The sequence below is a fragment of the Cystobacter fuscus genome (genome assembly GCF_002305875.1).
Lineage (GTDB): Bacteria > Myxococcota > Myxococcia > Myxococcales > Myxococcaceae > Cystobacter > Cystobacter fuscus_A.
Genome location: NZ_CP022098.1, coordinates 7,800,988 through 7,916,330, shown reverse-complemented (window position 1 = coordinate 7,916,330; position 115,343 = coordinate 7,800,988). Strand labels below are relative to the sequence as shown.

Below are 115,343 nucleotides of genomic sequence, written 5' to 3'. Positions count from 1 at the left end.
CTTGGGCTGCTCCACCGTCACGTCGATGAGCCGCAGGTCACCGAAGGCCACCTGACGGTCGAGGTAGTTCTCGCGGAACATCTTCTCGGCGGAGCGCGCGGCGGTGGCGTTGGCGCGCCGGACCTCGATGTCGTAGCGCTCGCGCAGGGCCGGCAGGGTGAGGAAGAAGCTGTCGATGGGCTGAAGGCCCTCGGCCAGGAAGCGCAGCTTGCCCACGTCGATGGTGAGCACCAGCGGTCCCAGGGTGGACGCGGTCTGGAACCAGCTCTCGGGCAGCTTTCGATCAATCAGCACGCGCCGCACCATGGCCACCAGGTACGCGTTGGCCTGGAAGCGCGGGGTGCTCAGCTGGGTGTTGAGCGCCTGGGCGAGCAGGGGATCCAGGTAGAAGTTCTCATCGCGCTTGTGCAGCAGGGGCGCGGTCTCGCCGAGCAGCGTGAGCATGCCGCCGAGCAGCCGGGCGCAGTTGGCGTCGTTCGTTCCCCGAGAGAGTCCCTGGTAGAAGCCGGAGCGGAGGAAGCGGCGGTCGAAGTCCTCTTCCTTGAGGTTGGGCGCTTCGCGGTTGGCGCCGAAGAAGACTTCCGGCTGGGCCGCGGCGGGAAGAGAGCAGAGCGAGAGGACGAGTGCGAGGAGGGCGGATCGCATCACGAATCAGGTTAGCACGGCGGGGAGTACTCGTTGGGATAAGACGGAGAGTGCACCCGGGCGAGCCCGCCTTTTGGTCTGTTTGAGCCGCCGGGATTTGTGTACCTTGCTCGACGATATGTCGAACCCGGACAACCCCCAGCCGGTCACCATCGCCCAGATTCGCTCCGAGGCTGAGCTGTTCCAGGCGCTCGCCATCCGCGAGGTGGTGTTCATCGAAGAGCAGCACGTTCCCGAGGGCATCGAGCGCGATGCCGAGGATGCCAAGGCCTACCATGTGCTCGCGTTCCAGGGTGGCCACGCCATTGGGACGGGGCGTCTCGTGATGTTGGTCGAGCCTCCTCCCGGAGAGACGGGGACGTGGGCGAAGGTCGGCCGCATGGCGGTGCTCAAGGCGCACCGCAAGGCCAACGTGGGCGGAAGCCTGCTGGCGGCCCTGGAAGAGGAGGCGCGCAGCCGCGGCGTCCAGGGCATCGTGCTGAACTCGCAGCTCTACGCGCTCGAGTTCTACAAGAAGAAGGGCTACATGCCCTGGGGCGAGGTGTTCGACGAGGCGGGCATCGATCACCTGGAGATGCGCAAGAAGCTCTGAGTCTCCGCGGGGCGCCTCGACGCGCCTCGTCAGATTCTCCGGCCGCGCTCGGCGGGAGTCTGCGCGTGGCGGGGATCCTCGGGCCAGCTGTGCTTGGGGTACTTGCGGCACAGCTCCTTGCGCAGCGCGGGGTAGTGCCGCTCCCAGAAACCGGCGAGGTCGGTCGTCACCTGCACGGCGCGCATGTTGGGCGCGAGCAGGTGCAGCACGAGCGGCACCCGTCCGGCGCAGACGCTGGGCCCCTGGGCCATGCCGAAGAAGTCCTGGAGGCGGGATTCGACCCAGGGCGGCTTGCCGGGCTCGTAGTGCACCTGGGCCTGGCGGCCTCCGGGCAGGGAGACCTTCTGCGGGGCATGCTGGGACAACAGCCGGGCCTGCTCCTGGGTGAGCCGGGCCTGGAGCGCGTCGAGCAGGGACACGCCCTCCATGTCCGCGAAGCTCCGGGCCCCGGCGCACAGGGAGGCGAGCGCGTCGCGCATGAAGGTGTCGTCCACCTGGGGAAAGCCCGCCTCGGGGAAGGCCTGGGCGAGCAGCGCCACGCGGGTGCGCCAGTGCAGCAGGGCCTCGGGATCGGCGAAGCGGCCCGGGCCCGCGGCGAGCGCCTGCTCCACGAGCACGCGAGCGGTGGCCTCGGACGGGGGCGCGGGGGCGCGGGTCTCCTCGAGCACGAGGTTGCCGTAGGCCAGGCGGGTGATGCGCTCGACGCGCCGCGCCTCGGCGTTCCACTGCAGGGTGTCCACCTCCTCGAGGGCGTCGGGGTAGAGATCGAGCAGCCACTCGGGCTCCACGGAGCTGGCGAGCCGGACGATGACCCCCCGGCCGGGACGCTCCTCGATGTCCACGGCGACGAGCAACTCGGGCTCCTGGACGGCACTGGTCTCGGAGAGCTGCGCGGTGCCTCCGCCGAAGAGCAGCAGCTCGGGCGCGCGGGGCTTGCGGCGCCGGGCCACCCGGTCCGGATAGCCCGCGAGCACGCTGAGCATCAGGGCCTGCTCCTGGGCCTCGGGGGTGGAGGGCTTGGAGCCCTGTTCGCGCACGGCGCGGCGCAACTGGCGCTGGACCCGGTCCACGGCCTGCACGGCACCCGGCTCCAGGGAGAGGGACTGCACGCGGCCGGAGGCGAACTGGGCGCGCTCGGCCTGACGGAAGCGCTCGCTCAGGTCCAGCAGATCCGAGGGCCCGGCGACGACGTGGGCGGCGCGGCCCGGACCCGACATCTGGGTGCGGGCCTCTCGGCGGATGTCCCGCTCGCCCACGAGCGCGGCGAGCAGGGCCGCGTCGGCGCCGACTCCCCGCCGCTCGCCCTCGACGATGATGCGCGCCTGGCGGGGGTGGAGGGGAAAGCGCAGCAGCCGCTGGCCGATGTCGGTCACCTTGCCCTTGGGGTCCACGGCGCCCAGGCGGCGCAGCAGGGTCTCCGCGGCGTCGAGCGAAGCGGCCGGTGGGGCCTCGAAGAAGGGGAAGGCGCCCAGGTCCTGGATGCCGGCGGCGCGCAGGGCGAGCACGGTCTCGGCCAGGTCCATGCGGCGGATTTCGGGGGCGTCCTGCTCGGGACGGCCGTCGAAGTCGTGCTGGGTGTAGAGGCGCAGGCAGTGGCCGGAGCGGGTGCGGCCGGCGCGGCCGGCGCGCTGGGTGGCGGAGGCGCGGCTCACCTTGGCGAGCTTGAGGATGGGCAGGCCGGACCAGGGTGAGTGCGAGGCCACGCGCGCCAGGCCACTGTCGATGACGGCGGCGACGCCGTCGATGGTGACGGACGTTTCGGCCACGTTGGTGGAGAGGATGATCTTGCGGCGCGAGCTGCGGCGCACGGCGCGATCCTGCTCGGCGGGGGGCAGGTCTCCGTGCAGGGGGAGCAGCTCCATGCCGTGGCGCTCGGCGAACTCGGCGCAGGTGTCGCGGGCGCGGCGGATTTCGCCGGCGCCGGGGAGGAACACGAGCACGTCGCCGTCGAGGCCGTTGGCGTGCAGCCGCTTGATGCCGGAGAGCACCTGGGCATCGAGGTAGCGCTCGTCGGGGGCGGGGAGGTACTCGACGCTGACGTCGAAGCGGCGGCCCTCGGAGCGCAGGGTGGGGCACTGGCCGAGGTAGGTGCTGATGGGGGCGGCCTCGAGCGTGGCGGACATCACCACGATCTTCAGATCGGGCCGGGGGCCGAGCTGGAGCCGGCGCAGCAGGGCGAGCGAGATATCGGCGGAGAGGTGGCGCTCGTGGAACTCGTCGAGCACGACGACGGAGACGTCGCGCAGGGTGGGGTCCGACAGGAGGCGGCGGCCGAGGACGCCCTCGGTGACGAAGGACAGCCGGGTCTTGGGGCCGCGCACGTCCTCGAAGCGCACCTGGTAGCCGACGGTCTCGCCCACGCGTTCGCCGATCTCCTCGGACACGCGCTGGGCGGCGAGCCGGGTGGGGAGGCGGCGGGGTTGGAGGACGACGATCTCCTTGCCCTGGCCGATACCGGCCTCGAGCAGGGCGCGGGGCACGCGGGTCGTCTTGCCCGCGCCCGGAGGGGCCTCCAGCACGAGCGAGGAGGCGGCGCGCAGGGTGGTGACGAGCTGCGGCAGGAGCGGATCGATGGGGAGGGCGACATCGGCCATGGCCAGTTCCTCGATAACGGGGCCCGGGGCCACCGCGCTTCGGGTCTACTCCGGAGTGGGCGCCTTGGACTCGGCCTTCTTGCGGCCGCGCTTGGCAGGGGGTTTGGCGGCCTTCGGCTCGGGAGCGGGCGGGGCCTCGGGCGGCGCGGGGGCCTCGGGCTCGGAGGCGGGAGGCTCGGCGGCCACGGGGGGGACGGCAGGCTCCGGCTCTGGAGACGCGGGGAGCGGCGGGACGGGCTCGGCCGAGGACACGGCCGGTTCTGGGGCGGAGCCGGAGAGCGCCGCGAGTTCCGCCAGCTCGGCGGCGCTGGGCTCCTCGGAGTCCGGCTCACGGAGCGGAGCCTCGCTGGGCTCGGGGGTGGGCTCCAGGGACTCGGGGACCGTGAACTCACCGGACTCCACGAGCGGCAGTCCACGACCGGCGCGCTTGCGCGGCTTGGCGGCGAGGCCGGAGTTCTCGAAGGCGTCGGGGAGGGGCGCGAGGGCGGCCTCGGCGAGGCAGCGGGCCTGGCGCAGGGCGAGATCGAGCCGTTTGCCGAGCGCGATGAGTTCGGCGCGCAGGGGAGCGGCCTGCTCGTGGGGAAGCTGCACGGGGGCGAAGCAGGACTGCCAGTGGGCGTAGGCGGTGGCCACCTGCTCCAGCACGGGGCGCACGAAGGCGAAGTCGTCGCGGGCGAGGATGCGCGAGACGTAGGAGGACTTCAGCCGGCGCTCGTAGCCCGTGACGAACTCCTGGAGGGCCTCGCGGGAGGCGCGGCGCAGCTGGGGGAACTTGAGGTGGGGGAAGAGCGCCTCGATGACGGGGGCGCGGCTGCTCGCGCAGAAGGTGATGCCGGCGTGGACCTTCTCCAGGGTGTCGACCCAGGCGTTCTGGAGGGTGTAGGCGAACTCCTCGCGCACCTCCTCCAGCTCGGGCAGATCGCGCACCTTCTCGAGGACGGCCTGGGCGGGGGCGCGCTCGGTGCGGACGATCTGGAGGGCGGTGGAGAGCCACTCCTTCTCACGCTCCAGGCCCGAGCGGCCCGCGAGCAGCTCGTCGGCGGAGGCGAGGCGCGAGTCGAAGGCCTCGGCGAAACGGACGAGATCGTAGGCTTCGAGGGTGGACAGCGACATGGGAGAGGGGCCTCCAGCGGTACCTGGGCGGGGGGCCGGAGATACCACAGCCGGGGAGAGGGGGTGCCGGAAGTACCGGGGGCTCAGGGGCCGTCGAGCAGGGTGGAGAGGGCTTCGCGCGCGGTGAAATCGGCGTAGGCGTGATCGGCACCCGCGGCGAGCAGGTCCTCGGGGGAGAAGTTGCCGGTGCCCACGCCGATGCAGCGGGCGCCAATGCCCTTGGCGGCGTCGACGTCCTTGGGCGTGTCCCCGATGACGACGACCCGGCACTCCTCGAGGGGAACGCCGAGCCGGGCGGCTCCGCTCCGGGCGCCATGCCGGATGAGCTCGACGCGGTTCTCGTGGTCGCAGCCGAAGCCTCCGAAGGAGAAGCGATCATGGATGCCGACGCGGCTGAGCTTGATGCGGGCGCCCTCGCGCACGTTGCCCGTGCCGAGCCCCACGGCGACCCCGGGGCGGGACAGGGCGGCGTCCACGGCCTCGCGCATGCCGGGGTGGAGGCGGTAGGTGCGGTCATCGACGCGGAGCACCTGCTCGGCGAGGTGCTGGAGATAGGAGTCGATGACGGCGGAGATGGCCTCGGGGGTGGCCTCCACGCCGATGACGGTGAGCGCCTTGCGGACGATGGCCTGATCCGTCATCCCGGACAGGCTGATGGAGTCGCAGGCATCGCGGCGCTGGTACAGCGCATGGAAGGCGAGTTCCAGGGAGCGGCGGCCCGAGCCGCCACTGGTGATGAGGGTGCCGTCGATGTCGAAGAGGAGCACGGTGGGGCGCATGGCCTCCATCTAATGAATGCAGGGGCGTACGTGAAGCGAGGATCACCTCCGGGGGCGTTGTCGCACAGTCCCGGCGGGAGGGCGCCCGGACGCACGGGTGCTTCTCGCGGCACGGCGCGGGGAGTCAATCCCGGCGAGAGGCGGGAGTCGCGGACGTCCTCGGTGCACTCGGCGTCCCACGAGCGGAGGCGTGCCGCTATTGTTCTGGAGCCATGGCCGGACGCGTCTTCTTCTTCTTGCAGCACGCCACGTATGAGCCTGCGTTCCAGGCCGCCTCGATGGGAGTCACCGCGGCGGCCCAGGGAGACGAGGTGTATTTCGTCTTCGCCTTCGACGCCCTGCGCGCGCTGATGAGGGGCCGCTTCGGCCTGCCGCACAGCGACCGGGAGCAGGTGGAGAGCGAGCGAGCGGAGCGACTCGGAGTGCCGGTGCCCGAGCGGATGCTCGCGGAGGCGCGCGAGCTGGGAGCTCGCCTGCTGGCGTGTGACACCACGGTAAGAATCTGTGGATATACGCCCGAGGAGCTGAGGGGGACGCTGGACGAGGTGATGGAGCTGGCGTCGTTGTGGAAGCTGACGGACGGAGCACGCACCCTCACCCTTTAGGGAGGCGGTGCGTTGAGGCTGGCCGTGTGAACCTGGGAGAGGGTATTGTGGGCCCCATTTCGTGGCCGGACACATCCAGGCGCGAGGCTCTCTCTCGCGCCCGCCTTTCGAGGAGCGACTTCAACATATGCGCGCCAAGCTGACTTTTTTGCGAGCGCTGGTGGTGGGCACCCTGAGCGGTGTTCTCACCTCGGCATGCCAGACCTATGACTTCGAGCCGGTGGAGCCGCTCGCCATCTCGCAGACGACGGAGACACGGACCATCGAGGCGCGGGCTCGCAAGCCCAACCTGATGCTGCTGGTGGACACGTCCGGCTCCATGATGGATCCGGTGAACGCCAGCCTGCCGGCGTGCACGGTCAGCGGGAAGGTGTGTGGAGAGCAAAATCCCTGCGACGTCACCAGGTGCCCCACGCGCTGGAGCGATCTGCAGGATGCGATGTCGTCCTTCCTCACGGAGAGCGGGACGATCGCGCGCATCGGCCTCGCCACCTATCCGGACCCGAACAACGGCTTCATCGGCTGTGGGGCGACCACCTCCCTGAAGGTTCCCTTTCCGACGGGTGACCAGGAGGACGATGTCACGCTGAAGACGATCGCCGACAAGGCGAAGGCCGAGCTGCTGGCCATCAAGAACTCCCCCGCCGGAAACGCGGTGACGCCGACGGGCGGCACGCCCACCAGTGAGAGCTTGAAGTTCCTGGCGGGGCTGAACGAGCTGCAGGGGACGGAGCGCGCCGACTTCGTGGTGCTTCTCACGGACGGTCTGCCCAACTGCAACGAGAGCTATCCGAACCCCGCTCCGTCCGCGGACTGCTACTGCATCCTGTCGAACTGCTCGACCGAGTATGGGACGGAACGGATTGGCTGCCTCGACACGAATCCCTCCGTGGCCGCGGTGAGGGCGCTGCGCAGCGACGACACCAAGCGGGACATCCAGACGATCGTCATCGGCTTCGGCACGGACTTCAAGGCCAACACCGAGAAGGGACGTCGGGGCGCGGCGACGCTCAACGGCATGGCCGAGGCGGGTGGATTCGTGCGCGAGTGCACGACGAACGCGGATTGCGGCACGGATGACACCTGCACCGCCGGCAGGTGCAGCCGCCGCTTCTTCCAGGCGGAGAACAAGGACCAGCTGTCGGATGCGCTCCGGAAGATTGCCGAGAAGGTCATCGCCGAGGCACCGTGCGAGCTGCGCATCGACCCCGCCGAGCGGCCCACCTCCGAGGAGCTGATGGTGGTCTATCTCAACGGGGAGCGGCTGTCGCCCGGGCCGGATACGTGGACGATGAAGGAGCCGGGCATCGTGTTCCAGGGCTCCACGTGCGCTCGCATCGAGGCGTCCTCTCCGTCGAACCGCGCGAACATCGAGGTTCGCGCCGTCCAGAGGCGGTAGTTCCCAGGGGTGGCTTTACGTGGTGAGGGGGCGGGGCTATGTCTGCGCCGCCTCCGGCCCGGCCCCCATGAAGATCACCCTCCTCTCGCGCTCCGCCTCCATTTCATCCACCAAGCGTCTGGTCGAGGCCGGACGCGCGAGAGGGCATCAGGTGCGTGTGCTCAACCCGGTGCGGGTGGAGATGCACCTGGATGGGCGGCGCGCCAACCTGTACTACCGGCGCCGCAAGCTGTCGCCCTGCGACGTGGTCATTCCGCGCATCGCGCAGTCCATCAACAACTACGGCCTGGCGGTGGTGAACCAGTTCGCGATGGGCGGGGTTCCGCTGGTGAACACGGCGCGCGCCATCTCCGAGTCGCGCAACAAGATGCGCTCGCTGCAGTTGCTGTCGGCCAATGGCATCGACATCCCGGCGACGGTGATGGCGCGGGACGCGGCGGACCTGAAGGCCATGGTGGGGCTGGTGGGGGGCGTGCCGGTCCTGGTGAAGCTGCTGCAGGGCCAGGAGAAGCGCGGGGTGATGGTGTGCGAGAGCCTCCAGTCCCTGGAAGCCGCGCTCGAGGCCATCCTGGGCCTGGGACACAACCTCATCGTCCAGCAGTACGTGCAGCACTCGGGCAAGGACGTGCGGGTGCTGGTGGTCGGGGGGCGGGCGGTGGCGGCGGTACGGCGCCGGCCACGGGTGGGGCGGCTTTCCTACACGCTCAACCGGGGCGCGCGGCTGGAGGCGCTGCAATTGACCGAGTCCCAGCGGGTGGCGGCGGAGCGGACGGCCATGCTGGTGGGGCTGGAGGTCGCGGCGGTGGATCTGCTCGACGTGCCAGAGGGCCCCCCCAAGGTGTTCGAGGTCAACAGCTCGCCAGCCCTCGCGGAGATGGAGTCGGCCACGGGGCAGGACCTGGCCCGCATCATCATCGAGCGCGCCGAGCAACTGGCGGCGGGGAACTCCGGGGTGGAGTCCTCCGAGGCGCGGTCGACGGCCGTGCCGCGGCGCAAGCGGGCATCCAAGGCCGAGGGTTGAACCATAAAGAGGCCTGCGAGCGGGGGAGGGTGGGTGATATAGGGGCGGCGCTGGACAGCCCAGGAGACCACGCCATGCCGCACATCCGACCCCTCAGCACCCTGGCCGCCGCGGTGGTGGCCCTCGCCTGCACCCAGGGCCACGCCGAAGCCCCCGTGGATCCCGCCACGCTCTACGAGGTGAGCACCGCGGGCTCGTCCACGCAGCTCAAGACGGGTGGGCAGGGCACGTTCGTGCTGGCCATCAAGAGCAAGCCGGGCGCGCATGTGTCCGACGAGGCGCCGCTGAAGCTGGAGCTCGAGGGGGCGCAACTCTCCTTCACCCAGAAGACGCTCGCGTTGAAGGACTCGGTGGCGAAGAAGGTCGAGGGACAGGCCTTCGTGGATCCCCGCTTCGAGGTGCCGTTCACGGCGACGGCTGTCGGCAAGGGCACGGTGGAGGCGAAGCTCACCTTCTTCATCTGCACGGAGCAGTTGTGTGCCCGGCAGAAGAAGACGTTCTCCGTGCCCGTCGAGGTTCTCTAGCCCGTGGTGCGCCAGCGTCCGTCGTCGAGGGGCAGTGAGCGGGGCACGGAGCGCGAGCGCGCCGAGCAGCGCCACGTCTACGGAGTGAATCCGGTCCTCGAGTCGCTCCGTGCCCATGCCCAGAGGGTGGAGCGGCTCTTCATCACCGAGGGACAGCTGGCGGCGAAGGCCGCGGCGGAGATACTCAGCCGCGCCCGGGAGGCGGGGATCCGGGTGGAGCGGGTGCCACGCGAGCGCCTGGCGGCGATGGCCGAGGGCGGCGTGCACCAGGGCGTGGTGGCCGAGCTCCGGGGGTTCGAGTACGCGGAGTTCTCCGAGTTGCTCGAGTCAGCCGCCCGGAGCGAGCGGCCGGCCCTGTGGGTGGTGCTGGACGGCATCCAGGATCCGCACAACTTCGGGGCCATCATCCGCTCGGCGCATGCGTTGGGGGCGCATGGGGTGGTCATCGCGAAGGACCGGGCGGTTCCCGTGACGGGCGTGGTGGCCAAGGCCTCCGCGGGGGCGGTGGAGCACTGCCCCATCGCGCGGGTGGTCAACCTGTCGCGGACCCTGGAGGAGTTGAAGGAAGCGGGCGTGTGGATCGCCGCGGCCGACCCCCACTCGAAGATCCCCTTGTGGAGCGCGCGGCTGGATGGGCCCTTGGCGGTCGTGGTGGGGGCCGAGGGGGCGGGGGTTCGCCCCGGCGTCCTCGAGCACTGCGACTTCCGCCTGCAGATTCCGATGCTGGGCCAGGTGGGCTCGCTGAATGCGTCGGTTTCGGCGGCGATTCTGCTATACGAGGCCGCCCGCCAGCGGGGCAGCGCGCGCCCGGGTGCCACGAAGTAAACTCCCCGGCGCAAACTGCTTGACTTGGATGGCGGGGGCCTCTACAAGGGCGCCCCTCGACGGGGACGGCAGGTGGCTCCCCGGCGAATGGACGGGCGGGTCGGGGAAGCAGCCGGGCAGTGCCGCATGCCGGTGTAGCTCAGTCGGTAGAGCAACTGATTTGTAATCAGTAGGTCGCGGGTTCAAATCCCGCCGCCGGCCAGGGATGAGGGGCCGCGGGTGAGGGCCCGGAAGCAGAAGAAAGCAGTAGGAAGAAACGGTGGTTCTGCGGTAGTTGAAGAGCGGTACGGAGGGGTACCCAAGCGGCCAAAGGGAGCAGACTGTAAATCTGCCGGTTCACGCCTTCGTTGGTTCGAATCCAACCCCCTCCACTCAGAATCGCGGGAATAGCTCAGTTGGTAGAGCGTCAGCCTTCCAAGCTGAATGTCGTGGGTTCGAATCCCATTTCCCGCTCCAGTTGTTGCAGTCGCAAATACAAGCCCTGATAGCTCAGTTGGCAGAGCGCATCCTTGGTAAGGATGAGGTCACCAGTTCAATCCTGGTTCAGGGCTCCATTTTTCGAGGTGCGTTATGTCCAAGGAGAAGTTCGACAGAAGCTTGCCGCACGTCAACATCGGCACCATCGGCCACGTTGACCACGGCAAGACGTCCCTCACGGCGGCCATCACCAAGGTGCTGGCGAAGACGGGCGGCGCGACGTTCCTCGCGTACGACCAGATCGACAAGGCCCCCGAGGAGCGCGAGCGCGGCATCACCATCTCCACGGCGCACGTGGAGTACAAGACGAAGAACCGGCACTACGCCCACGTGGACTGCCCGGGGCACGCCGACTACGTCAAGAACATGATCACGGGCGCGGCGCAGATGGACGGCGCCATCCTGGTGGTGTCGGCGGCGGACGGCCCGATGCCCCAGACGCGCGAGCACATCCTGCTGGCGCGCCAGGTGGGCGTGCCCTACATCGTGGTCTTCCTGAACAAGGTGGACCTGCTGGACGACCCCGAGCTGCGCGAGCTCGTGGAGATGGAGGTGCGCGACCTGCTCAAGAAGTACGAGTTCCCGGGCGACACCATCCCCATCGTGCCGGGCAGCGCCGTCAAGGCGCTCGAGGGTGACACCTCGGAGATTGGCGAGCCGGCCATCCTGAAGCTGATGGAGGCGGTGGACAGCTACATCCCCACGCCGCAGCGCGCCACGGACAAGCCCTTCCTGATGCCGGTGGAGGACGTGTTCTCCATCGCCGGCCGTGGAACGGTGGCCACCGGCCGCGTGGAGCGCGGCATCATCAAGGTGGGCGAGGAAGTGGAAGTGGTGGGTCTGCGCGCCACGCAGAAGACGGTGGTGACGGGCGTGGAGATGTTCCGCAAGCTGCTGGACGAGGGCCGGGCGGGCGACAACATCGGCGCGCTGGTGCGTGGTCTGAAGCGCGAGGACATGGAGCGTGGGCAGGTGCTGGCCAAGCCGGGCTCCATCACCCCGCACACCAAGTTCAAGGCTCAGATCTACGTGCTGAGCAAGGAAGAGGGCGGCCGCCACACCCCGTTCTTCAAGGGCTACCGTCCCCAGTTCTACTTCCGCACCACGGACGTGACGGGCACGGTGAAGCTGCCGGAGAACGTGGAGATGGTGATGCCGGGCGACAACGTGGCGATCGAGGTGGAGCTGATCACCCCGGTGGCCATGGAGAAGGAGCTGCGCTTCGCGGTGCGTGAGGGTGGCCGCACGGTGGGCGCCGGCGTGGTCGCCGAGATCATCGCCTAGTTGGCTGGCGGGCTTTCCGCCCGCCTCTCCAGTGAGTCAACCCCGAGGGGAAGCTGTTCGCGCAGCCTTCCCCTCGTGCTTATCGAGTCCAAGCCATGCCCAAGGGTAACCGCAGCATCATTTCGCTCGAGTGCACGACCTGCAAGGAGCGGAATTACTTCACGACCAAGAACAAGCGGAAGAGCCAGGACAAGCTCGAGCTGAGCAAGTACTGCCCCCGCGAGCGCAAGCATACCGTCCATAAGGAAGGTAAGGTCTAGGTCGGTTGTTTTGGTCGGGTGTTCTTTAGGCCAGTAGCTCCAACGGTAGAGCAGCGGTCTCCAAATCCGCGTGTTGGGGGTTCGAATCCCTCCTGGCCTGCCAGTTGTTTAGTTGCAGGGACCCTCGGTACCCACGTACCGGGGGTTCCTGTGTTTTCCGGTATCCAGTCGCACTCAGTCAGCGAGGAATCATGGCAGCGGCATCAGAGGCCAGCCAGCAGGCCAACCGTTCGGGAATGGATCCGAAGCGGCTCGTGGTCATTTTCTTCCTCATCGCGGGTCTCATCTTCGCGTTCTTCCTGGAGCACGTCTGCGGCCTCATCTGGGCGCGCGTGGGGTGGAGCGATCCCGTCATCGTCGACGGTCTCGACTGGACGGTCTCGACGCTCCTGGGCTTCGTGATCGCCGCGGGGCTCGTGGTGGGGGCCTACGTGCACCCCAAGACGCACGTGCTCTCGCTGGAGGTCGCCTCGGAGTTGATGAAGGTGACCTGGCCGTCCTGGGAGGAGACCAAGGCGTCGACCATGGCCGTCATCGTCGCGTCGATCGTCGCGGCGATCCTCCTCTTCGGCATCGACACCCTCGCCTACAACCTCATGGTCGAGTGGATTCCTGCCATCTGGGGGAAGTTGTAATGGCGATGAAATGGTACGTGGTCCACACCTACTCCAACTTCGAGAACCAGGCGAAGAAGAGCCTGGAGGAGCGCATCCGTCTCGAGAACCTGCAGGAGCTGTTCGGCGAGATCCTGATCCCCATGGAGCAGGTCGTCGAGATGGTGAAGGGCGAGAAGAAGACCTCGCGGCGCAAGTTCTTCCCGGGCTACATCTTCGTGCAGATGGAGCTCAATGATCGCTCCTGGCACCTGGTGAAGAACACCCCGAAGATCACGGGCTTCCCCGGCGCGGCGCAGAACGAGCAGCCCACCCCCATCTCGGATGCCGAGGTGGCCCGGCTCACCTCGCAGATCTCCGAGGGCACGCTCAAGCCCAAGCCCAAGATGCAGTTCTCCGATGGCGACACCGTGCGCGTCATCGACGGCCCCTTCGCCAACTTCAATGGCACCGTGGAAGAGGTCAACGCCGAGAAGGGCCGCGTGAAGGTGCTGGTCAGCATCTTCGGCCGTGCCACGCCGGTGGAGCTGGATTTCATGCAGGTGGAGAAGACCACCGGTTAGTCGCAGTCTTCCCCGGTCGCTCACGCACCGGGGATCCCCGGGGTGGGAGGCCCGCCTGTCAAGCGGGCCGCGACAACCACCCATTCGAAAGGCAGTCGTCAGCCGATGAAGAAGGTCACAGGACAGGTCAAGCTGCAGATTCCCGCCGGCAAGGCGAACCCCGCTCCGCCGATCGGCCCCGCGCTCGGTCAGCAGGGCGTGAACATCATGGAGTTCTGCAAGCAGTTCAACGCCAAGACGCAGGCGGAGGCCAAGGAAGGTCTGATCATCCCGGTCATCATCACCGTGTATCAGGACCGCTCCTTCACCTTCATCCTGAAGACGCCTCCGGCGGCCGTGCTCATCAAGAAGGCGGCGGGCCTGCACACCGAGAAGAAGAAGGGCTCGGGCGCCAAGAAGCCGGGCAAGGAGAAGGTGGGGCAGATCACCCAGAAGCAACTGGAGGAGATCGCCAAGAAGAAGCTCGAGGACACCACGGCCGGTTCTCTGGAGGCCTGCCAGCGCACCATCGCCGGCACCGCGCGCTCCATGGGCATCGAGATCGTCTAGTCCCCTCCACCTTCACCCTTTTGAATCAAGAGGATTTTCCCCATGCCTCAGTCCGGTAAGAAGTTCCGCGCTGCCGCCGAGAAGGTGGACCGCAACAAGCGTTACAACATCGCCGAGGGCTTCCAGGCCCTGAAGGAGACCACCACCCTCCGCGGCACCAAGTTCGATCAGACCGTCGAGGTCGCGCTCAACCTGGGCGTGGACCCGAAGCACGCGGATCAGATGGTCCGTGGCGCCGTGGTCCTTCCCCACGGCACGGGCGCCACCGTGCGCGTGGCCGTGTTCGCCAAGGGCGAGCGCGCCACCGACGCGGAGACCGCGGGTGCCGACGTGGTGGGCGGCGACGACCTCGCCAAGCGCATCGAGGGCGGCTTCCTCGATTTCGACACCGTCATCGCCACCCCGGACATGATGGGCGTGGTCGGCCGGCTCGGTAAGGTGCTCGGTCCCCGCGGCCTCATGCCCAACCCCAAGGTGGGCACGGTGACCATGGACGTGGCCAAGGCCGTGCGCGACGCCAAGGGCGGTAAGGTGGAGTTCCGCGCCGAGAAGGCGGGCATCATCCACGCCAAGCTCGGCAAGGCCTCGTTCCCCGCGGAGAAGCTCCAGGAGAACTTCAACACCCTGGTGGACCTGGTCATGAAGCTCAAGCCGGCCACCGCCAAGGGCGTCTACCTCAAGGGCGTGGCCATCTCCGCCACCATGAGCCCGGGCATCAAGATCGACACCACCGAGATCCTCGCCCGTCACCGGTAGTCAAGGGTAGGCTAGGGTGGTCGCGGAGTCCTGACGAGGGGGTGTGGCTTCGGTTCACGAAGTCCGCCCCGTTGGTTCGCGACCATCCCCATCACAATTTGCTGGACGTTTTGCGAAGCCGCGGGTATAGCGCCCCGGCTTTTGCAATTGAAGCGCCACGTCGATGAGACGACGCGCTTCAGACATCCCTGGTCCCAGACAGCAGGGATCCGGAGCGGGGCGCGTGCTCTCCGTTGGCAACCGGGCAACCGGTCGGAGGCGCGGGCAGTCCACCGGGTTCAAACGGCTCACCCGAGCCACCCTGCCGAGACTGGAGGTGCGGTGTGGTGCCTCTCGAGGCTCCTCTCGCTCTGCCACCCTGCGTGGCCCAGGTAATCCAGCCCACCCTCGGGTGGGCGTCGTGAGGAGGTGAAACCAAGTGATCAAGAGCGAGAAGGAAGAACTCATCAAGGAGCTCAACGAGAAGTTCTCGCGGGCTCAGACCGCGATCGTCGCTGAGTTTTCCAAGCTGAACGTGGAGACGGTCACCAAGCTGCGCAAGAAGTTCCGCGACGGCAAGGTGGACTACAAGGTCCTGAAGAACACGCTGGCCAAGCGCGCCGCGAAGGGTACCCCGGTGGAGGTCATCGCCGAGGACTTCGTGGGTCCCGTGGCCATCGCCATCAGCTACGACGATGTCGTGGCCCCGGCGAAGATCCTCACGGACTTCATCAAGGATCTCGAGACCATCAAGGTCCGCAGCGCGTCCGTGCAGGGCCGCCGCGTCAACGCCGAGGGTGTCAAGGCCCTGGCGAAGATGCCCGGTCTGCCCGAGCTCCGCGCCCAGCTGCTCGGCATGCTCAACCAGCCGGCCGGCAAGCTCGTTCGCACCATCGCGGCCCCTGGCTCCCAGCTGGCCCGCGTGCTCCAGGCGAACGTGGACAAGCAGCAGCCCAAGTAACCGATTCCAGTAGCCAACCCACCGCACACCTCTGGTCCCACTCGTTCCGGAAGGAAGAGGGGCCGTTACAAGTTGAAAGAAGGACATTCACATGGCTGACCTGAACACGATCATCGACCAGCTCTCCTCCCTGACGGTCATGGAGGCCGCCGAGCTCGTGAAGAAGCTCGAGGAGAAGTGGGGCGTTTCCGCCGCCGCCGTGGCCGTGGCCGCTGGCCCCGCTGGTGGTGGCGCCGCCGCCGCCGCTCCCGCCGAGGAGAAGACGGAGTTCAACGTCGTGCTGGCCAACGCCGGCGCGAACAAGATCAACGTCATCAAGGAGATCCGTGCGATCACCGGCCTGGGCCTGAAGGAGGCCAAGGACCTGGTCGAGGGCGCTCCCAAGACCGTCAAGGAGGGCGTCAACAAGGACGACGCCAAGAAGATCAAGGACCAGCTCGTCGCCGCTGGTGCCACTGTCGAGATCAAGTAGTTCGTTCTCGGGCAGGCGTCGGGTTTCGGGAAATTCCCGGCGCCTCCTGACCGGTTGAGCAGGCCGGCGTGCCCGGAAAGGGTGCGCCGGCTTTGCCCTTTCCGTATCTCTAAATTTCCCGCTGCCGCTGCGCGTTATCCAAGCTCGTCCCGCCCGAGCTTGCTCGCCCCGGAGTTTGAATGCCGACGCAGATCCAGAACAACTTCCGCGTGCGGAAGACCTTCGCGAAGATCGCGAAGACCATCGACATTCCCAACCTCATCAACATCCAGAAGCAGTCCTACGAGAAGTTCCTCCAGGCGGATATTCCGCCCGAGAAGCGTGAGGACCTCGGACTGCAGGGAGTTTTCAAGTCGGTCTTCCCGATCCGCGACTTCAACGAGACGTCTTCGCTGGAGTTCGTCAGCTATCACCTCGAGAAGCCCAAGTACGACGTGGATGAGTGCCACCAGCGTGGCATGACCTACTCGGCGCCCATCAAGGTCGTCGTGCGCCTGGTCGTCTGGGACAAGGACGAGGAGACCGGCGCCCAGTCCATCCGCGACGTGAAGGAGCAGGAGGTCTACTTCGGCGAAATCCCGCTGATGACCCAGAACGGCACCTTCATCATCAACGGCACCGAGCGCGTGGTCGTCAGCCAGCTGCACCGCAGCCCGGGTGCCTTCTTCGACCACGACAAGGGCAAGAGCCACTCGTCCGGCAAGCTGCTCTACAACGCCCGCATCATCCCGTATCGCGGCTCGTGGATCGACTTCGAGTTCGACCACAAGGACATCCTCTACGTCCGCATCGACCGGCGCCGCAAGCTGCCGGCCACGGTGCTCATCCGCGCCCTGGGCGCGGTGCCCGACACGGCCAAGAAGAATCCTCTGGAGTTCCGCGGCTCCACCGAGGAGATGCTCAACTACTACTACGCCACGGAGACCATCTACCTCCAGGGCAACACCGAGTTCGAGAAGTCGGTGGAGCTGGAGCTGTTGCCCGGTCAGCGCGCCACGCGCGACATCAAGACGAAGACGGGCGACATCATCGTCAAGAAGAACCGCAAGTTCACCCGCGCCGCCATCAAGAAGCTCGAGGCGGCCAAGATGAAGACGCTCCCCATCGACGCGGACGAGCTCTTCACCAAGGTGTCCGCCTACGACGTGGTGGACGAGAACACCGGCGAGGTCATCCTCGAGTGCAACGAGGAGGTCTCCCAGGAGAAGGTGGACGAGCTCCTCAAGCGCGACATCAAGGAGTTCAAGGTCCTCTTCATCGACAACCTCAACGTGGGTCCCTACCTGCGTGAGACGTTGATGATGGACAAGATCGAGACCCCCGAGCAGGCGATCATGGAGATCTACCGCCGCCTGCGCCCGGGTGATCCTCCGACGCCCGAGACGGCCACCAACCTCTTCAGCAACCTGTTCTTCAACCCCGAGCGCTACGACCTGTCCAAGGTCGGCCGCCTCAAGCTGAACTTCAAGTTCGGCCTCGAGGAGCCGCTCGACGGGCAGATCCTCACCAAGCGCGACATCCTCGAGGTCATCCGCTACCTGGTGGACCTCAAGAACGGCAAGGGTGTGATCGACGACATCGATCACCTCGGCAACCGGCGCGTGCGCGCGGTGGGCGAGCTCCTGGAGAACCAGTACCGCATCGGTCTGGTGCGCATGGAGCGGGCGATCAAGGAGCGCATGAGCCTCCAGGAGATCGAGACGCTCATGCCTCACGATCTCATCAACGCCAAGCCCGTGACGGCCGTCATCAAGGAGTTCTTCGGATCCAGCCAGCTGTCGCAGTTCATGGATCAGACGAATCCCCTGTCCGAGGTCACCCACAAGCGGCGTCTGTCCGCGCTCGGGCCCGGCGGTCTCACCCGCGAGCGTGCGGGCTTCGAGGTGCGCGACGTGCACCCGACGCACTACGGCCGCATCTGCCCCATCGAGACGCCGGAAGGTCCGAACATCGGCCTCATCGCGTCGCTGTCCACCTACGCCCGCGTCAACGAGTTCGGCTTCGTCGAGACGCCGTACAAGAAGGTGGAGGCCGGCTCGGTGACCGGCGACGTGGCCTTCTACTCCGCGCTCGAGGAGGAGAAGCACACCATCGCCCAGGCCAACGCGGAGACGGATCCCAAGGGCAAGTTCGTCAACGCGCTCGTGTCCTCGCGCCGCGGCGGTGAGTTCGTCCAGGCCAAGGCCGAGGACGTGGACCTGATGGACGTGTCGCCCAACCAGCTCGTGTCGGTGGCCGCCTCGCTCATCCCGTTCCTGGAGAACGACGACGCCAACCGCGCCCTCATGGGCTCGAACATGCAGCGTCAGGCCGTGCCGCTCCTGCGCACCGCCGCTCCGCTCGTGGGCACCGGTATCGAGGCGATCGTCGCCCGCGACTCCGGCGTCACGTGCGTGGCCCGCCGTGACGGCATCGTGGAGAGCGTGGACGCTGGCCGCATCGTGGTGAAGGCCGACTCCGCCGCGGGCGCCTTCGACATCTCCAGCGAGGTCGACATCTACAACCTCCTGAAGTACCAGCGCTCCAACCAGAACACGTGCCTCAACCAGAAGCCCATCGTCCGCAAGGGCGACAAGGTGAAGAAGGGCGACGTGATCGCGGACGGACCCGCCACCGAGACGGGCGAGCTCGCGCTGGGCCAGAACGTGGTCGTCGCGTTCATGCCGTGGCAGGGCTACAACTTCGAGGACTCCATCCTCATCTCCGAGCGCATCCTCAAGGAGGACGTCTTCACGTCCATCCACATCGAGGAGTTCGAGTGCATCGCGCGCGACACCAAGCTCGGCAAGGAGGAGATCACCCGCGACATCCCGAACGTGGGTGAGGAGGCCCTCAAGGACCTCGACGAGAGCGGCATCATCCGCATCGGCGCCGAGGTGAAGCCCGGCGACGTGCTGGTGGGCAAGATCACTCCCAAGGGCGAGACCCAGCTCTCCCCCGAGGAGAAGCTGCTGCGCGCCATCTTCGGTGAGAAGGCTGGCGACGTGCGCGACAGTTCCCTGCGCGTGCCTCCGGGCGTCGTGGGCACCGTCATCAACGCCAAGGTCTTCAGCCGCAAGGGCGTGGAGAAGGACGAGCGCGCCAAGCAGATCGAGTCGATGGAGGAGGCCAAGCTCCTCAAGGACCAGAACGACGAGATCAAGGTCCTGCGCGACAGCGCCTACAACCGCATCCGCACCATGCTCCGGACGAAGGAAGTCCAGGGCAAGCTCGTGGACGACAAGGGCAAGATCCTGCTGAAGAAGGGCGACATCGTCTCCGACGAGCTGCTCGCCACCGTGCCCTACAAGTACTGGACGGAGATCTCCGTCGGTGACCCGCTCGACGGCAAGCTGCGTGACATCCTGCGCAACCTCGAGGAGACCACCGAGGCCGTGAAGCTGGCCTTCGGTGAGAAGATCGCTCGCATCAAGAAGGGCGACGAGCTCCCGCCGGGCGTCATCAAGATGGTGAAGGTGTACGTCGCCATCAAGCGCAAGCTGGCCGTGGGCGACAAGATGGCCGGCCGCCACGGAAACAAGGGCGTGGTGTCGCGCGTGCTCCCCGAGGAGGATCTGCCGTTCCTCGAGGACGGTCGTCCCGTGGACATCGTGCTCAACCCGCTGGGCGTGCCCTCGCGCATGAACATCGGGCAGATCCTCGAGACGCACCTGGGCTGGGCCGCCAAGGGCGTGGGCGAGCAGCTGCAGCGCTACATCGAGGAGAACTACAGCGGCGAGAACCTCAAGAAGCAGCTCAAGACGGTCTACGACGACGCGGCCTTCGGCCGGTTCGTGGACGGCCTGTCCGACGACGAGGTGAAGAGCCTCGCCCAGCGCCTCAAGAAGGGCATCCATGTCGCCACGCCGGTGTTCGACGGCGCGCGCGAGACGGAGATCCACTCGCTCTTCGACGAGGCCCGTCTGCCGCGCACCGGCCAGATGGTGCTCTTCGACGGCCGCACCGGTGAGCCGTTCGACCAGAACGTCACCGTGGGCGTCATGTACATGCTCAAGCTGCACCACCTGGTGGACGAGAAGATCCACGCCCGCTCCATCGGGCCCTACTCGCTCGTCACCCAGCAGCCCCTGGGCGGCAAGGCGCAGTTCGGCGGTCAGCGTCTGGGAGAGATGGAAGTCTGGGCCATGGAGGCCTACGGCGCCGCGTACACGCTCCAGGAGTTCCTCACCGTCAAGTCCGACGACGTGGTGGGCCGCACGCGCATGTACGAGGCGATCGTCAAGGGCGACAACGTCCTCGAGTCCGGTCTGCCCGAGTCGTTCAACGTGCTCCTCAAGGAGCTCCAGTCGCTCGCCCTGGACGTGGAGCTGCTGGAGAGTGCTCCGCCCGAGCGGCAGCGCTCGTTCTCGGGGGACTTCGGCGGCGGCGACAGCGACGACCGCGTGAAGACCGGTACCGAGGCCTAGTTCAGCGTGCCTTCCCCCCGGCGCCCGCTCCCTGAGCGGGCGGGCGCTGGCGGGAGGGTGAAACGAATAAGCGCTCACGCGCTCCAAAGAAGTTCGGAGGCAACGTGAAGGACATTTTCAACTTCTTCGAGAAGCCGAAGGATCCGCTCTCGTTCAACGCCATCCGCATCGCGCTGGCGTCGCCGGACAAGATCCGCCAGTGGTCGCATGGCGAGGTGAAGAAGCCCGAGACGATCAACTACCGCACCTTCAAGCCGGAGCGGGACGGGTTGTTCTGCGCCCGCATCTTCGGCCCGGTGAAGGACTACGAGTGCAACTGCGGCAAGTACAAGCGCATGAAGCACCGCGGCGTCGTGTGCGAGAAGTGCGGCGTGGAGGTCATCCAGTCCAAGGTGCGCCGTGAGCGCCTGGGCCACATCACGCTCGCCACGCCCGTGGCGCACATCTGGTTCCTCAAGTCGCTGCCCTCGCGCATCGGCAACCTGCTCGACATCACGCTCAAGGAGCTCGAGAAGGTCCTGTACTGCGAGAGCTACATCATCATCGATCCCAAGGCGACGCCCCTGCAGAAGGGCGAGCTCGTCAGCGAGGAGAAGCTCCACCGGCTTTACGAAGAGCACGGCGAGGACTCCTTCAGCGCGGGCATGGGCGGTGAGGCCGTGCGCGAGATGCTCAAGGCCCTGGACGTGGTGCGCCTGTCCGAGGACCTGCGCCGCGACATGCGCGAGACCAACTCCGAGGCCAAGAAGAAGAAGTACGCCAAGCGCCTCAAGGTGGCCGAGGCCTTCCGCATGTCGGGCAACAAGCCCGAGTGGATGATGCTCGACGTCATCCCCGTCATCCCGCCCGATCTGCGCCCCCTGGTGCCGCTCGATGGCGGCCGCTTCGCCACGTCCGACCTCAACGACCTGTACCGCCGCGTCATCAACCGCAACAACCGCCTCAAGCGGCTGCAGGAGCTCAACGCCCCGGACATCATCATCCGCAACGAGAAGCGGATGCTCCAGGAGGCCGTGGACGCCCTGTTCGACAACGGCCGCCGCGGCAAGACGATCACCGGCCCGAACAAGCGGCCGCTCAAGTCGCTCTCCGACATGCTCAAGGGCAAGCAGGGCCGGTTCCGTCAGAACCTGCTCGGCAAGCGCGTGGACTACTCGGGCCGCTCCGTCATCGTGGTGGGCCCCGAGCTGCGCCTGCACCAGTGCGGTCTGCCCAAGATCATGGCGCTCGAGCTCTTCAAGCCGTTCATCTACAACAAGCTCGAAGAGAAGGGCTACGTCACCACCATCAAGAGCGCCAAGAAGATGGTGGAGAAGGAGCGTCCCGAGGTCTGGGACATCCTCGAGGACGTGATCCGCGAGCACCCGGTGCTCCTCAACCGCGCCCCCACGCTGCACCGTCTGGGCATGCAGGCCTTCGAGCCCGTCCTCATCGAGGGCAAGGCCATCCAGCTGCACCCGCTCGTGTGCGCCGCGTTCAACGCGGACTTCGACGGCGACCAGATGGCCGTCCACGTGCCGCTGTCCATCGAGGCCCAGATGGAGGCGCGCGTGCTGATGATGTCCACCAACAACATCCTCAGCCCCGCCAACGGCAAGCCCATCATCGTCCCCACGCAGGACATGGTGCTCGGCATCTACTACATGACGCGCGCGCGTGAGTTCGCCCACGGCGAGGGTCGCGTGTTCGCCTCGCCCGACGAGGTGCGTGCCGCGTACGACCACGGCGAGGTGCACCTGCAGGCGAAGATCGTCTGTCGCATCCTCGGCAAGCGCAAGGAGACCACCGTCGGCCGCGTCCTGCTCTGGGACATCGTGCCGCGCAAGGTGGGCTTCGACGCCATCAACAAGGTGCTCGACAAGAAGTCGCTCGGCGGCCTCATCGACCTCTGCTACCGCCTCACCGGCGAGAAGGAGACGGTGCTCCTGGCCGATCGCATCCGGAGCCTCGGGTATACCAACGCCACGCGCGCCGGTATCTCCATCGCGCTCAAGGACATGATCATCCCCGCCAAGAAGCAGACCTTCCTGGAGTACGCGGGCAAGGAAGTGGCGGAGATCGAGAACCAGTACCTCGAGGGCCTCATCACCGACGGCGAGCGCTACAACAAGGTCATCGATATCTGGGCGGAGATCACCGAGAAGGTGGCCGCCGAGATGATGCAGCAGATCTCCCAGGAAGAGGCCGTGGGCGACAAGGACGGCAAGCGCGAGACGCGCAAGCAGCCCTCCTTCAACCCCATCTACATCATGGCCGACTCGGGTGCCCGCGGCAGCGCGCAGCAGATCCGCCAGCTCGCCGGTATGCGCGGCCTCATGGCCAAGCCCTCCGGTGAAATCATCGAGACGCCCATCACGGCCAACTTCCGTGAAGGCCTCTCCGTGCTCCAGTACTTCATCTCCACCCACGGCGCCCGCAAGGGTCTGGCGGACACGGCCCTCAAGACGGCCAACTCCGGCTACCTCACCCGCCGTCTCGTCGACGTGGCCCAGGACGCCATCATCAACGAGTACGACTGCGGCACCATGGACGGTCTGTTCATCGGCGCCCTCGTCGAGGGCGGTGAAATCATCGAGGCGCTCGGCGAGCGCATCCTCGGCCGCGTGGCCCTGGACGACATCCTCGATCCGGTGACCAACGACGTGCTCGTGCGCGCCAACGAGGAGATCGACGAGGACCGCGTCAAGAAGATCGAGAACAGCGGGTTGGATCGCGTGAAGATCCGCTCGGTGCTCACGTGCCAGGCCAAGCGCGGCATCTGCGTGGAGTGCTACGGCCGTGACCTGGCTCGCGGCCGCAAGGTGGCCGTGGGCGAGGCGGTGGGCGTCATCGCGGCGCAGTCCATCGGTGAGCCGGGTACCCAGCTCACGATGCGCACCTTCCACATCGGTGGTGCGGCGCAGCGGCGCGCCGAGCAGTCCAGCCTCGAGAACCGCAACCCCGGTACGGTGAAGTTCTCCGGCCTCAACACGGTGCAGAGGAAGGACGGCAGCCTCGTCGCGATGAACCGCAACGGCGAGCTCGTCATCGTCGACGAGAGCGGCCGCGAGCGCGAGCGCTACCAGGTCATCTACGGCGCGCGCATCCTCGTGAAGGAAGGCCAGAAGCTCGAGACCAGCACGCTCCTGGCCGAGTGGGATCCGTTCGCCATCCCGCTGCTCACCGAGGTGGGCGGTATCGTGCGCTTCGAGGACATCATCGAAGGCGTCACGATGAACGAGTCGCTCGACGAGGTGACGGGCCTCACCCGGAAGACGGTCATCGAGTCCAAGGACCCCGACGCCCGTCCGCACATCACGCTGCGCGACGAGAACGGCAACCTCAAGGATCTGGTGTCCTCCAAGGGCCAGGCGAGCTACTTCCTGCCCCAGGGCTCCATCATCACCGTCAACGACGGCGACGAGATCCACGCCGGTGAGGTCATCGCCAAGGTGCCTCGCGAGACCACCAAGACGAAGGACATCACGGGTGGTCTGCCGCGCGTCGCCGAGCTGTTCGAGGCGCGCAAGCCCAAGGACGCCGCGTCCATCGCCGAGATCGACGGCGTGGTCTCCTTCGGCAAGGACACCAAGGGCAAGCGCAAGCTCATCATCACCCCCGAGGTGGGCGGCGAGCTGCGCACGGACCTCGCCAAGGAGTACCTGATCTCCAAGGGCAAGAACATCAGCGTGCACGCCGGCGACCGCGTCAAGGCCGGCGAGGCGCTCATGGATGGCTCGGCCAACCCGCACGACATCCTCAAGGTGCTCGGCGAGAAGGCGCTCGCGGGCTACCTCGTGGATGAGGTGCAGGAGGTCTACCGGCTGCAGGGCGTGAAGATCAACGACAAGCACATCGAGGTGATCGTCCGGCAGATGCTGCGCCGCGTGCGCGTCACCGACGTGGGCGACACCAGCTTCCTCGTCGACGAGCAGGTCGAGAAGTGGGTGTTCGAGGAGGAGAACGAGAAGGTCATGGCCAACGGTCAGCGTCCGGGCGTCGGTGAGCCCCTGCTGCTCGGCATCACCAAGGCCTCGCTCTCCACCGAGTCGTTCATCTCCGCGTCGTCCTTCCAGGAGACCACCAAAGTGCTCACCGAGGCCGCCATCAACGGCAAGGTGGACTACCTGCGCGGCCTCAAGGAGAACGTCATCATGGGCCGCCTCATCCCCGCCGGTACGGGCCTGCCCAACTACAAGCACCTCGACATCGAGGTGGAGAGCCCCGCCGACGAGATCTCCGAGATGGAGGCCGCCCTGGCCGCCACTCACGGGGACGACCTCGTGCCGCCCCTGTCCTCGGGCAGCCGCTCCGAGGGCTCCCAGAGCAGCGGGGCGGCCTAGCCCTCGCTCCTCGTCACGTTGAGGGAAGTTCCAAGCCGCCACTCCGGTTCTCCCCGGGAGTGGCGGTTTTTTTTATGACTTTCAACAGTTTTACAGCTTGACCCGGGTAAGCTGGTTGCACTAATTCGTAAAATTGATGGAGATCGACCCGTGCGCATCCCGGGCGAACATCCAGCAGTGGTCGCAGCAAGCAGCTCGGCGAGCGTGAGCGGTGTTTCACACGATCGAGTGCATGTTGGCTCGATCGCTCCTTACCCCCCCCGCCGTCCTGGCCCCGGGTCGGGACGGCCATGCTGGAGAGTGTGTCATGGACAACGTGGAAATCTCCCAGAAGTACCCCCTGGCGGAGACGTTCGAGCGCGTGTGGAGCCAGGCCCTGCTGGCCGTATCTACCGCCGAGGACGAGGCCACGCGATGTGCGCAGCGAGTGGCCGACCTGGCGGGCTGGAGCCAGGACGAGGTGGCGCGCCAGGGTCGGCTGCTGACGGACCGGCTGACGGGCCACCGCAAGGACCTCGAGCACAACGTGGAGGAGGGAGTTCGGCGCGCTCTATCGGGCTTCATCATTCCGCGGCGTGATCAGATCCAGGACATCGAGACCCGGCTCATCCGACTGGCCGAGCGCATCGACGCCATGGGGCAGAGCAAGTGATGCCCACCCCCTCGACCCGTCAGCGTTGGGCCGAGGGGCTGTTCCGCGGTTTGCACGCGCTGGGCGCCGGGTGTGGAAAGCTCCCCCTGGTGGCCGGGGTCGCCCTGGTGTTGTCCGCCCGCGCGGTGCCGCTGTTCACCCCTCCGGAGGCGCCCCGCACGGCCGAGTCCTCCCGTTTCGAAGCAGCGCCTCCCGACGCGGCGCTCATCGACGCGGTGCTCGCCAAGCGTGCTCCGGAGTTGGGTCTCACCCTGCGGCGGCAGCTCGTCCACGCCATCGCCGAGGAGGCGGGCAAGGCGGGGTATGATCCGCTGCTCATCCTGGCGCTCATCGACGTGGAGTCGGACTTCACGGAAGAGGCCATCTCCGACAAGGGGGCGCGGGGGCTGATGCAGATCAAGCCCAGCACGCTGCACTTCCTCGCGGAGAAGGAGGGGCTGCGGCTGTCGCGCGAGGAGGTGGCCGCGGACCCCGCCCTGGGTGTGCGCCTGGGCATCCGCTACCTGCGCACGCTGCATGATCGCTTCGGGGATCTGGATCTGGCCCTCATGGCCTACAACGCCGGCCCCACGCGCATCTGGCTGGCGAAGAAGGCGGGCGAGCTGGACACCTTCCGCCGCTACCCACGTGCGGTCCGCCGTGACTTCAGGCGTTTCCGGGAAGGGGAGGGGCTGGGCGGCGATTGGGCCATGGCCCAGAGGGAGTCCGAGGAGCCCTCGCCCGAGGTGAAGGGCCCCTAGCGCGCGTGGAGAGGGCGCGTGCTTGTCCGTCCCGGATGGGTGCGCTATCGCTCTGTTCCAGGAGGAGTCCATCACCGCATGCGCCGCGTCATCTCCGCTCTCATCCTCTCGGCTCTGTTGCCCCTGTCGGCTCTCGCCTCGGTGTTCCTCAATGGGGTGCGCATCGACGGCCTGACGAACCAGACCTTCGACAAGGTCTCCTCCGTCCGCCTCGATGATCAGGGCAACGTCCACATCGTCGCCCCGGGCTACACCGTCAAGACGATGGACGTGCCCGCGCCAGTGGCACCCGCTCCCGCGCCCCCTCCGGTGGCCCCCGTGGCACCCGCTCCCACGGCCGCTCCGGTGGCTCCCGCCGCCCCGCCGGCTCCGGCGCCCACCGCTCCCACCCGCATCACCCAGCGCTACTGGCTGGTGACGGAGCAGTCCGCCCAGGGCAAGACGGAGTACGACATCGACCTGTTCATCAACTCCGCGTGGGTGCGCAAGCTGCGCAATGGCGAGGGGCAGGTCATCACGGAGCTCACCCGCTACCTGCGGCCCGGAAAGAACACCGTGCGGCTGATGGCGTCCAAGGTCGTGACGGGTCCGCGGCGCAGCGAGTCCGCCGAGCACGTCTTCGAGGTCATCATCGGCGAGGGCAACGAGGGCGGTGGCCGGGTGATGCTCGACAAGCCCCTCATCCGCTTCCAGCGCAACGCCGCGCAGACCGAGGACGTGACCGAGGAGTTCATCCTCACCACGCGCTAGCGCGGGGGATGGTGCCCAAGCATGTTCGTCATCGACGATAGATTCCGAGGTCTGCCCGCGGCGCGGGAGCAGGTGGTGCTGCTGCACCAGTCCATCAACTCGCCCCACCTGGCCATTCCCGGCAAGCCCGCGGGGCCCGCGCAGGCCTTCGTGGTGGGCCTGCGCGGCGGGAGTGGCTTCGCCGTCTTCATCTACCTGTTCCTGTCCGAGGCCAGGGATTGCGCCGTGTACGCCCCCTCGCGTCGCGGCACGAGCCTCGAGGAAACCCAACAGCATGAGGCCGAGGCGCTCGCCTTCGTGGAGTCCATGGGCTTCATGATGGACAACGCGCACTACGCTTCCCTGTCCACCGCGCAGCAGGATGAGCTGTTGAAGAGCTTGCCCGTCTTCTACAAGGACCCCAAGCTGGCGCCGGGCACCCGGACTCGGGCCGACGAGAAGCGCACGGCCTCGACGAACCTCGGCCGCCTGCTGGCCTCCTTCTGATTCCCCCTTCCGTGACGAGATCCCCCCGAATGCTCTCCCGCGCTTCCTCCCTCTGGTTCCTCGCGCTCCTGCTGGTGGGCTGCAAGCATGTCCCCACCGACAAGGAGCGCGAGGGCGCCGAGATCCACTACGAGCTGGCCCTGCAGGCCCAGCACGCCGGCAACGTGCAGGCTGCCTACATGGAACTCCAGAAGTCGTTGGAGTTCAATCCGGACTACCCGGAGGCGCACCACGTCATCGCCATCCTCCTGCACCTGTCGTTCAACCGCCCCGAGGAGGCCATCGTGCACTACCAGAAGGCCCTGGCGCTGCGTCCGACCTTCTCCGAGGCGAAGACGAACCTGGCCAATGTCTATCTGTCCCAGGCGCGCTATGACGAGGCCATTCCCCTGTACGAGCAGGTACTCAACGACATGCTCTATCCCACGCCCTTCATCGCGCAGAGCAACCTGGGGTGGGCCCAGTACAAGAAGGGCGACAAGGAGCGGGCGGTGCAGAACATCAAGGCGGCGGTGACGATCAATCCCGGCTTCTGCCTGGGCTACCGCAACCTGGGCACCATCTACGAGGAGAGCGGCGAGCTTTCCGAGGCATGCCGCTACCTGGGCCGTTATCGTGAGGCCTGCCCGGAGGTGGCGGATGCCCACCTGCGTGAGGGGGCCTGCCTGGTGAAGCAGGGGAAGTTGGAGGAGGCGAAGCAGAGCTTCACCACGTGCGAGGCCAAGGCGACGAGCCAGAACCTCAAGGACGATTGCCACCGCCTGCTCGAGGCCTTGTAACCAGCGAGTCCCATCCCCGTGGATTACGTCGAATTCGGCAGATATCTGTCCCAGCAACGTGAGCTGCGCGGCCTGTCCCGTGACGAGGTGTCGCGGGTGACGAAGATTTCCCCGAGTCTGCTCGCCGCCCTGGAGGAAGGGCAGATCGAGCGGCTGCCCAACCGGGTCTTCATCGTCAACTACATCCGCTCCTACGCCACCGTCATCGGACTGGCGCCCGAGGAGGCCATCCTCCGCTACGAGGAGGTGGACAAGGCGGCTCCCGAGCCCAGTCCCGTGACGTTGGAGCGTGAGCGGCGAAGGCGCGCCTGGTTGATTCTCGCGGTGGTGCTGCTGGTGCTCGCCGCCGGCGTGTTCGCGGCCCTGGTGGTGACTGGAAAGGTGGCGCTGCCGCAGCCCCGCCCCTGACGCATGGATCGATACACTGACGAGGCGCTGGTCCTCTCCACCGTGGACTATGGGGAAGCGGACCGGCTGGTCACGCTCCTCACGCGCGAGCACGGCAAGCTGACGGCCTTCGCCGCCGGGGCGCGCAAGAGCAAACGCCGCTTCGCTGGCGCGCTGGAGCCCTACATGCGCCTGCGCGTGCAGCTCGTGGAGACGCGGGGCGCCACGGTGCGTCTGGACTCGGCCGACATCGTCGCGGGCTACTACGCGGCACGCGCGGACTTGCCCCTCATCGCCCGGGCCCTCTACGCCGTGGAGCTGTGCCGCGAGCTGACGCGCGACCACGAGCCCCACCCGGAGCTCTTCGCGCTGCTCGAGGGCTACCTGCACAAGCTGGATGCGAAGGAGGCGGGCCCCACCTCGCTGCTGGCCTTCGAGCTGTCGGCGCTGGCCCACGCGGGCCTCATGCCGCGCTTCGACTCGTGCTCGCTGTGCGGCGGCCCTCCGGGTGAGCGGCCCCGCTTCGATCAGGCCCACGGCGGCGCGGTGTGCGAGGCGTGCGCGGTCCGGGCGCGTGACGCGGTGGCCATCTCCGCCGAGCTGCTCTCCGGCCTCCGGGCGCTCCAGGACGGCGAGCGCACCCCGCTGCCCGCGGAGCTCCGGGCCCGGGCGCGCTCGCTGCTCAACCTCTTCATCTCCCACCACCTGGGCCGCCGCCTCAAGAGCGTGGACTTCATGGCCCAGGTGGGGCTGGACTGACGGCGGCGGTCAGGAGGCGGTACATGACGCAGGACGAGGCGGCCGCGTTCGACGTGGTGTGTGTGGGCGAGTGCCTGGTGGACTTCCTCCCCACGCGCGCCGGTGAGCGCGTGCGGGACGTGGCCTCGTGGACCCCGGGCATCGGCGGCTCGCTGGCCAATGTCGCCGTGGGCGTGGCGCGCCTGGGAGGCCGCTCGGCCAGCGTGGGCGTGGTGGGCGAGGACGAGTTCGGCCACCTGCTGCGCGAGCGCCTGGCCGCCGAGGGCGTCGACGTGAGCCGCCTGCGCCAGACGACCGAGGGCCGCACGGGGCTCGTCTTCATCTCGCTCGACGCACAGGGCGAGCGCAGCTTCTGCTACTTCCGCACGCGCTCGGCCGAGTTCCTCCTGGCCGAGCGGGACGTGGACCCCGCCTTCCTCGCCCGCGCGCGGGTGATGCACCTGGGCACCAACTCCCTGGCGCTGCCCGAGGCGCGCGCGGCGATGTTGCGTGGCGTGGAGGCGGCGCGCGCGGCGGGGCGCATCGTGAGTTGTGACCCCAACATCCGCATCCATGCCTGGGAGCAGCCCCAGGTGCTGCGCGAGCTGCTCGGGCGGCTTTTGCCGCGCTGCACGCTGGTGAAGTTGTCCGAGGAGGAGGTGGCCTTCGCCACCGGGCAGCCGGGGCCCGTGGAGGCCCTGCACCACCTGGCGGGCCTGGGCGTGTTGCTGCCCGTGGTGACCCGGGGCGAGGCGGGCGCCGTCTTCCTCTGGAAGGGTCAGGTGGTGCACGTGGAGGCCCCCCGGGCGCGCGTGGTGGACACCACCGGGGCGGGGGATGGCTTCACCTCGGGTCTGCTCCGGGGGCTGTCGCGGCGCTACCCGGACGCGGCGGCGCTGGAGCGGGCGTCCCTCGAGGAGCTGACCGACCTGGTTCGCTTCTCGTGCGTGGTGGGCTCGCGCGTGGTGGAGCACCTGGGGGCCGTGGCGGGCCTGCCCACCGGGGCCGAGGTGGCTTCCGCCATGCCCGGGTGGTTGCGCGAGCAGTCCTCCTGAGGTGCCTGTCGCTTTCGGATAGGACACGGAGCATGCGGGCCGTTCTTGACGCTCCTGGACCCCATCACTAGGGTCCGCGGCGCCATGTACTTCCAGGATTTGATCCTCACGCTCCAGAACCACTGGGCCAAGCAGGGTTGCATCATCAACCAGCCCTATGATCTCGAGGTGGGCGCGGGCACCATGCACCCGTCTACCTTCCTCCGTGCCCTTGGCCCCGAGCCCTGGAACGTGGCCTACGTGCAGCCCTCGCGGCGTCCCGCCGATGGCCGCTTCGGCGAGAATCCCAACCGCCTGTTCCAGCACCACCAGTTCCAGGTCATCCTCAAGCCCGCGCCCAAGAACGTCCAGCAGCTCTACCTGGACTCGCTGCGCGCCATCGGCATGGATCCGCTCGACCACGACATCCGCTTCGTCGAGGACGACTGGGAGTCGCCCACGCTGGGCGCCTGGGGCCTGGGCTGGGAGGTGTGGTGTGACGGCATGGAAGTCACCCAGTTCACCTACTTCCAGCAGTGCGGTGGCTTCGAGTGCAAGCCCGTGTCGGCGGAACTCACGTACGGCCTCGAGCGGCTGACCATGTACCTGCAGAACGTCGAGAACGTCTACGACATCGAGTGGGTCAAGGGCGTGAAGTACCGCGAGGTCTTCCACCCGAACGAAGTGGAGATGAGCCGCTACGCGCTCCAGGAGTCGGACGCGCAGATGCTCTTCGCGCTCTTCGACTCCTACGAGAAGGAGTGCAAGCGCCTCATCGAGCGCGAGCTGCCCTTGCCCGCGTATGACTACGCGCTCAAGTGCTCGCATGCCTTCAACCTGCTGGACGCGCGGGGCGCCATCTCGGTGACCGAGCGCGCCAACTTCATCAAGCGCGTGCGCGACAACGCGCGCCTGTGCGCCGAGGGCTACCTGAAGATGCGTGAGAAGCTCGGCTACCCGCTGCTCAAGACGCCCTGGACCGTGGGCGAGCAGCCGCCAGTGCTCGAGGGCAAGCCGGCTAGCGACTACTGGAAGACGGTGACGCTCAACAAGCCCGAGCAGGCGGAGGTGGCCCGTGGCCAGTGAACTGCTGCTGGAGATCGGCGCCGAGGAGATCCCCGCCTCGTTCATCCTCCCCGCGCTGGAGGACCTCAAGCGCATCATCACCGAGCGTGCCGCCGAGGCCCGGCTCCAGCTCGGCGAGGTGCGCACCTACGGCACGCCGCGCCGGCTCGCGGTGTGGGTGAAGGGCGTGGCGGAGCGGGGCGAGGACATCACCCGCGAGGTGCTCGGCCCCAGCGTCAAGGCGGCCTTCGACAAGGACGGCAAGCCCACCAAGGCGGCGGAGAAGTTCGCCGAGAGCCAGAAGGTCGCGGTGGACGCCCTCTTGCGCGTGCAGACGCCCAAGGGCGAGTACCTGGGCGCCAAGGTGGAGGAGAAGGGCCGCCCGGCGGCGGACATCCTCAAGGACATCCTCCACGCGGCGGTGCATGGCATCAGCTTCCGCAAGACGATGCGCTGGGGTGACGTGGACCAGGCCTTCGCGCGGCCCGTGCAGTGGGTGGTGGCGCTGCTGGGCGGCGAGGTGCTGCCGGTGGTGCTCGGTGACGTGAAGAGCGGCCGCACCACCTATGGCCACCGCTTCCTGTCGCCCGCGGCCATCGAGCTCGCCCGGCCCTCGGACTACGAGGCCGCCCTGGAGAAGGCGAACGTGGTGCCGGACTTCTCCAAGCGCCGCGCCTCGGTGCTGGAGAAGGTGCGCGCGGCGGCCCAGCAGTCCGGTGGCAAGCTGCTGGAGGACGAGTCCCTGGTGGATCAGGTGACCAACCTCGTGGAGTTGCCCAACCCGGTGGTGGGCTCCTTCGAGGAGCGGCACCTGGACCTGCCCCCCGAGGTGCTGGTGCAGGAGATGAAGAGCCACCAGCGCTACTTCTCCGTGGTGGATGCCAACGGCAAGCTGCTGCCGCGCTTCATCGCCGTGTCCAACACGCCGGTGCGCGACGTGAACCTGTCCCTGCGCGGCTACCAGCGCGTGCTGCGCTCGCGTCTGGCCGACGGGCGCTTCTTCTTCGACGAGGACCGCAAGACGCCGCTCGAGGCGCGCACGGAGAAGCTGGCGCGCGTGGTGTGGCAGGGCCAGCTCGGCAGCTACGCGGAGAAGGTGGCGCGCATGCGCTCGCTGGCCGTGAAGCTGGCGGCGTGGACGGGCCATGGTGGGCTCCAGTCCACCATCGAGCGTGCCGCCACCCTGTCCAAGGCGGACCTCGTCACCGGCATGGTGGGCGAGTTCCCCGAGCTGCAGGGCGTCATGGGCCGCGAGTACGCCCGCGCGAGCGGTGAGCCGGAGGCGGTGGCCCTGGCCATCTTCGAGCACTACCTGCCGCGCTCGGCCGAGGACTCCCTGCCCACGCAGGACGCCGGAGCCCTGGTGGGCCTCGCCGACCGGTTGGACACCCTGTGCGGCATCTTCGCCATCGGCAAGGGGCCGAGCGGCGCGGCGGATCCGTTCGCCCTGCGGCGCGCGTGCCTCACCACCATCCGCATCGTGCTGGACCGGGGCTACCGCTTCTCGCTGTCCCAGGCGGTGGACGCGGCGCTCGAGCAGCTCGCGCCGAAGCTCGCCAACGTCAAGCGCAAGGCCGGCGAGCCCGCCGCTCGCGAGCAGGTGCTCGAGTTCTTCCGCGGCCGCCTCAAGGCGCTGTGGACGGAGCAGTACCGCACGGACGTGGTGGAGGCGGTGCTCGCCGCCGGCTACGACGATCTCGTGTCCGCCCACAAGCGCCTCCGGGCGCTCGCCAGCATCGTGGGGCAGGCGGACTTCGCTCCCCTGGCGGTGGCCTTCAAGCGCGTGGTCAACATCGTCGAGAAGCAGGGCAAGGACGTGAGCCGCGGCGGCGTCGACTCCCAGCGCTTCACCGACGACGCCGAGCGCCAGCTCCACTCGGCCTTCGTCCAGGCGCGCACCCGCGTGGGCGATCGGGTCAAGGCCGATGATTTCTCCGGCGCCCTCCAGGAGATCACCGGCCTCAAGCCCACCGTGGACACCTTCTTCGACAAGGTCATGGTGATGGCCGAGGATCGCGATCTGCGCGAGAACCGCATCCGGCTGCTCACGGAGGTCGGCACGCTGTTCAACCAGGTGGCCGACTTCTCGAAGATCCAGTCCGAGGCCTGACCGCCGCCAGACAGGGGAAGCGGGCCCACGTCGGACCCACGTCGGGCCCACCCGCCCCGAGGGGCGGGAATGGTCCGGCCCCTTTGTAGTTGCTCGAAGGGAGGGGGGTTCCTACACTCCGCCCCCCTTCCGACATGCGCATCCTCCTCCCCAGTCTCGCGCTCTTCCTCGTCGCGTGCTCCGAAGCCGAGCCGCGACCCCCGCCCACGGATCGTTTCGTCTACCCGAGCGGCATCCACTACCGCTCCGTGGCCGGTTCCACGCGGGGCATCCTCTACGTGTCGAGCGCCAACTTCGACCGGTGCTTCGATCAGGGCACCGTCATGGCGGTCGATCTGGATCGCGTGGGCACGGAGGGCAACCGGCTGCCGCTGCTGAGCGAGTCGGGCGCCAACCCCGCCGCCCCCGTGGTGACACTCGAGCAGCTCAACGTGCTACCCGAATCCCGGGTCTTCATCCAGAGCTACGCCGGGGAGCTCGCCTACTGGGATCGCGCGGACGCGGCGCCCCGCCTCTTCGTGACCGCGCGCGCCGACGGCGACTTCATCCACTACATCGACGTGCCGGAGCCGACGCGGCTGTCCTGCGTGGGCACCACGGGCAACAACTGCATCGAGGGCGCGTTGTCGCTCACCCAGCTTCCGGGCCAGACGGATGATCTGCCCCGCGCGCCCGCGCCCTTCGGCGTGGGAGTGGGGGCGGGGGGCGACGTGTGGGTGACACACTTGAGCGCCGCGGACTCTCCGGCCGGGTCGGCCCCGTCGGGCTTGAGCAAGGCCTTCCAGTCCTACGTGGTGCGCCTGCCGGGCGACGAGCCCCGGGTGACCACGTCGGACTTCTTCTCGCTGTCCATTCCGGATCTCCCCCAGGGTGGCAGCAACTCGGTGGTCGTCGACGAGCGCTATGTGTTCGTCTCCGGTCGGTTTGACAGGTACGCGTCGAATTACACGTCGGCCCGGCGGTTCCTGCTGCGCGTGCTGGACAAGACCAATCCCGGGCGGGTGATCGATCCCGGGTTGGATTTGAGCTTCGCGGCGAACGACTCCCGGGGGCTCGCGTTGACGGCGAGGCCCGCGGTGTCGGGAGCGGCCAGCCGCCGACTCTACATGGCCGTGCGCGCGCCGGACTCGCTGCTGATCGTGAACGTGGACGGCAGTGAAGGGGATTCGCCCCGCATGTCCGTGGTGGGCTCGGTGCCACTGCCGCTCGGCCCCACGGAAGTGACGCTGGTGCCCCGGGGGGCGGGGCGGGCGGAGCTGGTGCTCGTCTCCTGCAGCGACGCGGGCGTGGTGGCCATCTATGACCCGGACGTGGGGCAGGTCGTGGCCCAGGTGTCGGTGGGGCAGATCCGCGGCATCGAGTCGCCCCGGCCCTTCGGACTCGACGTGCAGCGGGAGGGCAACTCGGCGCGGATCTTCGCCAGCAACTTCGGAGATGGACGCATCTCGGTGATCGACATCCCCAACCTCGACAGTCCCCAGGACGCGCGGCTCGTGGCCTATCTCGGCGCCCGTCAGGACGTGGGGCAGTCCGCGACGTGCACGGAGGTGCAGCAGTGAAGCGCTTCATGATGTCTCTGGTGCTGGGCCTGGGCGCACTGCTGTGCGCGTGCACGGAGCAGACTCCGGTGGCCCTGCCCGCGGGGCTCCAGGGGACGTACGACCTGGCCCTGGTCAATGATCTGCTGTTCGTCACGTCGACGGACCGCAACGAGCTGCGCGTGCTCCAGTTGACGGAGGACGCGACGAAGCGGGGTTACGTGCGCGCTCCCAATCCGCTGGAGCCGCTCGCGATTCCAGTGCTGCCCCGGCCCCAGGCGCTCGCGCGGGACGTGCGCTATGACGCCGAGGGCACCGAGCGCACCGGCACCTATGTGTACGCGCGCAGCAGCGGCTCGGCCATCATCTCCGTGGTGGACTCCGCCGCCGACAAGCTGCGCGAGGTGACCCGTCTTGACACGCGCACGCTCACCGGCGTGTCCTCGGGGCCGGTGACGGCCTTCGCGGCGCTCGCCACCGGGCAGGAGGGCGGCTCGAGCACGCTCTACTTCGCCACCCAGGAGCCGGCCGGGGCGCGGCTGTGGCGCGCCCTGCTCACGACGGACACCCAGGCCCTGGCCTCCCCCCCGGCGCCGCTCACCGCGGAGCTGCTGCTGGAGCTGGCTTCCGACGAGGCGGTGGGTTCCCTGCTCGTGCTGCCCGATCCCAACCTGATCGCGGTGTCCACGCGCCGGGGCCAGTACGGCAACCCGGGAACGAGCTTCATCCTGGAGGTGAACACGAAGGTGCGGCGCACGACGCTCGACTTCGCGGGCGCCCAGGTGCTCCAGCTCGTCACCCACGGCCGGGTGCCCGGAGAGGACGAGCAGCCGGAGCGCCGGGCCCCGGGCGCGCGCATCTTCGGCGTGTTGGATCCCTCCAACTGCACCCAGCCCGCCGCCCCCGCCCCGGCCGTCGCGTGTCAGTCGGGCATCCTGGCGGTGGACTCCACCACGGGCACTCTGGCCAAGGACTTCACCGGCTACCCCATGCTGCCCCTCAACTCGGGCTCGGGGCTGCCCATGGGCCTGTCGCTGTCCACGAACACCCTGCTGAGCGTGCAGGGGGGCGAGAAGCGCGAGGCCACGGTTCCGCTGCTGGGCATCGTGCCGCTGTCCACCGGCGCCATCCTCTTCTTCGATGCCCTGAACCTCGTCCACCTCAACGTGGGCGCGCTCTGGGCGGCCACGGACACGGCGAACACGGCCACCGCCACCGTCTCCCTGGTGGATGTCGTGGGCAACAACGTGGATCCCTCCACCCCCGACCGCCGGGCGGACATCGCCTTCTCGGGCACCTTCGGCGCCACCCGGGACGAGACGTACCTGCTCATCTCCGAGGGCGTGCTGCCCAACGCCACCCGGCTGGAGCGCGATCCGGCCACCACCACCTTCACGGTCCCCATCGTCGATGCCCTGGAGGATGGGAGCGCGCGGCCGAGCGTGCGTCCGGGAGATCTGATCGTGTTGCTTCCCGAGGACTCGTCCCTGCCGGCCTGTGCCGAGTCCGTGCTCGTGGGGGAGGTGCAACGCGCGCCCGCGGCCTCCACGGCGCTGGTGACGCCCGCGGGAGCCCTGCCGGCGGCCTGCGCGGACTACCCGCGCTTCGAGGTCCGCGCCGGGGGCGAGCGCTCGCTCGTGCTCGCCGATGCCGCGGGCAACTACCTCCAGCGCATGGGCACGGGCAGTACCTACTCCCGCGCCGACACCTTCTTCTTCCACCCCCCGGGCTACGCGGGGCAGGCCACGGGCACGGCCGTGTCCCTGACGGTCACGCGCGACCTGCGCCAGAGCCCCGTGGGCCGGGGCCAGCGCTTCGTGGTGACCACCGCGTCCCATTTCTTCCCGTACATCCTCTCGGTGGACCTCGTGAACTACGAGGCGCTCCGCCTGTTCCGACTGCCCGGACCCGTGGTGCGGGCGAGGGTGGGGGACACGGACTTCGCCTACATCGTCTATCCCTCCGCCAACGCCATCCTGCAGATGAACCTGTCCACCGTCGTCGCCGGAGCGGCCAACGCCCTGGCGTTGGTGCCCTTTCGTTGATTTCGCGTCCCGGGAGCGCTCTGTTATCGTCCGGCGCTCCTGGATGAGTGAGTCAAACCGATGATTGACCAGAATTCCCGTCCTGCCCGCAAGGTCGGCATCGCCGACCACCTGTGGGAGACCTACGAAGACATGGCCCAGCAGATGGGCTCGGACCGCGACGCGCTCATCAATCAAGCGCTGTTCATGTTCGCGCGTCTCAACGGCTTCCTCGAGGTGCGCCCGAGTCGCTCCGAGGCGCCCGCCGAGGTTGCCTCCGCCGCCCCGGCCACGGCCTCCGCGCGGCCCTCCGCCCCGGCCCGGTCCGCTCCGCCCGTGTTGCAGCCGGTGAGCGGAGGCGGCGCCAAGACGCCTCCGCCCCGCGAGGACACACCGCTGCCGGCACCCGCTCCGCAGCGGGCCGCCCCCCGGCTCGAGGAGCGCCCCTCGGCGAACACCCTGGACAATGATCCGGCCCGCCGCGAGGTGGCCGAGCGCGTGCTGGAGACCGCCGCCGAGCTTGAGCGCCTCATCAAGGGCAAGAGCAACGAGCCGCGCGAGGAGCTCGACGAGGAGCCCCTGGCCGACGAGCACGACTCGGATCTGGGCCTGCCCGAGGACGAGCCGCTGCCCGAGGACGAGCCGCTGCCCGAGGACGAGGCGCCGCCCGAGGACGAGCCCATGGACCAGCCGGTGAGCGGGCTGCTGCTGTCCATGGACAACGCCGAGCCGCAGAGCATCACCAAGGAGCGCTTCGTGATCGGCCGCGGCAAGCACTGCGACCTGGTCATCAACTCCGGCAAGGTGTCGCGCGAGCACGCCGTCATCGTCCGCGAGGGCGACGACTTCTTCATCGAGGACCTGGGCTCGTCCAACGGCACCTGGTTCAACAAGCAGCGCATCAAGCGCCGCAAGGTCGAGGACGGTGACGAGTACTTCATCTGCAGCGAGCGCGTCCGGCTCACCTACCAATGAAGCCTGGAGACGCCCGGTGAATCACCGGAGCGCTGTCTTTTCAGGAAGTTGGGCCGTTGCCTGATTGACGGATGGCGGTCCTCCCTGGTTTAGTTGCCCGCCGTCTCCTCCCCGCCTCCCCCGGGGGAGGCGGCTTGCCTTCGATGACGCCCTCTCACATCGCGCTGTGGATCGTCCTGGGCATGGCGCTGGTGATCTCCGTGGTGACGGACGTGCTCCGCCGTCGGATCCTCGATGTCGTCACCTATCCCTTGATGGTGGTGGCGCTGGGCGTGCGTCTGGCGAGCGAGGGGGTGGGAGGGCTGGAGACGGGGCTGGTGAGTGGGGTGGTGTCCGGGGCGGGGTTGGCGCTGGTGCTGGTGCCGGCGGCGGTGCGCGGGCGCATGGGGTGGGGGGACGTGAAGTTGATGGCGGGCGTGGGCGCGGTGTTGGGCTTTCCCGCGGTGATGGCCGCGGCGGCCTTCATCTCCCTGGTGGGAGCCCTGCAGGCAGTGGTGACGCTGCTGTGGCACGGCGCCGTCTGGGAGACGTTGGGCGACCTGGTGCGGCGTTGGGCCGTGCGGGTGCGGTGGATGCAGGAGGGCGCGGTGGACGCGCCGCGACGCCATATCCCGTATGGCGTGGCGATCGCGCTGGGGACTTTCTGGGCCATGTGGTGGCAGCACGACAGATTGGGGTAGCTCGGATGCGACGAGAAGGAACTCTCACGATGCTTGGACGCTTCACCCAGGCCGCCGCGATTGGCGTCCTGTTGACCGTGCTGGTCGCCGCGAGCGCGCAGGCCCAGGACAGCTCGCTCATCAACCTGGGCATCGGCGCCCAGAAGGTGCTCTCCATCCCCGGCATGACGCGCATCTCCATCGGAGACCCGGGGGTCGCCGAGGTGAAGGCGCTCGGTCCCGGCCAGGTGCTCGTGCTCGGGCAGGGCGAGGGCAAGACGACGCTCCTGGTGTGGAAGGGCAATGGCCAGCGCGTCACCTACAACATCGCGGTGCGCAAGCAGGACCCCAACGAGGTCAGCTCCGACATCAAGAAGCTGCTCGGGGAGATCGAGGGTGTCAGCATCCGCATCGTGGGGGATCGCATCTTCCTGGACGGGCAGGCGTACACGTCCGCGGACGCCGCGCGCATCGAGGAGGTGGCGGCGCTCTACCCCAACGTGAAGAGCTTCGTGAAGGTGGCGCCCAACGCCAAGAAGCTCGTGGCGCAGAACCTCACCGCCGCCTTCCAGAAGGCGGGCCTGCGCAACGTGCAGGTCAACCCCCAGGGCTCCACCATCTTCCTGGAGGGCTCGGTGGAGAGCCAGCAGGAGATGCAGAAGGCGGAGCTGCTCGTCAAGGCGCTGGGCGAGAAGGTGGAGAACCTGCTCGTGGTGGGCATCAAGAAGATGATCATCTCCGAGGTGCAGTTCGTGGAGATCCGCCGCAACTCGCGCGATCGCTACGGCATCAAGTACCCCACGGACATCGCCGGCACCGTGTCCGCCACGGCCACCATCAACCAGTCGCTCTTCCCGGGCACCTTCGGCTCGGGCGCGGGCATGGCGTCGCTGGCGGCCGGCGCGGAGTTCGCCGTGGGCTTCCAGGGCAATGACGGCTACGGCCGGCTCCTGGCCCAGCCCAAGCTGGTGTGCGCCAGCGGCGAGAAGGCCGAGTTCCTCGCGGGCGGCGAGGTGCCCATCCCCCTCATCACCCAGAACCAGTTCTCCGTGGAGTACAAGCCCTACGGCGTCATCCTCAACCTGCGCCCCACCGCGGACAGCAACGGCAACATCCAGACGGAGATCGAGGCCGAGGCGAGCGAGCTGGACACCTCGGTGGCCGTCTCCATCGGTGGCTCGGCGGCCATCCCCGGCTTCCGCACCCGCAAGGTGAAGACGAACGTCACCGTGCGCCACGGCGAGACGATCGTCCTGTCCGGCGTGTTCAGCCACGACGAGCAGAAGGCCGTCTCCAAGCTGCCGGGCCTGGGCCACATCCCCATCATCGGGGAGATCTTCAAGAACCGCGCGTTCGACTCCACCAAGCGCGAGCTCGTCATCTTCGTGACCCCGCGCATCGTCACGCCCGACTCGGACAAGATCCACACCCTCATCGAGGACGTGAAGAGCCGCTACAAGCAGGCGCGCTCCGAGGTCTCCTTCAACATCTTCGACTGAGGTCCCAACCCCAGGTTCCCCGCCCGCCCTCCGGGCGGCCCGAGGCCGGTCTCCATCCTCCGCGAGGGAGGGGGGGCCGGCCTCGGCGCGTTCAGGAGAGCGGGCGGGCCCGTGGCGGCGCGTCATGTCCCCTTGGTGCTGCCCGGGGTCGCTTGGTAGCATCCGCGCCCATGTTTCTGATTACGCTCGAGGAGAAGGGTGGCGGCACCGAGCAGATCGAGTTCGAGAAGAACGAGATCACCATCGGTCGCCTGGATGGCAACGACATCCGCCTCGCCAAGGGCAATGTCTCCAAGTACCACTCGAAGATCATCGCCAAGGACGGCAAGTTCATCGTCGTGGACATGAAGTCCACCAACGGCACCTTCGTGAACGGCAAGAAGATCGCCGGGCCGCAGGTGGTCAAGCCGACCGATCAGATCTCCATCGGCGACTACATCCTCAACGTGGAGGCGCTCGAGGAGGAGGCCTCCCAGACGCGCACGGCGCCTCCCGAGGAGGAGTACTACGACGAGGAGCCCGTCGAGGAAGAGCCCTACGAGGAGGAGCCGCCCGCGCAGCAGGAAGCCAACGCGCGCATGCCCGCCTCGCTCGCCTCGGCGCTCGCCAAGAACAGGAAGCGGATTGATCCCCGGGTGGAGGCCTACACCCGGCTTCAGAAGGAGATCCACGATCGGCTCATCGAGTACCTCGACCTGCGCCGCATGGACATGGACAGGCTCGGGGACGACGAGCTGTGGCGGCGCACCGAGAAGGCCATCAGCGACATCATCGATCAGATGGAGGCGGACGGAGAGCTGCCGCCCGAGGTGGACCGCGAGGAGCTGCTCACCGACGTCATCAACGAGGCGCTGGGCCTGGGGCCCCTGGAGGCGTTCCTCGCGTCGGATGAGATCAGCGAGATCATGGTCAACCACGCCAACCAGATCTACATCGAGCGCAAGGGCAAGCTCGTGCTGAGCGAGAAGACGTTCAGCTCGAACCAGGCGGTGCTCGGGGTCATCGAGCGGATCGTGGCGCCCATCGGCCGGCGCATCGACGAGTCCAGCCCCCTGGTGGACGCGCGCCTCAAGGACGGCAGCCGCGTCAACGCCATCATCCCGCCGCTGGCGCTCAAGGGCCCCTGCATCACCATCCGCAAGTTCAAGAAGGACTCGCTGAAGATCCAGGATCTCATCAAGTTCAAGACCGTCACGGCGCAGATGGCCGAGTTCCTGGAGATGTGCGTCAAGGCGCGCAAGAACATCGTCATCTCGGGCGGCACGGGCTCGGGCAAGACGACGACGCTCAACATCATCAGCTCCTTCATCCCCGAGGACGAGCGCATCGTCACGGTGGAGGACGCCGCCGAGCTGCAACTGCCGCAGGATCACTGGGTGCAACTGGAGAGCCGTCCACCCAACCTGGAAGGCAAGGGCGCCATCACCATCCGCGATCTGGTGAAGAACTGCCTGCGCATGCGGCCCGACCGCATCGTGGTGGGCGAGTGCCGCGCGGGCGAGACGCTGGACATGCTCCAGGCGATGAACACGGGCCACGACGGCTCGCTCACCACGCTGCACGCCAACACGCCACGCGACGCCATCGCCCGGCTGGAGACGATGGTGCTCATGAGCGGCATGGAGCTGCCGGTGAAGGCCATCCGCGAGCAGATCGCCAGCGCGGTGCACATCATCGTGCAGCAGACGCGCTTCTCCGACGGCACGCGCAAGATCTGCTTCATCACGGAGATCGCCGGCATGGAGGTGGACATCGTCACCCTCCAGGACATCTTCTATTACAAGCAGGAAGGCTTCACGGACGAGGGCAAGGTGCGCGGCCGGTACGTGGCGAGCGGCTTCGTGCCCAAGTTCTATGACGACCTGCAGCGCAAGGGCATCCCCGTCAACATGAGCATCTTCCGCGAGGACTGACCCCATCATGCCTACCCTGGTCATCCGTCATCCCGACGGCAGCGAGAGCGAGCATGAACTGTCTGGCGAGCTGAGGGTCGGCCGCCAGGACGGCACCAACGATCTGGTCCTCGCCGAGGGCGGTGTGTCGCGTCGCCACGCCCGCTTCTTCGAGGAAGACGGCTCGGTGATGGTGGAGGACGTGGGAAGCGCCAATGGCACCTTCGTGGATGGCCAGCGCATCACCGGCGCCACGGCCCTCACGCCCACGTCGGAGGTGGTGCTGGGCGACTACGCCCTGCGGCTCAAGGCGCCCGCCCGGCCCGCCGGGGCACGCCGGAGCGCGAAGCCCGCGGGCGAGGCAGGCGCGGCGCCCGGTGGCGCGAGGCCCGCGCCCACCCGGTCGATCCCCGCCGGAAAGCGACCTCCCTCGGCGCTCGCCCGGCGGCCCGCGTCCGCCGCGGCGCCTGCCCCGGAGGACAACGCGGACGGGGAGAAGGAGGACGAGGGCGGGTTCGTGCTCAAGGGCCTCACGGGTCCCTGGGCCAACCAGAAGTTCCCGCTCCAGAGCAAGCTGGTCGCGGGCCGGCAGGCGCCCGCCACGGTGTTGCTCGACGACGACTCGGTGAGCCGCCGGCACGCCGAGGTGGAGCTCACTCCAGACGGTCCGGTGCTGCGCGACCTGGGCAGTGCCAACGGCACGCTGCTCAATGGCGAGCGGGTGAGCCCCCACGAGCCCATGGAGCTGCAACCCGGCGACGTCATCACCTTCGGCATGGTGGAGGTGGTGGTCGAGCGCACCGGCTCCGCGCCAGCCAGGAAGGGCCGCGCCTCGCGCGCCGAGGCTGGCTCGGAGGTGGCACCCGCGGCGGCCTCGCGCAAGCGGTTGCTCGTCGTGGCCGCCAGTGTGGTGGGCGTGCTGCTGGTGGCGGGAATCATCAAGAGCACCACGGGAGGCTCGGAGGAGGGTGGCTCGAGGGCCCTGGCCTCCGGGAGCGCGCCCGCCGCGGATCCCTCCGAGCAGATCCAGGAGTTGCTCAGCCAGTGCCGTTCCTACTCCTCCATGGAGATGGGCGGCGAGCCGGATTGGGGCCGGGCGGAGGCGGCCTGTTCGAAGGTGCTGAACCTCGACCCCATCAACTCCGAGGCCGTCTCCCTCATGAAGCGCATCACGCTGGAGAAGCCCGCCTCGGAGCACTTCGCCCAGGGCATCAAGGCGCTCCAGCGCGGCAAGGACGAGGAGGCGCTGGATCTCTTCAAGAAGATTCCCAAGGAGAGCACCTACTTCCGCCGGGCCAAGCCCAAGGTGCAGGAGGCGGTGCTCCAGGTGATGAAGCGCTCCGAGGACGACTGCAAGCGCTACGTGCGCGACGCCCAGTGGAGCGCGGCGGTGCCCCGGTGCGAGCGCTACATGGGATTCGCCTGCCAGAAGATGGCGCGCGAGGAGCTGGAGCCGCCCATCGGTTTCACCCTCGTGATCGACTCGCGCCGGCGCCTGGGCCGCACCGAGTGGCGGCCGAAGAACAAGCTCTACGTGGACTTCCTCAACGCCCGGCAGAGGTTGGATCCCAACGCCGAGCCCTGGCACTGCCCCGTGTCGGACATCTTCATGGATGACGACGCGGCGCCCAATCCCCGCAAGGTGGTGGAGGAGGCCTTCAAGCAGCGCTTCTCCAACAAGTTCATGTACGAGGCGATGCTGGACTACTGGGGCGGACGCGGCAACGAGGCCGTCGCCACGCTGCAGCGGCTGCGCAACAACTACGAGATGGCCCAGTACCACGCGGACGCGGACAAGATGATCGCGGACGTGAACAACGTGGATCAGCTCTTCAAGATCGGCCAGGGCCACCTGCAGAGCGAGGACGTGGAGAAGGCCGCCGAGTCGCTCCAGGAGGCGCTGGGCGTGGACAAGCGGCTGATGGACAACCTGTTCGAGTCGCGTCCGTCCTTCTATCGCCGCAACATCCAGCAGGACATGGCCGCCAAGGCCATCACCCGCGGCAAGTACTGGGACGAGCGCGGAGACGGGCGCCGGGCCTGCCGCATCTGGAAGCTGGGCTTCAGCTTCTACGCGGGCAACACGGATCTCAACTCGGACGTGGGCCGGTGCTCCACGCGCGCCCTCAAGGCCTTCAAGTCCGCCCAGTCGTGCCAGGAGCTGGACCTCGTCCTGGAATACGCCGTGCCCAACGACGGCATGGCGGAGAAGGTCGCCGAGCAGAAGAAGCAGAGCGGGTGTTGACGGGTAGCGTCTGAGCTTCCTACCAACGTGGACAGAGGGCCGTGGGCTCGGTTAAGGCCGAGCCCATGGTCCCCCCTCCTTCGAATGGCGCGCCCCGCCTCGTCCTGATCGACGCCTCCAGCTTCATCTTCCGCGCCTATCACGCCATTCCCCCCCTGACGACCCGCCAGGGGATTCCCACCAATGCCACCCTGGGCTTCACCCGCCAGGTGCTCAAGGCGCTCCGGGAGCTCGAGCCCACCCACGTGGCGCTCGCCTTCGACAAGGAGAGCCGCGCCGAGCGCCAGAAGATCGATCCCAACTACAAGGCCAACCGCAAGGCGATGCCCGAGGACCTGGCCCAGCAGTTCCCCTACATCCGCCGGGTGGTGGAGGGGCTCGCGCTGCCCATCCTCGAGGTGGCCGGCTGGGAGGCGGACGACGTCATCGGCACCCTGGCCCAGCGCGCCGTGGCCGAGGGCTTCGACGTGCTCGTCGTCACCGGGGACAAGGACTTCGTGCAGATCGTCTCCGAGCACGTGCACCTCTATGATCCGCAGAACGAGCGCTACACGGATCCCGCCGAGGTGAAGGAGCGCCTGGGCATCGAGCCCGCGCAGATGCGCGACTACCTGGCGCTCATCGGGGATGCCATCGACAACGTGCCCAAGGTGCCGGGCATCGGCCCGAAGAGCGCGGTGGAGCTGCTCACCCAGTTTGGCGGCGTGGACGCGTTGCTCTCGCGGCTCACCGAGGTGAAGAAGCCGAAGATGCGCGCGGCCCTGGAGGCGCACCGCGACAGCCTGCTGCTCGCGCGCGACCTGGTGACGTTCCGCACGGACCTGAAGCTGGACGCGAGCATCCCCCAGCTCGTGCGCCAGCCCCTGCGCGAGGAGCTCCTGCGCCCGCTCTTCACCGAGCTGGAGTTCTCCGCGCTGCTCAAGGAGCTGCCCGCCCGCGAGCCCACGAAGCTCCAGATGGAGACGGAGCAGGTCACCACGAAGGAGGCGCTCGAGGCGCTCGCCGCGGCCATCCGTCAGGCGGGGCGGGTGACGCTCTTTCCCGCCTACGAGGGTCTGCCCCTGTCCGCCACGCTGGTGGGGCTCGGGGTGGCGCTGCCGGACGGCACCACGCGCTACGTGCCCCTGCGCCACGAGGGGCTGGGCGTGGAGCAGGCGAAGCCCGCGGACTTCAAGCGCGCGCTCGCGGATGTGCTGGAGGACGAGGGGGTGAAGAAGGGCGGGCACGGCCTCAAGGCGCTGTGGCTCCTGCTCTCGCGCGAGGGCATCCACCTGCGGGGAGGGGAGGACGACGTCGAGCTGTTGAGCTACCTGCTGGATGCGTCGCGGCGCGACCACTCCCTGGAGTTCCTCGCCCGCGAGCGGATGCAGGTGGACCTGCCCGAGCTGCCCGCCACGGGCGGACGCAAGCCGCGGCCCCTGAAGGACTTCTCGCCCGGGGAGGTGGCCGTGGCGTACGCGGTGCGCGCGGACGTGGCGCGGCGGCTCGTGCCCGGGCTCCAGGAGGAGCTGGAGCCCCTGGGCCTCAACCGGCTCGCCAGGGAGCTGGAGGTGCCGCTCGTGCCCATCCTCGCGCGCATGGAGGAGCGGGGCGTGAAGGTGGACGTGGCGACGCTGCGGAAGATCTCCGAGAAGGTGGGCACCGAGTGCGACGCCAAGGTGAAGGAGATCCACCAGCTCGCGGGCACCGAGTTCAACGTGGGCTCCAACCCCCAGCTCGCGGAGGTGCTCTACAAGAAGCTGGAGCTGCCGGTGCTCAAGCGCGGCAAGACGGGCCCGTCCACGGACCAGGAGGTGCTGGAGAAGCTCGCCGAGAAGCACGCGCTGCCGCGCGCCATCATCGAGTACCGCTCGCTGTCCAAGCTCAAGAGCACCTACCTGGACACGCTGCCGGAGCTGGTGACGAGGGACGGGCGCCTGCACACCACCTTCCACCAGGCGGCCACGGCCACGGGGCGCCTGTCCTCGTCGGATCCGAACCTGCAGAACATCCCCATCCGCACCGAGCTGGGCATGGAGATCCGCCGCGCCTTCATCGCCGACGAGGGCCACCAGCTCGTCTCCGCGGACTACAGCCAGATCGAGCTGCGGCTGCTCGCGCACATCGCCGAGGACGAGGTGTTGCTGGACGCCTTCTCCCGGGACGAGGACATCCACAGCCGCACCGCGGCGGAGGTCTTCGGCGTGCCGCAGGCGGAGGTGACGAAGGAGCAGCGCCGGGTGGCGAAGATGGTCAACTTCGGCATCGCCTACGGCCTGTCGCCCTACGGCCTGTCCACGCGCCTGAACATCCCCGAGGAGGAGGCGCGCGACATCATCGAGCGCTACTTCACGCGCTACGCCGGCATCAAGCGCTACCTGGACGAGACGGTGCGGGTGGCGCGCGAGCGGGGCTACGTGGAGACGCTCTTCGGACGGCGTCGGCCCATGGGGGACCTGAGCGCGAAGAACCGCCAGGTGGTGCAGGCCGCCGAGCGCGCCGCCATCAACATGCCGATTCAAGGCACGGCGGCCGACCTCATGAAGAAGGCGATGCTGGAGGTGGACGCGGAGCTGGCCCGCAAGAAGCTGCGCACGCGGATGCTGCTGCAGGTGCACGACGAACTGCTCTTCGAGGCGCCCGACGACGAGGTGGAGGCCGTGAAGGAGCTGTCGCGCCGGTGCATGGGCGCGGTGATGACGCTCAAGGTGCCGCTCAAGGTGGAAGTGGGGGCCGGAAACACGTGGGCGGACGCGCACTGACGCACGCGCCCGCCCGGAAAAAGAGTCGACCCGCCCGGCCGTCAGAAAGGCTCGCGGAGACCCCCGCCTCCGCGGCTTTCAGCGGCCATACCGTGCGCGCTCGCCGAACCCCCGTACGGGAACGCGCCCCGTGAGCGCCTCGGGCCCCCCCATGGGCCCGTCGGCGCAGCCCCCTTCAACCGCCGGCCCCGGACACCGCCCCCCGAGCGGGGGAGGCGTCAAGCCGGACGGGTCGACCAACCCCTCGACAAAACCCTCGAAAAAAACTCAATGCACCGGTGCGTGCTTCTCCCCGGGGTGCGTCTTCTCGCGCGCCCGGGCGGGCTTCTCGAAGCACTGCACGACGAGCCCCGCGAACGGCACCCGCGGCTCGGGCGCGAACGGATTGGCCAGGTGCTCCACCAGCTCCTGCGTCGAGCGGACCGCCTCGTCCAGCGCCTGGTTCACCACCGCGCGCTCCGCGTCTCCTCCGCCGAGCGTCTCCACCGCGTCCAGCATGCAGCGGCGCAGCGCCGTGAACTCGTCATTCAGCACCCGCGAGCCGCGCCGGGACGACAGCCGCAGCACCGCGCGCGTCCGGCTCCAGGCACTGCCCCCCACGCCCTCCAGCGTGCGGCCCACCTCGCGGATGAAGGGCTCCACCACGCTCTCCAATTGGTTGCGGGGAGGAGAGCCGTCCTTGCGGGCCTCCGCGAAGCGCATCCGGCGCCATGCCGCCGCGAGCCGCTCGGGCTGCCCCACGAACACCCTCGCCACCCCTGCCCTTCGCCGTGCGTGCTCCGCCATGACGCCTCTCCTCCCCACTGATGTCCGGGGCTTAAGCAAGGCGCTGGCCAACGGCTTCGCACGGCCGATGGACAATGAATTCAGCCACTTGGCGTGGAGCACCGGGGTGCCGCCGCGCCCGGCTCTGTAGATTCTACCCGTGGAGGGGGGAACTCAGTGCACGGTGGGCTTCGCCGGACGGGGAGCCGTGTCCTCGTCCTCGTCGCGCTCGTTGCCGGGCTCGTACCACTCGGGGATTTCCAGCGTCTCGGGCGCGCTCGGAGTGGAGGCCAGGTCCGGGGGCACCAGGGCGGCGCGCTGCTGGGCGAGCTCCGCCTCGAGCGCCTCGCGCATGGCGGCTTCCTCGGCGGCCTCGCGCGCGTCCATCTCGATGAGCCGCTGCTCCTTGATGGCGCGCAGCCGCAGGTACGCCCCCGCGCTGAGCACGATGATGAGCAGCCACAACAGGGAGGTGCTCGTGGTGAGCGGGAGCCAGCCGTAGCGGGCCGCCAGTCCCTCGCGCCACGCCTGCTCCTCCACCCACAGCGAGGTGTGGAAGGCCTTGCCGAAGGCCTGCTCGAAGGGCTGGCCCGTGGCGACCTCGTCCACCAGCCGGCCCATGCCCTCGGGGCCGTAGTGCGACGCGAGCCACGCCACGAAGGCCGCGCTCTGCGCGTAGGCGATCTCCACGTCCGAGGGGAGATCCGGCCACTCCTCGGCCAGGTGCTCGAAGCGGAACACCTTCTCCTGCGCCACCGCGCTGAAGAGGGCCGCGTAGTGCGTCATGGACAGGTTCTCCCCGGTGAGGTGCTGCGCGAGCCCTTCCTGGAACCAGCGCGGCCAGCTCGGCGCGAGCTGCCCGAGCGCCACGTGCGCCAGCTCGTGCCGCAGCGTCACCTGGCCCTCGGGCCCCGCGAGCGTCTGCGCGTTGAGCAGGATGATGCGGTGGGAGGGGTAGGCGAGCGCCACCGCCCAGCCCGGCGGCTCGCCCCCGGGCAGCGCGAGCGCCTCGAACTCCTCGCGTCCCATGCCCACGCGCACCTCCGTCGTCCCGGGCCAGTCGCGCCCCAGCACGCTCACGAAGGCGTCGCGGATGGACTCGATGCCGCTGGCGAGCTGGCGCGCGGACTCCTGGGAGCGGGCGGTGTAGAGGATGTGGAAGCGGGGCGTGTCCACCGCGCCCACCACCAGCCTGGGCGGGGCCGTGGGCACCAGGGCGGGCTCCACGTGGCCCTGGGCATGGCCCGCTTCAAGCCGCGGACCGACGACCTCTTCCTGGGCCCACACCCGGGGCGGGAGCAACAGCAACAGGAGCAGGAGCAGGTGGCGCATGGGCGGGCCTCACGTGCCCGAAGACATAGCAGCCTGGGCCCGCGCCGCGCCAAGCTCCGTGCCGTCCGCGCTCGCGACGCGCGGCGTCACATGGGGGACTACTCGCCGCTCTGCGCCTTCTTCTGGGTGAGATAGGCCACGTTGTCCTCGACGCGCGCGTAGTCCTTGTCCGCGAAGGTGCGCCCGCTGAACGTCTCGAGCAGCTTCTGGTGCGCCTCCACCACGGACTTCACCTGGGACTCGAACTGGGTGCGCTGGCGCTTGAGCTCGTTGATGTCCTCCACCACCTGCACCAGCCGCTGGTGCGCGCCGTGGACGATCTTCTCCGCCTGGTGCTCGGCGTCCGCGAGGATGATCTCCGCTTCCTTCTTGGCCGCGGCCTTCATGTCCTCGCTGATGCGCTGGGCGGTGACCATCGTCTCCTGGAGGGTGCGCTCGCGCTCGAGGTGCTGCTCCAGCCGCAGCTGGGTGCGCTTGAGCTCCTCCTTCAGGCCGATGTTCTCCTTGACCACCTCCTCGAACTCACCCGCGATGAGCTCCAGGAAGGCCTCCACCTCTCGCTTGGAGAAGCCGCGCAGGGCGGCCTCGAAGCGCTTCTGCCGGATGTCGAGCGGGGTGAGCTTCATGACCCCGAGTATAGGCCAGCCCTAGGACTTCTCCAGGAACTGCTCCCCCAGCTCCCGGGAGCGGCGCGTGGCCGCCTCCACGGCGTTGATGAGCGTGGTGCGCAGCCCGCCTGCCTCCAGGGTATGCAGGCCGGCGATCGCCGTGCCGCCGGGGCTCGTCACCTGATCCTTGAGCTGGCCGGGGTGGGCGTTGGTCTCGATGAGCAGCTGGGCACTGCCGAGCACCGTCTGCGCGGCGAGCTTCTGGGCGGTGTAGCGCGGCAGGCCCACCTTCACGCCCGCGTCCGAGAGCGCCTCGATGACGAGGAAGATGTAGGCGGGGCCGCTGCCGGACAGGCCGGTGACGGCGTCCAGGAGGTTCTCCTCCACCACGGTGGTGATGCCCACGGACTGGAAGACGCGGCTGGCCACGGCCATGTCCTCCTCGCTCGCGTGTTCCCCGGGGGCGAGCGCGCAGGCGCCCATGCCCACCAGCGAGGGGGTGTTGGGCATGGTGCGGATGACGCGCACGCCCTGGCCCAGCCGCCGCTCCATCACGGAGATGGGCACGCCGGCCGCCACGGAGATGAAGAGCTTCTTCTGGTCCGCCGCGGGCGCCACCTGGATGAGCACCTTGTCGAGCGCCTGGGGCTTGACGGCGAGCACCACCACGTCCGCCTCGCGCACCGCGGCGACGTTGTCCAGGGTGGTGCGCACCCCGTAGGTGCGCTGCAGGGTGTCCAGCCGCTCCCCGCGGCGTCCGGTGGCGATGATGGAGTCGGGCCGCGCGGTGCCGGCGCGCAACAGCCCCTTGATGAGCGCCTCGGCCATGTTGCCGGCGCCGATGAAGGCGATGGTCCGTTCGAGCATCCGCCGGGTTCTAGCGCGGAATGGCCCCCGACGGACGCCGGGTGTGAGCGGATTTTTCCACCTCGCCCCCCGCTCATTTTTTTGACAGGGGATCCGATCGTGAGACCTTGCCGCCCGCTACGAACCTGTAGCGCCTGGACACACACCGAGGTGGATGCACCCATGAGCGCGGCGGTTGGGACGAGCTGGAACTGGCGGACCCTGGAAAACGTGGAAGTCGAGTGCACCTATTGTGGGGTGCGCATGGCGCGTCACGAGGGACCGAGCATCAAGTACTTCCGCTGCGGCTCGTGCCACCGCTGGGTGTCGAGTACCTACACGGACGTGTTCCGCGCGGACGCGAAGATGCGCACCCACCCGGTGAAGGACAAGACGGACGCGGACGCGCGCTTCCTGGCGGCCAAGAACAAGCTGGAGGCGTGGCTGGCGGCGCTGGACGAGCAGGATCCGCACCAGGTGCTGGGCGTGTCGCCGACGGACTCCATCGAGGTGGTGCGGGCGCGCTTCCGCGAGCTGGCGCTGGCGCAGCACCCGGACCGGGGCGGCTGCGAGGCGAAGATGCGGGAGTTGAACGTGGCGTACGAGAAGATCCTCGGCCACCGCCAGCGCGCGCGCACGCCGGTGCGTCAGCCGGCCTCGGTGCCCGCGCGGGGCCCGGCGTTGCCGGCGCGCAGCAGGTAGCCCCAGAAGAGCGCCCCCAGCGCGAGCCCCAGGGAGGCCTTCACCCACCCGGGGAAGAAGTCGCCCGGGGAGATGAAGCCCTCCACCACGGCGATGAGGGCGAGGAAGGGGGCGCACCCGAGCACGAGCTTGACGGACTCGCGCCCGCGCAGCACCAGGGCCTGGCCCCGGGGCAGCTCGCCGGGATCGATGAGCGTCTGACCCACGCGCAGCCCCGCGCCCCCGGCGATGACGATGATGGACAGCTCCACGGGCCCATGGGCGGCGATGAAGTCGAACAGTTTGGCGCCCAGCCCCTCGTGCACGCACAGGGCGGCCACCGAGCCCAGGTGCACGCCGTTGTTGAGGAGCACGAACACCGTGCCCAGGCCGAGCAGCAGCCCCGAGGCGAAGGTGACGATGGTGACGGTGAGGTTGTTGGTGGCGATGCCCGAGGCCACCGCGCCCGGTGGGGTCACCGACAAGAGGCCGTCGGTCCACAGCTGCTTGCGCGAGATGTAGTCGCGCAGGTTCTCGGGGACGAGCAGCTCCGCGCCCCGGGGCTCGAGCAGCACCACCACCGCGCCCAGGAGGATGCCGAGCACGAACAGGCCGGCGCTCGCGGCCACGAAGGCGCCGTGGGCGCGCAGGGTGCGCGGGAAGTCCCGGCGGAAGAAGGCGAGCAGGGCCGCCCAGCGCTCGCGCGGAGGCTGGTAGATGGCGGCATAGGCCCGGGCGCACAACTGGTTGAGGAAGCGGTGGACGTCGGTGCCCGGGTGGAAGGTCTGCGCGTGGGCGAGGTCCGCCGCCGCCCGCCGGTAGAGCACGTCGAGCGTGCGCAACTCCTCCAGGCGCAGGGTGCCCGCGCGCTGTCGGGTGAGCAGCGCCTCGAGCGATTGCCAGTCCGGACGGCGGCGGGCGACGAAGGCGGGCAGTGAGGAGGCCACGTCAGCGCTCCGCCTGGACGCGCGCGCGCAGGAAGGACTCGGCGCCCCCAGGTGCGGCGAGCAGCGTGGCGCGTTGTTGCGCGTCGAGCCCGCCATAGCGCTCCACCAGGCGCGTGCCCAGGCGGGTGCGCGCGGCCGGCTCGAGCCAGGGCGCCCGCGCGAGGAAGGACAGGATGAGCTCCACGTCCCCCGAGGTGAGTCTCGCCGTGGCGCCGGCGGGCGGGAGCGCGACGGAGGGCGCGGCCGTGGCGGTGTACTTGTCCAGGTCGATGCGCTCCTCGCGCACCAGCAGGGTGCCGGCGAGCAGGTCTCCCAGCCGCCGGTGCTGGCGCGTGAGCAGCACGCTCAGACACCCGACGGCGTAGATGAGCGGGAAGGAGTCCACCACGCGCAGGAGGTTGCGCACCGCGCTCTCCAGCACGCCCACGGGCGAGCCATCCACGCGCACCACGCGGATGCCGACGAGCCGCTTGCCGGGCGTCTGGCCCCCCATCAGCACCTCGCACAGCGTCCAGTACACCCACTGGGTGGCGAACACGCCCAACACCATCAGTGTGCGCACCAGGCCGGACAGGCCCTGGAAGAAGCCGACGACGTCACTCACCAGCAGGGTGAAGACGAAGTAGGCGAGCACCCAGAAGGAGAAGAGCAGGGCCAGGTCCACCAGGTACGCCAGACACCGATAGCCGATGCCGGCCACGGGGAGGGAGAGCGACACGCGCTCGGGCGTGGCGACGTCCAGGCTGGGGGAGGCGGGGGAGCTCATGTGTTGGGAAGACTACTCGGAATGGCCACGCCGGCGTGGCTTCTCGTTCCCCGGGAACGGAGGGCTGTCCTGTTCGGACACGCTCCGGGGAAGGGGGCCAGTGCCCGCCGCCCAACATCTACCCAGGCCCATGGGTTCGCCCGTGCACAGTCGCGCGGCACGGGCACGTCGCCGTGGCTGGACAGCGGGACGAGGGATGGCCATTCGTCATGCCGCTGGTTCTTGAGGACCACGGTCGTATCGCGGTCTTCCGGGTGGTGGTTTCATCCGGGTGGTAGTTTGGGAGTGAAGTCGTCCAATGGACGACGGAGGTACGCAGCACGCAGTAGCAGTCGACGGTCGGGTCGGGCATCCTCGCGAGCCACAACGCGCACGATTCATCTCGAGATCGCGTGGGATGCGGGCCGGACCCAGAGGTGGGTTGGTTTCACTAAAAAAAATGGGCAGTACGCCATGATGGCTGGGGGGCCCTCACATGGCAGCGAATCAAGCGGATGTGCGCGTTGGCTTGTTGGAAGGACCCTGGGCGGCCTGGCAGGGCCTGGCCGACGGGTTGAAGGGTGAAGGTCTCAACCTGCTGTGGGTGACGCGCGACGCGCGCACGCTCCTGGATGGGATCGGCACGGATCCTCCGCAGGTGGCCATCCTGGACGTGGAGCCCGGTGGAGACTCGGGCATGGGTTGCTCGAGCATGGAGGGGCTCAACCTCCTGCGCGAGGCGCGCAAGCGCCGGCTGGAGGTGCGGATGCTGGTGTTGTCCTCGGCCAACGCCCAGGACTTCATCTCCCAGTGCTTCGATGAAGGGGCCTCGGGTTATCTCTTCCGGCAGAGCCTCACGTCCAACGCGGTGTGCACGGCCGTCAACGCCCTGGTGCGCGGGGAGCGGCTCTTTCCGGTGCAACTGCTGCGCAACGACTTCGAGCATTCTCCCGTGACCAACGCCACCGCGAGCGTGCTGCTCACGCTCACGCAGCGTGAGCGCGAGGTGCTCGCCTACGTGGCCGGAGGCGCGGACAACCTGAAGATCGCCGCGCACCTGCAGATCGCCGAGCGCACGGTGAAGTCCCACGTGACCCAGCTCTACCGGAAGCTGGGCGCGGAGAACCGTACCCAGCTCGCGCTGCGCGCCTGCCACCTGGGCGTCCGGCCGCCGCCGGATCTGTAGCGTTGGACGAATCCGGCCGGGGCGAACTCGTCACACACTTGTCAGCCCCTGGAACCGAGAACGTCAGACTCCCCTGGCAGATCAGGGTGCGCGACACCACTGTGTCGTCCCCTTGGAGGGCGTCAGGAGGAGGCGGGTCATGCGTGGGGTGATGAGGCTGGTGACGGCACGGGCTGGACTCGTTCCGTCCAGGCCCTGGCGGTTCGACAAGAGCCCCGCGGGCGGCTTGCCGCGGGTGCGCATCGGACACGTCCCCCTGGACCTGGGCCGGTTGGATGAAGTGCTCCGAGCCATCGAGGGACTCGTCACAGGCGGCCAGGGGGGACGTATCCTCCTGCCGGACGTGGAGCAGGTGGTGCGCGCCGAGCGCGACGAGGTGTTGCGCTCGGCGCTCACCACCGCGGAGTTGTCGCTGGCGGGAGGCCCCGCGATGATCCGCGCCGCCGGGCGCCTGGGGGTGCCCGCGCTCTCCCTGGAGCCGCGAGCGGGCGCGCAGTGGTTGCCGCCGCTGGCGGCCCTGGCGCGGGAGCGGGCCTGGCGCGTCGTCGTGGTGGCCGAGCGTCCGAAGCTCTCGGAGTGGGCGGCGGGTGCGCTGCGCGACCGGTATGGGCTGCTGGCGGTGGGCGTGGCCGCGCCGGACGTGCCGGAGGATGGCCGGGGGCCGTGGGTGGACACCTTGATCGATCGCATCGAGCTCACGCGGCCCGATCTGGTGTGGGTGTCCATGGACACGCCCAAGCAGGAGCTGTTCTGCCAGCACGCGGCCCAGCGGCTGCACGGGGCGGTGCTGCTGGGAGTGGGCTCGGCCATGGAGTCCTTGCTGGACGGGCGCGGCGGGGCGCGTGCCCGCGGTGCGTTGCGCTCGCCGTGGCGGTGGCTGCTCCAGCGGCTGGCGTTCCAGCGGGTGCTCGCCCACGCACGCGCCACTTGAGCGTGGCCGGGCGCTGGGGGGCGCTCACGGGCGGGGAACGAGCCGCACGGCGGGCGCCTTGAAGGAAGCGGTGACGGCGCGTCCCTCGGCGAGCCCCAGCTCCTCGCGGGACAGCCGTGTCACCCGGGCCACCAGGGGCACGCCCGCGTCGAGCGCCACGCGCACCAGGGCACCCTCGGGCACGAGCGAGACCACGGTGCACGCCAGCCGGTTGCGCGCGCTGGTGGGCGTGGCCTCGGGCGGGCCGAGGGTGACGTCCTCCGCGCGCAGGCAGACGAAGACGGCGTCCCCACCGGGCGTGGACTCCAGGGCGAGCAGGGAGTGGGGGCCCACCTCCACCGTGGCCAGCCCCGCCTCGCGCCGCACCACCCGGCCCGGCAGCACGGTTTCAATCCCCGTCATCCGCGCCACCGCGAGCTCGGCCGGGTGGTTGAACACGTCGGCCACCGGCCCCACCTGGCAGACCCGGCCCTGCTCCATGGCGACGAGATCGTCTCCCAGCGCGAGCGCCTCGAGCCGATCATGCGTCACCACCACGGTGGGCACGCCCAGCTCGCGCAGCAGCCGCCGCAGCTCGCCCCGGAGCCCCTCGCGCGAGGGCGCGTCCAGCGCCGACAGGGGCTCGTCCAGCAAGAGCAGGCGCGGGCGGATGGCGAGCGCCCGCGCCAGGGCCACCCGTTGCTGCTGGCCTCCGGACAGCTCGCGCGCGCCCCGGCGCTCCAGTCCCTCCAGGTGCAGCAGCGAGAAGAGGACGCGCGAGCGCTCCTGGCGCTCGGCCACGGGCAGGTGCGCGAGGCCGAATTGCACGTTCTGCTCCGCGGTGAGGTGGGGGAAGAGCGCGTAGTCCTGGAAGAGAAAGCCGATGCGCCGCGCCTGGGGGGGCAGGAAGACGCGGGCGCTCGAGTCACACCACGTCTCCCCGTGGAAGAGGATGCGGCCGTGCTCGGGCCTGGCCAGCCCCGCCAGGGCGCGCAGCACCGTGGTCTTCCCCGCGCCCGAGGGGCCGAAGAGCACCGCGACCCGGCCCGGCGTGGCGGGCAGCGTCAGGTGGGCCTGGATGGTGGGGCCTTCCTGGAAGCGCTGCTCGAAGTCGATCAGGAGCGCCGCGTCCATGCGCCCTCCCTCCCACGGCGCAGCCCCTGGGTGAGGGCCAGCACGACGAACGACACGACGAGCAGCACGAGCGACATCCTCCCCGCCGCGTCATAGTCCAGCGCCTGCACCGCGTCGTAGATGGCGATGGAGGCCGTGCGCGTGTGGCCCGGGAGGTTGCCGCCCACCATCAGCACCACGCCGAACTCCCCCAGCGCGTGCGCGAACGTGAGCACCATGCCGGAGAGGATGCCCGTGGCCGCCAGGGGCAGTACCACCCGGAAGAAGGTGCGCGCGCGGGACACGCCCAGGCACCACGAGGCCTCGATGAGGCGGGGATCCACGCCCGCGAGCGCGGCCGTGAAGGGCTGGACGGAGAAGGGCAGGCTGGAGAGCACCGAGGCGAGCAGCAGGCCCTCGAAGCTGAAGGGCAGGGGGTGTCCGGAGAGCGCCTCGAAGGCGGGTCCCAGCGGACCCCGGGGGCCCATGGCCCGCAGCAGGTAGAAGCCGAGCACCGTGGGGGGTAGCACCAGCGGGAGCGCGACCAGGGCCTCGAGCAGGAACTTCCACCGCCACCGAGAACGGGCGAGCCACCAGGCGATGGGCAACCCCAGCGGAAGCAGCAGCATCGTCGTCCAGCCCGCGAGGCGCAGGCTCAACAGCAGGGCGGTCGGGTCCACGCGTCCTCTCGTTCCCGGGGTCCGGACGTCTTATCCGCGAGTGGCCGTCAAGGCCCCGGTTTTCGACCGTCTCGGACCCCACACTGTCCCTCGCTTCTCCCGCGTCGCGCTCCCCCGGGCCCGAGGGGGCGGGAACGTGCCTCCGGCGGGGGGGATGATGGAGTTTCTTCCAGACTGTTCGGGAGTGTCCCGGTAAGAAGTTCCGCGTCGCTCCGGGAGACTCCGGGGGGGTGGATTGACGCGGGGAGTCTTCAACCCGGACAGACCGGGCAACCCTCTGTTTTCCCGAAAGAAAGGAGGGGCTCGGCAAGAGGCGCTCACGAGGGCGCGGGCGAACCGGGTCCGGCACGCTTCTGGCTTTGGGGAAGGGCATGGCAACCACCTCCAAGCACAGTCATGTCAGGCCGGCCGTCTGGACGACGTGGGCCCCGTCGATGGGTGTTCTGTGCGTGGTCGGCGCACACCTCCTGGCCGCCATGCTGGGTCTGTACTCCTCGGCACCGAATGTCACGGTCCTCCATCCCACGGGTGATGCGCTCCAGGGGTACCTGGAGATCGCCGTCCAGGCGAATGATGGCCCCACGGGCGCGGGGGTGCGCCGGGTGGAGTACCAGCTCGACTCCTCCTTGGGGGTCTGGACGCCGCTGAAGCTGGAGAAGGAGACGATGACCTACAAGGGTCGTCACGATCTCTCCGCCGTGAAGGGCGGCGGCCATTCCCTGTACCTGCGCGCCGCGGACTTCGCGGGCAACCAGCGCGTCGTCTCCGTCCCGGTGACGGTGGACCCGGCGCAGGCCGTGGGGCCCACCATGGCGGATGCGAAGCAAGGGTCGCGGGCCGACAAGGGCCCCCCGTAGGGCCAGGCCTCGGGGACTACTGCATCTGGAGCTTCACGTTGAAGGTGTAGAGCGCGTTGACCGGCTTGCCCTGGAAGGTCACCGGGCGGTAGCGGCGGCTCTCGAGCGACTCGAGTACCGCCTGATCCATGAAGGGCAGGCCCTTGATGACGTGGCAGTCGTCCACCTGTCCGTTACTGGTGATGATGCACTTGGCGATGAGCAGCCCACGCACCCCCGCCTGGAGCGCATCGGACGTGTAGCGCACGGGCACGCCCTCGGAGAGCAGTTGCGGGGGCGTCATGCCGGCGCCGAAGGGAATCACTTCCTCGCCCGTGCCCTGGTTCGCGGGCCCCACGGGGCAATTCCGGCACGCGGTGTCCCCAATCACCTCGCCGATGGCGCTTCCCAGGGGCGAAGCCGTGGGCTCGCTGCTCGCTTCCGCGTCCGAGGGCGTGGGCTCCGCCGGCTCGGGCTCCACCGGCTGCGGCTCGAGCGGGGGAGGGGGTGGGATGAGCGTGGGCTGGCGCAACGTCTTCCGGGGCGTCGGGGGCTTCTTGTCGGCCACCTTGGGCGAGGCGGACTTCTGCTCGGGTCGAGGGGAAGCCGTCTGTGGCCGCGGTGGGCCCGAGGGGTGGTGTTGAAAGATCAAGACGTCCGGCTCCTTCGGGGGAGCGGCCTCGTGGTTGGCTTTCGACAGGAGCAGCGCGCCGCCGAGCACTCCCGCGTGCACCAACAGGGAAACCCAGATGCCCGTGCCGAACCGACCCCTGCCCGCTGCCGACTGCTGGATGACCGACTGGAACATGTGACGCCCTCCGTGGCTGACACCTCACAACCTACGGAGTCGCGCGGACGGCGTGGCCTTGGGCCGTCCATGTCTTCGTCATGGTTTCGTCATGGTTTCCAGCTCCAGCCGGTAGCCCACTCCCCGGAGGGTGTGGATGGTGAAGGCGGAGGTGCTCGTCCAGCCGAGCTTCTTCTTCAGGCTGGAGACGAAGTTGTCCACGGTGCGCGGGTCCACCACGACGTCGCCCCACACGGCATCGAGGATCTCCGTCCGGGTGAGCGCCCGATCGCGGTGCTTGAGCAGGAAGGCGAGCAGATCGAACTCGGTGCGCGTCAGCTCGATCTCCCCGCCCTCCGCGCGGCGCAGCGAGCGCTTGCCCAGGTCCAGGTGGAAGCCCGCGAAGGAGAGGACCTGGGGAGGCTCGCCGCCGGAGCGCCGCACCAGGGCGCCCACGCGCGCGAGCAGCTCGCGCAGGCGGTAGGGCTTGGTGAGGTAGTCCTGGGCACCCACCTCGAAGCCCCGCACGATGTCGTCCTCCAGCGAGCGCGCCGTCAGCATCATCACCGGGGTGCTCACCCCGTTCGCGCGCAGGCGCCGGCAGAAGGCATAGCCGTCCTCGCCCGGGAGCATGACGTCGAGCAGGACGAGTTCGAAGGAGCGCGCGCTCAGCAGCGGCTCGGCCTCGCGGGCGCTCGTGGCCACCACCACCTCGTAGCCCTCGTCCCGGAGGTTGTCACACAGGCCAAGCCGCAGGTTCGCGTCGTCCTCGACGATGAGCACGGAAGGGGGTTTCATTCTCGCGTCTCGGGGAAGAGCAGACAGAACGTCGTGCCCTCGGGGCTGGAGTTCTCCACGGTGATGCGGCCTCCGTGCAGGAGCATGATCTTGCGGCACAGCGCGAGCCCGAGGCCACTGCCATGCACCTCGGGACCGTTGGACTCCAACCGGTGGAAGTCGCGGAAGACGTTCTCCCACTCGCTCGGGGGAATGCCGATGCCATTGTCGGAGAACATCACCACGCAGCCGTTGTGCCCGGAAGGGTAGGCGCTCAGGGTCAACTCCACCGGGGTGCGGCGGTTGTAGGCGCAGGCGTTGCGCGCGAGGTTGGCCAGCAGCAGGCGGATGAGCGAGGGGTCCGCCTCGATCTGGGCCTCGCCCACGTCCGCGGTGAGCCGGACGGGGACCGACACGGAGTCCCTCAAGTCCGCGCGGAGCATGCCGACGAGCTCCTCCATCGTCACGAGGGTGATCCGGGGCCGCCAGCGCCCCTTGTCGATGCGGTTGAACGACAGGATGTTCTCCACGAGGAAGCTCAGGCCGTCGGCGGCCTGGAGGATGCGCTCGGGGTAGGCGCGCGTATCGGGCGGGGCCTGGGCGAGCTTGCGCTCGAGCGTCTCGGCCAGCAGGCGGATGGAGGCCAGCGGGGTGCGCAGCTCATGGGAGACGGTGGCCACGAAGTCGCTCTTGAGCTCCACGTAGCGGTAGCGCCCGCGCTGGGCCACCACGGCGAGCACCCCGATGGCCACCGCGAGCGAGCCGCAGGTGGCCACCAGCAGCGTCTTGAGCCCATGGCGTTGCTCGATGGCCTCCTCGGCCGCGCGCCACTGGGGCACGGACACCTCCAGCCGCAGGGTGTCCAGGGGCAGCACCCAGTCCGAGGACTGGAGCCTGACCCGTCCATCCGGGCCGAAGTGGCCCCGCGCACGCAGCTCCGTGGCCAGCTCGTCGAGCAGCGGCTCGAGCTCCACGGCGATGCCACGCACGACCACGTCCTGTTGCTGGGGCAGGAGGGTGGGCTCCACGTACCAGCGCTCGCCCAGGAGCGTGGGGCCGGTGAGTCCCTCGGGGAGGATGATGAGGCCTGCGTCGGCCTCGCGCGCGCGGGCCAGGAAGTCGTCGGTGGGCTCGCCCAGGGCGGTGCTCACCTTCACGGTGCGCACGAGCAGGAAGGCGAAGTCGGGCGAGGTGAAGCGCTCGCGCTCGCGCAGCAGGTCCCGCTGGAGACCCGCGGAGCGTTGGATGCCACCGAAGTCCTCGGGGAGCCCCTCGCGCAGGAGCGCGCGGACCAGGGGAGGGGTGTCCGCTCCCCGCTGGAGCCGCTCGATCAGCAGCAGCACGAAGGGCAGCTCCTGCTCGGCGGGCAGCGGGTGCTCCGCGTGATGGCGCAGCAGCTCCTCGACGAGCGCGTTGGCGCGCGGGCTCTGCTTCCGCTCGAGTGTCGCCTCCACGTCCCGCAGCCGTGTCAGCCGCTCGCGCCAGGGCTCGGGCAGGGGGCCCGGGGTGAGCGCGTGGACGAGCGCGCGGTAATTACGCCGGGCGGGCGTGTCCGTGCCGGGGGCCGAGTGGGTGGCACGGGGCAGGAACTGCTGCCCGCGGAAGCGCAGGTAGTAGCCCTCGCCGGGGGCGAGGGGATTGCCCATGGCGGCATGCAGGGCGGGCAGCTCGTGCTCCAACCGCTGGGCGAGCCGGTGGCGCAGGCCCTGGGTGGCATACTCCTCGAGGGCCTCGCGGCTGGTGCGCAGCTGGGCCCGGGCATCCTCCCGCTCCTGGGTGAAGATCCGCTGCAGGCTCACCAGCCCCCAGAAGAGGGCCAGCAGGCCACAGACGAGGGCGGCGAGGGTGGGGAGGAGCCGGCGCAGCATGCGGAGGCGGAACGGTCCTCAGTTCTTCTTCTTGGGCGCCGCCGGCACGGGGAAGCCACGCTTGCGCATCAGCGCGTCGATGCCCGCGTCCTTGCCGCGGAAGGAGCGGTAGCCCTCGGCCGGGTCCACCGTGTTGCCCACCGAGAAGACATGCTTCTTCAGCCGGCTGGCCACGTCCCGATCGTAGGGGCCCTTGGCCTCGGTGAAGGTCTCGAAGGCATCGGCGGTGAGCGTGTCCGACCAGAGGTAGCTGTAGTAGCCCGCCGAGTAGCCATCCCCCGCGAAGACGTGGCCGAACTGGGGCGTGCGGTGGCGCATGACGATCTCCCTGGGCATCCCGAGCCCCTGGAGCGTGTCGCGCTCGAACGCGTCCGGATCGATCTTCTTCGTGCCCGCCAGGTGCAGCTTCATGTCCACGAGCGCGCTCGACAGGTACTCCACCGTGGCGAAGCCCTGGTTGAAGGTGGCCGCCTTGGCGATCTTCGCGACGAGCTCGGAGGGGATGGGCTTGCCCGTCTGGTAGTGCAGGGCGTAGGTGTTGAGCACCTCGGGCGTGTCCAGCCAGTGCTCGAGCAACTGCGAGGGGAACTCCACGTAGTCACGCACCACGTTGGTGCCCGACAGCGCGGGGTAGTTCACGTCGGAGCTCAGGCCGTGCAGCGCATGGCCGAACTCGTGGAACAGCGTCTCCGCGTCGCTCCAGCTGATGAGGACGGGCTTGCCCGGCTGGCCCTTCACGAAGTTGGCGTTGTTGGAGACGAGGGTGGTGATCTCCCCCCGGAAGCGCTCCTGCGAGCGATAGGCGTTCATCCACGCCCCGGAGCGCTTTCCCGGCCGGGCATAGGGATCGAAGTACCACAGGCCCACGTGCTTGCCCTGGGCCTTGTCCTTCACCTCCCAGACGCGCACGTCCGGGTGATACACGGGCACGTCGTTCACCGGGGTGAAGGTGAAGCCGAACAGCTCCCCGGCCACCCAGAACATCGCCTCGCGCAGCTTCTCCAACTGCAGGTAGGGCTTCACCTCGTTCTGGTCCAGGTCGTACTTCGCCTTGCGCACCTTCTCGGCGTAGTAGCGGTAGTCCCAGGGCTCGATGGTGATCTTGTCGCCCTCCTTCGTGGCGAGCGCCTGCATGTCGGCGACCTCCTGGCGCACGCGCGCGACGGCGGGCTTCCACACGGCCTCCATCAACGCCATGGCGCGCTCGGGCGTGCGGGCCATGGTGTTCTCCAGCCGCCAGTGCGCATGGGTGGCGTAGCCCAGCAGCCCGGCCCGCTCGGCGCGCAGCTGGAGGATCTCGGAGATGATCGCGTTGTTGTCGTGCGTGTCCCCGTTGTCGCCCCGGTTGATGTAGTTGCGCCAGACCTTCTCGCGCAGCTCCCGGCGGCGCGAGTACGTCAGGAAGGGCTCCATGGACGAGCGCGTGTTGGTGATGGCCCACTTGCCCACGAGCCCCCGCGATGCGGCGGCCGCCGCCGCGCCCGCGCGCACCGAGTCGGGCAGGCCGTCGAGCTCGGCCTCCGATTCGAGCACCACGGCGTAGCCCTCCTCGTCGGCCAGCACGTTCTGACCGAAGTTCGTGTAGAGCGAGGCGAGGCGCTGGTTGAGCGCCGACAACTGCTTCTTCTTCTCCGCGTCGAGCCGGGCCCCCGAGCGCACGAAGCGCGTGTAGTGGTGCCACACCAGGCGCTGCTGCTCGGGCGTCAGCTTCGCCTTCTCGGGCGACTCGTAGACGGCCGCGATGCGCTGGAACAGCCGCTCGTTCTGGATGACCTCGTCGGAGAGCGCCGCGAGCCGGGGCGCCATCTCCCGCTCGATGGCCTGGAACTCCGGCCCGTTGAGCGACGTGCTCCAGATGCCATAGAGGGTGCTCACCTCCTCGAAGCGCTGCCCGAGCCGCTCGAACGCGGCGATCGTGTTCTCGAAGGTCGGCGCCGCCGGCTCGTTCGCCAGGTCGGCGATCTCACGGCGGTACTCGTTCATCGAGGTCTCCAGCGCGGGCCGGAAGTGCTCGATGCGAATTTGATCGAACGCCGGCACGCCCCCATAGGGGCCGGACCAGTGATCCAACAGCGGGTTCGTCTTGGGCGACGTCGTTTCCGAGGAAGGAGACATGGTGGGCGATGGGGGGGTTGCGGGAACGGTGGGGTCGGCCCCACGCCCCTCGTGGGATGTCGTCGTGCAGGCGACGGAGGCGAGCACCAGGATGCCCGCGCCGGTGAGGAAGAGCTGACGCATGGATGGGGTCTCCGGAGGGGTGGGAGAGGAGGCACCAGAGCTAACACGCCGGCCCGCTGGTGTCGGAAACCACCTGACTCTCGTCTCATCGCGTCATGGGGGGTTGACGGCCCTGACGCGACGCGTTAGCACTGGGGTACTTACCCTCGCGGAGGTTTCAAACACATGGCGAAGCACCACAAGCACTCGAAATCCCATCAGTCGCACGCTCCCCAGGCCGGCGAGCCCGCACAGGAAGTGAATGCCGTGGAGGAGAAGGTGGAGGCCGCGGCGCAGACGGTGGCCGAGACGGCGAGTGAGGTAGCCCAGACGGTGAGTGAGACGGCCGGTGCGGCGGAGGCCGCGGCGCAGACGGCGGCCGTGGTGGTGGAGAACGCGGCGCAGGCGGCGGCCGAGACGGTGGCGGAGAAGGCGGAGAGCGCGGCGCAGACGGCCGCGGGCCGGGTGGAGGCCGCGGCGCAGAAGGCCGTCGAGAAGGCGGAGGCCGTGACGCAGAAGGCGGCGGAGAAGGTGGAGGCCGTGGCGCAGAAGGCGGCGGAGAAGGTGGAGGCCGTGGCGCAGAAGGCGGCCCAGACGGTGGCCGAGGCCGCGGGCAAGGCGGAGGCGGCCGCGGGCAAGGCGGCCGAGGCGGCCAAGGCCGAGGCGGTCAAGGCCGAGACGGCGGTGGCCGAGGCCGCGGGCCAGGTGGCGTCCTTCGTGAAGGGGCGCCTGGAGCAGGCCCAGAAGCAGTTGGGGCAGATCGAGGCGGATGCGCAGAAGGCGCTGCAGACGCTGGCGTCGATCGGCCGGGAGTCGCGCCGCGAGGTGCTGGGGATGCTGAACGTGAACGATCTGCGCACCAACCCCACCGTGCAGAAGCTGGAGAAGCAGGCGAGCTGGGTGGGCGGTGAGGTGCGTCAGCGCCTGACCGGGCTGCGCAGCCAGATGATCCAGGTGGTGGGCGGGGTGGCGAGCCAGTCCCAGGTGAGCGCGATCAACCGCGAGCTGGATCGGCTGACGAGCCGGCTGGATTCGCTCGTGTCGCCCGCGAAGCCGGCGGAGCCGACGCAGCAGGAGACTCCCAAGGCGTGAGGTAGGACTCACCCGTTGGAGAGGAAGCCGCCCGGTGGCCCCCCCTTGGGGCTTCCGGGCGTTCGTGTTTCTGGGCCGTGGGAACCCCGCATCGCCGTGAATGCAACCAGGGCGCCTGGGTGTTTGCGTGAGCTGCCCAAAGGCCGCGCCAGCTTCGACCTGCTACGCCGTCGCGTGCTGCTCGCGGATTGAGAGTCTCAACCCCATAAAGCCTTGGAGGGCCAATAAACGGAAGACAGATCAGATTTGGTTTATCGAAACGAAGCTGTAAGTACTTTTAAAACAATTCGCCAGGAATTTTTCACTGGACACTCCTTCACGGATTTGTCGACTATCCGTCACTTCCCAAGTCAGAACGAGTTGAGCACAAACCGGTTGCGTACGGGTTTGCGCCCTTGGGCCGCGGTGGGGTCGTCGGCTTGTTTGGATAGGGGGTCAGGTGTCGGCGCGAGATGGATTGCTGAAGAATGAGCTGGCCGAGGTGCAGGCGCGTCTGATCACTGCCCTCGCTCAACGGTTGGCGATTGACGCGCGCACACTCGATGTGCGCGAGCGCTTCAGCCGGTATGGGCTCGACTCACTGAAGGCCACGGGCTTCATCGCCGAGGTCGGCACGATGCTCGGGCGCTCGTTGTCCCCCACGCTTGTCTGGGAGTACCCGACCCTCGACGCCCTGGCCCGGTATCTCGCCGGAGAACAGGTGGAGCCCGCGCCGCGGCCCTCCCGTGCGCACTCGGGGGAGGAGCCCATCGCGATTGTCGGCCTGGCGTGCCGCTATCCCAAGGCGCCGGATCCCGAGGCGTTCTGGCGCCTGCTGGCGGGAGGGCGCGATGCCATCACGGAGGTTCCCCCCGAGCGGTGGGATGCCGAGCGGTTCCATGATCCTGACCTCGCCGCGGCCGGCAAGGCGAACACCCGCTGGGGTGGATTCCTCGATCGGGTGGACGGGTTCGATCCCCTCTTCTTCGGCATCTCGCCCAAGGAAGCGCTCCACATGGATCCGCAACAGCGGCTCATGCTGGAGCTGACCTGGGAGGCATTGGAGGACGCGGGGATCGCCGCGGAGCGCTTGCAGGGCTCTCCCACGGCCGTCTGCTTCGGGGTGATCTGGACGGATTACGAGACCCGGTTGCAGCGGCTCGGTGTGCGGCGCATCTCCCAGCACACGGCGACGGGCTTCCACCACAGCATCATCGCCAACCGCGTCTCCTATGTGCTGGGTCTCCGGGGACCGAGCCTGGCCATCGACACGGCGTGCTCCTCCTCGCTCGCGGCGGTGCACCTGGCCTGCGAGAGCCTGCGCAGGGGCGAGTCGACGCTCGCGCTCGCGGGCGGCGTGAACCTGAACCTCGCGCCCGACAGCACGATTGGAATGTCCAAGGTCGGTGCCCTCTCGCCGGATGGGCGCTGCTTCTCCTTTGACGCACGCGCCAACGGGTACGTGCGTGGCGAGGGGGCGGGCGTGGTCGTGCTCAAGCCCCTCTCCCAGGCCATCGCGGATGGCGATCCCATCTACTGCGTCATCCGCGGCAGCGTCATCAACAACAACGGCGGGAGCAACGGCCTCACCGCGCCCAACCCCAAGGCCCAGGAGGAGATGCTGCGCCTGGCCTATGCGCGCTCTGGCGTCGAGCCGTCCAGGGTGCAGTACGTCGAGGCGCATGGCACCGGCACGCAGCTCGGGGATCCCATGGAGGCCAGGGCCCTGGGCGAGGTGCTCGGCGCGGGGCGGCCCGCCGACAGTCCGCTGCGCATCGGCTCCTGCAAGAGCAACATCGGGCACCTGGAGGCGGCCGCGGGCATCGCGGGGCTGATCAAGGTCGCGCTGTGCATCAAGCACCGCGCGCTCCCGCCGAGCCTCCACTTCGAGACGCCCAACCCGCACATCCCCTTCGCGCAACTGCGTCTGGAGGTCCAGCGAACCCTCGGGCCCTGGCCCGAGCCGGAGCGGACGCTGATCGCGGGAGTCAGTTCCTTCGGCTTCGGTGGCACGAACTGTCACGTCGTGGTGGAGGAGGCGAGCGCGCCCCGGGCGGAGCTCGTGACCCTCTCGGGCGAGACGCAGGAGGCCCTCCAAGGGGCGGCGCGGCGGTTGCTCGAGCGCCTCGATGGCGGGGAGCAGGTGTCCCTGTCAGAGCTCGGCCGCTCGACCGCGGCCCCCGTCGGCGGGCCCGCCCATCGTCTGGCGATGACCGTCCGCTCCCGGAAGGAGCTGGGGGAGCACCTCACGGGCTTCCTGCGCGGTGAGGCGAGGGCGGGGTTGTCGGCGGGGCGGGTGGAGTCCGAGCACGCTCAGGGGCCGGTGTTCGTCTTCTCGGGACAGGGCTCGCAGTGGCCTGGCATGGGGCGGACCCTCCTGCGGACCGAGCCGGTCTTCCTGGCCTCACTGGAGCAGTGCGATCGGCTCATCCGGGAGCACCTGGGCTGGTCGCTGCTGGCCGAGTTGAGCGCCGATGTCGCGACGGCGCGGCTGGATCGGATCGATGTCGCCTTTCCGGCGATCGTCGCCCTGGAGATCGCGCTGGCGGCGCTCTGGCGCTCCTGGGGGATCGAACCCGCCGCGGTGGTGGGTCACAGCATCGGCGAGGTCTCGGCGGCACACGTCGCGGGCAGCTTGAGCCTCGAGGACGCCATGCGCGTCATCTGCTCCCAGGGCCGCCTGCTGAGCCGGCTCCGCGGCCAGGGCGCGATGGGGCTCGTGGGGCTCTCGTGGGCCCAGTCCGCCGAGCTCCTGACGGGCTACGCGGGCCGGCTGTGCCGCGCCATCGACGCGGGCGCGGACTCGACGGTGCTGTCCGGTGAGCCGGGCGCGCTCGCCGAGGTGTTCGCCACCCTGCGGCACCGCGGCGTGTTCTGCCGCCAGGTGGAGACCGACGTGGCGGTGCACAGCCCCCAGGTCGATGTGCTGCGCGGCGAGCTCTCCGAGGCCCTGCGGGGACTGCGCCCCGGCCCGGCACGCCTCCCCATCTTCTCCACGGTCACCGCCTCGCCGCTCGAGGGCGAGCGCTTCGATGCCGCCCACTGGGTGAAGAACTTCGCGGAGCCCGTGTTCCTCACGGGCGCGCTCTCCCACGCGCTCGGCGAGGGGCATCGCGTCTTCCTGGAGGTCGGTCCGCACCCGATCGTCAAGCACTCCATCGAGTCGACCCTGCGGGACGCCGGCCAGCAGGGGCTCGTCGTCCCCTCCCTCCGTCGACAGGAGGACGAGCGGGGCGTGATGCTCGACACGCTGGGTGTCCTGTATGTCCATGGCCAGCAGGTCCTCATGGGAGGGCAGGAGGCAGGGGGGCGTGAGCCCGCCGGTGGGCAACCGGTGCGGGTGCTGCCCCTGTCGGCGCGCAGCCCCGAGGCGCTGAACTCGCTGGCCACGGCCTACCGTGACTTCCTGGGTGGGGGCACGCTGGATGGGGCGACGCTCCAGGACATCACCTACACGGCGGGAGTACGGCGCAGCCACCATGCCCATCGCCTGTCGGTGGTGGGCGACTCGCGGCGGGAGCTGGCCGAGGCGCTGGAGGCCTTCTTACGGGGCGAGGCCCGTCCCGGCTTGAGCCAGGGCCGGGTGGGTCCCGAGGGGCGAACCCGGGTGGTTTTCGTCTTCCCGGGGCAGGGGTCGCAGTGGCCCGGCATGGGCCGCGAGCTTTTGCGCGAGGAGCCGGTCTTCCGGGCGGCGATCGAGGCCTGCGAGCGGGCGATGCGCCCCCACGTGGACTGGTCCCTCACGCAGGAGCTTGGCGCGGATGAGCAGCGCTCGCGCCTGCATGAGATCGATGTCGTGCAGCCGGTGCTGTTCGCGATGCAGGTGGCGCTGGCGGCGCTGTGGCGCTCGTGGGGCGTCGAGCCCGATGCGGTGGTGGGGCACAGCATGGGCGAGGTGGCCGCGGCACACGTGGCCGGCGCGCTGAGCCTCGAGGACGCGGCGAGGATCATCTGCCGCCGCAGCCTCCTCCTGCGCCGCCTGAGCGGGCAGGGGGCGATGGCCGTGGTGGAACTCGGTCTGGAGCAGGCCCGCGAGGCGCTGGCCGGCTACGAGACGCGGCTGTCCATCGGCGTGAGCAACAGCGCCCGCTCGACGGTGCTCTCCGGAGACCCCGCTGCCCTCGAGGAACTGCTGCGGCGGCTCGAGGGCCAGGGGATCTTCTGCCGCCGGGTGAAGGTGAATGTCGCCTCCCACAGCCCCCAGATGGAGCCGCTGAAGGATGACCTCCTGCGCGCGCTCGAGGGACTCTCTCCCGTGCGCGCGGCGGTGCCCATCTACTCCACGGTGACGGGGCGGACGGGCGATGGGAGCGACTTTCATCCCTCCTACTGGGTCAGCAACCTGCGCGAGCCGGTGCTGTTCCATGGTGCCGTCGAGCGGCTCCTGGAGGATGGCCATGGCGTGCTCCTCGAGGTGAGCCCGCATCCCGTGCTGCTCGCCCCCATCGAGGAGACGCTGCGCGAGTCGAAGCGGGATGGGCTCGCGCTCGCGTCGCTGCGGCGGCAGGCGAGGGAGCGGCGAAGCCTGCTGGAGTCGCTCGCGGCGCTGTCCGCACGGGGTTGCTCCGTCGATTGGAAGCGGCTGCACCCCTCGGGCGGACGTGTCGTCGCGCTGCCCATGTACCCCTGGCAACGCGAGCGCTACTGGCTGTTGGACGAGGAGACGGCGGCTTCACGGCACGAGAGCGCCGTGCGCGAGGGCGGTCCGGGACATCCTCTCCTCGGCGCTTCGCTCTCCTCGTCCGTGCAGCCTGGCACCCACTTCTGGGAACGGGCCCTGAGCACGGAGGCGTTCCCGTACCTCGCGGATCACCGCGTGTGGGGGGAGAGCGTCTTCCCGGGCGCGGGGTACGTGGAGATGGCCCTGTCCTCGGGAGCGGAGGTGCTGGGCGAGGCGGGGCTCGTGCTCGAGGACGTCTCGCTCAGTGAGATGCTCACGCTCGAGCCGCGAGGGACGCGGCTCGCGCAGGTGGTGGTGAGCGAGGAGGGCGCGGGCCGGGCCTCCTTCCAGATCTCCAGCCGCGCCCCGGGAGACAAGAGCTGGCGCAAGCACGCGGCGGGGAGACTGCGCCGGGAGGAGGGCGCGGCCCTGGCGCGCACCGTGGAGCCGCCCGGGTTGTCGCGCGAGCGCATGACGGTGGCGCTCTCCTCCGAGGTGCACTACCAGCGCAGGCAGGAGCAGGGCCTCGCGTACGGCCCCGCGTTCCAGTCGCTGCGCCAGCTCTGGCGCAGCGCGCGCGAGGGGTTGGGACGCCTGGAGCTCCCCGCGCAGGTGTCCTCCGAGAGCGGGGAGTATCGGCTCCATCCCTCGCTGCTGGATGCCTGCCTCCAGGTCGCGGTGGAGCTGGTCTCCGAGCCGGAAGCGGCGCCCACGACGGTGGGGACCCATGTGCCGGTGGGGCTCGGACGGATGCGGCTCTTCCAGCGGCCCGGGCGTACGGCCTGGGTGTGGGTGAAGGCCCTGGGCGAGGCGTCCGCGAGCGAGCGGGAGCACTCCTTCGACATCCGGCTCCTGGATGATCAAGGCCAGGTGCTGATGGAGCTCGAGGGGCTGCGCGTCTACCGGCTCGAGGCGGGCGCCGCGGTACGCAAGGAACTCGGCGAGTGGACCTACCAGGTGGACTGGGAGCCGCAGCCGCTGCCGGCGGAGCCGCCGTGGCCGGCGCGCTCTCCAGGGAGCTGGTTGATCCTCGGCGATGGCGGTGGCGTGGGTCATCGGCTGTCCGCGTTGCTGCGGGCGCGTGGGGAGACGTGCGTGCTCGTCTCCCCGGGAGAGACGTACCGGCTCGCCGGCACGGGGCGCCATGAGGTGGATCCCCGGAACGTGGAGCACCTGCGCCGGCTGCTCGGGGACACGCTGGGGTCCGGGGCGCCCCCGTGCCGCGGAGTGGTGCACCTGTGGAGCCTCGATTGCGCCTCGAATGACGCGCTCACGCCGTCGACCCTGGAGGCCGCGCGGCGTCTCGGTACCACCAGTGTGCTGCACCTCGTGCAGGCGCTCTCGCGGGCCGGCTGGAGGGATCCGCCCCGGCTCTGGCTGGCCACGCGGGGCGCGCGCTCCGTGGGCAAGGAGCCGGAGCGGGTCAACGTGGCCCAGGCTCCGCTCTGGGGCCTGGGGCAGGTGCTCGCCCTGGAGCAGTCCGAGCTGGGCTGCACACGGGTGGATCTCGAGGGAGACGTGGACGCGTGCGCCAACGCTCTGCTCCGGGAGCTGTCGTCCACGGCGTTCGAGGATCAAGTCGCCTGGCGCGGTGGTACGCGTCTCGTGGCGCGGCTCTCTCGGGCGGCGGACGCGCTGGTCGCCCGGGATCCGGCGACGTTCCTCCGCGCCGACGGCACCTACCTCATCACGGGCGGGCTCGGCGGATTGGGCCTCGAGGTGGCGCGCTGGCTCGTCACGCATGGGGCGCGGCACCTGCTCGTGCTGGGGCGCCGCGGCCCCTCGGCGGAGGCCGAGCGCACGCTCGCGGAACTCCGTCAGGCGGGCGCCCGGGTGGAGCCCTTCCAGGCCGATGTCGCGATTCCGGGAGACGTGGCGCGTGCGCTGGCCCGGGTGGCCGAGGCGATGCCGCCACTGCGCGGCGTGTTCCACGCGGCGGGTCTGCTCGAGGACGGTCTGTTGCTCAACCTCACGGAGGAGCGCTTCGCCTCGGTGATGGCGCCCAAGGACCTGGGCACCTGGAACCTCCACGCCCAGACGCGTCACCTGCCGCTGGAACTCTTCGTGCTCTTCTCCAGCGCGACCTCCCTGTTGGGCACCCCAGGTCAGGCGAACTACTCCGCGGCCAACGCGTTCATGGATGCACTGGCCCATACCCGCCGGGCCGAGGGCCTGCCCGCGCTGAGCATCAACTGGGGCACCTGGACGGACGTGGGCCTCGCGGCGGCGCAGGCCAACCGCGGAGAGCGCCTCGAGGCGCGTGGCCTGCGGGGGATGCCGCCGGACAAGGCACTCACCGCGCTTGGCATGCTGCTGGGGCAGGGCCGCCCGCAGGTGAGCGTGATGGCGCTCGATCCGAGGCAGTGGCTGGGCTTCTACCTGGCCGCGGCGCAGTCGCCTTTCTTCACCCGTCTGGCCCGAGAGCGGACGGGCAGACCCGCCGTGGAGCAGGGGCGGAGCCGGATCCGCGAGCAGCTCGAGGCCATCCGCGGCTCCGAGCGCCGTGCCCTGCTCGAGCAACACCTGCGCGAGCAGATCGGCGGAGTGCTGAGGATGGAGCCGGCGCGCATCGAGCCACGCACCCCGCTGGGGAGCCTTGGTCTCGACTCGCTGATGAGCATGGAGATCCGCAACCGCCTGGAGGCGGCGCTGGGCCTGAAGCTCAGCGCGACGCTGGTCTGGACCTATCCGACCCTCGCCGCGCTCACTCCGTACCTGGCGGAGAAGATGGAACTCCCACTCGAGGACAAGGTCGGTGAGCCCCGGGCCACGGTGGCTCCTTCACCGGTGGCGGTGGCTCCTTCACCGGCCGCGCTGGGCAGTGAGATCGACGAGATGTCGGAAGAAGAAGTCGAGCGACTGTTCGCTCAGAGGATGGTGCAGGGCAAATGACGAGCTTCGCCGAAAAAATCGCTCAGTACTCCCCGAAGCGGTTGGCACTCCTCGCGATGGATCTCAAGTCCCGGCTCGACGCGGCGGAGGGCGCGCGCTCGGAGCCGGTGGCGATCATCGGGATGGGGTGCCGCTTCCCCGGCGGTGGGACGGATCCGGAGTCGTACTGGAACCTCCTGTGCAACGGCGTGGATGCCGTCACCGAGGTGCCTGCCTCGCGGTGGACCCGTGAGGACATGGCGCGGCTGGACTCCGAGGCCCTGGAGAAGCTGGGGGCGCGCTGGGGGGCCTTCATCGACCAGGTGGACCGGTTCGACGCGGACTTCTTCGGCATCTCGCCGCGCGAGGCGCACCGGATGGATCCCCAGCAGCGCCTGCTGCTCGAGGTGGCGTGGGAGGCGCTGGAGCACGCCGGGCAGGACATGACGCGGCTGGCGGGCAGCCGCACCGGTGTGTTCGTGGGGCTGTACAGCGATGACTACGCGCTGCTGCAGATGGGCAATCCCTCCGCCCGGGACGCGAGCAGCGTGACGGGGACGCTCAACTGCGTGGTGTCGGGGCGCCTGTCCTACCTCCTGGACTTCCAGGGGCCCTGCCTGGTGGTGGACACCGCGTGCTCGTCGTCGCTGGTGGCGCTGCACCTCGCCTCCCAGAGCCTGCGCAACCAGGAGTGCTCGATGGCGCTGGCGTGCGGCGTCAATCTCATCCTCTCGCCGCACTCGTCGAGCCGGGTGTCGCGGGCCCAGGCGCTGGCGCCGGATGGGCGCTGCAAGACCTTCGATGCGCGCGCCAACGGCTTCGTGCGGGGCGAGGGCTGCGGCGTCGTCGTCCTCAAGCGCCTGTCCGACGCGCTCGCGGCGGGGGATCCCATCCTCGCGCTCGTGCGGGGCTCGGCCGTCAATCAGGACGGCAAGTCGGCGGGGCTGACCGCGCCCAACGTGCTCGCCCAGAAGGCGCTCATCCGCCAGGCGCTGGGGAGCGCGGGCCTCGAGCCCTCCGAGATCGATTGTGTCGAGGCGCACGGGACCGGGACCTCGCTCGGGGATCCCATCGAGATGGAGGCACTCCAGGAGGTCTACGGCAGCGGGCGCTCCGCGGGGCAACCGCTCGTCGTGGGCGCGGCGAAGACCAACATCGGCCACCTCGAGTCGGCCGCGGGCATCGCGGGCATCATCAAGATGGTGCTCTCCCTGCGGCACCAGGCCGTCCCCCCGCTCGCGCACTTCCAGCGGCTCAACCCGCGGATCGATCCCGGCGGCGCGCCCATCCTCCTCCCGACGGCCCTCCACCCGTGGCCGGCGCGCGAGGAGAGGAAGCGCCGTGGCGCGGTCAGCTCGTTCGGCATCAGCGGGACGAACGCGCATGTGATTCTCGAGGAGCCGCCCGCGGCTCCGGTGGCGCCGGCCGCCCCCGCGCCCGGTGTGCACCTGCTGCCGCTGTCGGCACGCTCTGCCTCCGCGCTCCAGGAGCTGGCCCGGAGGTACGCGGAGCACCTCGGGTCCTCGCCGGACGTGTCGCTCCGGGACGTCTGCTACACGGCGGCGCTTCGGCGGACGCACCATGAGTTCCGTCTGGCCGTCGCGGGAGAGTCCCCGGCCGTCGTCGCCGGGAAGCTCCGGGAGTTCGCCGACGCAGGGCCCACTCCGGCCCGGAAGGACGTGGACGGGCGGCGAAAGGTGGTCTTCGTGTTCCCGGGCCAGGGCTCGCAGTGGCTCGGAATGGGACGGCAACTCCTCGAGCAGGAGCCGGCCTTCCGCGAGGCTCTCGAGCGCATCGACGAGGCCATGCGGCCCCACGTGACGTGGCGGCTGCTCGACGTGCTTCGGGCGCCGTCCGAGTCGTCGCGGCTCCAGGAGATCGACGTCGTGCAGCCGGTCCTGTTCGCCATGGCCGTGGCACTCTCGGCGCTCTGGCGCTCCTGGGGCATCGAGCCCAATGCCGTCGTGGGCCACAGCATGGGCGAGGTCGCCGCGGCGCACGTGGCGGGCGCGCTCGGCCTGGAGGACGCGGCGGCCATCATCTGCCTCAGGAGCCGGCTGCTCAAGCGCATCAGCGGCCAGGGCGCGATGCTGGCGACGGAGCTGTCCCTGGCGGAGGCGAAGAAGGCCCTCCTGGGGCGCGAGGAGCGTGTCGCGATCGCGGTGAGCAACAGCCCGACCTCGACGGTGCTGTCCGGAGATGCCCCGGTGCTCGAGGAGATCCGCGGCGAGCTCGAGGCTCGTAATGTGTTCTGCCGCTGGGTGAAGGTCGACGTGGCGTCGCATAGTCCGCAGGTCGATCCGCTGCGCGCGGAGTTGCTCGCCGCGCTCTCCTCGGTGAGGCCGCGATCCTCCTCCGTGCCCATCGTCTCGACCGTCACCGCCACCCCCTGCGACGGCTCCGGCTTCGATGCCGCGTACTGGGTCCGCAACCTGCGAGATCCGGTGCTGTTCTCCCCGGCCGTGCTCGAGCTCGTCCAGGGGGGGCACACGGTCTTCATGGAGATGAGCCCGCACCCGATCCTGCTGCCCGCCGTCGAGCGGTGCATGCAGCACGCGGGCCGCGAGGGCATGACGCTCCCGTCCCTGCGACGTGAGGAGTCCGAGCGGGCGGTGATGCTGGAGTCCTTCGGCACGCTGTACCGCGCGGCCTGGCCCGTGGAGTGGAGCCGGCTCTTTCCGGAGGGTGGGCGCATGGCCCCGCTGCCGACGTATCCCTGGCAGCACAAGCGGTTCTGGCTCGACGGGGCGGTGTCGCCCGTCCTCCCCGCCGCCGAGCAGGTGACCTCGCTGCGCGGCCGGCCCGTGAGCGTCGCGTATGGCGTCGACGGTCAGATCTTCGAGCTGGAGTTGAGCAGCACCTCCCTGCCGTGGCTCGGCGCGCACCGGCTGGCGGGCCTCGCCGTGGTTCCGGCCTCGGCCCTGGTCGAGCTCGGGCTGAGCGCCGCGGCCGAGGCCCTGGGTCCGGGGCCTCGCGAGCTCTCGGACGTGGAGTTCGAGCGCGCGCTGGTGTTGCCGGAGGCGGAGCGGCGTGTCGTGCAGGTGCACGTCTCGCCGGGCTCCAGTGGGCGGCACGTGTTCCACATCCACAGCCGCGCGGCGGGCGGAGCGGCGCGCGAGGCGGGGTGGGTGAAGCACTGCCGAGGCCAGTTGCGGACTGCGGGCGTGCCCTCGGGCACCTCGGTGGTCCTCGACGCGGTGCGCTCGCGCTGCGCGCAGCAGGTGCCGGCTCCGGTCCTCTACGAGGAGCTCGAGCGCCGCGACGTCCAGTACGAGGCTCCGCTGCGGACGCTCGGCGAGGTGTGGAGGCGGCCGGGCGAGGCGCTCGGGCTCGTCGCGCTCGGGCCGGAGCTGGTGCAGGAGTCGGCGCGCTACCAGCTCCATCCAGCCCTGCTGGACGCGGGGCTCCAGACCCTGGCGCTCGCGCTCGCGGCGGAGGCGGACGGGGCCGCGCTCTTCATGCCCCTGAGCATCGAGGCGCTCGAGTGTGTTCCGGGCCGGGCGGACGTGAAGTGGGCCCACGTGTCACTCGCGCCCGTCACCCACCCGGAGGAGCGGGTGGGCACGCTGGAGTTGTTGGATGCGGAGGGCCGCCGGGTGGCCGCGGCGCGCGGTGTGCGACTGCGGCGTGTGGCGGCCGAGCGGCTGCGCGAGGTGCTGGGCGAGGCGCGCTCGCAAGACTGGTTCCATGACGTGACGTGGGAGCCCAGGCCCGTCGGAGCGGCCCAGCCGGGGCCCGCGGATTGGCTGGTGTTCCTCGATCGGGGTGGGTGGGGCACGGCGCTCGTGGAGGCGATTGGCCGTCAGGGCCACCCGTGCGTCACCGTGACGGCGGGGGAGTCCTTCCAGCGGCTGGACGCGCGGCGCTTCGTGGTGGACCCGAAGCGGCCCGAGGACATGGAGCGCCTGTTGCGCGAGCTGCCAGCACCCGCGTCCGGGCACGAGGGCCGCGCCCTCTACCTGTGGGGCCTCGATGCGGTGCTCGACGAGCAGGGGCAGGCGCCGGAGTCCTCCGTGGCCGCGCTGCATCTGGTGAAGGCACTCATGGGCGCACGCGGGCGCGCGCGGCTCTGGGTGGTGACCCGGGGCGCCCAGGTCACCGGCTCGGGGACCGAGCGCGTGTCGTTGGCGCAGGCGCCGCTCTGGGGCCTGGGCCGGGGCGTGTCCCTCGAGCAGCCGGACGTGTGGGGTGGCCTCATCGACCTGGAGCCGGGCGGTGCTCCCGAGGAGCACTCCGCGGTGCTTCGCGAGATCTCCGCGTCCGGCGGGGATGGTGAGGATCAGCTCGCGTTCCGCGAGAAGCGCCCGCTCGTGCCCCGCATCGTCCGCGGGCGGGTGGATGCGCCGGCGGAGCCGCTGCGCCTGCGCTCGGACGCGGCCTACCTCGTCACCGGCGGGCTGGGCGGGCTGGGCCTGAAGGTGGCGCGGTGGCTGGTGGAGCGGGGCGCGCGGCACCTCGTGCTGCTGGGCCGGAGTGGAATCTCCGACGCGGGGGATGCGGCTTCGGCGCGGCGCCGCGAGGGGCTCGAGTCGCTCCGCGCACTCGGTGCGTCCGTCACCACGCTGGCCGCCGACGTGGCGGATCGCGCGAGGATGGCGGCGCTCCTGCGTGAGACGGCCGCGACGCTCCCCCCGCTGCGAGGGGTCATCCATGCCGCCGCGCTCCTGACGGAGTGCCACCTGGAGGACATGGACCTCGCGACGATGACGGCGATGCTGCGCCCGAAGGTGCTCGGCTCCTGGGTGCTGCACGAGCTGACACGCGAGCTCGAGCTCGACTTCTTCGTGATGTTCTCGTCGACGTCGACCCTGTGGGGCGCCTCGGGCCTCGTGCACTACGCGGCGGGCAACCAGTTCCTCGAGGCGCTCGCGCACCACCGCCGGGCGATGGGACTGCCCGCCACCACCCTGCACTGGGGGACGTGGGACGAGATCGGAGGGGCGCGTGCCGAGGGCGAGCGGGACTTCGCACGCTTCGGACTCAATCCCATGTCCTCGAAGCGGGCGCTCGAGGCGATGGGCCAGGTGCTGCGGGCGGGGGTGAGCCACAAGACCATCGCGTCCGTGAACTGGTCGGCGTTGAAGCCGATCTGGGAGGCACGGCGGCGCCGGCCCTTCCTGCGACAGGTGGGCGAGTCCTCGCCAACGCCGGGCGCGACGTCCTCGCGGGCGCGGTGGCTCACGGAGCTCGAGTCGCTGCCGCCGGCCCGCCGCTTCGACACGCTGGTGCAGCGCATCCAGGGGGAGGTGGGGCGGATCCTCGGGTTTCCTTCCGCCGAGCTGCCGCCCACGGAGCGGGGTTTCTTCCAGATGGGCATGACCTCGCTGATGTCCGTGGAGCTGCGCAACGTGCTGCAGCGGGGCCTCGACAAGGAGCTGCCCGCGAGCCTCGCGTTCGATCACCCCACGGTCCTCGCGCTGGCGAAGCGCCTGGCCGGGAGCGTCAACGCGGTGGAGATCCCTCTGCCCACCGCGGCGGCCACCCAGGAGTCACGGCCTCAAACCGCGCAGGCGGAGATCGGCGATCTCGCCGAGCGCCTGTCGCAGGTGGCGGAGCTGTCCGACGAAGAGGTCGAGCGGTTGATTGCACAGAAACTGAGCTGAATCGGGCACAACGGCGATGAGCAAGGAATTCTACGAGAAGATCGCGAACCTCCCTCCCAAGAGGCTCGTGTTGTTGGCTCTCGAGCTGCACGCGGAGAGCGAGGCGCTCAAGCGCACGCGCTCGGAGCCCATTGCCATCGTCGGTACGGCCTGCCGCGTGCCCGGCGGTGCGCGGACGCCGGAGGCGTTCTGGCGCCTGCTGTACGAGGGCGTGGACGCCATCACCGAGGTGCCGCGCGATCGGTGGGACGCGGAGGCGCTGTTCGATCCCGACCCCAACAAGCCGGGCCGCACGTACGCGCGTTGGGGAGGGTTCATCGACGGCGTGGATCGCTTCGACGCCGCGTTCTTCGGGGTCTCCCCCCGGGAGGCCTCCCGGATGGATCCCCAGCAGCGCCTGCTGCTCGAGGTGGCGTGGGAGGCGCTCGAGCGCGCGGGTCAGCCACCGGAGCAGCTCTCCGGGAGCCGGACGGGCGTGTTCCTGGGCATCATTGGGAGCGACTACGCGCAGCTCCAGGCGCGGCAGCTCGCGGGGGCACCCGACATCTACCATGTGACGGGAACCTCGCTGAACGCGGCCGCTGGCAGGCTCTCCTACACGCTCGGCCTCCAGGGGCCGTGCATGTCCATCGACACGGCCTGCTCGTCGTCGCTGGTGGCGCTCCACGTGGCCTGTCAGAGCCTGCGCAACCGCGAGTGCGATCTGGCGCTCTCCGCGGGCGTCAACCTCCTGTTGCTGCCGGATGCGACGATCGCCCTGTCCAGCAGCCGGGGTCTCGCGCCCGATGGGCGCTGCAAGAGTTTCGATGCCTCCGCCAATGGCTTCGTGCGCTCCGAGGGCTGCATCGTCCTCGTGCTCAAGCGGCTCTCCGATGCGCTGGCCCAGGGTGACGAGATCCTCTCGCTCATCGCCGGCTCGGCGGTGAACCAGGACGGCGCCAGCAGCGGCCTGATGGTGCCCAACGGTCCGGCGCAGGAGCGGGTCATCGAGCAGGCGCTGGCGAGCGGTGGGCTCGAGCCCTCGCAGATCTCCTTCGTCGAGGCACACGGGACGGGGACCTCGCTGGGCGATCCCATCGAGTTGCAGGCGCTCGCGCGCGTGCTGGGCTCGGGGAGGAGCGCGCAGGCCCCCCTCGTCGTGGGCTCGGTCAAGACGAACGTCGGGCACCTGGAGGCGACAGCCGGGCTCACCGGTGTCCTCAAGACGATGCTCGCGCTGCGCCAGGAGGTGATTCCTCCGAACCTGCACTTCAAGCGCCTCAACCCGGACATCGTCCTCGACGGCGCGCCGGTGGTCGTCCCGACCGAGCCGCGCCCCTGGCCGCGAGGCGAGCAGCCGCGCCTGGCGGGAGTGAGCGCGTTCGGCATCAGCGGGACCAACGCACACGTCATCCTCCGGGAGCCACCCGCGCCGGCTGCCCAGCCCCCGCCGGCACCACCGCGGGGCGCGGAACTGCTCGTGCTCTCGGCGCGCGGCCCCGAAGCGCTCCAGGCGATGGCCGGGAGTCACGCCCGCTGGTTCGCGGAGCATCCGGACGTGGCGCTCCGCGAGGCTTGTGCCACGGCGGCCCTGTCGCGCTCCCACCATGACCACCGCCTCGCGCTCGTGGGCCGCACCCATGCCGAGCTCGTGGAGAAGCTGGAAGCGTTCTCGCGCGGAGAGCCCGTCCCGGGGGCGGCGATCGGCCGCAAGTCGGGGTCCGCGCGCCGTCGGGTCGTCTTCGTGTTCCCCGGCCAGGGTTCGCAATGGCTGGGCATGGGCCGGCGGCTGCTCGAGGAAGAGCCCGTGTTCCGCGCCGCGCTGGTGCGGTGTGACGAGGCCATCCGGGCCTGTGCGGACTTCAGCGTCCTCGAGGAGCTCGCGGCCGAGGAGGGCCGCGGCCGCCTCCAGGAGATCGATGTCATCCAGCCCGTGCTCTTCTCCATGGAGGTGGCGCTGGCGGAACTGTGGCGCGCGTGGGGCATCGAGCCGGACGCGGTGGTGGGGCACAGCATGGGCGAGGTGGCCGCGGCGCACGTGGCCGGTACGCTGAGCCTCGAGGACGCGGCGCGGATCATCTGCCGCCGCAGCCGGCTGCTGCGCGGCGTGAGTGGCCAGGGCTCCATGCTCCTGGTGGATCTGACGCTGGAGGAGGCGAAGCAGGCCCTGCGGGGCTTCGAGGATCGTGTCTCCGTCGCGGTGAGCAACAGCGTGCGCTCCACCGTCCTCTCGGGGATGCCAGCCGCGCTCGAGGAGATCTCCGGCCGCCTCAAGCAGCGGGACGTCTTCTGCCGCTTCGTGAAGGTGGATGTCGCGTCACACAGCCCTCAGATGGACCCGCTGAGGCCGGAGCTGCTCGCGGCCCTCCAGGGCATCGCGCCGCGCGCGGCCCGCGTCCCCATCTGCTCGACGGTGACGGGGGAGATGACGGATGGCGCGGGCTTCAACGCCGGCTACTGGGCCGACAATCTGCGTGAGCCGGTGTTGTTCTCGAAGGCCATCGAGCGGCTCGCGGCCGAGGGCCATGACATCTTCATCGAGCTGAGCCCGCACCCCATCCTCCTGCCCTCCGTCGAGCAGCACCTGCGGCACCTCGGACGCGAGGGCGCGGTGCTGCCGTCGCTCCGGCGGGAGGACGACGAGCGGAGCTCGATGCTGTCCTCGCTGGGGGCGCTATACGCCGTGGGCCACGAGGTGGACCTTCAGCGCCAGCATCCGGTGCGCGGCCGGCGCGTGGTGCTGCCCACCTACCCGTGGCAGCACGAGCGCTTCTGGGTCGAGGAGCCCCCGCGCGCGCGCCGTGCCCGGCGGGCCGGGCACCACCCGTTGCTCGGTGCCCACCTGACGCTGGCGGGGCAGGAGGGCTCGCACCTGTGGCTGACGGAGCTCTCCGCCGACGGCCCGGCGTACCTCGAGGACCATTGCGTGCAGGGTGAGGTCGTGCTCCCTGGCGCCGCGTACCTCGAGATGGCGCTCGCGGGGGCGGCGGAGGCGCTGGGACCGGCGAGCCGCGCGCTCGAGGATGTGATCTTCCAGGAGATGATGGTACTGCCCCGCGAGGAGGCCCTCGCGGTGCAGATGACCTTCACGCGGGACGAGACCGGAGCGCCGCGCTTCCGGATCTTCAGCCGGCCGGCGGAAGCAGGCGGGAGCTGGACGCTGCATGCCGAGGGACGGCTCGGTGAAGGCGCCGAGGCGGCGACCTTCGCGCTCGAGGAGGCGCGGGGGCGGTGCACGGAGCGCATGGACGGCGAGACGCACTACCAGCTCATGCAGGAGCGGGGCGTCGACTTCGGTCCGAGCTTCCGCGTGTTGAAGGAGCTGTGGAAGGCGCCGGGGGAGGCGATCGCCCGCCTCGAGCTGCCCTCCGCGGTCGCGTCGGAGCTGGCGGTCCATCAGGTCCACCCGGCGCTGCTGGATGCCTGCTTCCAGGTCATCAACGGGGCGGGGTTGGGTGATCGGCGGGGCGAGACGTTCGTTCCGGTGGCGGTCGAGAGCCTGCGCGTCCACGGGCGGCCTGGCCGTGTGCTGTGGGGACACGCCCTCGTGCGGTCCGGCACGAGCGGTGGGGCGGGCACGGTCGAGGCGGATGTGACCTTGCTCGATGGGGAGGGCCGCGTCCTGATGGAGGCCAGGGGCCTGATGTGCCGGCGCCTGGATGCGGTGCGGCGGCGCTCCTCGGATGAGATCGACGGGTGGATGTACCTGGCCGACTGGCAGGAAGAGCCGCGCGCGGAGCTCGCGCCCTCCACGCAGTCCGCGCCCGGGGCCTGGCTCGTGCTCGCGGATCATCAGGGCTTCGGCGGGAAGTTGCAGGCGGTGCTGCGCGAGCGCGGCGAGCCGTGTGTCCTGGTTTCCCATGGCGCTGCGTCGCGTCTCGTCGAGCCAGGGCACTACGTGGTCGATCCGTCGCGGACGGAGGGCTTCGCGCGGATCCTCGAAGCCGAGTTCGGTTCCGGACGGCCGGTGTGCCGTGGCGTCGTGCATCTCTTCAGCCTCGACGCGCCGCGGCCCGAGGAGGGGCCGGAGGCCTTGGAGCGGGCACGGTCGCTCGGGGTCGGGAGCGCGCTCCACCTCACGCAGGCCCTGGTGGCGGCGGGCTTCCGTGACATGCCCCGGCTGTGGCTGGTGACGCAGGGAGTCCACGCCGTGAAACCCGCGGAGCGCGCGGTCCACGTCGAGCAGGCCCCGCTCTGGGGACTCGGACGGGTCCTCTCGCTGGAGCATTCCGAGTTCCAGTGCTGCAACGTGGACCTCGGGGCGCTCGACGAGGCCCAGGCGCGCGTGCTCGCCGACGAGCTCCTCTCGTCGACGCGGGAGGAGCAGGTCGCGCTCCGGGGCCCGGCGAGGTTCGTGGCGCGGTTGTCTCGCATGGAGCGCATCACGGCCCCCCCGGCGGAGCTTCGCGCCGACGGCACCTACCTCATCACCGGAGGGCTCGGTGGCCTGGGCCTGAAGCTCGCGGAGTGGTTGGTCTCGCGGGGTGCCCGCCACCTCGCCCTGTTGGGCCGCGGAGGCGCATCCGCGGAGGCTCAGCGGACCCTCGATGCGCTGCGCGCGGCCGGTGCCGAGATCCAGGTGTGCAAGGCCGACGTGGCGGCACGGCCGGAACTCGAGCGGGTGTTCGCGGAGCTGGCGGCTGGGATGCCTCCGCTCCGGGGGGTCTTCCACGCGGCGGCGGTCCTCGATGACGGCGTGCTCGTCAATCTCACCTCCGAGCGCCTGCGCGCGGTGATGGCGCCCAAGGTCCAGGGCGCGTGGAACCTGCATGAGTTGACGGCGGCGGCACCGCTCGACTTCTTCGTGCTCTTCGCGGCCGCGGGCGCGCTCCTGGGCTCACCGGGACAAGGCAACTACGCGGCGGCCAACGTCTTCCTCGACGCGCTGGCATCGTACCGGCGGGGCCTCGGGTTGCCCGCGCTGAGCATCGACTGGGGTTCCTGGGCCGGGGTGGGGCTCGCGGCCGCGGCGGCCAACCGCGGCGAGCGCATCGCGCAGCGTGGCGTGGACAGCATGCCGCCCGCGCAAGCCCTCGAGGCGCTGGGCCGGCTCCTCGGTGGTCCCCACGCGCGTGTGGCGGTGATGCGCTTCGAGCTGCGGCAGTGGCGCGAGTTCTATCTCACGGCGGCGCAGTCGCCGTTCCTGTCACGGCTCGCTCGCGAGCAGGCCAGCGGCGGGGAGCGCCCGGCGAACCGGGGGGCCTTCGTGGAGACGCTCCGGGCGGCGGAGCGGTTGGAGCGAGCGCGGTTGCTCGAGTCCCACCTGTGTGAGCAGGTGGGCCACGTGCTCCGGCTGGCTCCCTCGCGGATCGATCTCCAGGAGCCGCTCGGCAACCTGGGGTTGGACTCGCTGATGAGCCTGGAGATCCGCAATCGGCTCGAGGCCAGCCTGGGGCTGCGGCTCCCGGCGACGTTGGTATGGCGCTACCCGACCGTGGCGGCGCTCGTCGGGCATCTGGCCGAGCTGCTGCAACTTCCCATCACGAACAAGGTCGAGCAGCCCCTGGACGAGGCGGCGGCGCTCGAGGCCGTGATCGTCAACAACGTCAAGCAACTCTCGGACGAAGAGGCCGAGGCGCTCCTCGCGGAGAAGCTCGCCGCGCTGAGCGAAGAGATCTGACATGGCAAACCGCAACGACGAGTCCAGCGAGCTGTCTCCCGCCAAGCGCATGCTGGTGGCCTTGGAGAAGATGCAGGCCCGGCTCAATGCCGTGGAGGGAGCCGCGAAGGAGCCCATCGCCCTCGTGGGCATGGCGTGCCGCTTTCCCCAGGCGGAGAACGTGGAGGCCTTCTGGCGGTTGATCCACGACGGTGTCGACGCCATCCGGGAGATTCCCCTCGAGCGCTGGCCGTCGGAGGACGTCTCCGGCATGGGTGAGGGGCCCATGCGCTGGGGTGGGTTCCTGGACGCGGTGGATGCCTTCGACCCTGGCTTCTTCGGGATCTCCCCCCGCGAGGCGGTGCGGATGGATCCCCAGCAGCGCCTGCTGCTCGAGGTGGCGTGGGAGGCGCTCGAGGATGCCGGACTGGACGTCGACAAGCTCTCGGGCAGCCGCGGGGGCGTCTTCATCGGTGCCTGCAATGACGACTACCACTGCATGCAGGTGGATCGCCCGGAGACGGGGGACGCGTTCAGCGCCACGGGCATCGCCACGAGCGTCCTCTCCGGCCGACTGTCCTATCTCTTCAACCTGCAGGGGCCGAGCCTGGTGGTGGACACGGCCTGCTCGTCCTCGCTCGTGGCGCTCCACCTGGCCTGCCAGAGCCTGAGGGCCCGCGAGTGCAACCTGGCGCTCGCGGGCGGCGTGAACCTGATCCTCTCGCCGCAGTCCGTGCGGCTCGTGTCCAAGCTGCAGGCCCTCTCGCCCGACGGGCGCAGCAAGGCCTTCGATGCCTCCGCCAATGGCTTCACCCGCGGCGAGGGCTGCGGGGTCGTCATCCTCAAGCGCCTCTCCGACGCGCTCGCGGACGGGGATCACATCCTGGCGACGATCCGTGGCTCGGCGATCAACCAGGACGGCAAGTCGACGGGGCTGACCGCGCCCAACGTGCTCTCTCAGCAGGCGCTCATCCGCCAGGCCCTGGAGAACGCCGGGCTGAAGGCGGAACAGGTGAGCTACGTGGAGGCGCACGGCACCGGGACCTCGCTCGGAGATCCGATCGAGGCGGAGGCGCTGCGTGAGACCTACGGCGTCCCTCGCCCCGACGGTGGGGTGTGTGGGATCGGCTCGGTGAAGACCAACGTGGGGCACCTGGAGGCCGCCGCGGGAGTGGCGGGGCTCATGAAGGTCGTCCTCGCGATGCGCCACCAGAGCCTCCCGCCGCACCTGCACCTCAAGCAGCTCAACCCCCGCATCCAGCTCGAGGGCAGTGCGCTCACCATCCCCACGCGGCTCACGCCCTGGAAGGGCACCGGGCAGCCGCTCCGCGCGGGGGTCAGCTCGTTCGGCATCAGCGGGACCAATGCCCATATCCTCCTCGAGGAGGCTCCCGCGCCCGCGCCGAGGCCCTCGCTGCCACGACGCCCGGAGTTGCTGCCCTTGTCGGCGCGCAGCCGCGAGGCGCTCCTGGCCCTCGCGCAGCGCTACGCGGAGCGTCTTGGCCGTGACGGGGGAAACAGCCTCTCCGACGTCTGCTACACGGCGTCCGCTCATCGCACGCACCACCCGCACCGTCTCGCGGTGCTGGCGGACTCCCACGAGCACACCGCCGAGCGGCTGCGGGCGTTCGTGCGAGGAGAGCAGCCGGGTGACGCCTGGGCGGGCCGCAAGGCGTTCGGCGTGCGCCGGAGGATCGTCTTCGTCTATCCGGGGCAGGGCGCGCAGCGGGCCGGAATGGGCAGGGCGCTGATGGAGAGCGAGCCGGTGTTCCGCGACACGCTCGTCAAGGTGGACCAGGCGTTGCGGCCCCATCTGGGCTGGAGCGTGCTCGACGAGATCGCCGCGGAGGAGGCGCGCTCGCGTCTGACGGAGATCGACATCAACCAGCCGGTGCTCTTCGCGGTCGAGGTGGCCCTCACGGCCCTGTGGCGCTCGTGGGGGATCGAGCCCGATGCCGTGATGGGGCACAGCATGGGCGAGGTGGTCGCGGCGCACGTGGCCGGGGCGTTGAGCCTCGAGGATGCCGTCCTCATCATCTGCCACCGCAGCAAGCTCATGCGCACCCTGGGAGGGCGGGGCGCCACGATGGCCATGGTCGAGCTCTCGGTGGAGGAGGCCGAGGCGGCGATGAGTCCCTGGAGCGGCAAGCTCTGGCTCGGAGGCCTGAATGGTCCCCGCTCGCAGGTGCTGTCGGGGGACCCGGAGGCGCTCAAGGAGGCCGTCGCGGCGCTCGAGCAGCGGGGCGTGTTCTGCCGCTGGGTGAAGATGGATGTGCCGTCGCACACCCCGCTGGTGGGGGCGATCAGCCGGGAGCTGGAAGGACGGATCGCGCGCATCACGCCCCGTTCCGCGCAGATTCCCCTCTGCTCCACCGTGACGGGTGAGTTCCTCGATGGAGCGAAGCTGGACGCCGCCCACTGGGGCAACAACCTCCGCGAACCGGTGCGCTTCGCGGCGGCGGTGCAGCGGCTCCTCACGAGCGAGCACGACACCTTCGTCGAGGTGAGCCCCCATCCCGTCCTGCTTCCCGCCGTCGAGCAGACGATGAACGGGGCGGGCAAGGAGGGGGCGGTGCTCGCGTCCCTCCGGCGTGGAGAGGACGAGCGGCACACGATGTTGTCCTCGCTCGGTGCCCTCTATGCCTCGGGCCACCGCGTCGCGTGGAACCGGTTGTACCCGGGCAAGGGACAACTCGTGCCGCTGCCCACGTATCCCTGGCAGCGCGAGCGTTTCTGGCTGGAGCCCGCTTCCCGGGGCGCGCGCCCGGCGCCGAGCACCTCCGGACACCCGCTCGTCGGCCAGCGCATCGACCTGTCCGCGCAGGGGGACGTCGCGCGCCTCTGGCAGGTGCAACTGGGGCCGAAGCACTTCCCCCTGCTCGCGGAGCACCGCGTCCAGGGCGTGCCCGCGCTGCCCGCGGCGGCCATGGTCGACATGGCGCTGAGCGCGGCCAGGCAGGTGCTCGGGGGGTCGGCCTTCCTCGAGGACATGTCCTTCAGCTCGCTCCTGTCGTTCCCCGAGGACGCGGAGCGGGTACTCCAGTTGTGGCTGTCGACGGAGCGCCCGGGAGCGAGCGCGTTCCGGCTCTTCAGCGCACCGGCCGTGCGCGACGGGGCGTCCACCGAGCCGACCTGGACGCTTCACGCCGAGGGCACCCTGCGGCACGGTGAAGCCTCCGTCGTGGAGGACGTGGCCCCGGCCGGGCTCGAGGAGCTCCGCGCGCGCTGTGGCGAGCAGACCTCCGTCGAGGCGCAGTACGAGACGCTCCGGGAGATCGGTCTGGAGTACGGCCCGAGCTTCCGCGTGGTGCGGGAGCTGTATCGGGTGAAGGGCGAGGCGCTCGGTCGCGTGCGGCTCGCCGACGAGCTGACGGCCGAGGTGGAGCGCTATGAGCTGCACCCGGTGCTGCTCGACGGCTGCTTCCAGGTCCTGGCGGGGGCGCTCGAGGGACTCGATGACGAGGGGGGCGTCTACGTGCCCGTGGCGCTCTCGCGGCTGCGTGTCCTGGCGCGCCCGGAAGCCGGGCTCTGGAGCCATGTCCGGATCCTCGACGGCGCCTCGGCGGGCTCGAGCGTGGTCGAGTGTGACGTCACGCTCCTGGATGAGCAGGGCAGGGTGGTGGCCGAGGTGCGGCGGCTGGTGTGCAAGAAGATCGGCGCCGCCAGCACGCCGGTCGACGAGGTGGGCCGGTGGATCTACTCCGTCCAGTGGCAGCCTCGGCCACGCCCGGCACGGACCGGGGAGGGGACCTCGCGGCGGGAGGGCCGCTGGCTCGTCCTCGCGGATGCGCGGGGCATCGGCCAGTCGCTGGCCGCGGCGCTCGCGGAGCGTTCCGGAGGCTGTGTCGTGGTGGAGGCGGGCGCCTCCTACGAGCGGCTCGGGGCGGAGCGCTACCGCGTCAATCCCGCCAGGCTCGAGGACTTCCAGACGCTGCTGCGAGAGGCTTTCAGCGAGCAGTCACCGTGCAGGGGCATGGTGCACCTCTACGGGCTCGACGCGTCCGACGCGACGGAGCCCGAATCGCTCGAGCGCGCCTTGTCCCTGAGCGGCACCAGCGTGGTGTACCTGCTGCAGGCGTGGGCACAGCGCGGATGGCGCGACGCGCCGCGGCTGTGGTTGGTGACGTCGGGTGTCCAGGTGCTCGCCGAGGGCGAGCAGGCCGGCTCTCCGGCCGCCGCGCCCCTCGCGGGCCTCGCGGCGGTGATCACCCATGAGCATCCCGAGCTGCGCTGCGCGCACGTGGACCTGAGCGCTCGGCCCTCGCCCGAGGAGCTCGCCTCGCTCACCGAGGAGTTGCTGGGAGATGGGGCGGAAGATCGGATCGCGCTGCGTGGAGCGGAACGCCATGTCGCGCGGCTGGCGCGGGGGACGTCCGGGCGGAAGTCGCCGGCACTCCGGGAGTTGACGGTGGAGGGCACCTATCTCATCACCGGTGGCCTGGGTGGACTCGGGCTGGAGGTGGCGAAGTGGCTTGTCCAGAGGGGTGCCCGGCACCTGGTGCTCACCGGGCGTGGCGCTCCCTCCGAAGTGGCGGAGCGGGTGCTGGGGGAACTCCGGGCGAGCGGAGCCGAGGTGCGCGTCCATCGCGCGGACGTCACGAGCGACGCCGACGTGGGGCTCGTGCTCGGATCGATCGCCGCGGAGATGCCCCCGCTGCGCGGCGTCGTCCACGCGGCCGGTGTCATCGCCGATGGTGTGCTGACGCAACTGGATGAGCCGCGGCTGCGCGCGGTGCTGGCACCCAAGGTCCAGGGCGCGTGGCACCTGCATGCGCGGACGCGGGGCCTTCCGCTCGAGTTCTTCGTGATGTTTTCCTCGGCGGCGTCGGTGCTGGGCTCGCCGGGCCAGGGCAACTACGCGGCGGCCAACGCCTTCCTGGACGCGCTCGCTCATCACCGGCGCGCGGCCGGACTCCCCGCGTTGAGCATCAACTGGGGGCCCTGGGCCGACGTGGGGCTCGCCGCCGCGGCGACGAATCGCGGCGAGCGCCTGGCCCTGCGGGGCGTGGGCAACATGCCGCCCGCCCAGGCCCTCGAGGCGCTCGGCCGTCTCCTGGAGTCGGAGGTCGCGCAGGCGGTCGTGGTGCCGCTCGACCTGCGGCAGTGGCGCGAGTTCTATCTGAGCGCGGCGCAGTCGCCCTTCCTCTCCGCGCTGATGCAGGAGCGGGAGAGCGGCACCACCCAGCGCAAGGGCAGCACGCGCGAGCTGCTGGCGGCGGCGGAGCCAGGCCGGCGGCTCGCGCTCCTGGAGTCCTTCGTGCGCGAGCAGGTGGGCCGCATCCTGCGCATGGAGCCGGGGCGCGTCGAGGCTGATCAGTCCCTCGGCGAGCTGGGAATGGACAGCCTGACGGGCCTGGAGCTGCGCAACCGGCTCGAGTCGGGACTGAAGCTCACGTTGTCCGCGACGCTCATCTACGCCTACCCCACGGTGCAGGCGCTGACGACGCACCTGTTCAGCAAGCTCGAGCCCGAGCTCGAGGCGGAGGCGCGGACCCTGGTTCGTCCGGTGGTGAGCGAGACCCGGGCCGCCACACCCGAGGCCCCGGCGGTACGGACCGTGTCCAGGCCGAAGGCCCCACGGGAGGAGGCCTCGGCGGACCACGGCCTCGAGCCCCTCGCCATCGTCGGCATGGGCTGCCGCTTCCCGGGTGGCGCCAACGAGCCGGAGGCGTACTGGCGGCTGCTGCGTGACGGGGTGGATGCCGTCAGGGAGGTCCCCGCCGAGCGCTGGAAGAGCAGCACGGACGCCGCGGAGCACAAGGGCACGCGCTGGGGCGGCTTCCTCGAGCGCGTGGATGGCTTCGATCCGGAGTTCTTCGGGATCGCCCCTCGCGAGGCCGTGGCCATGGATCCCCAGCAACGGCTGTTGCTCGAGGTCGCCTGGGAGGCGCTCGATGACGCGGGCCTGCCGAAGTCGCGTCTGGCGGGCACCCGGACGGGCGTCTTCGTCGGCGTGTGCGGCTACGACTACGCCATGTTGCAGGCGGAGCGCGGCGTGGAGGGCGACGTCTACTCCGTCATCGGCTGCTCCAACAGCGTGATCGCCGGGAGGCTCTCGTACCTGCTGGATCTGCGCGGCCCGGCCCTGTCCGTGGACACGGCCTGCTCGTCCTCGCTCGTGGCGTTGCACCTGGCCAGCCAGAGCCTGCGCAACCGCGAGTGCGACGCGGCGCTCGTGGGCGGCGTCAACCTGCTCCTCTCGCCGCGGCCCAGCTCCTGGCTCTCCAAGCTCATGGCGCTGTCTGCGGACGGGCGCTGCCGGACCTTCGATTCGAGGGCCAATGGCTTCGTGCGCGGCGAGGGCTGCGGCGTCGTCGTGATCAAACGGCTCTCCGACGCATTGGCCCATGGGGACAACGTCCTCGGGGTGATCCGCGCCTCGGCCGTGAACCAGGATGGTGGCTCCACCGGACTGACGGCGCCCAACGTGCTGTCCCAGCAGGCGCTGATCCGCGAGGCCCTGGCGGCGGCCCGTCTGTCGCCCCAGGAGATCGGCTACATCGAGGCCCACGGCACCGGTACGCCGCTCGGGGATCCGATAGAGGTCGAGGCCCTGCGGGAGACCTATGGCGCCCGGCGCGAGGACGGCTCCCCCTGCGTCCTCGGCTCCGCCAAGACGAACCTCGGACACCTGGAGGCCGCGGCTGGCATGGCGGGCCTCATCAAGGTCCTCCTCGCCCTGCGGCACGAGGCCATCCCGAAGCACCTGCACTTCCAGGCGCTCAACCCTCGCATCTCGCTCGAGGACACGCCCTTCGTCATCCCGACGCAGCAGCGGCCCTGGCCGGCCTCGTCCAGGCGCCGGTACGCGGCCGTGAGTTCCTTCGGCATCAGCGGGACCAACGCGCACGTCATCCTCGAGGAGGCTCCCACTCCGTCCCGTGCGCGCCCGGCCGCCGAGGCCGAGGCCCAGCTCCTCGCCCTGTCCGCGCGGAGCGAGGGCGCGCTGCGGACGCTCGCGCGCTCCTACCGTGAGTTGCTGGCCGATCCGCGCGGCGAGGCCCTCCCGATCGGGGACATCGCCTACACCGCCTCGCTCCGGCGCAACCACCACGAGCACCGTCTCGCCCTGGCCGGACGCTCGCAGCGGGAGTGGGGCGAGCAGCTCCAGGCCTTCCTCGAGGGCTCGGCGCCTCCGTACCTCTTCACCGGTGTCTCCGAGGGCCGGCGGGACAAGGTGGTCTTCGTCTTCGGCGGCCAGGGCTCGCAGTGGCAGGGCATGGGGCGGGATCTGCTCGCACGGAGCGAGCCCTTCGCCGCCGCGCTGCGCGAGTGCGACACGCTGCTCGCCCAGCACACCGGGTTCTCGATCACCGAGGCGCTCGAGGTGGAAGGCCCCGCGTCGCGGCTGGACGAGACGGAAGTGGCACAGCCCGCCATCTTCGCGATCCAGGTCGCGCTCGCGGCGGCCTGGCGCGCGCTCGGTGTCGTCCCCACCGCCGTCGTGGGTCACAGCGTGGGCGAGATCGCCGCCGCGCACATCGCCGGGGTGCTGAGCCTACCCGAGGCGGCGCGCCTGGTGGCGCACCGGAGCCGCCTCATGCAGCGCGCCACGGGACAGGGCCGCATGGCCGTGGTCGAGCTCTCGCCCGAGGAGGCCCGGCGTGAGCTCGAGCGTTACACCGAGCGGCTGTCCATCGCGGCCATCAACGACGCCCGCTCCATCGTCCTATCCGGAGAGCCGGCGGCACTCGGGGAGGTACTCGAGGCCCTGCGCGCGCGTGGCGTCTCCACGCGGGATCTCGGCGTCAACTACGCCTTCCACAGTCAGCAGATGGCATCGCTCCAGCCCGAGCTGATCGCGGCGTTGGGCCGTCTCGAGACGCGGCCGGCTTCCCTCCCGATGATCTCGACGGTGAGCGGACGGGCCATCGACGGCCAGGCGCTCGACGCGGCCTACTGGGCGAGCAACATCCGCGAGGCGGTGCGTTTCTCCGACGCCGTGGACACCCTGCTCGACGAGGGCCACCGGCTCTTCCTGGAGCTCGGACCGCAGCCGGCGCTCTGCCGGTACATCTCCCAGGCGCTCGAGCGCCGCGAGCTGGAGGGCACGGCGTTGCCCTCCCTGCGCAAGGGGCGGGATGGGCACACGGTGATGCTCGGCTCCCTGGGTGGGCTCCACGTGAAGGGCTTCCCCGTGGACTGGGCCCGGCTCTTTCCCTCGGGAGGGCGCCCGGTCCCGCTGCCCCTCTACCCGTGGCAGCGCTCCCGGTACTGGATCGACCTCGGCGACTCCGCGTCGAAGGCCCTCGCTCCGGCGGGCGCGGCGAGTGGCGTGGGTGGTGGCGTTCCGGCTCCGGGCACCGCTCGGCCGGACGAGTGGGTCTACGATCTCACGTGGAAGGCGCGGGAGCGCGGAGCGGCGTCACCGCGCGCGGGGCAGGGGACCGGCGTCTGGCTCGTCCTCGGCCATCGCGAGGGCACGGGCGCCGCGCTGGCCGCGCTGCTCGAGGCGCGGGGCGAGCCGTGCTGGTTGATCATCCCCGGTGATGAAGCGGCCGTCCTGGGCCGTGGGGTGCGGTCGATCGATCCGCGACGCCCCGAGCACTTCGAGCAACTGCTCCAGGAGGTCGGCCCGGTTCGAGCCGTCGTGCACCTGTGGGGAGCGGACGCTCCGCCCGCCTCGGAGCCCACGCTCGCGGAGGTCGAGGCCGCGCAGCAACTGGGGGTCCACTCGGCGGTGCGCCTCGTGCGGGCGCTCGCGAAGGGGGGGTCCGCGAGCGGTGCCCGGCTGTGGCTGTGCACGCGTGGCAGCCAGCCCGTGGGCGGGGTCGCGTGCGACGTGCCCCTGCATGCGCCCCTGTGGGGCCTGGGGCGTGTCCTCGCCCTCGAGCACCCGGACGTCTGGGGAGGGTTGGTGGATCTGGCGCCCGGCGCTCCGGTGGGCGAGGTGGAGGCGCTGTGGCACGAGCTGTCCGGTTCCGACGGGGAGGATCAGGTCGCCTTCCGCGGTGGGGCACGGTACGTGGCGCGCCTCGTCCCCGCGGCCCCGGCGCCCGCGCTCGCGCCCGTCGCGCTGCGTGCCGACGCGGCGTACCTCATCACGGGTGGCCTCGGTGGGCTGGGGTTGCACGTGGCCAGGTGGATGGTCTCCAAGGGCGCGCGGCACCTGGTGCTGCTGGGCCGCCGGGGACTGCCCGACCGCTCCGAGTGGCCGGCGATTCCCCGCGAGGGCGACATCGGCCGGCAGCTCGCCGCGATCGAGGCGCTGGAGGCCCAGGGCGCCGTCGTGCATGCCTTGAGCGCGGACGTGGGGGATCCGGCTCGCATGGCGGAGGTCCTCGAGTTCATTCGCCGGGGTCCGGCTCCGCTCAGGGGCATCATCCACGCCGCGGGCGTGTCCACGCTCGTGCCGCTCGAGACGATGGACGAGGCGGCGCTCACCTCCATCCTGCGTCCGAAGGTGAAGGGTGGCTGGGTGCTGCACCAGCTCACGCGCGAGCTGGCGCTGGACTTCACCGTCTACTTCTCGTCGGGCTCGGCCGTATGGGGCTCGACCCGGATGGCGCACTACGCCGCGGGCAACCAGTTCCTCGACGCGCTCGCCCACTACCGCCGCGCACGGGGCCTGCACGCGTTGAGCATCAACTGGGGGCCCTGGGCCGCCGAGGGCATGGTCGCCGAGGAGGGCTTGCGTTGGTTCGAGCGCATGGGCCTCGGAGGTGTCACCGTGGAGGGCGGGCTCCAGGTGCTCGAGGCACTGCTCGCCATGGACGTGACCCAGCGCAGCGTCGCCCCGGTCGACTGGAGTCTCTTCAAGTCCGTCTACGAGTCGCGGGCGCGCAGGCCGCTGCTCGAGGCGCTCGGTCCGGTCTCGGCGCCCGCGCCGCGCCCGGTGGAGCACGCCGCCGGAAGCGAGGAGCTGGCGCGGCTGCGCAACGCCTCGTCCGCGCGTCGCAAGGAGCTGGTGATCTCCTGGGTCCGTGAAGAGGTGGCCCGGGTGCTCGGCTTCGCGTCGAGCGCCGCGGTCAAGCTGGAGCAGGGCTTCTTCGAGACGGGCATGGACTCGATCACCGCGGTGGAGCTGCGGCGGCGGCTGGTGGCCCGGTTCGGTGTCCAGCTCCCGACCACGATCGCCTTCGATCGTCCCACCGTCCTGGCACTCGCTTCCTACCTCCTGGCGGACGTGCTCCGGCTGGACGTGGAGGAGAAGGAGGAGACCGGACGCGCCGTGAGCAGCATGACGGAGCCGATCGCCATCATCGGCCTGGGCTGCCGGGTGCCGCGGGCCTCGGGTCCCGAGGAGTTCTGGCGGCTGCTGGAGGGGGGCGTGGACGCCATCCGCGAGGTGCCCGCCTCGCGGTGGAAGCTCGACGACTACTACGACCCACGGCCGGGCATCCCGGGGAAGACCTACACCCGGTGGGGTGGCTTCATCGATGGGGTGGACCAGTTCGACGCCCAGTTCTTCGGGATCGCCCCCCGGGAGGCGGCGAACATGGACCCGCAGCAGCGCCTGCTGCTGGAGGTGGCCTGGGAGTCCCTGGAGCACGCGGGGATCGCTCCGGCGCGCCTGGCCAACACGCGTACCGGCGTGTTCGTCGGAATCGGCAGCAACGAGTACGCGATGCTCCACGGGGTGGGCAGTGACTCGGCCCCGGGTGACGCCTATATCGCCACGGGCAATGACTCGAGCTTCGCCGCCGGCCGGCTGGCCTACGTGCTCCGGCTCCAGGGTCCGACGATGAGCTTGAACACCGCGTGCTCCTCGTCGCTGGTGGCCGTGCACCTGGCCTGCCAGAGCCTGCGCTCCGGCGAGAGCAACCTGGCGCTCGCCGGTGGCGTCAGCATGACGCTCTCGCCGCACTCGACCATCTACCTCGCGCAGCTCCGGGCCCTGTCCCAGGATGGACGGTGCAAGACCTTCGATGCCTCCGCGGACGGCTACGTGCGCAGCGAGGGGTGCGGCATCGTGGTCCTCAAGCGCCTGTCCGATGCGCGGCGGGATGGAGACGACATCCTCGCCGTCATCCGCGGCTCGGCGGTCAACCACGATGGCCCGAGCAGCGCGCTCACGGTGCCCAACGGCGACGCCCAGCAGCAGGTCATCCGCGCCGCCCTGGCCAGCGCCGGGGTCGCGCCCGCGGACGTGGACTACATCGAGGCGCATGGGACGGGCACGTCGCTCGGCGATCCCATCGAGGTCCAGGCGCTGTCCAAGGTGCTCGGAGAGGGACGCACGCCCGAGCAGCGGCTGCTCATCGGCTCGGTGAAGACGAGCATCGGCCACCTGGAAGCGGCGGCGGGTATCGCCGGTCTCATCAAGGTCGTCCTCTCCCATCGGCATGGGGTAGTCCCGCCGCACCTGCACCTCGAGCAGCTCAACCCGCACATCGAGCTGGAGGGCTTCCCGTTGGACATCCCGACGCGGCCCACGGCCTGGCCGGAGCGCTCGCGCCCGAGGATCGCCGGCATCAGCGCCTTCGGCCTGAGCGGCACCAACGCGCACGTCATCGTGGAGGAGGCGCCCCCGTCCGCGCCTCTCGCGGCACCGCCCGGGAAGGGCTCGCACGTGCTCGCGCTCTCGGCGAAGACCCAGGGCGCGCTCACGCGGCTCGCGACGCGGGTGGGCGAGCACCTCGCCGCGCACCCGGAACTGGCGCTCGCGGATGTCTGCCACGCGGCGAGCACGCAGCGTACCGGGTTCGCACACCGGCTCGCGCTGGTCGTGGAGTCGGCGGAGCAGGCCCGCGAGCGGCTGCTGGCGTTCGCGCGGGGAGAAGAGGTTCCCCGGTTGGCCCAGGGCCGCGCCGAGGGCGAGGCCCCCAAGGTCGTCTTCGTGTTCACGGGCCAGGGCGCGCAGTACGCGGGCATGGGCCGGGAGCTGTACGAGACCGAGCCCGTCTTCCGTGCCGCCCTGGATCGTTGCAACGCGCTGCTCGAGGGCAGGTGGGGGGAGTCCCTCCTGTCGGTGATGCACGGGACGGGCTCGCGGATCGACGACACCGAGTACACGCAGCCGGCGCTCTTCGCGCTGGAGTACGCCCTGGCGCAGCTGTGGCGCTCCTGGGGCGTCGAGCCCTGGGCGGTGCTGGGTCACAGCGTCGGCGAGTACGTCGCCGCCTGCGTGGCGGGGGTGATGGACCTCGAGGAGGCGCTCGGACTCATCACCGAGCGCGCGCGGCTCATGCAGGCGCTGCCGCGCGATGGCGAGATGGTGGCCGTCTCCGCGAGCGAGGAGCAGGTCGCGGAGGCACTGGCTCCGTACGCGGATCGGGTGTCGATCGCGGCGGTCAACGGGCCGGCGGACACCGTGCTCTCCGGCGAGCGCGAGGCGGTGGAGACGATCGTCGCCGCGTTGCAGGCCCGGGGCATCAAGACCCGGCGGCTCACCGTGTCCCATGCGTTCCACTCGCCGCTCATGGAGCCCATGCTGGAGGCGTTCGAGCGCGCGGCCGGGAAGCTCTCCTTCCGGGCGCCTCGCATCCACCTGGCCTCCAATGTCACGGGCCAGCTCCTCGAGGACGGCGCCGTGCTCGACGCCGCGTACTTCCGCCGCCACGTGCGCGAGGCGGTGCGCTTCCACGACGGGCTGAAGGCGCTCCGGGCGCTCGGCGGTAGCGTGTTCGTGGAGATCGGCCCGCACCCGACGCTCACCGGCATGGCGCTCAAGGGGCTCGGGGATGACGCGGGCACCTGGCTGCCCTCGCTGCGCAAGGGCCATCCCGAGCAGGCGCAGATCCTCTTCAGCCTGGGAGAGCTCTACACCCGGGGCATGGAGGTGGACTGGGCCGCGCTGGACGGCGGACGCCGCCGGTCGCGCGTCGCGCTTCCGACCTATCCCTGGCAGCACCAGCGGCACTGGCTGGACGCCCCCAAGGCGCTCCGTCCGGTCTCGTCGGTCTCGGCCGCGCAGGCGCTCGTCGGGCAGCGGGTGCGCTCGCCCTTGAACAAGGCGCTCGTCTTCGAGGGCCGCTACAGCGCCCGGTCGTTGCCCTTCCTCGAGGAGCACCGGCTCTACGGGACCATCGTCGTGCCCGGCTCGTGCCACATCGCGCGCATCCTCGCGACCGCCGCCCAGTCGTTCGGGGCCGGGCCGTACACCCTCGAGAAGTGCCTCTTCTCCCAGCCCATCGTGCTCGCGGACGAGGAGGAACAGCTCGTTCAGCTCATCCTCACGCCCAAGGGGCCGGGCCGGTATGACTTCGAGCTCTACAGCCTCTCCGCCTCCGCGGACGAGGAGACCGAGGGCTGGCTGCTCAATGGCACGGGGACGCTCCAGGTGGGCGGAGAGGGACCCGCGCGCCCGGCGCCGCTCTCGCGGCGGGAGATCGAGGCGCGCTGCTCGCGCCAGGTGGACTCGGGAATCTACGAGCGCAACTGGGACATCGGGTTCCACCTCGGCCACGCGTTCCGGTGGATCGAGCACATCTGGAGCGGCGGGCGCGAGGCGCTCTGCCAGATGCGCATGCCGACGGAGCGGGATGATCCGGGGCTGTACCTGCACCCGGGTCTCGTCGACTCCTTCCTGCAGGCGATGGGCACGGATCTCCTCCGCGAGGACGCGGGGCTGAGCACGGTCTACGTCCCGATGTCGGTGGAGCGCTTGCGCTTCCATGAGCGGCCGAGCGGCCCCGTGTGGGCCTATGCCGTGCGCCGGGACGTCGAGGACACCCTGGGGGAGGTGATCACCGGCGACGTGTATGTGGTCGACGCCGAGGGGCGGGTGCTCATCGAGCTCGAGGGGGTGAAGCACAAGCGGGCTCCGCGCGAGGCGCTGATGTCGGTGCTGCGCCACGGCCAGCGCGATGCCCTCTACGAGATCGGCTGGAAGCGCCAGCCGCTGCCCGAGGGTGGGGTGCCCGCGTCCGGCCGCTGGCTCGTGTTCACGGATGGGTCGGGTACCGCGGAGGCGCTCGCCGAGCGGCTGCGGTGGAGTGGTTGCCGCCCCGTGCTGGTCCACCCGGGTGAGGCGTTCGTCCGCCACGACGGAGAGCATTTCACCCTCGATGCCCAGCGCGCCGAGGACTACGCGCGGCTGCTCGAGGAGGCGGTGCCACCGGGCGAGTCGCTCGGGGGCGTCGTCCACCTCTGGGCGATGCGCGGGCCTGGCGGAGGGGGCGTGGAGTCGCTGCACACGGCGCACCTGCTGGGCTGTGGCAGCGCGCTGCATCTGGCCAAGGCGCTGGTGGGCGCGGCTTCCACCGCTCGCCTCTGGCTGGTGAGCCGTGGAGCCCGGACGCTCGTGTCCGGCTCGGCGCCACTCGCGCTGGAACAGGTCCCGCTCTGGGGCCTGGGCGCTGTCTTCTCGCAAGAGCACCCCGATCAGTGCGGTGCGCTCATCGACCTGGAGCCCACCGCCTCCGAGCAGGATGCGCTGGCGATCTGGCGCGAGCTCGGCGCCACGGATGGCGAGCGGCAGGTGGTGATCCGCGAGGGGTGGCGCCACGTCGCGCGGATGCGTGCGTCGCGTGACGAGCCGAGGGACGCGATGCCGCGGTTGCGGCCGGACGCGAGCTACCTGCTCACGGGCGGTCTCGGTGGGTTGGGCCTCTCGCTGGCGCGGTGGATGGTGGAGCAGGGAGCGCGCAACCTGGTGCTCGTCGGGCGTGGCGGGCCCAGGCCGGAGGCCCAGCAGGCCCTTCGCGCCCTGGAGGCCGCGGGCGCGAGGATCCTCGTCCTCCAGGCGGATGTGTCGAAGCGGGAAGAGGTCCGCCGTACCCTCGAGGAGGCGGGGCGGCTGGCCCCCGTGCGCGGCGTGGTCCATGCGGCGGGTGTCCTGGACGACGGCGTCCTGCTCCAGCAGGACTGGGAGCGCTTCGCCCGGGTGCTCGCACCCAAGGTGGACGGCGCGTGGCACCTCCATGAGTTGACGCGGGAGGGGGAGCTCGACTTCTTCGTCCTGTTCTCCTCGGCGGCGACGCTGCTCGGAGCACCGGGGCAGGGCAGCTACGCGGCGGCCAATGCCTTCCTGGACGCGCTGGCGCATCACCGGCGTGCCCTGGGGCTTCCGGCGCTGAGCATCAACTGGGGCCCCTGGGCCGAGGTCGGCATGGCCGCGCGGCTCGCGTCCCACTTCCAGGCGCAGGGCATCGAGGCGTTCTCTCCGGACGTGGGGCTGCGGATGTTCGGCCGGGCACTCGCTCACGGGCAGCCGCAACTCACCCTCCTGCGGGTCCACTGGTCGCGCTATCTCGCGCAGTACCCGCGGGGCGCGGCGCCGACCCTGCTCGCGGAGCTCTCCGGCCGGGCAGTGGCCGAGCCCGAGGCCAGTGAGCAGCCGTCCGCCGAGTTCCGGCGCCGGCTCGAGTCGGCGGAGCCACGCCAGCGCCTGTCGCTGCTGATGGAGCACGTGCGCGGCGAGGCGGCGCGGGTGCTTGGCCTGGAGGCGTCGTCTCCGCTGGAGTCCCGGCAGCGGTTGTTCGAGGTGGGCATGGACTCGCTGATGGCGCTCGAGCTCCGCAAACGCCTGCAGAACAGCGTGGGGGCAGCGCTGCCGTCGACCCTGGTCTTCGACTACCCGACGACCGAGGCGCTCGCGAGCTACCTGCACGACGAGGTGCTCGGTCTGAAGGAACAGCCGGGTGGAAGCGCGCAAGGGGAGGCCCAGGACGCGGCGCTCCTCGAGCGCATCATGGAGCTATCGCCGGATGAACTCGCCGCCTCCCTGGAGGCGAAGCTCTCGGCCCTGATGGAAGAAGGATCATGAGCAAACAGGAAAAGCCGGCCGAGCCCTCCGCGCTTCAGCGCGCCGCGCTCCTCGTGGAGAAGATGCAGGCACGTCTGGACGCGGTGGAGCGTGCCCGGACCGAGCCGATCGCCATCATCGGAATGGGGTGCCGTTTCCCGGGTGGCGCCGTGGATGGCCCGTCGTACTGGAAGCTGCTGCGCGACGGCGTGGATGCGCTGCGCGAGGTGCCCGGGTCCCGTTGGGACGTGCCCGGCCATTACGATCCCACCCGGGGAGTCCCCGGCAAGATGTACGGAATCCGAGGCGGCTTCCTCGATGACGTGGAGCGCTTCGATGCTGGGTTCTTCGGCATTGCCCCTCGCGAGGCGGCGAGCCTCGATCCGCAGCAGCGGCTGGTGCTCGAGGTCGCGTGGGAGGCGCTGGAGAACGCGGGCGTCGTGCCCGACTCGCTCGTGGGCAGCAAGACGGGCGTCTTCATGGGCGTGATGTCCAGCGACTACATGGCGCGCCTGTTGAAGGACAACGACGCGACCCGCTTCGACGGGTACACGGCGACGGGCAACGGGTACAGCTTCGTTCCGGGCCGGCTCTCGTACGTGCTCGGGTTGCAGGGGCCGTGCATGCCGGTCGACACCGCGTGCTCGTCGTCGCTGGTCGCGCTCCACCTGGCCAGCGAGAGCCTCCGTGCGGGCGAGTCCAACCTGGCGCTGGTGGGCGGGGTCAACCTGATCCTCTCCCCGGAGACGACGATCTGCCTGTGCAGCATGCAGGCGCTCGCGGGCGATGGCCGGTGCAAGACGTTCGACGCGGCCGCGGACGGGTACGTGCGAGGGGAGGGATGTGGCGTCCTCGTGCTCAAGCGGCTCTCGGATGCGCAGCGCGATGGCGACTCCATCCTCGCGTTGCTGCGCGGCTCCGCCGTCAACCATGACGGGGCCAGCGGTGGACTGACCGTGCCCAACGGGCCGGCGCAACAGGCGGTCGTCCAGCGGGCGCTCGACAACGCGCGCATCGCTCCGGCGCTCGTGGGGTATGTCGAGGCCCACGGCACCGGCACGCCGCTCGGGGATCCGATCGAACTCCGAGCGCTCGGCACCGTGCTCGGCAAGGGACGTCCGGCGGACAGGCCCTTCTTCATCGGCTCGGTGAAGACGAACATCGGCCATCTCGAGCCGGCCGCGGGAATCGCCGGGGTCATCAAGACGATCCTCTCTCTCCAGAACAAGGAGATCCCCCCGCATCTGCACTTCCGCACCCCCAACCCGCATGTGGAGTGGGAGCGCATCGCGGCGCGGGTCCCCGTCGAGCGCGTCCCCTGGCCGGTCCACGAGGGGCGGCGCATCGCCGGCGTGAGTTCCTTCGGGTTGAGCGGAATCAACGCGCACGTGGTGTTGGAGGAGGCTCCCGCGCCCACCGGCACCGCGGCGCCGGCCGAGGACGGCAAGCCGCAGCTCGTCCTCCTGTCCGCGAAGTCGCCTCAGGCGTTGTCCGAGCTGGCGGGGGCATGGAGTTCGTTCCTGAAGAGCGAGGAGGGGGGCTCACTCGCCGACATCAGCTACACCTCGACCCTGCGCCGCGTGCATCACGACCACCGGCTCTCCCTCGCGGCGAGGTCCAGGCAGGAACTCCTCGCGCAGCTCGAGGCGTTCGCCGCCGGACAGAGCCATGCCGGCTTGTCCTCGGGGTGCCGGAGCGCGGGGCTCGCGCAGAAGATCGTCTTCGTCTTCCCGGGACAGGGCTCTCAGTGGCTCGGAATGGGACGGAGGCTGTACGCGGAGGACACCACGTTCCGGGAGGTCATCGACCGTTGTGACGAGGCGATGCGCCGTCACGTCGACTGGTCCTTGCGCGAGCTGTTGAAGGCCCCCGAGCAGCAGCCCCGCTGGAATGACATCGACGTCATCCAGCCGACGCTGTTCGCCATGCAGGTGGCGCTCGCGGCGGTGTGGCGCTCGTTCGGTCTGGAGCCTCACGCCGTGGTGGGGCACAGCATGGGAGAGGTCGCCGCGGCGCATGTCGCGGGAGCGCTCTCGCTGGAGGACGCGGCGCGCATCATCTGCGAGCGGAGCAGGCTGCTCAGGCGCGTCAGTGGCCAGGGCGCCATGGCCGTCGTGGAGCTCTCCCGGGAGCAGGCGGAGGTGGAGATCCGGGGACTGGAGGAGAGGATCGCCATCGCCGTGAGCAACGGTCCGAAGTCGACGGTCCTCTCGGGAGAGCCGGCCGCGCTCAAGGAGGTGCTGGAGCGCCTGCAGGAGCGCGAGGTGTTCTGCCGTTGGGTGAAGGTGGACGTGGCGTCGCACAGCCCGCAGATGGATCCGTTGCGGCCGGAGTTGCTGGAGCGGATGGCGGCCATCCGCCCCACCGCGAGCACGGTGCCGCTCTATTCCACGGTGACGGGAGCGCCCATCGATGGTCGCGAGCTGGGGGCGCCGTACTGGGTGCGCAACCTCCGCCAGCCGGTGCTGTTCGCCGACGCGGTGCAGCGCCTCATCCAGGAAGGCAATGTCCTGTTCGTCGAGCTGAGCCCGCATCCCATCCTCGTGCCCTTCGTGGATGCGATGTTGAGGGAGGGGGACAAGTCGGGGCGGGGGCTCGTGGTGCCGAGCCTGCTCCGGGACCAGGAGGAGTGGCAGAGTCTGCTCTCGTCCCTGGGCGCGCTGGCCACCCGGATGGACCGCGTGGACTGGTCGCGGCTCCATCCACACCAGCGCCGCCGGGTCGCGCTCCCCACCTACCCGTGGCAGCGCGAGCGGCACTGGCTGGAGCTGGAGCCCACCGCCTCGCGGGGCCGGCTCCCAGGCGCGAGGGCCGGAGGGCATCCCCTCCTGGGGGCCTCGTTCACGACCTCCGTGCGGGAGGAGACGCGTTTCTGGGAGTCCGCGCTGAGCGCGAACGAGCCGTCGTACCTGGCGGATCACCGCGTGAGCGGAGCGGTGGTGGTGCCGGGCGCGGCCTACCTGGAGATGGCGCTCTCGGCGGCGCGTGAGGTGTCCGGACAGCCGGCACACGAGCTCGTCGACATCGCCTTCAAGGAGGGCTTGCTGCTGCCGGAGGGACGGGCGCGCACCGTCCAGATGGCCTTGAGCGACGAGGGCGGAGGCTCCCTCTCGTTCCAGCTCTCGAGCCAGAAGACGAGCACGGAGGCGAACGTCCCGGCGGGCTGGATGGCACACGCCGTGGGACGGATCCGTCCCCTCCAGGCGGGGCAGTCCGAGTGGGCCTCCGAGCCGCTCGAGGCGATCCGGGAGCGTTGCCCCGAGGTGCTCGCCCAGGCGGCGCACTACGAGGAGCTGGCGCGCCGGGGAGTGGCCTACGGACCGGCGTTCCAGGGCGTGCAGCAGGTGTGGCGTGGCCGCGCGGAGGCGCTCGGGCACGTGCGCCTGTCGGAGTCACTCGCGGCGAGGGCCTCGGCGTATCGGATCCATCCCGCGCTGCTCGATGCATGCTTCCAACTGGTGGCCGCGGCCGTTCCCCAGGAGGACCTGACGCCCGACTCCGGTCCCGCCGTGCCCGTGGCGCTCGCCTGCCTGCGGCTCCACGAGCAGCCGGGGCCGGAGGTCTTCTGCCACGTGCGGACGCGGGCTCGGGAGGGCGCGCGGAGCGGCGTGTACGAGTTCGATCTCGTGCTGCGCGACGCGTCCGGCCGGCTCGTGGCGGAGGCACTCGGGCTGCGCATCCAGCAGTTGGAGGCCCCGGCCGCGGCGGGGAAGGATCTCTTCTTCTCGCCCGAGTGGCGGCATCAACCCACCGTTTCGCCGGCCCCGCCCGAGGCGAATGGGCGCTGGTTGCTCGTCGCCGACGGCGGCGAGCTGGCCGACGCGGTCGAGTCCCTGCTGCGGGCGCGCCATGGAGAGGTCTTCCGCGTCGACCTCGCGGGGGCGGGGCAGGGGCGCCGCGTCGTGGATGCGGCTTCTCCCCAGGCCTTCGACGGTGTGCTGGCGGAGGCGTTTGGCGCGGGCGCGGCTGCCCGTGGGGTGATCCACCTGGCCGGGCTGGGAGCGCGCGAGGTGGAGCCGCTGATGGGGTGTGGAGGCGTGCTGCATCTCGTCCAGGCCCTCTCCCGGGCGAGCCTGACGAGCCCGCCCCGGTTGTGGCTCGTCACGCGGGGCGTGCACCACGGCTCCGCGAGCGGGTCGGCCTCCGACGTGGTGCAGGCCCCGCTGTGGGGCCTGGGCCGCACGCTCGCGCACGAGCACCCCGAGCTCAAGTGCACGCGCGTGGACGTGTCCACCGCGATGGGCCCCGGGCACGCCGGAGCGGCGCTGGTGCGCGAGTTGCTCGTGGCCGACGCGGAGGAGGAGATCTCCCTTCGCGCGGATGGCCGCCATGTTGGTCGCATCGCGCGCGGCACTCCCGGCGGGGCGCCCGACGAGGCCGTGGTTCCGGTGGGAGGCCGGCCCTTCCGTCTGGAGCACGACGCGCGAGGCGGGCTGGCGCTCAGGGCCAGCGCGCGGCGCCCGCCCGGGCCGGGGGAAATCGAGCTCGAGGTGGCCTCGCTGGGGGCTTCCGGCGAGGGTGCCGGGCCGGAGCGGTGGGAGGGAGGCGTCGTCGGATGCCGTGGGCGGGTCGTGGCCCGTGGCGAGGGCGTGGAGGACGTCGCGGTGGGCGAGGAGCGGATCGCCCTGGTGACGTCGGGCCTGGGCTCCCACGTGCTCGTTCCCGCCGCCTGCACGGCCCCATGCAAGCTCTCCTCTTCGCATGGGGAAGCCGCGGTGCTCGCGGCGACCGTCCTGCCCGCCTGGTACGCGCTGTTCCACCTGGGACGGCTCGAGAAGGGGGGCCGCGTGCTGATCCTCGGGGCCGCGAGCGGGCTCGGGCGGGCCGCGGTCAAGCTGGCGAGGCGGGTGGGGGCGGAGGTCTTCGCCACCGCCACGACGGCCGGGCAGCGGGCGCCCCTGCGGGAGCTCGGGGTCGAGCAGGTGCTGGATCCGGGCGAGGCCTCGTTCACCCACCGGCTCCTGGACATGACGGGGGCACGCGGGGTGGAGCTGGCCGTCATCGCGCCGGGCGCGGTCGAGCTCGAGCGAAGCCTGTCCGTGCTGAGCGAGGGGGCGCGTGTCCTCGATCTGCGCGCGTCGGGAGCGCCGGCCCGTGCCGGTGATGCGAACGTCGCATGGTGCGTGGTCGACGTGCCGGAGCTCGTCCGCCGCAAGCCCGGGCGGTTCGCCCACCTCTGGCGGGAGGTGAGGGACACCGTCGAGGCGGGGGGTCTGCCACCGCCAGTGGTGCGGAGTGTCTTCGCCTCTCCGTCCGAGGGCGGAGCGGTGGATGCGCTCACCCTCGCCCTGAACGATCCGGAGGCGCGCGTCGTGGTACCCGCGGCGGAGGCACGCCGGCTTCGCTCCGATGGGACGTACCTCGTCACCGGCGGGCTGGGTGGACTGGGCCTCGCGGTGGCGAAGTGGATGGCGGAGCAGGGCGCGGGCCACCTCGTGCTCGTCGGGCGTGACACCTCCCTGACACCGGAGCAGCGGGAGGCGGTGGCGGCGCTCGAGGCCACCGGGGCTCGCGTGCGGGTGGCCGGGGCGGACGTGTCGGACCGGGCACAACTCGCCCGGGTGCTCTCGGAGATCGCGGAGGGCGGTCCCCCGCTGCGAGGCGTCCTCCACGCCGCTGGCGTGCTGGACGATGGTGTCCTGGCGCAGCAGACGGTGGAGCGGTTCCGCCGGGTGATGGCTCCCAAGGTCCTCGGTGGCTGGAACCTGCATGTGCTGACGCGCGAGGCGCCGCTCGACTTCTTCGTCCTGTACTCGTCGGCGGCCTCTCTGTTCGGCGCACCGGGACAGGGCAACTACGTGGCCGCCAATGCCTTCCTCGACGCGCTCGCCCACCATCGCCGGGCGCTTGGGCTGCCTGGCCTGAGCATCAACTGGGGACCCTTCTCGGAGGTCGGTCTGGCCGCGGCCCAGGCCAATCGGGGAGCGCGCCTCGCTCAGCGGGGCTCGGACAGCCTGACCCCCGCGGAGGGCAACGCGCTCCTGGGACGGCTGCTCGATGGCGGGGTGACCCAGATGGCGGTCATGCCGCTCGAGCTCCGCAAGTGGGTGGAGTTCTATCCCCGCGCGAGGTCCTCCCCCTGGCTCTCGGAGCTGGTCCCGGCCGGCCCGGGCGCGGAGCCAGGTGGAGCGAGGGACGTGGCCCTGCTCGAGACGCTGCGGACGGCGACCCGGCAGGAGGCGCGGGAGACCCTGGAGCGGTTCGTTCGCGAGCAGCTCGCCCGGGTGCTCCGCCTGGGCTCCGCGCGCATCGATCCGGAGGCGCCGCTGCAGGGCTTTGGCCTCGACTCCCTGATGGGGCTCGAGCTGCGCAACCGTCTGGAGTCGGGGCTGGGGCTGTCGCTGCCGGTCTCGTTGATCTGGAAGCACCCGACGCTGGCGGCGCTCTGCGAGCACCTCCTGGGCGAAGTCATGGATCGCACCCTGGCCGAGACGCTCGCACGAGCGGGTGAGGGTGCTGGACCGGTGGCGGATGAGACCGCCGCCGACGACAACGAGGTTCTTGTCCTATGAGTGTACGTGAGCTGTTGGGCACCCTCGCGGCGAAGGGTGTGCGCCTGCGTGTTGACGGAGACTCGCTCCGGGTCGAGGCGGGCAAGGCCGTCCTCACCCCGGAGCTGCGCGCCGAGCTGTCGGCGCGCAAGGGGGACATCCTGGCGTTCCTGCGCAAGCACTCCCCGAGGGACGAGGCGGGGAGCGCGTCGGCACAGGCCCTCGCGAGGCCCGAGGTCATCCCGCTGTCCAGCGGGCAGGAGCGGCTCTGGTTCCTCGATCGTCTCTCGCCCGGCTCGCCCCAGTACAACGTTCATCTCGGCATCCGGGTACGCGGCACGCTCGAGGGCAAGGCCCTGCGCCGGAGCCTGGACGAGCTCGTGCGCAGGCACGAGGTGCTCCGGACGAGCTTCCCGGAGGTGGAGGGCAGTCCCCGGCAGGTCATCGCGCCCCCCGACACCGGAGTGGAACTGACGCTCGTGGAGCTGCCGGGACTCACGGAGCAGGAGCGCGAGGAGGAGCTCCAGCGGCGCTCGGACGCACTGGCGCGGCATTGCTTCGAGCTGGCGAAGGGTCCGCTTCTTCGTGTCACGCTCGTGGTCCTGGGCGCCGACGACTTCGCCCTCTTCGTGACGAAGCACCACATCATCACGGATGGCTGGTCCCTGGGGGTCTTCGTCCGGGAGTTGTCGGCGCTGTACGCGGGCTTCGTCCGGGGACAGCCGGCCGCGTTGCCGCCCGTGTCGATGCAGTTCGCCGAGGCGGCCTTGCGCGAGCGTGCGTGGCTGGCCGGGGACTCGGGAGCGCGCGAGCGCGCGTACTGGAAGCAGCGGCTCACGGGTCTGCTCCCGCTCCAGCTCCCCGTGGATCATGCGGTCTCCACCGCCACGAGCCATCGCGGCGCCACCGTGCCCCTCTCCCTGTCGCCAGCGCTCAGCGAGGCCCTGCGGGAGCTGGCCAGCCGGGAGGGATGCAGCCTGTTCATGGTGCTCTTCGCCGCGTTCTCGGCACTCCTGCATCGCTACTCCGGGCAGGTGGACTTCGGTGTGGGGACGGTGATCGCCAACCGGGGGCGCGTGCCCTCGGAGCTGCTGGGCTTCATCGCCAATACCCTCGTGCTCCGGTGTGATTTCTCGGGTGGGCCGTCCTTCAGTCAATGGCTGGCACGTGCCCGCGGCGTGGTGCTCGAGGCACTGGATCACCAGGCGCTGCCGTTCAGCGAGGTGGTGCAGGCGGTGGGCGCGCCGCGCGATGGTGGGCTCAACCCGCTGGTGCGGGCCTGCTTCACGCTGGAGAACATTCCGGCGCCGGCCCTCGAGCTGCCGGGGACGAGCTGGTCCTTCCTGAAGGGAGCCCCGGACGGCAGCGTGGAGGGGACGGCCAAGTTCGAGCTCTCGCTGATCATGGCCGCGGGAGACAAGGGCCTGGTCGGCATGCTCGAGTACTCGAAGGAGCTCTTCGAGGCCTCGACGGCGGAGCGGATGGTGGGGCACTTCCAGCAACTGCTCGAGTCCATCGTGGCCCACCCCGAGGCGCCGCTGTCGACGTTGCCGCTGTTGACCGCGGACGAGCGCGGAATGCTCCTCGCCGAGTGGCACGGTCCGGTGATCGACGTCCCGGCGGTGTGCATGCACGAGCTCGTGCAGGCCCAGGTGGAGCGGACTCCCCAGGCGGTGGCCGTGGTGAGCGGGCAGCGAACCCTCACCTACGCCGAACTCAATCGCCGGGCGAACCAGCTCGCCCATCATCTGCGGCGGCTCGGCGTACGGTCCGAGGTGCGTGTCGGCCTCTGCGTCGAGCGCACGGAAGAGATCGTCATCGGACTGCTGGCCATCCTGAAGGCCGGGGGCGCCTATGTCCCGTTGGATCCCGCCTATCCGAAGGAGCGACTGGCGCTGATCCTCGAGGATGCCCAGGTGCCGGTGCTGCTCACGCAGCAGCGCCTCGTCTCGGAGCTCCCCTCCACCCAGGCGCGTGTGGTGTGCCTGGACACGGACTGGCCGACCATCGGAGCCGAGAGCGACGGGAACCTCGAGCGCACCACGGCCCCCGAAGCGCTCGCCTATCTCATCTACACCTCGGGCTCCACCGGCAAGCCCAAGGGCGTGATGATCGAGCACCGCAACGCCGTGGCCTTCCTGGTGTGGGCCCTGCGTGTCTTCTCTCCGCGCGAGCTGGCGGGGACACTGGCCTCGACGTCGATCTGCTTCGACCTGTCGGTCTTCGAGCTCTTCACGCCCCTGTCCTGTGGCGCGAAGGTGATCGTCGCGAAGAACGCGCTGGAGCTGCCGGAACTGCCCGCGGCCCGGGATGTGACGCTCATCAACACCGTTCCCTCGGCCATGGGCGCGCTGCTGCGAGCGGGCGCCGTGCCACCCTCGGTGGCCATCGTGAACCTGGCGGGTGAAGCGCTCGCGGGTTCGCTGGTCGAGCAGCTCCACCGGCTCGACCACGTGCGCGACGTGTTCAACCTCTATGGTCCGAGCGAGACCACGACCTACTCGACGTTCACCCGGGTGGACCGCGGGCAGACGCCCACCATCGGGCGCCCCGTCGGAAACACCCAGGTGTACGTGTTGGATCCGAACCGGGAACTGATGCCCCTCGGTGTGCCGGGCGAGGTCTACATCGGCGGCGCCGGAGTCGCGCGCGGGTACCTGGGCCGGCCGGAGCTCACGGCGGAGCGGTTCGTCCACTGCCCCTTCGGTGGGGAGCCCGATGCCCGCATGTACAGGACGGGAGACCTGGCGCGGTGGCTCCCGGACGGGCAGCTCGAGTACCTGGGCCGGATGGACCACCAGGTGAAGCTGCGTGGCTTCCGCATCGAGCTCGGGGAGATCAGCGCGGTGATGTTGGAGCACCCCGGGGTCCGCGAGGCGGTGGTGGTGGTGCGGGAGGGACAGGGAGGGGACCCGCGGCTCGTCGCCTATCTGGTCGCGCGTGGAGAGACGGCGCCCGAGCCCGCCGAGCTGCGTGACTACCTGAAGTCCAAGCTGCCCGAGTACATGGTCCCCCTCACGTTCGTGCGCCTCGACGCGATGCCGCTCACGCCGAACGGCAAGGTGGATCGTGCCGCGCTGCCGGCACCGGAGAGCGGGGGCTCGGGAGTGGCGAAGGAGCACGTCGCGCCGAGGACTCCCGGGGAAGAGGCCCTGGCCGCCATCTGGCGCCAGGTCCTGGGCGTGGAGCGGGTCGGCGTCCACGACAACTTCTTCGAGCTCGGGGGGCACTCGATCCTGCTCTACCGGGTGCTCGTCCTCGTGCGCTCGGCGTCTGGAATGGACCTCCCGCTGCGTGCCCTGCTGAGGGCGCCGACCCTGGAAGAGATGGCACGGGCCATCGAGGCCGCGAGGACGGGCTCACTGCCCCACCATGACGTGACGGTGGAGATGGAAGCGGATGCCGTGCTGGATGCCGGGATCGATCCGGGCAAGGTGGCTCCGCCGGTGGCGGGGGTCGCGCGCACCCTGCTGCTGACGGGCGCCACCGGCTTCCTCGGTGCCTTCCTGCTGGAGCAGCTCTGCCGCCAGACGCAGGCGCGCGTCTATTGCCTCGTGCGCTCCGCGACGGAGCAGGAGGGGATGCACAGGATTCGCAAGAACCTGGAGAGCTACTCGCTCTGGAGCGAGGCCCTGGCGTCTCGCATCGTCCCTGTCCGCGGGGATATCGGCCAGCCCCTGCTGGGGCTCTCCGAGACGGAGTTCCAGCGGCTCGCGGAAGAGGTCGACGCCATCTATCACAACGGCGCGCTCGTCAATTTCCTCTACCCCTACGAGTCCCTGCGGGCGGCCAACGTGCTCGGCACGCGGGAGATCCTCCGGCTCGCCACGCGGACGCGCGTCAAGACGCTGCACTATGTCTCGACGGTCTCGGTCCTGCCCCTGGGACGCGAGGATCCGATCCGGGAGGACGAGCCCCTGGCGGGGCCCGCGAACCTGGTGGGAGGCTATGCCCAGAGCAAGTGGGTCGCCGAGAAGCTCGTGCGGGAGGCCTCGCGGCGCGGGCTTCCGGTGACCATTTTCCGGCCGGGGAGGGTGACGGGCCACACCCGGACGGGAGCCTGGAACACGGACGATCTGGTGTGCAGGACCCTCAAGGGGTGCGTCCGGATGGGGATGGCGCCCAACATCGATGCCCTGCTCGACCTGACGCCCGTCGACTACGTCAGCAGTGCCATTTTGGACCTGTCCTTGCGCCCGGAGTCGATCGGCCAGACCTATCACCTCGTCAATCCGCGGCTCGTGCGCGCTGATGAGATGTGGAGCCACATGCGGGCTTTTGGATACGGGTTGCGTGTCCTCCCGTATGACGAATGGCTCGCCGGGCTCGCCTCGGCCGCCGCGTCCGACAGCGAGCTGGGAGATCTGCTCATGTTCCTCCAGCAGGTTCCGCCCGAGGACCGGAGCGTCGGAGGGCCGCGGATGGTGGTCTGCGATTGTGGCCACACGCTCGAGGCCCTGGCGGCAACGGGGACGTCCTGCCCGCCGGTGGACACCGCGCTGATTTCGACCTACCTCTCAGCGCTCGTGCGCCGCGGCTTCCTCGATGCACCGGGACGCGATGCCGCTCCTGGACGAGGCGCCGCGACGTCCGCCGGGTGACGTGGCCCCGGGCTCCCGCCTGGCTGCGCCTGACGAGGGCGCAGCCAGACCTCCCCATGCGGGCGGCTACGGCTTGTCGGCCTGAATCAGGACGTAGCCCAGTGTCTCGTTGACCTTCTCAATGGCACTCCACCCGTTGCGGAACGCGTCGGCCTGTTCGTGGCCATACGCCTTCCGGAGCTGCCCCAGCGCGGCTTCCGTTTGGAGTTCCCTGTACGTCGCCCGGTTGCTTGGCCGGAAGGTATTCGCCGTCACATCCCGGCAGCTGATATTCGTAAGGCCAACCTGTTTCAGATCGCGGACGTAGTCCTCCAGCGAGGCCAGGTCGTTCGCCGCGAAGGCTGGATACGCGATCGCGCTCTCCTCGGAGGTGAGGGGGCGCAGCGTCACGAAGTCCGCCACGACGACGCGCCCGCCGGGGCGCACGACGCGGGCCATTTCACGAAACACCTGTAGCCGCGAGGGCATGTGGAAGATGGACTCGAATGCCCAGGCGGCATCAAACGTTCCGTCGCGGTAGGGCATGGCCATCGCGTCCACCAACTCGAACCGCGCCGTGGGGGCGTCATCCGTCGCGTTCGCGGAGCCCGCGCCCGTCCCTTGCGCCTGTGCTCGTGGTGCCACACCGCTCTCGCGGGCATATCCGGTGGCGGTGGCGATCTGCGATTGGCTGATGCTGATGGCGGTGACATGCGTGTTGGTGGCGCGGGCCAGCTGAATGGCGGGTCGGCCCGTGCCACAGCCCACATCCAACGCGCGTTGGCCTGGCTGAAGCCCCATGTGCGAGATCATGAGGTCGGTGAAGTTCTTCTGGGCCTGGGACATCGAGACGGTCGCATCGGTGGGGTCGGGCCAGAACCCCATGTGGATGCTGTCGCCCCAGACCGTTTGATAAAACTGAGCCATCACATCGTAATAGCGGCCAACGCCTTCTGCCGTGTACTGGACTTCACTCATGGAACGACTCCTTGATCGAGCAGCGCTGCTGGCCAATTCAGGGGGGGACGTCCAGGGCAAGGCCCCGCACGTCTCCTGGTCCCCCGCGGTGGGGGGAAACACTGTCCCCATGCGGTGGAAGAGTGTATCAGCCCTGTCTCATAACGCGATACCGTAGATGCTCACCCTGCGTGCCAGCACCTCGGTCCCCCGCCGGCTGCGCCCCCGCTGGCTCATGTATTTGATTGCCTGGAGTAGCTGCTTGCCGCACCGCCAGCCAGTGTGCGAGTACCGTGGCCTGGGGTTGTCCCTCCAGCGCATGCGGGTTGGGCGGGCCCGCTTCAATGGCATACAGTTGGCCTGGCGGCGAACCGGGTGCGAACGAGGTGTGCAATGGACTGGCGACTGTCGAAGGGCGTGACGCGCATGGTGCTGGTGCGGCACGGGCAGCCGGTGGAGGAGGCGCGGGGCCGGTGTTACGGGCGGCTGGACGTGGGGCTGTCCTCCTCGGGCCGGGTGCAGGCCGAGCACGCCGCGCGTTTCCTGGCCGAGGCGCCCCTGTCACGCGTCTACGCGAGTCCACTCCGGCGCGCGGTGGAGAGCGCGGCCCCGCTGGCGCAGCTCAAGGGGATGGCGGTGGACACGGAGGCGGCGTTCCAGGAACTCGACTTCGGTCTCTGCGAGGGCCTCACGTATGCGGAGGTGGAGAAGCGCTACCCCGAGGTGTTCGCGGAGTGGATGGCACGGCCCACGCGGGTGCGCTTCCCGGAGGGAGAGAGCTACCCGGAGCTGCGCGAGCGGGTGTCGTCGGCGGCCCGGGCGCTGCGCTCGCGGCACTCGGGAGAGACGTTCGTGCTGGTCTCGCACGGCGGCGTGAACCGGACGCTGCTGGCCGAGGCGCTGGGCTTGCCGGACGCCCACCTGTTCCGGCTGGAGCAGGGGTACTCGGCGGTGAACATCATCGACTTCCACGGGGACGAGCCCGTCGTGAAGTTGATGAACCTGACGTTCGGCTGAGCCGCCGGGCAGGGCGAGCGGTGGTATGGAGCGACTCGAGAGAGGGCTTGCCAGGGGCTCGACGATCCATGACGAAACACCGCTTTTCTCCCGCGGAGCGAGAAGCTGTCTACCGAGCGATCAGCGAACGCCGGGACATGCGCCACTTCCGGTCCGATCCCATCGATCAGGAGATCATGGCGCGGCTGCTCCATGCGGCGCATCTCGGGCCGAGCGTCGGCTTCATGCAGCCGTGGCGGTTCATTCGCATCACGGATGCAAGGCTGCGCGGTGACATCGCGGAACTGGTCGAGCAGGAGCGCGCGCGTACCGCCGAGGCGCTGGGCCCGCGGGGCGAGGAGTTCATGCGCCTCAAGGTCGAGGGCATCAAGGAATGTCCCGAGCTCTGGGTCGTGGCGCTGATGGAGCAACGCGAGCGCTACGTGTTTGGCAGGCGCACCCTGCCGAACATGGACCTCGCCTCCGCCAGTTGCGCCATCCAGAACCTCTGGCTCGCCGCGAGGGCCGAGGGGATTGGCATGGGTTGGGTGTCGCTCTTCGAGCCCACCCGGCTGGCGGAGTTGTTGGGAGCACCAACGGGTAGTGAGCCCATCGCCATCCTGTGCCTGGGCCATGTCGAGGCCTTCTATGAGCGGCCGATGCTGGAGCTGGAAGGCTGGGACTCACGCCGGCCGCTGGAAGAGCTGATCTGGGAGAACCGGTGGCGGAGTGCCGAGGGGTAGGCGCGAGCGCATTCCGTTGACAGAAGCGCGCCGCCTCCGATACTTGGCCCCGACAATTTGATTCCATTAGCCAGGGGTGCCCGCTAGCAAGGGCATAACGGGGAAGCCGGTGTGAGTCCGGCGCGGACCCGCCACTGTAAGTGGGGAGCTACCTCCGAAGTCACCACTCGATTCGTCGGGGAAGGTGGAGGTGGCGCGGAACGCCGTCAGGCGCTCTGAACCCACGAGCCAGGAGACCTACCCAGGGCTGTTCGACCCATCTCTCCGTGGATTGAGAGCGAGGTTGCCATGCCGGGTTTCTCCGGGCGTGGGTGTGGTGCCGTCCTCCGGCATTGCGTCCAGGCCTGTCTCCAATCAGCGCCTCTCCCTCCGAGCGCGGGGCTCGCGGCACTCGTCCTGTTGCTGCTGCCTCATCCCGCGCATGCCATGCACCTGGCGGAAGGCATCCTTCCCTTCGGGTGGGCCGCGGGCTGGACGCTTTCCGTGCTGCCACTGCTCGCGCTGGGCGTCACGCGGTTGCGCCAGCGCATGGCGCAGAGCCCGCTCTATTCGCCCTTCGTGGCGATGCTCGCCGCCGCGGTCTTCGTCGTCTCCTGCATGCCCGTGCCGGTTCCCATCATCGGCACCTGCTCGCACCCGTGTGGCACGGGGCTCGCCGCCGTGCTCATCGGTCCGGTGATGACCGTGCTGGTGACGTTCGTGGCGCTGCTGCTGCAAGCGCTCTTCCTCGCCCACGGGGGGCTCACCACCCTGGGCGCCGACATCTGGTCCATGGGCGTGGTGGGCGGCTTCGTCGGCTATGCCATCTTCCACGCACTGCGCTCGGTGCGCGCCTCGCTCGGGGTGGCGGCCTTCGCCGCGGGCATGTTGTCGGATTGGGCCACCTACGCCATGACGTCCTTCGAGCTGGCCTCGGCGCTGCACGGCGCCCAACCGCTGGGCTCCACGCTGGGCACCCTGCTGCTCTCCTTCCTCCCCACCCAGCTTCCGCTCGGACTGCTCGAGGGGGCCTTCACCGCCGGCGCCGTCGTCTTCATCTCCCGCCGCCGGCCCGCCCTCCTGAAGTTCCACGCGCTTCCCGCCGCACCCGCCACGCCATGAAGCCGCTCCTCGCCGAGGCCTCGGGCTGGCCGGGTGTCGACGAGCACGTCGTGCTCCCGTTCGTCGAGGCCGCGGGACGTTCCCCCCATCCGCCACTGATTCCGCTGGAGGGGGATGTCCTCCTCTTCGCCTTCCTGTGTGCCGGGCTCGTGGGGGGCTTCTTCCTCGGCTACCTCTACCGCTCCCTGTTCGTCGAGACGGGAGAGCGGGCGTGAGCCGCGCGGCCCTTCGCGAGCGGGTGGCCGGGCTGGATGCCCGCCTCAAGCTGGGGGGCGCGTTGCTCTCTCTGCTGGTGGCGCTCGCCGGGCCCGCGCCGCATACCGCCTCGACGGTGGCGGCGCTGGCCCTGCTCGCCTCGCTCGCGGTGGGCGAGCGGGCGGGGGTGTTGCTGCGTCGCCTCGGGGTGGCGCTCTTCTCGGGTCTGGCGCTCTGGGCCTTGCACGGATTGCTGCGGCCGGAGGCGAGCGGAGCCTGGAGACTCGGGCTGGTGCTGGGGACGCGGGTCGCCGCGGGAGCCACCGTCTTCGGCCTCCTCATCGCGCTCACTCCGCCCTGGGCGCTGGTGGGGGCGCTGCGCGCCTGGCGGGTGCCGGCCCCGCTCGCCGAGGTGCTCGCGCTCGCGGTGCGCTACGCCACGGTCCTCGAGCGGGCGGCCCACACCGCGCGCGAGGCCCAGATCCTCCGCCTCGGCTACCGGGGCGTGCGCCGCGGCGTGCATTCGCTCGGGGCGCTCGGTGGGCTCACCCTGGTCCGCGCCTTCGATCAGGCCCACGCCACCGCCGAGGCGATGGCCGCCCGGGGCTGCCGTGGTGCCCACCTCCCACCCCCGGGAGAGCGGCCGTGAAGGCGGCGCTCGCACTCGAGGCGCTCTCGGTGGGAACCCCCGGCGGCCCCGCCATCCTCTCCGGCCTGTCCCTCGAGGTGCGGTCGGGAGAGGTGGTCGCGTTGCTCGGCGCCAACGGGTGCGGCAAGACGACGCTGCTGCGCGGCATCGCGGGGCTGGTGCCGGAGCGCGCCGGCAAGGTGTGGCTGCGCGGACAGGTGGCTCCGCGCGGAGCGGTGGCCCGGACCGAAGCGGGCCTGGCGCTCGCCTTCCAGAATCCGGATGACCAGTTGTTCGGCACCACGGTCGGGGAGGACGTGGCCATCGGTCCGATGCATCAGGGGCTCGCTCCGGACGCGGTGCGGGCCCGGGTGGACGAGGCGCTCGCCGCCACCGGCCTGGCGCACCTGGCGGAGCGCCCCATCGAGGCGCTCAGCTTCGGGGAGAAGAAGCGGGCCTGTCTGGCGGGCGTGCTGGCGATGCATCCGGCGGTGTTGCTGCTCGATGAGCCCACCGCCGGGTTGGATCCGGTGGGAGAGCGCGAGACGGCGGCCCTGCTGCGGCGTCTGGCGCGCGAGCGCGACGTGGCGCTGATCGTCTCCACCCATGCCACCGACGAAGTGCCCTTCTTCGCCGACCGGGCGGCCGTTCTCGGCGAGGGGCGATTGCTCGCCTTCGGTCCTCCCGCGGAGGTCTTCCGGGACGCGGCGCTGCTGGCGCGGGCGCATCTGCGCGCACCGGCCGTCGCCGAGTTGTGGGCCCAACTCGCGCCCTTCCTTCCCGAGTCGGGGGAAGCCCCGCCCCTCACGGTCGCCGAGGCCGCCCGGCGCCTCCTTCCTCTCCTCGTCCCCACAAGCCAGGAAGTGCACCCGTGAGCACCCCTCGTTCC

Annotated in this window: 69 protein-coding genes, 5 tRNA genes and 1 riboswitch (2 of these 75 only partly in view); of the genes, 57 read left to right on the top strand and 17 right to left on the bottom strand. The window is 70.0% G+C overall.

Annotated elements, in window-relative coordinates; all coding sequences use genetic code 11:
- Positions 1 to 645 carry the 5' portion of a hypothetical protein gene (locus CYFUS_RS31905; RefSeq protein WP_095988651.1) on the bottom strand. The gene continues 408 nt to the left of window position 1, outside the view, so only the first 645 of its 1,053 coding nucleotides appear in the window; it begins with the start codon at positions 643 to 645; its stop codon lies off the left edge, out of view.
- Between the two features lie 118 nt (positions 646 to 763).
- Between CYFUS_RS31905 and CYFUS_RS31900 the strand changes: the two genes are divergently transcribed.
- Positions 764 to 1,237, top strand: a complete 474-nt coding sequence (locus CYFUS_RS31900; protein WP_095988650.1) for a GNAT family N-acetyltransferase — start codon at positions 764 to 766, stop codon at positions 1,235 to 1,237.
- A gap of 29 nt (positions 1,238 to 1,266) precedes the next feature.
- Here CYFUS_RS31900 and hrpB read toward each other — a convergent pair whose 3' ends face one another.
- The 3 genes from hrpB to CYFUS_RS31885 form a co-directional block, all read right to left on the bottom strand.
- Positions 1,267 to 3,831 carry an ATP-dependent helicase HrpB gene (gene hrpB, locus CYFUS_RS31895; RefSeq protein ID WP_095988649.1) on the bottom strand — a complete coding sequence of 855 codons (2,565 nt, stop codon included), beginning with the start codon at positions 3,829 to 3,831 and terminating at the stop codon, positions 1,267 to 1,269.
- Positions 3,832 to 3,876: 45 nt separating this feature from the next.
- Positions 3,877 to 4,944, bottom strand: coding sequence for a hypothetical protein (locus CYFUS_RS54080; protein WP_095988648.1), 1,068 nt, complete (start codon positions 4,942 to 4,944; stop codon positions 3,877 to 3,879).
- 83 nt (positions 4,945 to 5,027) lie between these two features.
- Positions 5,028 to 5,732, bottom strand: a complete 705-nt coding sequence (locus tag CYFUS_RS31885; RefSeq protein WP_095988647.1) for an HAD family hydrolase — start codon at positions 5,730 to 5,732, stop codon at positions 5,028 to 5,030.
- Positions 5,733 to 5,935: 203 nt separating this feature from the next.
- Between CYFUS_RS31885 and CYFUS_RS31880 the strand changes: the two genes are divergently transcribed.
- The 38 genes from CYFUS_RS31880 to polA all read left to right on the top strand — a co-directional run bounded on the left by CYFUS_RS31880 (position 5,936) and on the right by polA (position 47,054).
- On the top strand, positions 5,936 to 6,328 hold the full coding sequence (locus CYFUS_RS31880; protein WP_095988646.1) for a DsrE family protein: 393 nt from the start codon (positions 5,936 to 5,938) through the stop codon (positions 6,326 to 6,328).
- Positions 6,329 to 6,455: 127 nt separating this feature from the next.
- Positions 6,456 to 7,727 carry an adventurous gliding motility lipoprotein CglB gene (gene cglB, locus CYFUS_RS31875; protein ID WP_095988645.1) on the top strand — a complete coding sequence of 424 codons (1,272 nt, stop codon included), beginning with the start codon at positions 6,456 to 6,458 and terminating at the stop codon, positions 7,725 to 7,727.
- 67 nt (positions 7,728 to 7,794) lie between these two features.
- Positions 7,795 to 8,748 carry an ATP-grasp domain-containing protein gene (locus CYFUS_RS31870; protein ID WP_095988644.1) on the top strand — a complete coding sequence of 318 codons (954 nt, stop codon included), beginning with the start codon at positions 7,795 to 7,797 and terminating at the stop codon, positions 8,746 to 8,748.
- 74 nt (positions 8,749 to 8,822) lie between these two features.
- Complete coding sequence (locus CYFUS_RS31865) at positions 8,823 to 9,272, top strand: hypothetical protein (RefSeq protein ID WP_095988643.1); 450 nt, start codon at positions 8,823 to 8,825, stop codon at positions 9,270 to 9,272.
- A 6-nt stretch (positions 9,273 to 9,278) separates the two neighbouring features.
- Complete coding sequence (gene rlmB, locus CYFUS_RS31860) at positions 9,279 to 10,097, top strand: 23S rRNA (guanosine(2251)-2'-O)-methyltransferase RlmB (protein WP_095992354.1); 819 nt, start codon at positions 9,279 to 9,281, stop codon at positions 10,095 to 10,097.
- Between the two features lie 128 nt (positions 10,098 to 10,225).
- A tRNA-Thr gene (locus CYFUS_RS31855) sits at positions 10,226 to 10,298 on the top strand.
- A gap of 87 nt (positions 10,299 to 10,385) precedes the next feature.
- A tRNA-Tyr gene (locus tag CYFUS_RS31850) sits at positions 10,386 to 10,468 on the top strand.
- A 9-nt stretch (positions 10,469 to 10,477) separates the two neighbouring features.
- Positions 10,478 to 10,553 (top strand) — tRNA-Gly (locus CYFUS_RS31845).
- A 22-nt stretch (positions 10,554 to 10,575) separates the two neighbouring features.
- Positions 10,576 to 10,651 (top strand) — tRNA-Thr (locus tag CYFUS_RS31840).
- Positions 10,652 to 10,667: 16 nt separating this feature from the next.
- The gene (gene tuf / locus CYFUS_RS31835; RefSeq protein WP_071900191.1) at positions 10,668 to 11,858 is read left to right on the top strand and encodes an elongation factor Tu; all 1,191 of its coding nucleotides are present in this window, start codon (positions 10,668 to 10,670) and stop codon (positions 11,856 to 11,858) included.
- Positions 11,859 to 11,953: 95 nt separating this feature from the next.
- Positions 11,954 to 12,118: a 50S ribosomal protein L33 gene (gene rpmG, locus CYFUS_RS31830; protein ID WP_002628232.1), complete on the top strand. Its 165-nt coding sequence runs from the start codon at positions 11,954 to 11,956 to the stop codon at positions 12,116 to 12,118.
- Positions 12,119 to 12,145: 27 nt separating this feature from the next.
- A tRNA-Trp gene (locus CYFUS_RS31825) sits at positions 12,146 to 12,221 on the top strand.
- 88 nt (positions 12,222 to 12,309) lie between these two features.
- Positions 12,310 to 12,753 carry a preprotein translocase subunit SecE gene (gene secE, locus CYFUS_RS31820; RefSeq protein ID WP_095988642.1) on the top strand — a complete coding sequence of 148 codons (444 nt, stop codon included), beginning with the start codon at positions 12,310 to 12,312 and terminating at the stop codon, positions 12,751 to 12,753.
- A complete protein-coding gene (nusG, locus tag CYFUS_RS31815) occupies positions 12,753 to 13,295 on the top strand; it encodes a transcription termination/antitermination protein NusG (protein ID WP_095988641.1) in 543 nt (180 codons plus the stop codon). Before secE ends, nusG begins: the two co-directional genes overlap by 1 nt.
- Before the next feature lie 105 nt (positions 13,296 to 13,400).
- Positions 13,401 to 13,844 carry a 50S ribosomal protein L11 gene (gene rplK / locus CYFUS_RS31810; RefSeq protein WP_002628235.1) on the top strand — a complete coding sequence of 148 codons (444 nt, stop codon included), beginning with the start codon at positions 13,401 to 13,403 and terminating at the stop codon, positions 13,842 to 13,844.
- Between the two features lie 42 nt (positions 13,845 to 13,886).
- Positions 13,887 to 14,600 carry a 50S ribosomal protein L1 gene (gene rplA, locus CYFUS_RS31805; RefSeq protein ID WP_002628236.1) on the top strand — a complete coding sequence of 238 codons (714 nt, stop codon included), beginning with the start codon at positions 13,887 to 13,889 and terminating at the stop codon, positions 14,598 to 14,600.
- A gap of 418 nt (positions 14,601 to 15,018) precedes the next feature.
- Positions 15,019 to 15,540, top strand: a complete 522-nt coding sequence (gene rplJ / locus CYFUS_RS31800) for a 50S ribosomal protein L10 (RefSeq protein WP_002628237.1) — start codon at positions 15,019 to 15,021, stop codon at positions 15,538 to 15,540.
- Between the two features lie 91 nt (positions 15,541 to 15,631).
- Positions 15,632 to 16,012: a 50S ribosomal protein L7/L12 gene (gene rplL / locus CYFUS_RS31795; RefSeq protein WP_095988640.1), complete on the top strand. Its 381-nt coding sequence runs from the start codon at positions 15,632 to 15,634 to the stop codon at positions 16,010 to 16,012.
- Between the two features lie 179 nt (positions 16,013 to 16,191).
- A complete protein-coding gene (gene rpoB, locus CYFUS_RS31790) occupies positions 16,192 to 20,418 on the top strand; it encodes a DNA-directed RNA polymerase subunit beta (RefSeq protein WP_095988639.1) in 4,227 nt (1,408 codons plus the stop codon).
- A 104-nt stretch (positions 20,419 to 20,522) separates the two neighbouring features.
- Positions 20,523 to 24,740 carry a DNA-directed RNA polymerase subunit beta' gene (rpoC, locus tag CYFUS_RS31785; protein WP_095988638.1) on the top strand — a complete coding sequence of 1,406 codons (4,218 nt, stop codon included), beginning with the start codon at positions 20,523 to 20,525 and terminating at the stop codon, positions 24,738 to 24,740.
- 307 nt (positions 24,741 to 25,047) lie between these two features.
- The gene (locus tag CYFUS_RS31780) at positions 25,048 to 25,392 is read left to right on the top strand and encodes a hypothetical protein (protein ID WP_095988637.1); all 345 of its coding nucleotides are present in this window, start codon (positions 25,048 to 25,050) and stop codon (positions 25,390 to 25,392) included.
- Complete coding sequence (locus CYFUS_RS31775) at positions 25,392 to 26,132, top strand: lytic transglycosylase domain-containing protein (RefSeq protein WP_095988636.1); 741 nt, start codon at positions 25,392 to 25,394, stop codon at positions 26,130 to 26,132. Before CYFUS_RS31780 ends, CYFUS_RS31775 begins: the two co-directional genes overlap by 1 nt.
- Before the next feature lie 78 nt (positions 26,133 to 26,210).
- Positions 26,211 to 26,882, top strand: coding sequence for a hypothetical protein (locus tag CYFUS_RS31770; RefSeq protein ID WP_095988635.1), 672 nt, complete (start codon positions 26,211 to 26,213; stop codon positions 26,880 to 26,882).
- A 21-nt stretch (positions 26,883 to 26,903) separates the two neighbouring features.
- Positions 26,904 to 27,368, top strand: a complete 465-nt coding sequence (locus tag CYFUS_RS31765; RefSeq protein WP_095988634.1) for a social motility and stimulation tgl protein — start codon at positions 26,904 to 26,906, stop codon at positions 27,366 to 27,368.
- Positions 27,369 to 27,397: 29 nt separating this feature from the next.
- Positions 27,398 to 28,147 (top strand): social motility TPR repeat lipoprotein Tgl, encoded by a 750-nt coding sequence (gene tgl, locus CYFUS_RS31760; protein ID WP_095988633.1) that lies wholly within the window; start codon positions 27,398 to 27,400, stop codon positions 28,145 to 28,147.
- Between the two features lie 18 nt (positions 28,148 to 28,165).
- Positions 28,166 to 28,555, top strand: coding sequence for a helix-turn-helix domain-containing protein (locus tag CYFUS_RS31755; RefSeq protein ID WP_095988632.1), 390 nt, complete (start codon positions 28,166 to 28,168; stop codon positions 28,553 to 28,555).
- A gap of 3 nt (positions 28,556 to 28,558) precedes the next feature.
- On the top strand, positions 28,559 to 29,293 hold the full coding sequence (recO, locus tag CYFUS_RS31750; protein ID WP_095988631.1) for a DNA repair protein RecO: 735 nt from the start codon (positions 28,559 to 28,561) through the stop codon (positions 29,291 to 29,293).
- 23 nt (positions 29,294 to 29,316) lie between these two features.
- The gene (locus CYFUS_RS31745) at positions 29,317 to 30,327 is read left to right on the top strand and encodes a carbohydrate kinase family protein (protein WP_095988630.1); all 1,011 of its coding nucleotides are present in this window, start codon (positions 29,317 to 29,319) and stop codon (positions 30,325 to 30,327) included.
- Positions 30,328 to 30,411: 84 nt separating this feature from the next.
- Positions 30,412 to 31,392 (top strand): glycine--tRNA ligase subunit alpha, encoded by a 981-nt coding sequence (glyQ, locus tag CYFUS_RS31740; RefSeq protein ID WP_095988629.1) that lies wholly within the window; start codon positions 30,412 to 30,414, stop codon positions 31,390 to 31,392.
- Positions 31,382 to 33,481 (top strand): glycine--tRNA ligase subunit beta, encoded by a 2,100-nt coding sequence (gene glyS / locus CYFUS_RS31735; RefSeq protein ID WP_095988628.1) that lies wholly within the window; start codon positions 31,382 to 31,384, stop codon positions 33,479 to 33,481. Before glyQ ends, glyS begins: the two co-directional genes overlap by 11 nt.
- Positions 33,482 to 33,615: 134 nt before the next feature.
- Positions 33,616 to 35,040, top strand: coding sequence for a YncE family protein (locus CYFUS_RS31730; protein WP_095988627.1), 1,425 nt, complete (start codon positions 33,616 to 33,618; stop codon positions 35,038 to 35,040).
- Positions 35,041 to 35,048: 8 nt separating this feature from the next.
- Positions 35,049 to 37,064: a hypothetical protein gene (locus CYFUS_RS31725; RefSeq protein ID WP_198316204.1), complete on the top strand. Its 2,016-nt coding sequence runs from the start codon at positions 35,049 to 35,051 to the stop codon at positions 37,062 to 37,064.
- Positions 37,065 to 37,124: 60 nt separating this feature from the next.
- Positions 37,125 to 38,018 (top strand): FHA domain-containing protein, encoded by an 894-nt coding sequence (locus tag CYFUS_RS31720; protein WP_095988625.1) that lies wholly within the window; start codon positions 37,125 to 37,127, stop codon positions 38,016 to 38,018.
- A gap of 143 nt (positions 38,019 to 38,161) precedes the next feature.
- The gene (locus CYFUS_RS31715; RefSeq protein ID WP_095988624.1) at positions 38,162 to 38,698 is read left to right on the top strand and encodes an A24 family peptidase; all 537 of its coding nucleotides are present in this window, start codon (positions 38,162 to 38,164) and stop codon (positions 38,696 to 38,698) included.
- A gap of 29 nt (positions 38,699 to 38,727) precedes the next feature.
- Positions 38,728 to 40,176: a type II and III secretion system protein family protein gene (locus CYFUS_RS31710; protein ID WP_095988623.1), complete on the top strand. Its 1,449-nt coding sequence runs from the start codon at positions 38,728 to 38,730 to the stop codon at positions 40,174 to 40,176.
- 170 nt (positions 40,177 to 40,346) lie between these two features.
- Positions 40,347 to 42,089 carry an ATPase, T2SS/T4P/T4SS family gene (locus tag CYFUS_RS31705; protein ID WP_095988622.1) on the top strand — a complete coding sequence of 581 codons (1,743 nt, stop codon included), beginning with the start codon at positions 40,347 to 40,349 and terminating at the stop codon, positions 42,087 to 42,089.
- 7 nt (positions 42,090 to 42,096) lie between these two features.
- Positions 42,097 to 44,313, top strand: a complete 2,217-nt coding sequence (locus CYFUS_RS31700; RefSeq protein ID WP_095988621.1) for an FHA domain-containing protein — start codon at positions 42,097 to 42,099, stop codon at positions 44,311 to 44,313.
- Between the two features lie 65 nt (positions 44,314 to 44,378).
- Complete coding sequence (gene polA, locus CYFUS_RS31695) at positions 44,379 to 47,054, top strand: DNA polymerase I (RefSeq protein WP_095988620.1); 2,676 nt, start codon at positions 44,379 to 44,381, stop codon at positions 47,052 to 47,054.
- Between the two features lie 267 nt (positions 47,055 to 47,321).
- On the opposite strand, the gene CYFUS_RS31690 is transcribed toward polA, so the two are convergent.
- The 4 genes from CYFUS_RS31690 to proC form a co-directional block, all read right to left on the bottom strand.
- Positions 47,322 to 47,840: a hypothetical protein gene (locus CYFUS_RS31690; RefSeq protein WP_095988619.1), complete on the bottom strand. Its 519-nt coding sequence runs from the start codon at positions 47,838 to 47,840 to the stop codon at positions 47,322 to 47,324.
- A 153-nt stretch (positions 47,841 to 47,993) separates the two neighbouring features.
- On the bottom strand, positions 47,994 to 49,151 hold the full coding sequence (locus CYFUS_RS31685) for a peptidase MA family metallohydrolase (RefSeq protein WP_095988618.1): 1,158 nt from the start codon (positions 49,149 to 49,151) through the stop codon (positions 47,994 to 47,996).
- 98 nt (positions 49,152 to 49,249) lie between these two features.
- On the bottom strand, positions 49,250 to 49,777 hold the full coding sequence (locus CYFUS_RS31680; protein WP_095988617.1) for a DivIVA domain-containing protein: 528 nt from the start codon (positions 49,775 to 49,777) through the stop codon (positions 49,250 to 49,252).
- Positions 49,778 to 49,798: 21 nt separating this feature from the next.
- Entirely contained in the window at positions 49,799 to 50,626 is an 828-nt protein-coding gene (gene proC / locus CYFUS_RS31675) for a pyrroline-5-carboxylate reductase (RefSeq protein WP_095988616.1), read from the bottom strand.
- Positions 50,627 to 50,788: 162 nt separating this feature from the next.
- On the opposite strand from proC, the gene CYFUS_RS31670 reads away from it, so the two are divergent.
- A complete protein-coding gene (locus CYFUS_RS31670) occupies positions 50,789 to 51,307 on the top strand; it encodes a J domain-containing protein (protein ID WP_232536933.1) in 519 nt (172 codons plus the stop codon).
- Here CYFUS_RS31670 and CYFUS_RS31665 read toward each other — a convergent pair.
- The gene (locus CYFUS_RS31665) at positions 51,253 to 52,233 is read right to left on the bottom strand and encodes a stage II sporulation protein M (protein ID WP_095988615.1); all 981 of its coding nucleotides are present in this window, start codon (positions 52,231 to 52,233) and stop codon (positions 51,253 to 51,255) included. The two genes, CYFUS_RS31670 and CYFUS_RS31665, sit on opposite strands and share 55 nt — an antisense overlap.
- A 1-nt stretch (position 52,234) precedes the next feature.
- A complete protein-coding gene (locus tag CYFUS_RS31660) occupies positions 52,235 to 52,999 on the bottom strand; it encodes an RDD family protein (protein ID WP_095988614.1) in 765 nt (254 codons plus the stop codon).
- Between the two features lie 475 nt (positions 53,000 to 53,474).
- Here CYFUS_RS31660 and CYFUS_RS31655 point away from each other — a divergent pair, with 475 nt between their 5' ends.
- Entirely contained in the window at positions 53,475 to 54,164 is a 690-nt protein-coding gene (locus CYFUS_RS31655) for a helix-turn-helix transcriptional regulator (RefSeq protein ID WP_020918720.1), read from the top strand.
- A 139-nt stretch (positions 54,165 to 54,303) separates the two neighbouring features.
- Positions 54,304 to 55,095, top strand: a complete 792-nt coding sequence (locus CYFUS_RS31650; RefSeq protein ID WP_095988613.1) for a WecB/TagA/CpsF family glycosyltransferase — start codon at positions 54,304 to 54,306, stop codon at positions 55,093 to 55,095.
- 24 nt (positions 55,096 to 55,119) lie between these two features.
- Here the strand turns inward: CYFUS_RS31650 and CYFUS_RS31645 are convergent, their stop codons facing one another.
- Both CYFUS_RS31645 and modB read right to left on the bottom strand, forming a co-directional pair.
- A complete protein-coding gene (locus CYFUS_RS31645; RefSeq protein ID WP_095988612.1) occupies positions 55,120 to 56,208 on the bottom strand; it encodes an ABC transporter ATP-binding protein in 1,089 nt (362 codons plus the stop codon).
- A complete protein-coding gene (gene modB, locus CYFUS_RS31640; RefSeq protein ID WP_095988611.1) occupies positions 56,190 to 56,867 on the bottom strand; it encodes a molybdate ABC transporter permease subunit in 678 nt (225 codons plus the stop codon). The genes CYFUS_RS31645 and modB overlap by 19 nt, the downstream gene beginning before the upstream one ends.
- 371 nt (positions 56,868 to 57,238) lie before the next feature.
- On the opposite strand from modB, the gene CYFUS_RS31635 reads away from it, so the two are divergent.
- Positions 57,239 to 57,724: a hypothetical protein gene (locus CYFUS_RS31635; protein ID WP_157758781.1), complete on the top strand. Its 486-nt coding sequence runs from the start codon at positions 57,239 to 57,241 to the stop codon at positions 57,722 to 57,724.
- Positions 57,725 to 57,740: 16 nt separating this feature from the next.
- Here CYFUS_RS31635 and CYFUS_RS51890 read toward each other — a convergent pair whose 3' ends face one another.
- From CYFUS_RS51890 to CYFUS_RS31615, 4 genes are all read right to left on the bottom strand, one after another.
- Positions 57,741 to 58,511, bottom strand: a complete 771-nt coding sequence (locus CYFUS_RS51890) for an energy transducer TonB (RefSeq protein WP_095988609.1) — start codon at positions 58,509 to 58,511, stop codon at positions 57,741 to 57,743.
- Between the two features lie 78 nt (positions 58,512 to 58,589).
- Positions 58,590 to 59,288 (bottom strand): response regulator transcription factor, encoded by a 699-nt coding sequence (locus tag CYFUS_RS31625; protein WP_095988608.1) that lies wholly within the window; start codon positions 59,286 to 59,288, stop codon positions 58,590 to 58,592.
- Complete coding sequence (locus CYFUS_RS31620; RefSeq protein WP_095988607.1) at positions 59,285 to 61,135, bottom strand: sensor histidine kinase; 1,851 nt, start codon at positions 61,133 to 61,135, stop codon at positions 59,285 to 59,287. Before CYFUS_RS31620 ends, CYFUS_RS31625 begins: the two co-directional genes overlap by 4 nt.
- 18 nt (positions 61,136 to 61,153) lie before the next feature.
- A complete protein-coding gene (locus CYFUS_RS31615) occupies positions 61,154 to 63,373 on the bottom strand; it encodes a M3 family metallopeptidase (protein ID WP_095988606.1) in 2,220 nt (739 codons plus the stop codon).
- A 165-nt stretch (positions 63,374 to 63,538) separates the two neighbouring features.
- Between CYFUS_RS31615 and CYFUS_RS31610 the strand changes: the two genes are divergently transcribed.
- The 7 genes from CYFUS_RS31610 (at position 63,539) to CYFUS_RS31580 (ending at position 109,855) form a co-directional block, all read left to right on the top strand.
- The gene (locus tag CYFUS_RS31610; protein ID WP_095988605.1) at positions 63,539 to 64,444 is read left to right on the top strand and encodes a hypothetical protein; all 906 of its coding nucleotides are present in this window, start codon (positions 63,539 to 63,541) and stop codon (positions 64,442 to 64,444) included.
- A gap of 457 nt (positions 64,445 to 64,901) precedes the next feature.
- Positions 64,902 to 71,975, top strand: coding sequence for a type I polyketide synthase (locus CYFUS_RS31605; RefSeq protein ID WP_232536932.1), 7,074 nt, complete (start codon positions 64,902 to 64,904; stop codon positions 71,973 to 71,975).
- Positions 71,972 to 77,557, top strand: a complete 5,586-nt coding sequence (locus CYFUS_RS31600; RefSeq protein ID WP_095988604.1) for a type I polyketide synthase — start codon at positions 71,972 to 71,974, stop codon at positions 77,555 to 77,557. The genes CYFUS_RS31605 and CYFUS_RS31600 overlap by 4 nt, the downstream gene beginning before the upstream one ends.
- Positions 77,558 to 77,573: 16 nt before the next feature.
- On the top strand, positions 77,574 to 83,156 hold the full coding sequence (locus CYFUS_RS31595; RefSeq protein WP_095988603.1) for a type I polyketide synthase: 5,583 nt from the start codon (positions 77,574 to 77,576) through the stop codon (positions 83,154 to 83,156).
- 1 nt (position 83,157) lies between these two features.
- Positions 83,158 to 98,784: a type I polyketide synthase gene (locus tag CYFUS_RS31590; RefSeq protein WP_095988602.1), complete on the top strand. Its 15,627-nt coding sequence runs from the start codon at positions 83,158 to 83,160 to the stop codon at positions 98,782 to 98,784.
- A complete protein-coding gene (locus CYFUS_RS31585) occupies positions 98,781 to 105,275 on the top strand; it encodes a type I polyketide synthase (RefSeq protein WP_095988601.1) in 6,495 nt (2,164 codons plus the stop codon). The genes CYFUS_RS31590 and CYFUS_RS31585 overlap by 4 nt, the downstream gene beginning before the upstream one ends.
- Positions 105,272 to 109,855: a non-ribosomal peptide synthetase gene (locus CYFUS_RS31580; RefSeq protein WP_095988600.1), complete on the top strand. Its 4,584-nt coding sequence runs from the start codon at positions 105,272 to 105,274 to the stop codon at positions 109,853 to 109,855. Before CYFUS_RS31585 ends, CYFUS_RS31580 begins: the two co-directional genes overlap by 4 nt.
- A gap of 66 nt (positions 109,856 to 109,921) precedes the next feature.
- On the opposite strand, the gene CYFUS_RS31575 is transcribed toward CYFUS_RS31580, so the two are convergent.
- Positions 109,922 to 110,812: a methyltransferase domain-containing protein gene (locus tag CYFUS_RS31575; protein ID WP_157758780.1), complete on the bottom strand. Its 891-nt coding sequence runs from the start codon at positions 110,810 to 110,812 to the stop codon at positions 109,922 to 109,924.
- Positions 110,813 to 111,184: 372 nt separating this feature from the next.
- Between CYFUS_RS31575 and CYFUS_RS31570 the strand changes: the two genes are divergently transcribed.
- The 7 genes from CYFUS_RS31570 to CYFUS_RS31540 all read left to right on the top strand — a co-directional run.
- Positions 111,185 to 111,808, top strand: coding sequence for a histidine phosphatase family protein (locus CYFUS_RS31570; RefSeq protein WP_095988598.1), 624 nt, complete (start codon positions 111,185 to 111,187; stop codon positions 111,806 to 111,808).
- Positions 111,809 to 111,876: 68 nt separating this feature from the next.
- Complete coding sequence (gene bluB, locus CYFUS_RS31565; protein WP_095988597.1) at positions 111,877 to 112,530, top strand: 5,6-dimethylbenzimidazole synthase; 654 nt, start codon at positions 111,877 to 111,879, stop codon at positions 112,528 to 112,530.
- A gap of 56 nt (positions 112,531 to 112,586) precedes the next feature.
- Positions 112,587 to 112,790: riboswitch (cobalamin riboswitch) on the top strand.
- Between the two features lie 28 nt (positions 112,791 to 112,818).
- Positions 112,819 to 113,631, top strand: a complete 813-nt coding sequence (locus CYFUS_RS31560) for an energy-coupling factor ABC transporter permease (protein ID WP_232536930.1) — start codon at positions 112,819 to 112,821, stop codon at positions 113,629 to 113,631.
- The gene (locus CYFUS_RS31555; protein WP_095988596.1) at positions 113,628 to 113,846 is read left to right on the top strand and encodes a hypothetical protein; all 219 of its coding nucleotides are present in this window, start codon (positions 113,628 to 113,630) and stop codon (positions 113,844 to 113,846) included. The genes CYFUS_RS31560 and CYFUS_RS31555 overlap by 4 nt, the downstream gene beginning before the upstream one ends.
- Complete coding sequence (locus CYFUS_RS31550; RefSeq protein ID WP_157758779.1) at positions 113,843 to 114,475, top strand: CbiQ family ECF transporter T component; 633 nt, start codon at positions 113,843 to 113,845, stop codon at positions 114,473 to 114,475. Before CYFUS_RS31555 ends, CYFUS_RS31550 begins: the two co-directional genes overlap by 4 nt.
- Entirely contained in the window at positions 114,472 to 115,329 is an 858-nt protein-coding gene (locus CYFUS_RS31545) for an energy-coupling factor ABC transporter ATP-binding protein (protein WP_232536929.1), read from the top strand. The genes CYFUS_RS31550 and CYFUS_RS31545 overlap by 4 nt, the downstream gene beginning before the upstream one ends.
- Positions 115,326 to 115,343 carry the beginning of a CbiX/SirB N-terminal domain-containing protein gene (locus tag CYFUS_RS31540; protein WP_095988594.1) on the top strand. The gene runs 1,191 nt beyond the window's last position, so 18 of the gene's 1,209 nt are visible here — the first part of the coding sequence; the start codon lies at positions 115,326 to 115,328; the stop codon falls past the right edge of the window. The genes CYFUS_RS31545 and CYFUS_RS31540 overlap by 4 nt, the downstream gene beginning before the upstream one ends.

Excerpts from the sequence above, each read along its gene's own strand:
- CYFUS_RS31730 (WP_095988627.1), top strand. The coding sequence starts at position 33,616 with ATGCGCATCCTCCTCCCCAGTCTCGCGCTCTTCCTCGTCGCGTGCTCC.
- CYFUS_RS31720 (WP_095988625.1), top strand. The coding sequence starts at position 37,125 with ATGATTGACCAGAATTCCCGTCCTGCCCGCAAGGTCGGCATCGCCGAC.
- nusG (WP_095988641.1), top strand. The coding sequence starts at position 12,753 with ATGGCGATGAAATGGTACGTGGTCCACACCTACTCCAACTTCGAGAAC.
- CYFUS_RS31620 (WP_095988607.1), bottom strand. The coding sequence starts at position 61,135 with ATGCTGCGCCGGCTCCTCCCCACCCTCGCCGCCCTCGTCTGTGGCCTG.
- CYFUS_RS51890 (WP_095988609.1), bottom strand. The coding sequence starts at position 58,511 with ATGTTCCAGTCGGTCATCCAGCAGTCGGCAGCGGGCAGGGGTCGGTTC.
- secE (WP_095988642.1), top strand. The coding sequence starts at position 12,310 with ATGGCAGCGGCATCAGAGGCCAGCCAGCAGGCCAACCGTTCGGGAATG.
- CYFUS_RS31670 (WP_232536933.1), top strand. The coding sequence starts at position 50,789 with ATGAGCGCGGCGGTTGGGACGAGCTGGAACTGGCGGACCCTGGAAAAC.
- CYFUS_RS31615 (WP_095988606.1), bottom strand. The coding sequence starts at position 63,373 with ATGCGTCAGCTCTTCCTCACCGGCGCGGGCATCCTGGTGCTCGCCTCC.
- CYFUS_RS31575 (WP_157758780.1), bottom strand. The coding sequence starts at position 110,812 with ATGAGTGAAGTCCAGTACACGGCAGAAGGCGTTGGCCGCTATTACGAT.
- tgl (WP_095988633.1), top strand. The coding sequence starts at position 27,398 with ATGCTCTCCCGCGCTTCCTCCCTCTGGTTCCTCGCGCTCCTGCTGGTG.
- rplL (WP_095988640.1), top strand. The coding sequence starts at position 15,632 with ATGGCTGACCTGAACACGATCATCGACCAGCTCTCCTCCCTGACGGTC.
- CYFUS_RS31765 (WP_095988634.1), top strand. The coding sequence starts at position 26,904 with ATGTTCGTCATCGACGATAGATTCCGAGGTCTGCCCGCGGCGCGGGAG.
- CYFUS_RS31685 (WP_095988618.1), bottom strand. The coding sequence starts at position 49,151 with ATGCGCCACCTGCTCCTGCTCCTGTTGCTGTTGCTCCCGCCCCGGGTG.
- cglB (WP_095988645.1), top strand. The coding sequence starts at position 6,456 with ATGCGCGCCAAGCTGACTTTTTTGCGAGCGCTGGTGGTGGGCACCCTG.
- bluB (WP_095988597.1), top strand. The coding sequence starts at position 111,877 with ATGACGAAACACCGCTTTTCTCCCGCGGAGCGAGAAGCTGTCTACCGA.
- CYFUS_RS31590 (WP_095988602.1), top strand. The coding sequence starts at position 83,158 with ATGGCAAACCGCAACGACGAGTCCAGCGAGCTGTCTCCCGCCAAGCGC.
- CYFUS_RS31700 (WP_095988621.1), top strand. The coding sequence starts at position 42,097 with ATGCCTACCCTGGTCATCCGTCATCCCGACGGCAGCGAGAGCGAGCAT.
- proC (WP_095988616.1), bottom strand. The coding sequence starts at position 50,626 with ATGCTCGAACGGACCATCGCCTTCATCGGCGCCGGCAACATGGCCGAG.
- CYFUS_RS31780 (WP_095988637.1), top strand. The coding sequence starts at position 25,048 with ATGGACAACGTGGAAATCTCCCAGAAGTACCCCCTGGCGGAGACGTTC.
- glyQ (WP_095988629.1), top strand. The coding sequence starts at position 30,412 with ATGTACTTCCAGGATTTGATCCTCACGCTCCAGAACCACTGGGCCAAG.
- CYFUS_RS31585 (WP_095988601.1), top strand. The coding sequence starts at position 98,781 with ATGAGCAAACAGGAAAAGCCGGCCGAGCCCTCCGCGCTTCAGCGCGCC.
- CYFUS_RS31900 (WP_095988650.1), top strand. The coding sequence starts at position 764 with ATGTCGAACCCGGACAACCCCCAGCCGGTCACCATCGCCCAGATTCGC.
- polA (WP_095988620.1), top strand. The coding sequence starts at position 44,379 with ATGGTCCCCCCTCCTTCGAATGGCGCGCCCCGCCTCGTCCTGATCGAC.
- CYFUS_RS31710 (WP_095988623.1), top strand. The coding sequence starts at position 38,728 with ATGCTTGGACGCTTCACCCAGGCCGCCGCGATTGGCGTCCTGTTGACC.
- CYFUS_RS31560 (WP_232536930.1), top strand. The coding sequence starts at position 112,819 with ATGCCGGGTTTCTCCGGGCGTGGGTGTGGTGCCGTCCTCCGGCATTGC.
- CYFUS_RS31880 (WP_095988646.1), top strand. The coding sequence starts at position 5,936 with ATGGCCGGACGCGTCTTCTTCTTCTTGCAGCACGCCACGTATGAGCCT.
- CYFUS_RS31625 (WP_095988608.1), bottom strand. The coding sequence starts at position 59,288 with ATGAAACCCCCTTCCGTGCTCATCGTCGAGGACGACGCGAACCTGCGG.
- recO (WP_095988631.1), top strand. The coding sequence starts at position 28,559 with ATGGATCGATACACTGACGAGGCGCTGGTCCTCTCCACCGTGGACTAT.
- CYFUS_RS31745 (WP_095988630.1), top strand. The coding sequence starts at position 29,317 with ATGACGCAGGACGAGGCGGCCGCGTTCGACGTGGTGTGTGTGGGCGAG.
- CYFUS_RS54080 (WP_095988648.1), bottom strand. The coding sequence starts at position 4,944 with ATGTCGCTGTCCACCCTCGAAGCCTACGATCTCGTCCGTTTCGCCGAG.
- CYFUS_RS31600 (WP_095988604.1), top strand. The coding sequence starts at position 71,972 with ATGACGAGCTTCGCCGAAAAAATCGCTCAGTACTCCCCGAAGCGGTTG.
- CYFUS_RS31770 (WP_095988635.1), top strand. The coding sequence starts at position 26,211 with ATGCGCCGCGTCATCTCCGCTCTCATCCTCTCGGCTCTGTTGCCCCTG.
- tuf (WP_071900191.1), top strand. The coding sequence starts at position 10,668 with ATGTCCAAGGAGAAGTTCGACAGAAGCTTGCCGCACGTCAACATCGGC.
- hrpB (WP_095988649.1), bottom strand. The coding sequence starts at position 3,831 with ATGGCCGATGTCGCCCTCCCCATCGATCCGCTCCTGCCGCAGCTCGTC.
- CYFUS_RS31705 (WP_095988622.1), top strand. The coding sequence starts at position 40,347 with ATGTTTCTGATTACGCTCGAGGAGAAGGGTGGCGGCACCGAGCAGATC.
- CYFUS_RS31865 (WP_095988643.1), top strand. The coding sequence starts at position 8,823 with ATGCCGCACATCCGACCCCTCAGCACCCTGGCCGCCGCGGTGGTGGCC.
- CYFUS_RS31580 (WP_095988600.1), top strand. The coding sequence starts at position 105,272 with ATGAGTGTACGTGAGCTGTTGGGCACCCTCGCGGCGAAGGGTGTGCGC.
- CYFUS_RS31660 (WP_095988614.1), bottom strand. The coding sequence starts at position 52,999 with ATGAGCTCCCCCGCCTCCCCCAGCCTGGACGTCGCCACGCCCGAGCGC.
- CYFUS_RS31885 (WP_095988647.1), bottom strand. The coding sequence starts at position 5,732 with ATGGAGGCCATGCGCCCCACCGTGCTCCTCTTCGACATCGACGGCACC.
- CYFUS_RS31775 (WP_095988636.1), top strand. The coding sequence starts at position 25,392 with ATGCCCACCCCCTCGACCCGTCAGCGTTGGGCCGAGGGGCTGTTCCGC.
- CYFUS_RS31680 (WP_095988617.1), bottom strand. The coding sequence starts at position 49,777 with ATGAAGCTCACCCCGCTCGACATCCGGCAGAAGCGCTTCGAGGCCGCC.
- CYFUS_RS31570 (WP_095988598.1), top strand. The coding sequence starts at position 111,185 with ATGGACTGGCGACTGTCGAAGGGCGTGACGCGCATGGTGCTGGTGCGG.
- CYFUS_RS31555 (WP_095988596.1), top strand. The coding sequence starts at position 113,628 with ATGAAGCCGCTCCTCGCCGAGGCCTCGGGCTGGCCGGGTGTCGACGAG.
- rpmG (WP_002628232.1), top strand. The coding sequence starts at position 11,954 with ATGCCCAAGGGTAACCGCAGCATCATTTCGCTCGAGTGCACGACCTGC.
- CYFUS_RS31870 (WP_095988644.1), top strand. The coding sequence starts at position 7,795 with ATGAAGATCACCCTCCTCTCGCGCTCCGCCTCCATTTCATCCACCAAG.
- CYFUS_RS31645 (WP_095988612.1), bottom strand. The coding sequence starts at position 56,208 with ATGGACGCGGCGCTCCTGATCGACTTCGAGCAGCGCTTCCAGGAAGGC.
- rplK (WP_002628235.1), top strand. The coding sequence starts at position 13,401 with ATGAAGAAGGTCACAGGACAGGTCAAGCTGCAGATTCCCGCCGGCAAG.
- CYFUS_RS31635 (WP_157758781.1), top strand. The coding sequence starts at position 57,239 with ATGGCAACCACCTCCAAGCACAGTCATGTCAGGCCGGCCGTCTGGACG.
- CYFUS_RS31650 (WP_095988613.1), top strand. The coding sequence starts at position 54,304 with ATGCGTGGGGTGATGAGGCTGGTGACGGCACGGGCTGGACTCGTTCCG.
- CYFUS_RS31725 (WP_198316204.1), top strand. The coding sequence starts at position 35,049 with ATGATGTCTCTGGTGCTGGGCCTGGGCGCACTGCTGTGCGCGTGCACG.
- CYFUS_RS31595 (WP_095988603.1), top strand. The coding sequence starts at position 77,574 with ATGAGCAAGGAATTCTACGAGAAGATCGCGAACCTCCCTCCCAAGAGG.
- CYFUS_RS31610 (WP_095988605.1), top strand. The coding sequence starts at position 63,539 with ATGGCGAAGCACCACAAGCACTCGAAATCCCATCAGTCGCACGCTCCC.
- rpoB (WP_095988639.1), top strand. The coding sequence starts at position 16,192 with ATGCCGACGCAGATCCAGAACAACTTCCGCGTGCGGAAGACCTTCGCG.
- CYFUS_RS31690 (WP_095988619.1), bottom strand. The coding sequence starts at position 47,840 with ATGGCGGAGCACGCACGGCGAAGGGCAGGGGTGGCGAGGGTGTTCGTG.
- CYFUS_RS31655 (WP_020918720.1), top strand. The coding sequence starts at position 53,475 with ATGGCAGCGAATCAAGCGGATGTGCGCGTTGGCTTGTTGGAAGGACCC.
- rplA (WP_002628236.1), top strand. The coding sequence starts at position 13,887 with ATGCCTCAGTCCGGTAAGAAGTTCCGCGCTGCCGCCGAGAAGGTGGAC.
- CYFUS_RS31715 (WP_095988624.1), top strand. The coding sequence starts at position 38,162 with ATGACGCCCTCTCACATCGCGCTGTGGATCGTCCTGGGCATGGCGCTG.